This is a genomic window from Nitrospira sp. T9 (assembly GCF_052156535.1).
Lineage (GTDB): Bacteria > Nitrospirota > Nitrospiria > Nitrospirales > UBA8639 > Nitrospira_E.
This window is the reverse complement of sequence record NZ_JBQKUP010000044.1, coordinates 115344-230686: the sequence shown is the minus strand read 5'-3', so window position 1 is coordinate 230686 and position 115343 is coordinate 115344. Positions and strand designations below refer to the sequence as shown.

Annotated in this window: 108 protein-coding genes and 1 tRNA gene (2 of these 109 cut by a window edge); 29 read left to right on the top strand and 80 right to left on the bottom strand. The window is 49.7% G+C overall.

From position 1 onward, the window contains the following. The 4 genes from mgtE to malQ form a co-directional block, all read right to left on the bottom strand. Positions 1-922 carry the 5' portion of a magnesium transporter gene (mgtE, locus tag ACTRXD_RS22130; RefSeq protein WP_442433936.1) on the bottom strand. The gene continues 386 nt to the left of window position 1, outside the view, so the window shows 922 of its 1308 coding nt (coding positions 1-922); its start codon is at positions 920-922; its stop codon lies beyond the left edge, outside the window. Positions 923-945: 23 nt separating this feature from the next. Next, on the bottom strand, positions 946-1782 hold the full coding sequence (locus tag ACTRXD_RS22125) for a magnesium transporter MgtE N-terminal domain-containing protein (RefSeq protein ID WP_442433935.1): 837 nt from the start codon (positions 1780-1782) through the stop codon (positions 946-948). 3 nt (positions 1783-1785) lie between these two features. Next, complete coding sequence (locus tag ACTRXD_RS22120) at positions 1786-2634, bottom strand: mechanosensitive ion channel family protein (RefSeq protein ID WP_442433934.1); 849 nt, start codon at positions 2632-2634, stop codon at positions 1786-1788. Between the two features lie 207 nt (positions 2635-2841). Next, positions 2842-5076: a 4-alpha-glucanotransferase gene (gene malQ / locus ACTRXD_RS22115; RefSeq protein WP_442433933.1), complete on the bottom strand. Its 2235-nt coding sequence runs from the start codon at positions 5074-5076 to the stop codon at positions 2842-2844. A gap of 525 nt (positions 5077-5601) precedes the next feature. Between malQ and ACTRXD_RS22110 the strand changes: the two genes are divergently transcribed. Next, positions 5602-5931: a DUF2934 domain-containing protein gene (locus ACTRXD_RS22110; protein ID WP_442433932.1), complete on the top strand. Its 330-nt coding sequence runs from the start codon at positions 5602-5604 to the stop codon at positions 5929-5931. 69 nt (positions 5932-6000) lie between these two features. After that, entirely contained in the window at positions 6001-6228 is a 228-nt protein-coding gene (locus ACTRXD_RS22105) for a YtxH domain-containing protein (RefSeq protein ID WP_312640816.1), read from the top strand. Between the two features lie 147 nt (positions 6229-6375). Here ACTRXD_RS22105 and glgX read toward each other — a convergent pair whose 3' ends face one another. Beyond that, positions 6376-8511, bottom strand: a complete 2136-nt coding sequence (glgX, locus tag ACTRXD_RS22100) for a glycogen debranching protein GlgX (RefSeq protein ID WP_442433931.1) — start codon at positions 8509-8511, stop codon at positions 6376-6378. 204 nt (positions 8512-8715) lie between these two features. On the opposite strand from glgX, the gene treZ reads away from it, so the two are divergent. Further along, on the top strand, positions 8716-10593 hold the full coding sequence (treZ, locus tag ACTRXD_RS22095; protein WP_442433930.1) for a malto-oligosyltrehalose trehalohydrolase: 1878 nt from the start codon (positions 8716-8718) through the stop codon (positions 10591-10593). A gap of 84 nt (positions 10594-10677) precedes the next feature. Here treZ and glgB read toward each other — a convergent pair whose 3' ends face one another. Then, positions 10678-12882: a 1,4-alpha-glucan branching protein GlgB gene (gene glgB / locus ACTRXD_RS22090; protein WP_442433929.1), complete on the bottom strand. Its 2205-nt coding sequence runs from the start codon at positions 12880-12882 to the stop codon at positions 10678-10680. Between the two features lie 56 nt (positions 12883-12938). On the opposite strand from glgB, the gene ACTRXD_RS22085 reads away from it, so the two are divergent. From ACTRXD_RS22085 to ACTRXD_RS22065, 5 genes are all read left to right on the top strand, one after another. Beyond that, positions 12939-13220, top strand: a complete 282-nt coding sequence (locus ACTRXD_RS22085) for a LapA family protein (protein WP_312747003.1) — start codon at positions 12939-12941, stop codon at positions 13218-13220. Positions 13221-13226: 6 nt separating this feature from the next. Continuing rightward, a complete protein-coding gene (gene glgC, locus ACTRXD_RS22080) occupies positions 13227-14519 on the top strand; it encodes a glucose-1-phosphate adenylyltransferase (protein WP_442433928.1) in 1293 nt (430 codons plus the stop codon). Positions 14520-14529: 10 nt separating this feature from the next. Then, entirely contained in the window at positions 14530-17436 is a 2907-nt protein-coding gene (gene treY, locus ACTRXD_RS22075; RefSeq protein WP_442433927.1) for a malto-oligosyltrehalose synthase, read from the top strand. A gap of 290 nt (positions 17437-17726) precedes the next feature. Beyond that, positions 17727-18035 carry a YtxH domain-containing protein gene (locus ACTRXD_RS22070; protein ID WP_312746995.1) on the top strand — a complete coding sequence of 103 codons (309 nt, stop codon included), beginning with the start codon at positions 17727-17729 and terminating at the stop codon, positions 18033-18035. Positions 18036-18192: 157 nt separating this feature from the next. After that, positions 18193-19149 carry a cation diffusion facilitator family transporter gene (locus tag ACTRXD_RS22065; RefSeq protein ID WP_442433926.1) on the top strand — a complete coding sequence of 319 codons (957 nt, stop codon included), beginning with the start codon at positions 18193-18195 and terminating at the stop codon, positions 19147-19149. On the opposite strand, the gene ACTRXD_RS22060 is transcribed toward ACTRXD_RS22065, so the two are convergent. Beyond that, positions 19146-19688, bottom strand: a complete 543-nt coding sequence (locus ACTRXD_RS22060) for a phosphatase PAP2 family protein (RefSeq protein WP_442433925.1) — start codon at positions 19686-19688, stop codon at positions 19146-19148. The two genes, ACTRXD_RS22065 and ACTRXD_RS22060, sit on opposite strands and share 4 nt — an antisense overlap. Positions 19689-19794: 106 nt before the next feature. Here ACTRXD_RS22060 and ACTRXD_RS22055 point away from each other — a divergent pair, with 106 nt between their 5' ends. Then, positions 19795-20577 (top strand): TatD family hydrolase, encoded by a 783-nt coding sequence (locus ACTRXD_RS22055; RefSeq protein WP_442433924.1) that lies wholly within the window; start codon positions 19795-19797, stop codon positions 20575-20577. On the opposite strand, the gene ACTRXD_RS22050 is transcribed toward ACTRXD_RS22055, so the two are convergent. Continuing rightward, positions 20561-21106 carry an NYN domain-containing protein gene (locus ACTRXD_RS22050; protein WP_442433923.1) on the bottom strand — a complete coding sequence of 182 codons (546 nt, stop codon included), beginning with the start codon at positions 21104-21106 and terminating at the stop codon, positions 20561-20563. The two genes, ACTRXD_RS22055 and ACTRXD_RS22050, sit on opposite strands and share 17 nt — an antisense overlap. 138 nt (positions 21107-21244) lie before the next feature. On the opposite strand from ACTRXD_RS22050, the gene ACTRXD_RS22045 reads away from it, so the two are divergent. From ACTRXD_RS22045 to ACTRXD_RS22035, 3 genes are all read left to right on the top strand, one after another. Continuing rightward, positions 21245-22489, top strand: a complete 1245-nt coding sequence (locus ACTRXD_RS22045) for an N-acetylmuramoyl-L-alanine amidase family protein (RefSeq protein WP_442433922.1) — start codon at positions 21245-21247, stop codon at positions 22487-22489. 143 nt (positions 22490-22632) lie between these two features. Continuing rightward, positions 22633-23367: a tRNA pseudouridine(38-40) synthase TruA gene (gene truA, locus ACTRXD_RS22040; RefSeq protein WP_442433921.1), complete on the top strand. Its 735-nt coding sequence runs from the start codon at positions 22633-22635 to the stop codon at positions 23365-23367. Positions 23368-23549: 182 nt separating this feature from the next. After that, positions 23550-24824: a Glu/Leu/Phe/Val family dehydrogenase gene (locus ACTRXD_RS22035; RefSeq protein WP_442433920.1), complete on the top strand. Its 1275-nt coding sequence runs from the start codon at positions 23550-23552 to the stop codon at positions 24822-24824. Between the two features lie 63 nt (positions 24825-24887). Here the strand turns inward: ACTRXD_RS22035 and ACTRXD_RS22030 are convergent, their stop codons facing one another. The 13 genes from ACTRXD_RS22030 to ACTRXD_RS21970 form a co-directional block, all read right to left on the bottom strand. After that, positions 24888-25811 (bottom strand): class I fructose-bisphosphate aldolase, encoded by a 924-nt coding sequence (locus ACTRXD_RS22030; protein WP_442434050.1) that lies wholly within the window; start codon positions 25809-25811, stop codon positions 24888-24890. A 122-nt stretch (positions 25812-25933) separates the two neighbouring features. Continuing rightward, entirely contained in the window at positions 25934-26584 is a 651-nt protein-coding gene (gene cysE, locus ACTRXD_RS22025) for a serine O-acetyltransferase (protein ID WP_312746973.1), read from the bottom strand. Between the two features lie 47 nt (positions 26585-26631). After that, positions 26632-27114, bottom strand: coding sequence for a 2-C-methyl-D-erythritol 2,4-cyclodiphosphate synthase (gene ispF, locus ACTRXD_RS22020; RefSeq protein ID WP_442433919.1), 483 nt, complete (start codon positions 27112-27114; stop codon positions 26632-26634). Positions 27115-27170: 56 nt separating this feature from the next. Continuing rightward, positions 27171-27875 (bottom strand): 2-C-methyl-D-erythritol 4-phosphate cytidylyltransferase, encoded by a 705-nt coding sequence (ispD, locus tag ACTRXD_RS22015; RefSeq protein WP_442433918.1) that lies wholly within the window; start codon positions 27873-27875, stop codon positions 27171-27173. Beyond that, a complete protein-coding gene (locus tag ACTRXD_RS22010) occupies positions 27868-28893 on the bottom strand; it encodes a PIN/TRAM domain-containing protein (protein ID WP_442433917.1) in 1026 nt (341 codons plus the stop codon). The genes ispD and ACTRXD_RS22010 overlap by 8 nt, the downstream gene beginning before the upstream one ends. Positions 28894-28909: 16 nt before the next feature. Beyond that, positions 28910-29917, bottom strand: coding sequence for a class 1 fructose-bisphosphatase (gene fbp, locus ACTRXD_RS22005; protein ID WP_442433916.1), 1008 nt, complete (start codon positions 29915-29917; stop codon positions 28910-28912). 259 nt (positions 29918-30176) lie between these two features. Continuing rightward, a complete protein-coding gene (locus ACTRXD_RS22000) occupies positions 30177-31574 on the bottom strand; it encodes a phosphomannomutase/phosphoglucomutase (protein ID WP_442433915.1) in 1398 nt (465 codons plus the stop codon). A gap of 23 nt (positions 31575-31597) precedes the next feature. Beyond that, entirely contained in the window at positions 31598-33046 is a 1449-nt protein-coding gene (locus ACTRXD_RS21995) for a mannose-1-phosphate guanylyltransferase/mannose-6-phosphate isomerase (protein ID WP_442433914.1), read from the bottom strand. A 134-nt stretch (positions 33047-33180) separates the two neighbouring features. Further along, entirely contained in the window at positions 33181-33741 is a 561-nt protein-coding gene (locus tag ACTRXD_RS21990) for a KdsC family phosphatase (RefSeq protein WP_442433913.1), read from the bottom strand. A 900-nt stretch (positions 33742-34641) separates the two neighbouring features. Beyond that, positions 34642-34929, bottom strand: coding sequence for a hypothetical protein (locus ACTRXD_RS21985; protein ID WP_442433912.1), 288 nt, complete (start codon positions 34927-34929; stop codon positions 34642-34644). Between the two features lie 234 nt (positions 34930-35163). Then, positions 35164-35955, bottom strand: a complete 792-nt coding sequence (locus ACTRXD_RS21980; RefSeq protein ID WP_442433911.1) for an ElyC/SanA/YdcF family protein — start codon at positions 35953-35955, stop codon at positions 35164-35166. 365 nt (positions 35956-36320) lie between these two features. Then, a complete protein-coding gene (locus tag ACTRXD_RS21975; protein ID WP_442433910.1) occupies positions 36321-36692 on the bottom strand; it encodes a hypothetical protein in 372 nt (123 codons plus the stop codon). Between the two features lie 186 nt (positions 36693-36878). Continuing rightward, entirely contained in the window at positions 36879-37490 is a 612-nt protein-coding gene (locus ACTRXD_RS21970; protein ID WP_442433909.1) for an OmpA family protein, read from the bottom strand. A 244-nt stretch (positions 37491-37734) separates the two neighbouring features. Here ACTRXD_RS21970 and ACTRXD_RS21965 point away from each other — a divergent pair, with 244 nt between their 5' ends. Genes ACTRXD_RS21965 through ACTRXD_RS21950 form a run of 4 tightly spaced genes read left to right on the top strand, consistent with a single transcriptional unit; the run spans position 37735 to position 42386 of the window. Further along, the gene (locus ACTRXD_RS21965) at positions 37735-38700 is read left to right on the top strand and encodes an ABC transporter ATP-binding protein (protein WP_442433908.1); all 966 of its coding nucleotides are present in this window, start codon (positions 37735-37737) and stop codon (positions 38698-38700) included. A 26-nt stretch (positions 38701-38726) separates the two neighbouring features. Next, a complete protein-coding gene (locus ACTRXD_RS21960) occupies positions 38727-39497 on the top strand; it encodes an ABC transporter permease (protein ID WP_442433907.1) in 771 nt (256 codons plus the stop codon). A gap of 5 nt (positions 39498-39502) precedes the next feature. Beyond that, positions 39503-41011 (top strand): GldG family protein, encoded by a 1509-nt coding sequence (locus ACTRXD_RS21955; RefSeq protein ID WP_442433906.1) that lies wholly within the window; start codon positions 39503-39505, stop codon positions 41009-41011. A gap of 1 nt (position 41012) precedes the next feature. Continuing rightward, entirely contained in the window at positions 41013-42386 is a 1374-nt protein-coding gene (locus ACTRXD_RS21950) for a DUF4340 domain-containing protein (protein ID WP_442433905.1), read from the top strand. A 113-nt stretch (positions 42387-42499) separates the two neighbouring features. Here ACTRXD_RS21950 and ACTRXD_RS21945 read toward each other — a convergent pair whose 3' ends face one another. Further along, entirely contained in the window at positions 42500-42694 is a 195-nt protein-coding gene (locus tag ACTRXD_RS21945; RefSeq protein ID WP_442433904.1) for a hypothetical protein, read from the bottom strand. 188 nt (positions 42695-42882) lie between these two features. On the opposite strand from ACTRXD_RS21945, the gene ACTRXD_RS21940 reads away from it, so the two are divergent. The 4 genes from ACTRXD_RS21940 to nirK all read left to right on the top strand — a co-directional run bounded on the left by ACTRXD_RS21940 (position 42883) and on the right by nirK (position 46233). Then, positions 42883-43668 carry a transketolase gene (locus ACTRXD_RS21940; protein ID WP_442433903.1) on the top strand — a complete coding sequence of 262 codons (786 nt, stop codon included), beginning with the start codon at positions 42883-42885 and terminating at the stop codon, positions 43666-43668. Beyond that, on the top strand, positions 43578-44288 hold the full coding sequence (locus ACTRXD_RS21935) for a transketolase C-terminal domain-containing protein (RefSeq protein WP_442434049.1): 711 nt from the start codon (positions 43578-43580) through the stop codon (positions 44286-44288). Before ACTRXD_RS21940 ends, ACTRXD_RS21935 begins: the two co-directional genes overlap by 91 nt. A gap of 12 nt (positions 44289-44300) precedes the next feature. Beyond that, positions 44301-44996, top strand: a complete 696-nt coding sequence (locus tag ACTRXD_RS21930; RefSeq protein ID WP_442433902.1) for a Crp/Fnr family transcriptional regulator — start codon at positions 44301-44303, stop codon at positions 44994-44996. 193 nt (positions 44997-45189) lie between these two features. Beyond that, complete coding sequence (nirK, locus tag ACTRXD_RS21925; protein ID WP_442433901.1) at positions 45190-46233, top strand: copper-containing nitrite reductase; 1044 nt, start codon at positions 45190-45192, stop codon at positions 46231-46233. Positions 46234-46336: 103 nt separating this feature from the next. Here nirK and ACTRXD_RS21920 read toward each other — a convergent pair whose 3' ends face one another. Further along, entirely contained in the window at positions 46337-46657 is a 321-nt protein-coding gene (locus ACTRXD_RS21920; RefSeq protein ID WP_442433900.1) for a cupin domain-containing protein, read from the bottom strand. Positions 46658-47124: 467 nt separating this feature from the next. Between ACTRXD_RS21920 and ACTRXD_RS21915 the strand changes: the two genes are divergently transcribed. The 3 genes from ACTRXD_RS21915 to ACTRXD_RS21905 all read left to right on the top strand — a co-directional run bounded on the left by ACTRXD_RS21915 (position 47125) and on the right by ACTRXD_RS21905 (position 48496). Next, positions 47125-47760 (top strand): DsbA family protein, encoded by a 636-nt coding sequence (locus ACTRXD_RS21915; RefSeq protein ID WP_442433899.1) that lies wholly within the window; start codon positions 47125-47127, stop codon positions 47758-47760. Positions 47761-47813: 53 nt separating this feature from the next. Then, positions 47814-48029, top strand: a complete 216-nt coding sequence (locus ACTRXD_RS21910; protein WP_312640747.1) for a hypothetical protein — start codon at positions 47814-47816, stop codon at positions 48027-48029. Positions 48030-48166: 137 nt separating this feature from the next. Further along, entirely contained in the window at positions 48167-48496 is a 330-nt protein-coding gene (locus ACTRXD_RS21905) for a hypothetical protein (RefSeq protein WP_442433898.1), read from the top strand. Between the two features lie 151 nt (positions 48497-48647). Here ACTRXD_RS21905 and ACTRXD_RS21900 read toward each other — a convergent pair whose 3' ends face one another. Beyond that, positions 48648-48824, bottom strand: a complete 177-nt coding sequence (locus ACTRXD_RS21900) for a hypothetical protein (RefSeq protein ID WP_442433897.1) — start codon at positions 48822-48824, stop codon at positions 48648-48650. Continuing rightward, positions 48812-49057 (bottom strand): golvesin C-terminal-like domain-containing protein, encoded by a 246-nt coding sequence (locus ACTRXD_RS21895; RefSeq protein ID WP_442434048.1) that lies wholly within the window; start codon positions 49055-49057, stop codon positions 48812-48814. Before ACTRXD_RS21895 ends, ACTRXD_RS21900 begins: the two co-directional genes overlap by 13 nt. A gap of 402 nt (positions 49058-49459) precedes the next feature. Between ACTRXD_RS21895 and ACTRXD_RS21890 the strand changes: the two genes are divergently transcribed. Both ACTRXD_RS21890 and ACTRXD_RS21885 read left to right on the top strand, forming a co-directional pair. Continuing rightward, positions 49460-49550, top strand: a tRNA-Ser gene (locus ACTRXD_RS21890). A 131-nt stretch (positions 49551-49681) separates the two neighbouring features. Next, the gene (locus ACTRXD_RS21885; protein ID WP_442433896.1) at positions 49682-50743 is read left to right on the top strand and encodes a hypothetical protein; all 1062 of its coding nucleotides are present in this window, start codon (positions 49682-49684) and stop codon (positions 50741-50743) included. A gap of 372 nt (positions 50744-51115) precedes the next feature. On the opposite strand, the gene waaF (ACTRXD_RS21880) is transcribed toward ACTRXD_RS21885, so the two are convergent. The 23 genes from waaF (ACTRXD_RS21880) to bamA all read right to left on the bottom strand — a co-directional run bounded on the left by waaF (ACTRXD_RS21880) (position 51116) and on the right by bamA (position 73611). Next, complete coding sequence (waaF, locus tag ACTRXD_RS21880; protein WP_442433895.1) at positions 51116-52114, bottom strand: lipopolysaccharide heptosyltransferase II; 999 nt, start codon at positions 52112-52114, stop codon at positions 51116-51118. Positions 52115-52195: 81 nt separating this feature from the next. Further along, a complete protein-coding gene (locus tag ACTRXD_RS21875) occupies positions 52196-52927 on the bottom strand; it encodes a hypothetical protein (RefSeq protein WP_442433894.1) in 732 nt (243 codons plus the stop codon). Beyond that, positions 52924-53244 (bottom strand): hypothetical protein, encoded by a 321-nt coding sequence (locus ACTRXD_RS21870; RefSeq protein ID WP_442433893.1) that lies wholly within the window; start codon positions 53242-53244, stop codon positions 52924-52926. The genes ACTRXD_RS21875 and ACTRXD_RS21870 overlap by 4 nt, the downstream gene beginning before the upstream one ends. Positions 53245-53269: 25 nt before the next feature. Beyond that, the gene (locus ACTRXD_RS21865; RefSeq protein ID WP_442433892.1) at positions 53270-54475 is read right to left on the bottom strand and encodes a glycosyltransferase family 4 protein; all 1206 of its coding nucleotides are present in this window, start codon (positions 54473-54475) and stop codon (positions 53270-53272) included. Beyond that, positions 54427-55284, bottom strand: coding sequence for a glycosyltransferase family 2 protein (locus tag ACTRXD_RS21860; RefSeq protein ID WP_442433891.1), 858 nt, complete (start codon positions 55282-55284; stop codon positions 54427-54429). Before ACTRXD_RS21860 ends, ACTRXD_RS21865 begins: the two co-directional genes overlap by 49 nt. Before the next feature lie 169 nt (positions 55285-55453). Next, a complete protein-coding gene (locus ACTRXD_RS21855) occupies positions 55454-56224 on the bottom strand; it encodes a polysaccharide deacetylase family protein (RefSeq protein WP_442433890.1) in 771 nt (256 codons plus the stop codon). 57 nt (positions 56225-56281) lie between these two features. Beyond that, the gene (locus ACTRXD_RS21850; protein WP_442433889.1) at positions 56282-57406 is read right to left on the bottom strand and encodes a glycosyltransferase family 4 protein; all 1125 of its coding nucleotides are present in this window, start codon (positions 57404-57406) and stop codon (positions 56282-56284) included. Between the two features lie 85 nt (positions 57407-57491). Beyond that, on the bottom strand, positions 57492-58259 hold the full coding sequence (locus ACTRXD_RS21845; protein ID WP_442433888.1) for a glycosyltransferase family 2 protein: 768 nt from the start codon (positions 58257-58259) through the stop codon (positions 57492-57494). Between the two features lie 30 nt (positions 58260-58289). Further along, positions 58290-59390: a glycosyltransferase family 9 protein gene (locus tag ACTRXD_RS21840; protein WP_442433887.1), complete on the bottom strand. Its 1101-nt coding sequence runs from the start codon at positions 59388-59390 to the stop codon at positions 58290-58292. Positions 59391-59465: 75 nt separating this feature from the next. Continuing rightward, positions 59466-60068 (bottom strand): D-glycero-alpha-D-manno-heptose-1,7-bisphosphate 7-phosphatase, encoded by a 603-nt coding sequence (locus tag ACTRXD_RS21835; RefSeq protein WP_442433886.1) that lies wholly within the window; start codon positions 60066-60068, stop codon positions 59466-59468. After that, entirely contained in the window at positions 60065-61156 is a 1092-nt protein-coding gene (gene waaF / locus ACTRXD_RS21830) for a lipopolysaccharide heptosyltransferase II (protein ID WP_442433885.1), read from the bottom strand. The genes ACTRXD_RS21835 and waaF (ACTRXD_RS21830) overlap by 4 nt, the downstream gene beginning before the upstream one ends. A gap of 68 nt (positions 61157-61224) precedes the next feature. Continuing rightward, on the bottom strand, positions 61225-62325 hold the full coding sequence (lpxK, locus tag ACTRXD_RS21825) for a tetraacyldisaccharide 4'-kinase (RefSeq protein ID WP_442433884.1): 1101 nt from the start codon (positions 62323-62325) through the stop codon (positions 61225-61227). A gap of 36 nt (positions 62326-62361) precedes the next feature. Beyond that, the gene (locus ACTRXD_RS21820) at positions 62362-63747 is read right to left on the bottom strand and encodes a 3-deoxy-D-manno-octulosonic acid transferase (protein ID WP_442433883.1); all 1386 of its coding nucleotides are present in this window, start codon (positions 63745-63747) and stop codon (positions 62362-62364) included. Between the two features lie 7 nt (positions 63748-63754). After that, positions 63755-63961 carry a hypothetical protein gene (locus ACTRXD_RS21815; RefSeq protein WP_442433882.1) on the bottom strand — a complete coding sequence of 69 codons (207 nt, stop codon included), beginning with the start codon at positions 63959-63961 and terminating at the stop codon, positions 63755-63757. Between the two features lie 2 nt (positions 63962-63963). Then, positions 63964-64479, bottom strand: a complete 516-nt coding sequence (locus ACTRXD_RS21810; protein ID WP_442433881.1) for a lysophospholipid acyltransferase family protein — start codon at positions 64477-64479, stop codon at positions 63964-63966. Between the two features lie 19 nt (positions 64480-64498). Further along, positions 64499-66253, bottom strand: coding sequence for a lipid A export permease/ATP-binding protein MsbA (gene msbA / locus ACTRXD_RS21805; RefSeq protein ID WP_442433880.1), 1755 nt, complete (start codon positions 66251-66253; stop codon positions 64499-64501). Further along, positions 66250-67380, bottom strand: coding sequence for a lipid-A-disaccharide synthase (gene lpxB, locus ACTRXD_RS21800; protein ID WP_442433879.1), 1131 nt, complete (start codon positions 67378-67380; stop codon positions 66250-66252). The genes msbA and lpxB overlap by 4 nt, the downstream gene beginning before the upstream one ends. 48 nt (positions 67381-67428) lie before the next feature. Continuing rightward, on the bottom strand, positions 67429-68454 hold the full coding sequence (locus ACTRXD_RS21795) for a Gfo/Idh/MocA family protein (protein ID WP_442433878.1): 1026 nt from the start codon (positions 68452-68454) through the stop codon (positions 67429-67431). 18 nt (positions 68455-68472) lie between these two features. Beyond that, positions 68473-69342: an LpxI family protein gene (locus ACTRXD_RS21790; protein WP_442433877.1), complete on the bottom strand. Its 870-nt coding sequence runs from the start codon at positions 69340-69342 to the stop codon at positions 68473-68475. A gap of 27 nt (positions 69343-69369) precedes the next feature. Next, entirely contained in the window at positions 69370-70179 is an 810-nt protein-coding gene (gene lpxA, locus ACTRXD_RS21785) for an acyl-ACP--UDP-N-acetylglucosamine O-acyltransferase (RefSeq protein ID WP_442433876.1), read from the bottom strand. A gap of 71 nt (positions 70180-70250) precedes the next feature. Next, positions 70251-70706, bottom strand: a complete 456-nt coding sequence (gene fabZ / locus ACTRXD_RS21780) for a 3-hydroxyacyl-ACP dehydratase FabZ (RefSeq protein ID WP_442433875.1) — start codon at positions 70704-70706, stop codon at positions 70251-70253. Between the two features lie 76 nt (positions 70707-70782). Continuing rightward, positions 70783-71355 carry an OmpH family outer membrane protein gene (locus tag ACTRXD_RS21775; RefSeq protein WP_442433874.1) on the bottom strand — a complete coding sequence of 191 codons (573 nt, stop codon included), beginning with the start codon at positions 71353-71355 and terminating at the stop codon, positions 70783-70785. A 54-nt stretch (positions 71356-71409) separates the two neighbouring features. After that, entirely contained in the window at positions 71410-73611 is a 2202-nt protein-coding gene (gene bamA, locus ACTRXD_RS21770) for an outer membrane protein assembly factor BamA (protein ID WP_442433873.1), read from the bottom strand. Between the two features lie 699 nt (positions 73612-74310). On the opposite strand from bamA, the gene lon reads away from it, so the two are divergent. From lon to ACTRXD_RS21750, 4 genes are all read left to right on the top strand, one after another. Beyond that, positions 74311-76785, top strand: coding sequence for an endopeptidase La (lon, locus tag ACTRXD_RS21765; RefSeq protein WP_442433872.1), 2475 nt, complete (start codon positions 74311-74313; stop codon positions 76783-76785). A 10-nt stretch (positions 76786-76795) separates the two neighbouring features. Further along, on the top strand, positions 76796-77839 hold the full coding sequence (gene thiL / locus ACTRXD_RS21760; RefSeq protein ID WP_442433871.1) for a thiamine-phosphate kinase: 1044 nt from the start codon (positions 76796-76798) through the stop codon (positions 77837-77839). Between the two features lie 21 nt (positions 77840-77860). Then, complete coding sequence (locus ACTRXD_RS21755) at positions 77861-78310, top strand: DUF2062 domain-containing protein (RefSeq protein WP_442433870.1); 450 nt, start codon at positions 77861-77863, stop codon at positions 78308-78310. A gap of 124 nt (positions 78311-78434) precedes the next feature. After that, positions 78435-79859: an HD domain-containing protein gene (locus tag ACTRXD_RS21750; RefSeq protein WP_442433869.1), complete on the top strand. Its 1425-nt coding sequence runs from the start codon at positions 78435-78437 to the stop codon at positions 79857-79859. Between the two features lie 54 nt (positions 79860-79913). On the opposite strand, the gene ACTRXD_RS21745 is transcribed toward ACTRXD_RS21750, so the two are convergent. The 32 genes from ACTRXD_RS21745 to ACTRXD_RS21590 form a co-directional block, all read right to left on the bottom strand. Then, positions 79914-81419, bottom strand: coding sequence for a CsgG/HfaB family protein (locus tag ACTRXD_RS21745; RefSeq protein WP_442433868.1), 1506 nt, complete (start codon positions 81417-81419; stop codon positions 79914-79916). 172 nt (positions 81420-81591) lie between these two features. Beyond that, positions 81592-82197, bottom strand: a complete 606-nt coding sequence (locus tag ACTRXD_RS21740; RefSeq protein WP_442433867.1) for a PilZ domain-containing protein — start codon at positions 82195-82197, stop codon at positions 81592-81594. 85 nt (positions 82198-82282) lie between these two features. Further along, positions 82283-82531 (bottom strand): hypothetical protein, encoded by a 249-nt coding sequence (locus tag ACTRXD_RS21735; protein ID WP_442433866.1) that lies wholly within the window; start codon positions 82529-82531, stop codon positions 82283-82285. Positions 82532-82850: 319 nt separating this feature from the next. Beyond that, positions 82851-83165: a hypothetical protein gene (locus ACTRXD_RS21730; protein ID WP_442433865.1), complete on the bottom strand. Its 315-nt coding sequence runs from the start codon at positions 83163-83165 to the stop codon at positions 82851-82853. A 13-nt stretch (positions 83166-83178) separates the two neighbouring features. Further along, a complete protein-coding gene (fliS, locus tag ACTRXD_RS21725; RefSeq protein ID WP_442433864.1) occupies positions 83179-83571 on the bottom strand; it encodes a flagellar export chaperone FliS in 393 nt (130 codons plus the stop codon). Positions 83572-83586: 15 nt separating this feature from the next. Further along, positions 83587-85002, bottom strand: a complete 1416-nt coding sequence (gene fliD / locus ACTRXD_RS21720) for a flagellar filament capping protein FliD (protein WP_442433863.1) — start codon at positions 85000-85002, stop codon at positions 83587-83589. A 129-nt stretch (positions 85003-85131) separates the two neighbouring features. Next, a complete protein-coding gene (locus ACTRXD_RS21715) occupies positions 85132-85467 on the bottom strand; it encodes a flagellar protein FlaG (RefSeq protein ID WP_442433862.1) in 336 nt (111 codons plus the stop codon). A 130-nt stretch (positions 85468-85597) separates the two neighbouring features. Further along, positions 85598-86425, bottom strand: a complete 828-nt coding sequence (locus ACTRXD_RS21710) for a flagellin N-terminal helical domain-containing protein (RefSeq protein ID WP_442433861.1) — start codon at positions 86423-86425, stop codon at positions 85598-85600. A gap of 298 nt (positions 86426-86723) precedes the next feature. Beyond that, positions 86724-87272: a hypothetical protein gene (locus tag ACTRXD_RS21705; protein ID WP_442433860.1), complete on the bottom strand. Its 549-nt coding sequence runs from the start codon at positions 87270-87272 to the stop codon at positions 86724-86726. After that, positions 87253-88908 (bottom strand): glycosyltransferase family 9 protein, encoded by a 1656-nt coding sequence (locus ACTRXD_RS21700; protein ID WP_442433859.1) that lies wholly within the window; start codon positions 88906-88908, stop codon positions 87253-87255. The genes ACTRXD_RS21705 and ACTRXD_RS21700 overlap by 20 nt, the downstream gene beginning before the upstream one ends. Positions 88909-88946: 38 nt before the next feature. Beyond that, complete coding sequence (locus ACTRXD_RS21695) at positions 88947-90764, bottom strand: CgeB family protein (RefSeq protein WP_442433858.1); 1818 nt, start codon at positions 90762-90764, stop codon at positions 88947-88949. Positions 90765-90833: 69 nt separating this feature from the next. Further along, positions 90834-92069 (bottom strand): glycosyltransferase family 9 protein, encoded by a 1236-nt coding sequence (locus ACTRXD_RS21690; RefSeq protein ID WP_442433857.1) that lies wholly within the window; start codon positions 92067-92069, stop codon positions 90834-90836. Between the two features lie 33 nt (positions 92070-92102). Then, a complete protein-coding gene (locus ACTRXD_RS21685) occupies positions 92103-97301 on the bottom strand; it encodes a glycosyltransferase (protein ID WP_442433856.1) in 5199 nt (1732 codons plus the stop codon). Positions 97302-97332: 31 nt separating this feature from the next. Beyond that, positions 97333-98340 carry an NAD-dependent epimerase/dehydratase family protein gene (locus ACTRXD_RS21680; protein ID WP_442433855.1) on the bottom strand — a complete coding sequence of 336 codons (1008 nt, stop codon included), beginning with the start codon at positions 98338-98340 and terminating at the stop codon, positions 97333-97335. 83 nt (positions 98341-98423) lie between these two features. Beyond that, complete coding sequence (locus ACTRXD_RS21675) at positions 98424-99434, bottom strand: FkbM family methyltransferase (RefSeq protein ID WP_442433854.1); 1011 nt, start codon at positions 99432-99434, stop codon at positions 98424-98426. A 124-nt stretch (positions 99435-99558) separates the two neighbouring features. Continuing rightward, entirely contained in the window at positions 99559-100119 is a 561-nt protein-coding gene (rfbC, locus tag ACTRXD_RS21670) for a dTDP-4-dehydrorhamnose 3,5-epimerase (RefSeq protein ID WP_442433853.1), read from the bottom strand. Beyond that, positions 100076-101065 (bottom strand): NAD-dependent epimerase/dehydratase family protein, encoded by a 990-nt coding sequence (locus ACTRXD_RS21665; RefSeq protein WP_442433852.1) that lies wholly within the window; start codon positions 101063-101065, stop codon positions 100076-100078. The genes rfbC and ACTRXD_RS21665 overlap by 44 nt, the downstream gene beginning before the upstream one ends. 114 nt (positions 101066-101179) lie before the next feature. Continuing rightward, entirely contained in the window at positions 101180-101962 is a 783-nt protein-coding gene (locus ACTRXD_RS21660; RefSeq protein ID WP_442433851.1) for an SDR family NAD(P)-dependent oxidoreductase, read from the bottom strand. Then, complete coding sequence (locus ACTRXD_RS21655) at positions 101963-102958, bottom strand: hypothetical protein (protein WP_442433850.1); 996 nt, start codon at positions 102956-102958, stop codon at positions 101963-101965. A gap of 27 nt (positions 102959-102985) precedes the next feature. Next, positions 102986-103615 (bottom strand): TylF/MycF/NovP-related O-methyltransferase, encoded by a 630-nt coding sequence (locus tag ACTRXD_RS21650; RefSeq protein WP_442433849.1) that lies wholly within the window; start codon positions 103613-103615, stop codon positions 102986-102988. 167 nt (positions 103616-103782) lie between these two features. Further along, positions 103783-104508, bottom strand: a complete 726-nt coding sequence (locus tag ACTRXD_RS21645; protein WP_442433848.1) for a hypothetical protein — start codon at positions 104506-104508, stop codon at positions 103783-103785. 12 nt (positions 104509-104520) lie between these two features. Next, a complete protein-coding gene (locus tag ACTRXD_RS21640) occupies positions 104521-105570 on the bottom strand; it encodes an FkbM family methyltransferase (RefSeq protein ID WP_442433847.1) in 1050 nt (349 codons plus the stop codon). 14 nt (positions 105571-105584) lie between these two features. Beyond that, positions 105585-106280, bottom strand: a complete 696-nt coding sequence (locus ACTRXD_RS21635) for a phytanoyl-CoA dioxygenase family protein (RefSeq protein ID WP_442433846.1) — start codon at positions 106278-106280, stop codon at positions 105585-105587. A gap of 27 nt (positions 106281-106307) precedes the next feature. After that, positions 106308-106868 (bottom strand): NUDIX hydrolase, encoded by a 561-nt coding sequence (locus tag ACTRXD_RS21630; RefSeq protein ID WP_442433845.1) that lies wholly within the window; start codon positions 106866-106868, stop codon positions 106308-106310. A gap of 13 nt (positions 106869-106881) precedes the next feature. Continuing rightward, entirely contained in the window at positions 106882-108003 is a 1122-nt protein-coding gene (locus ACTRXD_RS21625) for a GHMP family kinase ATP-binding protein (protein ID WP_442433844.1), read from the bottom strand. Continuing rightward, the gene (locus tag ACTRXD_RS21620; RefSeq protein ID WP_442433843.1) at positions 108000-108977 is read right to left on the bottom strand and encodes a GDP-mannose 4,6-dehydratase; all 978 of its coding nucleotides are present in this window, start codon (positions 108975-108977) and stop codon (positions 108000-108002) included. The genes ACTRXD_RS21625 and ACTRXD_RS21620 overlap by 4 nt, the downstream gene beginning before the upstream one ends. A gap of 38 nt (positions 108978-109015) precedes the next feature. Next, complete coding sequence (locus ACTRXD_RS21615) at positions 109016-110152, bottom strand: alpha-ketoacid dehydrogenase subunit beta (RefSeq protein ID WP_442433842.1); 1137 nt, start codon at positions 110150-110152, stop codon at positions 109016-109018. Then, complete coding sequence (locus ACTRXD_RS21610; protein ID WP_442433841.1) at positions 110142-111071, bottom strand: thiamine pyrophosphate-dependent dehydrogenase E1 component subunit alpha; 930 nt, start codon at positions 111069-111071, stop codon at positions 110142-110144. The genes ACTRXD_RS21615 and ACTRXD_RS21610 overlap by 11 nt, the downstream gene beginning before the upstream one ends. A gap of 842 nt (positions 111072-111913) precedes the next feature. Then, a complete protein-coding gene (gene csrA, locus ACTRXD_RS21605) occupies positions 111914-112159 on the bottom strand; it encodes a carbon storage regulator CsrA (RefSeq protein ID WP_312640616.1) in 246 nt (81 codons plus the stop codon). A 108-nt stretch (positions 112160-112267) separates the two neighbouring features. Beyond that, entirely contained in the window at positions 112268-112744 is a 477-nt protein-coding gene (gene fliW, locus ACTRXD_RS21600) for a flagellar assembly protein FliW (RefSeq protein ID WP_442433840.1), read from the bottom strand. A gap of 87 nt (positions 112745-112831) precedes the next feature. After that, the gene (locus ACTRXD_RS21595; protein ID WP_442433839.1) at positions 112832-115186 is read right to left on the bottom strand and encodes an ATP-binding response regulator; all 2355 of its coding nucleotides are present in this window, start codon (positions 115184-115186) and stop codon (positions 112832-112834) included. 2 nt (positions 115187-115188) lie between these two features. Further along, positions 115189-115343, bottom strand: partial view of a GGDEF domain-containing response regulator gene (locus tag ACTRXD_RS21590; RefSeq protein ID WP_442433838.1) — the final stretch only. 817 nt of this gene lie beyond the right edge of the window; 155 of the gene's 972 nt are visible here — the last part of the coding sequence; the start codon falls outside the window, past its right edge; the stop codon is at positions 115189-115191.

Genomic DNA, 115343 nt, shown 5'->3' with positions numbered 1-115343 from the left:
GCCCGGCGACAATCGGTAGTAAAACAGCCAGAGCGGTAAATTTCGCAATGGTCCCTTCAAACATTCCCACGACGAATGCGGCCAAGAATGCCGTTAACAGATTCAGTTGCAACCACGGCAATCGTTTTCGAACGGAAAACCACACGGGGGAAAGCGCACGCTCATCTTTATTGGCACCCACCATCGTAAGCAGGTCTGCACTCGCATCTTCCTGACTGGCCTTAATAATGGCTTCATTCCGGACAACGCCTAAGAGCCGTTCGTCCAGATCCACAACCGGAATCGTAAAAAAATGTCGTTCACCAAAGAGTTCGACAATCTCTTCACGCGACTCCAAAGGATGGATGGTGGGAAGATCCTGAACCATCACCGACTGTAATTTTTCTTCCGGATCCACCAGCAACAAGTCACGGACGGAAATCCGGCCCACGAGCTTTTGGGTACGATCAATGACATAGACATCGTGGACATCTTTCTGCGCCCTGATCCGCACCTGGACCATGGCTTCTCGAACCGTGCTTTCCTCCTGCAACACAAAAAATTTGGGATCCATAATACGGCCGACGGATTCCTCCGGATAGGTCATATAGGACCGGATTTCCTGGGCATACCGTTCAGGAACTCTGAAAAGAATTGCCCGTTGCAGATCGTCGTCCAACCGTTGAAACAGGGATGCAGCTAATGACGGCGAGAGATGCGGCACAACCTGTTTCAGCAAATCGGTGGGCATGATCGCCAACGTATCCGCAGCCACGGGAGGAGTAATACAGGCCAGAAGATTCGCCGCATTTTTCGGACTGGTTCCTTGTAAGACTCGCAGAATATCCTCCACCGGATACCCTTCCAGAATTCGTGCGGCTTCCTCATGATGGTTCTGAAAAAATGCCTCGTTGAGGAGATGGCCCCTTCCCCGAACCTTCATACTCCTCTGCGTGGTCAGATCCCTCACCCGATTTTGTTCCGTTCCTGTAGCGTCTCCGCCACATCGGTCATTAAGCGAATGCCGGTTAACGAATAGACTTCCCAAAGTTGCATGAGCGAATCACTCACCGATCCCAACGGGGCCTTGCCTCCGACATCTTTCTCAATCCTGCGTAACATCCGATATCGCAGGGCTCCAAAAAATGTTCCCCACCGATCCACCACCGGCAAGGTATGAAACCGGCTCCACTCAGAATGTTTGAGAATTTCTTCCAAGTTGGCTTCTGCTGATAAGGTGGTGATCTGGGTCTCCATCAATGTTCCGACTAAATGATCAGACCGATCAATCAGCAGTTGCCTCAATGTGATGACACCTTCCAATTTACTATCGCGATCGATGACGTAGACATAGTACATGGCTTTCTGGCCATAGGTACGAATACGGTCGATGGCCTCTTCGACCGCAATATCAGGTGGGAGGGTAAACACCTGAGGATCCGCTAAACTTCCGGCCGTGTTGGGTGAATACCGCAATGCACGGCGAAGGGTCGCTCCCATTGGATTATCTAACCGGTCCAACACGTCCTGACGGACAGGTTCCTCAAATTGTCGAAGAACCCCGATAGCTGATGTGGCATTCATGGCGCCTAAGACATTTGCTCCAAGGTCTTTAGAAAGCTCTTCGATGATTTTGGCGGTGGACACCGGCAAACAATGCTCTAAAACACCAGCGATTTCTTCCCCAGGTAAGGCCTCCAGGAGCGAAGCCGCTTCATGAGGATCCAGCGATTCCAAATGACGAGCCGCTTCCACGGGATGGGCCTGCAAATAGCCCAGAGTCAGCCGATGTTCGAGTTCCATATGCTAATGCTCGGGATGGGTAATGACGGCTGTTGATTCGGTAACCTGAGTCGCAGGAACGATGACCCGGCCTTCCCGGGTTTCTAACACGACCGAAATTGGTGTGACCGCAACCACGGTTCCTTGGTTTTCTCCAATTTTTACGGTCATGCCCACTCGAACCATTGATCCTAAATAATGGGCGGCAATGAGATTGGCCACAGCGGTTCGTGACCCTAACCCAAATGACAATGCCGCCCCCCCGATCAATCCTGCCAAGAGGATGACAATAGTATTGTTCAACAATTCCGTATTAATCCCGAGTGCGTCAATGGCCGTCACCACAATCAACAACACGACCGCCACATAGACGGCTTGGGCCACCATCGTCCCGTGGGTAATTCCTGCCGAACTACACGTCATGGTAATCAACTCACGAACAAAATTCGCTGCAATTAAACCCAGAACCAGCACCAACACCGCGATCCCGACTTTGGGAATATAATAGGCAATACTCGTCAAGGCATCCGAGACCATCGTCAAGCTGAGGGTATCGGACGCTTGAATGAGAAAAACCAGGAAAATAATCCAAAAACCAATCATCCCCAAAATTTCAGAACTTTTCTGCTTGGTTCCTGATCGCTCCAATAAGGTTTGCACGGCGGTTCGACTCAGCAAACGGTCAAACCCCATCAATTGCAACAAGCGGGTCACCACGACAGAAACCAGCCTGGCTAGCACATAACCAAGGCCCAACAACATGCACGCCAAAATCAGGGTTGGCAAATAGGCAACAATTTGAGCCAGGCTCGCGGTAACCGCGTCGGTTAAGCCATCCACCCACCCGGCCATCGTCAACTTTTTCTCTTGCATATGAAGGATCGTCCTCTCTTCGGTATCGACCTAACTTAGACGAAACGCCTTGTTTTCCCCATCAGACCCGATGGACATCGGACCATGCCAATCGTTGATCATAGTATCCTCCTACACATCACGCAACTGACATTCCGGCAAGACCCGGTATTAGACTCGTGGGATACCGCCTGCCTGTCCATCTTTCTATCGAAGCGCTCATGCAACCTATTCCCTTCCTATTTGGTGGCCACGTCCACCTTTCCGTCGTTCACGCTGCATCGCCTTTGTAAAGCTCAGGATGGCCGGATCATTGAGCCAAGCAGTCAAGTCTCGCCCGATCCGCACTCGCCAGGAAGGATAGACTGATTCCGGGGCTCCAGGCAGATTAGGCGTATCAAGCTCCGCCAACAAATCTTCAAGCTGCACGATGAGCAGCCGGGAGGGTGTCCTAGCCAAATACCGGTACATAGCTTGAAGCATATCGTCCGAAAGGTTAGGGGGAATTGACTCGGCAGAACAGAGGCCCTCCCGATGTAAGGCCTCCCATAAATGTTTCCGATCTTCCGCCCGCTGCTGTCGGTCTTGCTTGCAATCTTTTTTTCTGAGATATACCCCCCCTGCTTGCTTAATCATGATATCTCGTCCAACCCAAAAACCTTTCAGCGTAGGAAGATCATGTGTTGTTGCGGCCACAAGCGCCTGCTCAGGGTAGGTATGAGGAGGGGTCATCTTCCCCCCATTTTCTCGTTCAAAAAATAGCAGGCGATAGGATAGAAGCCCTGCGGCATCTAATTTTTCCCGAATGACAGGAGTGACCGCACCCAGGTCTTCCCCAACCACCATCACTTTTTGTCGCACACTTTCTAAAGCCAGGACCGCCAATATTTCATCCACATAGGTCTTGACATACACGCCATCCTTTCCTGTCCCGCCTTGGGGAACCCAGAACATACGAAACAGCCCCAAGGCATGGTCGATTCTGAGGACGCCTCCATGTCGCATATTTTGCCGTAAGGTTTCTCGAAGAAAGCGATAGCCATCTTCCCGCAATCGAACGGGATTGGGAACAACCAGTCCCCAACTTTGTCCATTGAGATTGAAGGAGTCCGGCGGCGCACCAACGGTAATGTCTGAGGCAAGCTGACCTTGAAAGACCCAGGCATCGGCTCCCTCGGGATGAATCCCAACCGGTAGATCGTGATACAGCCGGAACGACAACGAATGTTTCTTCGCAACACGATCGAGGTTCTGTAATTGCAACTCACACAACCATTGAACATATTGATAAAATTGGATCCGAGTGGTATGGGCTCGTTGAAACACTTCCACATCCGGTGACTGGGGATGCCGGAAGGAGTCCGGCCAGGTGCGCCAAGCCACCGTTCCCAGGCGCTCCGTCAAAGCCTGAAATGTACAAAACATGGTCAGATGGGGATTGAACCCATACACAAATCTGGCAAATGCCCTTCCACGTGCCGTAGGATGCTTAGGCTGGAGATGGTGTCGTCGAAACACTCGGAATAGTTCCTCGAGAATGGTCCATTTCAGTTTCCCTACGGCCTCATAATCGACCAGTAGACTCTCCCGAAACTGTTGGAGGCGACGCTGGAATTTGGAACTCTTGGCTTTCTGACGAATCCCTGCAGACGTCCGCCACTCCTCCACCCCCTCCAGGTTCAAGTACACAGGGCTCCAGAAGAGACGGCTGGATGGAGAATAGGGGCTCGTTAATCCCACCGCCGGGATATGGAGAGGATTGACCCCGATGGTGGCCACTCCCCAACGAGTCCCCGCCACCTTCATGACCTGCTCTAAATCTCGAAAATCCCCAATTCCCCAGTTTCTGTGGGACCGTAACCCATAGAGTTGGAGCGAAATCCCCCAAGCCCGTTTGGGTGAAGGGGGGAGATAACATTTCTTGGGTGCCATGATGAGCAGGGCCTGTCCCTCCACTATTCGCTCTGCATGCAGCTTCACACGGACCGTAAGACGGAAATATCCAAGTGAAAATTTCCCCGAAAGAGGAAAATGAACCTGGACATATTTCACACCACGGATCGTCTTCTCAGATGTCACCTTGCCCCTGGATCCTGACAGAGATAGGCGCCGGGTTCCCCCCTTCTCATCCGTCACCTGGATGACAAGGGAAACCTTCTCCAAACTGATGTCCTCAAGAGGAAGGGACAGAGCCAACATGAACGGAGCATCAGAAGGATAGCGCACCACAACTGAATCAATGACCCGTGTCCAGGTTCGGGAAACCGCATGAGCAAGCGAGTCAAGAATTTCCTTCTTCGATGAGGCCCTCACCCCCATGCTTGCCAGGACTTGTTGAAGATGAGGCACCGTAACCTGCCGCTCAACACCTAAACCATCAAAATAAACCGGTTCAATCCCATACTGCCGGCCTAACTCCCAAATCGGCTTCGTGGCAAGTTCAAAGCTTTTCATCGTTGTCATTTAAAAAGATACTCTCCTTAGATGGCCGTGGTTGCGGAAATCGCTACCAACCATCCCTCATACTCAGTCTGGTTGCATCCGGCCGTCTTGTTGAAACACCATGCATCCATCATATGTTGTCCGGCACTTCAGATCAGAAGATTTCCCCGATCATCCACTCTGAAAGAGTGTCCCTCCCTTCCCAACGATCTCTTACCTCCCTTAAGACTTTATCGTTGTAATTGTAAGGGAAGATCAATCTTGTGTCTTCAAAAAAACCTCGTTGTTCACCCCTGAAAATACCGGTCCGAAGCATCAAAATTTGCCGCGTTCCATACATACCTGATTCTTCCCATCGGCACGTTTTCACCCACTCCCAGGAAAAACGCCTTTTTGTTCCTTCACGACACGGCGATAGCCTCCAAAAAAGTAAAACCTCGCCCAACAGCTTGGACGAAGAGCAAAATTCCAGTACAATAAAGTTATAAATGAGTCGAAATGGGGTCCCTCAAATGTCAGACAAGGATAGGAGCTGAGAAAAGAAACATGCCCCCTAAAACACCAGACGAGAAACCGAAGAAAAAGCCGTCCACCACAAAAAAAACGGCACCTGAAGCTAAGACGGCAAAAAAAACCAGCAGCAAATCTGTAGGCTCAGCGACGACTAAGCGCCAGAGGTTGTCTCAGGAGATTCACAAGGAGCCTGAAGTCTCTTATCCCGGTCCCTCAATGGCCCTATCCGAGGAATTGCGTGAACGCATTGCCCGACGCGCCTATGAAATTCATCACCGTCGCGGAGGCCAACATGGCAGTGACTGGGAAGATTGGCTTCAAGCCGAGCGTGAGATACTCTTAAAGCAGCCTCCGCCACCATAATAGACAAATGGAATCTTGATTGTTGAACGCTATTACTCACTGACCTCACACAAATGGAGGACATCTCATATGGATAATGACACTCGATATGTCTTACTTGCCGGACTTTCCCTTATGGTCGGAGTGGTTCTCGGAACCGGACTTGGTCTGTTGATGGCTCCTCAGTCGGGATCCCGAACCCGTCGTCAGTTAAAGAATATGATGGAAGACGCCAGCGAACGGGCTGGAGAATTTGCAGAAGATGCCAAAGAAGCGGTCACCGGCATGGTGGAGCGCAGCAAAAAATTTGTCGTCTAGCGGACTGAGGCCAGGTGCTCCGTTTCCCCCTGAATGCCTATGTCGCCCTTTCCGCTTGCCCATTTTGCCTTAGAGTGGGGCATATTGGTTGATTCATTACTATGCAGAAGCGGTCGGGTCAAGGGTTGGAGGCCATAACGTGCTTCGTCAGGATTTCGGGGTTCGGAACAATGCCAGCCCTCGAGAAATTAAATGAAAGGGTTGCCCCCCTTTCCATAATTTCGAATGCTTAGGATTTTTCTTGTCAACCGATACGGCGGTGTCAAACTCCAACTCCCACCGCACGGACTTGGTGTGAGCAGGAAGTATGAATTCCACATCCTCATGATGGGCGTTTATCAATACTAAAAACGTCTCATCCACAATCGGTCGTCCTTGACTATCTTTCTCTACGATGGCATCTCCGGCCAACCGTATTCCCAAAGTACGAAGCCCCATCTGCCAATCTTCATGAGACATTTCTTTTCCATGCGATCCGAACCAGGCCACATCCTTCACTTCCGAATCTTCTAACCGCCGCCCTTGGAAAAACCTTCGCCGTTGAAACACCGGATGGGTTTTTTTAATGGCAATGAGCATCTTCACAAAGTCCAGCAATCCGATTTGGGATCGCGTCAGGTTCCAATTCACCCAACTCAACTCGTTATCCTGGCAATAGGCGTTATTATTCCCCTGTTGCGTACGACCTAATTCATCCCCGCCACAGATCATCGGTACTCCCTGGGATAACAATAAGGTTGCGAAAAAATTCCGGACCTGCCGGTCACGCAACTCCTGAATCGCGGGATCCTCCGTCGGGCCTTCCACACCACAATTCCAACTATCATTATCATCGGTTCCATCCCGATTTCCTTCCTGATTGTCTTCATTATGCTTGTGGTCATACGACACCAAATCCTGGAGGGTAAATCCGTCATGAGCGGTCACAAAATTAATACTGGCATAGGGTTGTCGCCCACTTTCTCCGTAGAGATCGCTGCTCCCGGACCAACGATTGGCGATTTCCCCAAGCAACCCACCATCTCCCTTCCAATACCGGCGAATGGAATCGCGGTACTTCCCATTCCACTCGGCCCACCCAGGAGGAAAATTTCCCACCTGATAGCCGCCTTCCCCCAAATCCCAGGGTTCGGCGATCAGCTTCACCTGTGACAACACCGGATCCTGGTGAATGATGTCAAAAAAGGCACTGAGTCGATCCACATCATGTAATTCCCGTGCGAGCGCGGATGCCAGGTCAAACCGGAAACCATCCACATGCATATCATTCACCCAATACCGCAAACTGTCCATGATCAACTGCAAGGTGCGTGGATGTCGGACATTCAACGTATTTCCACAGCCGGTGTAATCCATGTAATAGCGTGGATTGTCCGGAGACACCCGATAATAGGAGGCGTTATCAATCCCTCGGAATGATAACGTCGGCCCGAAGTGATTCCCTTCTCCGGTATGGTTATAGACCACATCCAGGATGACTTCGATGCCGGAACTATGAAGCTTTCTGACCATGGATTTGAACTCATCGACCTTTTCTCCCCCACCGGGGAAGGCCGAATACCGGATGTCAGGTGCAAAATATCCGATGGAGTTGTACCCCCAATAATTCGTGAGCCCCTTCTCTTTCAGATAGAGATCATTCACAAAATGGTGAACCGGCAACAATTCCACTGCGGTGATCCCGAGCGATTGCAAATATTCAAGAATCGCCGGAGACGCCAAGCCTGCATAGGTTCCCCGCAATGCTTCAGGAACATCCGGATGCCGCATCGTTATTCCCTTGACGTGGACTTCATAGATGACCGTCTGCTCCCAGGGAATATTCAGACGTTGGTCTCCTCCCCAGCTAAAGGCCTGGTCGACGACCACCCCTTTAGGAATGTTTGCCGCATTGTTCCGATCATCGAATGACAGGTCACCTGCCGGATCGCCAAGACGGTAGCCAAACATGGAATCAGACCATCGCACAACACCCGTTAAGGATTTCGCATATGGATCAATGAGAAGCTTGGCAGGGTTAAACCGGTGCCCCGCCTCAGGATCATATGGCCCATGCACCCGGTATCCATAGAGTTGGCCAGGACGCACCTCAGGTAAATACACATGCCAGACTTGATCAGTGCGTTCCTCAATAGGAATGCGGTGTGTTTCCTGGTCCTGAAGTTCATTGTCAAACAGACAAAGATCCACACCGGTTGCATTTTCGGAAAACAGTGCAAAATTGACTCCCTGCCCGTCCCATGTGGCACCGAGCGGGTATGATCGACCTGGCCAAATTCTCATAATATTCTGCTCTCCTGGATGGGGATTCCGGATATCGGGAATAGCGGGGGACGATAATACAGCATATCTCAAAATGGGGCAAACCTAATCAGACCCTTCTGCAGTTTCATGTACAGGTCTTCAGGTTTTTTGTTAAACTTCATTCGTTCCATCCTCCACCAGCCAACAATCTAATCGGAAAATACTAAAAGGGAGGCACCACGTTTGGAAAAATTAGAGGCAGTTGGATGGCAATTAGACCTGGGCGCCTCGTATACCGACGCCTCATCTGTGGAGTTTCGGGTGTGGGCACCCAAGGCCCAGGCGGTGGACGTCAAAATCATGGGAAGTACCGGGGAAGCGACACCCCTTACGCAGGAATCCTTTGGATATTGGAAAGGCACCGTGCAAGACCTTTCCCCAGGCACCCGCTATCACTATGTATTAAATCATACCATTGAACGTCCTGATCCAGCTTCCCGATCGCAACCGGACGGCGTTCACGGCCCTTCCGAAATTATCAATCCTTTGGCATTTTCCTGGACCGATACAGCCTGGCGTGGCCTGCCCCTCGATCAATTCATCATTTACGAACTCCATACCGGAACCTTCACCCAGGACGGAACCTTTGATGCCATCATCAGCCGTCTGCCATATTTGCGTGACCAGATTGGCATTACCGCCATTGAACTCTTACCGGTGGCGCAATGTCCTGGGTCCAGAAACTGGGGATACGATGGAACCTTTCTCTTTGCTCCGCAACACAACTATGGTGGACCCGATGGCCTCAAGCGATTGGTCAATGCCTGTCATGCAGCCGGTCTCGCGGTGATCATGGACGTGGTCTACAATCACCTGGGTCCGGAAGGCAATTACCTTGGTGATTTTGGTCCATACTTTACCGACACCTATAAAACCCCATGGGGGAGCGCCCTCAACTACGATGGACCCGATAGTGATGCTGTCAGACATTTTATGATCAGCAATGCGGTCTATTGGATTCATGAATACCACATTGATGCATTACGGCTAGATGCGATTCACGGCATCTTCGACTTCAGCGCCAAGCATCTTCTTCAGGACATCGGAGAAGCCGTCCATACGGAGGGAGAACGACTCAAGCGCCAGGTTCAGGTCATTGCCGAAAGCGATTTGAATGATGTCCGCATCATTTCGCCTCCCTCACGAGGGGGATATGGGTTGGACGGGCAATGGAGCGATGACTTTCATCATGCCCTGCATGCCCTGCTCACAAATGAGCGTAAGGGCTACTATGAAGACTTTGGACAACTCAAAGACCTGGGTAAGGCTCTACGGGAAGGCGTGGTCTATTCAGGACAATATTCTGCACATCGGCGACGGAAACATGGCAATTCCTTTAAACCCTGCTCACCAACACAACTTGTGGTATGCGCCCAAAATCATGATCAAATCGGCAATCGCGCACAGGGAGACCGACTCAGTAGCTTGGTGAGTTTTGAAGCTCTCAAAGTCGCCAATGCCACCGTGCTGCTTTCACCATATCTTCCTCTTTTATTTATGGGAGAAGAATACGGCGAAACCGCTCCTTTTTTGTATTTCATCGACCACGGGGATCCTGCGTTAATTGAAGCCGTCCGACAGGGGAGAACCAGGGAATTTTCCGCATTCGGATGGACGGACATTCCTGATCCTTATGCTCAAGAGACCTTCGATCATTCAACCATTCATCCTTGTCTTGAGACCAATCCCCAGCAACACGCCCACGCGCGGTGGTGTCAGGCGTTGATTCACCTGCGCAAATCAATTCCCGCATTAGGCACCGGAGCGAAAGGCCACAGAATCCAGATTGGGTCACATGCGAAAAGTCAATTGCTGATTATTCATCGCCGTGCTAAACAGGGCCACGAGGCACTGGTCCTTTTGGGATTTCACCACAAGGCCTCCTTAGCGTTAGTCAAACTTCCAAAAGGGAATTGGGAATCCCGCCTGGATAGTGGAACCTTCGTCTCTGGCGATCGGGAAGAACTCCTGGCTCCCTCCAATCTATCCATTCAGAATGTGGAGCAGGTCTCTCTCAAGCTTCCACCCTACCCCGCCTGGATTTTTCTGAAATCTGACTAGGTTCAGGCCAAGACCATTAAGGCGAGAGCATACTGAAAAAGATCGCTCCCTCTTTGTCCGGGGTATTGCAGATATCTTGAAAATCTAAACAGGCTTAAAAAAGACTGCGGCTAAAGGCGGAAGGGTAATAACCACAGAAAACGGCTGGCCATGCCAAGGCATGTCTTCGGCCTGTACTCCTCCTGCATTCCCCATATTGCTTCCACCATACGCCTCAGAGTCACTGTTCAAAAGCTCACGATAATATCCGGCGGTGGGCACCCCCATTCGATAGGCTTCTCGAGGAACAGGGGTGAGGTTCAGGCCACAGACCACAATATCGGAAGGATCTTTGGCGCGCCTGAAATATGTGAGCGTCGAATGATCACTGTCATGTAGATCGATCCACTGAAACCCCGTCCAATCATAATCAACTTGATGGAGCGCGGGTTGTGAGGCATATAATCGATTGAGATCAGCCACATAACGCTGGAGACCCTGATGCCGATCATACTCAAGTAGATGCCATTGTAGGCTATCATCATGGTTCCATTCCCACCATTGGCCGATCTCGCAACCCATGAATAACATTTTCTTTCCAGGATGACCCCACATGTGTCCATACAAGGCCCGCAAATTCGCAAAGCGCTGCCATTCGTCCCCGGGCATTTTATCCAGAAGCGATTTCTTGCCATGGACTACTTCATCATGAGAAAGCGGGAGGACAAAGTTTTCGGTGAATGCATAGACCAATCCGAAGGTCACATTATGTTGATGAAATCTCCGATAAATAGGATCCAGACTAAAATAATCCAGGGTATCGTGCATCCACCCCATATTCCATTTAAACGTAAATCCCAACCCTCCGACATAAGTCGGCTTGGAGACCCCAGGCCATGCTGTGGATTCTTCGGCAATCATCACAATGCCGGGATGTTCCTGATGAGCCACGGTATTGAGCTCTTTCAAAAACTCCACTGCTTCAAGATTCTCTCTCCCCCCGAATTTATTGGGAATCCATTCGCCGGCTTTTCGGGCATAATCGAGATAGAGCATCGATGCCACGGCATCCACCCTTAGGCCATCAATGTGGTACCGGTCAAACCAGCTGAGTGCGCTATTGATCAGAAAGTTTTTGACTTCGGTCCGACCGTAATTAAAAATTCGGCTATTCCATTCTGGATGAAATCCGAGCCGCGGGTCCGAATGGTCATACAAATTTGTCCCATCAAACCAGGCCAAGCCATGGGGATCTTCCGGAAAGTGCGCAGGAGCCCAATCCATCAGGACCCCGATTCCGGCCTGATGACAGGCATCCACAAATGCCATAAACTCGACAGGAGTGCCAAACCGACTTGTGGGTGCAAAATACCCGGTGGCCTGATACCCCCAAGACCCGTCAAAGGGATGTTCCGTTACCGGCATCAGCTCAATGTGGGTAAACCCCATGTCCTTCACATAGGGAATGAGGGCTTCCGATAATTCTGAGTAAGTCAGCCATCGAGACCCTTCCTCTGGGACACGTCTCCAGGATCCCAAATGCACCTCATAGATGGACCAAGGCTGAGTGAGGGGATCCCAATTTTGCCTGGATGCCATCCACTCACCGTCCCGCCATTCATATCCCGAAAGATCACGGACAACGGAGGCCGTTTTGGGTCGTAATTCAGCTGAGGAAGCATACGGGTCCGCTTTCAAAAACGGCGCATCCCCATTTTGGGGTAAAATTTCAAATTTATACACCGCACCAGCATTCATATCAGGAATGAATAACTCCCAAATTCCACCACCTCCGCGGCTTCTCATCGGATGCCGACGCCCATCCCATTCATTGAAGTCTCCGACCACGCTGACCCGTTTGGCATTGGGTGCCCACACAGCAAAGTTGACCCCCGGAACATCCTGATGGGTGCAAACTTGCGCCCCAAGCTGTTCATAACCTCTATAAAGCTTGCCCTCACCGAACAAATGTAAATCAAAATCTGAAATACGTGGAAGAAACGCATAGGGGTCATGACGTTGACTGGATTTTCCCTGCCGATCGACAATGCGAAATTGGTAATCCGTGCCCAATGAATGCCCCTCCCATCGAGCTTCAAACACTCCAGCAGGATGCACGAGCTTCATGGGAAAAGGGGTGTTGCCATTTCGGCCAGGAAGCACCGCAACTTCGGCAGCGTCAGGTAGAAAAGCCCTGATGCAAACACCAGAAGAATCCGTCGATTCCCCTCGATGAGGACCCAACACAGAAAACGGATCCCATTCAGTGGCAGAAACCAGACGTTGAAAACGATTTGAGAGCGTTGGCATTGCCAATGACTCCTTTCTGTGTTAATTAACACCATCCTAACATAACAAAAGGGACTATGTATTCTGCACTGTTGGCCTTGCTGCTTCTGTTGTTCTTTGCGGTTGCTTTTTCGATACAAAACTCCGAACCCATTATTCTGAACTTTTTCGCCTGGACCATTCAAGGGTCCCGGGCCCTGATGTTGCTCTCAGCTTTGGCATTAGGTGTCGGCCTGACCGTACTGGCTGCATTGCCCATCTATATAAAAAAAATCCGCCTGATCGCCAAGCAACAAAAAACGATTGCGACACTGGAACAATCCGTCGCCCAGTTCACCAATCCTCCGTCCAACACCTAAATCTGTATGAAAAGTTCTTCCGGACCTCGCCGCAAAAAAATCATCGAACGGACGCCACAAAAAATCCTTGCCATGATCATGGCCGGTGGCAAAGGGGAACGGCTCATGCCGTTAACTGAACAACGAAGTAAGCCATCCGTGCCTTTTGCCGGCACCTATCGTATTGTCGATTTTGTCCTCAGCAATTTTATTAATTCCGGCATCCAGGCCATGTACGTGTTAGTGCAATACCGTTCACAATCCTTGATTGAACACCTGAGAAGGGCCTGGCGTTTTGGTGGCACCAATCGACAAAACTTTATTACGGTCGTCCCTCCTCAGATGAAGGGACGCGGAAAATGGTATGAGGGGACAGCAGATGCCGTCTATCAGAATATTAATCTTATCCAGGATTTTGCGCCAGGATTGGTGGCCGTCTTCGGAGCTGATCATATTTACCGGATGGATGTGCGGCAGATGATCCAATTTCATCTTGACCAGGAAGCGGATGTGACCGTCGCGTCGCTTCCCGTTCCGATTCAGGCGGCAAAGGGTTTCGGAATTGTCGAAGTCAATGCCGACCATCAAATTATCGGATTTGAGGAAAAGCCGGCCTCCCCCAAACCCATGCCCGAAAATTCCGGGATGGCGTTTAGTTCGATGGGAAATTATATTTTTAATGCCGACATTCTTGTGAAAATCCTGGAACAAGATGCCAGTCAAGCTGGCACACACGATTTTGGCAGGAACATTATTCCGTCGCTCATCAAATCCCACCGGGTCCTCGCTTATGACTTCATGGAAAATGTGGTTCCCGGCATCCATCCTTACGAGGAATGGGGGTACTGGCGCGATGTGGGAACCCTGGAGGCCTATTGGCAAGCGAACATGGATATCTTGGGTGAATCGCCGATCCTTGACTTACGAAATGTCAAATGGCCTATTCTGACCGATGCGTCCGTTGAACCCGTTGCCAGTCTAGTCCGATCCCACATGGATGATGCCATGGTCGGCCAAGGCAGCCTCGTCGTAGACAGTACGGTGAAACGTTCCATTATTGGACGCAATGTCAGAATTGGAGAAGGCTGTACCATTGAAGAATCAATTATTCTTGATGGGACACTCATTGGCTCCAATTGCCATCTCCATCGTTGTATCATTGACCGATTTAACATTATCTCGTCCGGAACCCTACTGGGCGACAAACACGGACGAGACAGTCGACGATCCGCAGCCGGGAAGCTCGGCCTCACTCTCTTCCCTCGTGGGCAATCATATGGCGGACGGGCCATCCATTCCTCGCCCTCCTCTTTAACATAAAGGAGGGAGCATGACTCCTCTGCCTCTCCACATTCCGCTCTCGACCTATCGCCTTCAATTTAACGCGTCATTCACATTCCAGGACGCCTCTCGCATTCTCCCTTATTTGTCTCAACTTGGCATTACCGACTGCTACGCCTCTCCCTATCTGAAAGCCACTCCAGGGAGCACTCATGGATACGACGTGGTCGATCCCACGGAATTAAATCCGGAGATCGGGACGGAGGCCGATTATCAGGCATTTATCCAAGCACTCCACCAACATGGCATGGGTCAGATACTGGACGTCGTCCCGAATCATATGGGAATAGCCGCGTCGACGAATCTTTGGTGGCAGGATGTCTTGGAAAATGGTCCTTCTTCCCATTACGCCACATTTTTCGATATTGACTGGACACCGGTGAAACCGGAATTAGAAAACAAGGTGCTTCTTCCCATTCTCGGAGATCAATACGGCATTGTTCTTGAAAACCAGGAAATCATCCTCCACTATGACGACGGGCAATTTTTCCTCACCTACTATGAAAATCGTCTGCCCATTGATCCCTGCACGTGGAGTACCATTCTGACCTTCAGGCAAGACACCCTTAACCAAAGCCTGGAAAATTCTGATCCGCACTTGCATGAATACCAAAGCATTATCACCGCTCTTTCTCATTTGCCGGCCAGAACCGACACGGAAGCCGAGCGTGTTGCCGAACGATACCGGGAGAAAGAGGTGATCCGCCGCCGCCTTTCCACGGTGATTGCCGACAATTCAACTATTCGCCATTTTCTGCTGGAGAACATTCGGTTACTTAATGGCATGAAGAACTCTCCCCGCACATTCGATGTCCTCGACCGCCTGGTGAGTCACCAAGCCTATCGCCTGGCCTATTGGCGGGTCGCCGCTGAAGAAATAAATTATCGCCGGTTTTTTGACATTAACCAATTGGCGGCCATTCGCATGGAGCAACCGGAAGTCTTCCAAGCGGCCCATCAAAAAATATTTGAATTATTAACATCCGGTGCCGTGAATGGACTGCGAATTGATCATGTCGACGGGCTGTATAATCCAAGAGCCTTTCTGGCCCAGTGGCAACAATGGGCGGCTGAACATTTGGAGGTTCAGGCCGACACCCAAGGCCGCTCCCTCTATCTCCTCGTTGAAAAAATCCTGGGTACAGAGGAACGTCTCACTTCCGATTGGCTGTGCCATGGCACAACTGGATACGACTACCTTGCCCTCGTCAATCAATTATTCATCCAGGAAACCCACCAACGACAGATCGAACAGATCTACACCCGATTTACCAAACAGTCGCTCCACTATGACGATCTGATCTACGACTGCAAAAACCTCATCATGACCAGTTCCATGTCAGGAGAAATCAATGCCTTGGGGCATCAGCTGAATGTCCTCTCCGAGCGAAACCGGCGTTCACGGGACTTTACGCTCAATAGTCTGATCCATGCGATCCGCGAAATCATTGCCTGTTTCCCGGTGTACCGAACCTATATTGGACCCGATCCTCTCGAAGGCGTTCTGGATCGTGATCGCGCGTATATTCGGCTAGCAGTAGCCCGAGCTAAACGACGCAATCCCGCCATCAGCAACCTGGTTTTCGATTTTATCCGCGATCTCCTCTTGAGAATTCCCCAGAATTCACCGGATCTTGATTGGGAGGTAATTCGCCCTTTTGTCATGAAATTCCAGCAAACGACAAGCCCGGTCACGGCGAAAGGCGTTGAAGATACTGCCTTCTATTGTTACAACCGCCTCACATCTCTCAATGAAGTCGGCGGCGAGCCGCAACACTTTGGAGTCCCGCTTTCAACATTTCACCAATACATGCAGGACCGGGCCACCCAATGGCCGGCAAGCCTCTCCTCCACGTCCACCCATGACACAAAACGCAGCGAGGATGTCCGGGCTCGAATCAATGTGTTGTCGGAAATTCCCAAAGAATGGCGGCAACATCTTCGAACCTGGAATCGGCTGAACAAAAAAGCCAAGCAAACAATCAATGATCAACGGGCACCGAGCTTGAATGAAGAATATTTGATTTACCAGACGCTGCTCGGCATCTGGCCTTTGGGTGGCCTCTCAGAACCGGCTCAACCTCAATTCTTGGGGCGCATGCAGGGGTATATGGTTAAAGCCTTACGGGAAGCGAAAGTGAACACCAGCTGGTTAAACCCCGATGAAGCCTGGGAAAACGCTGTCGGGGAATTTCTTTCCCGCATTCTTTCTCTCAGACATTCAAATGTCTTTCTTCAAGATTTCATCCCCTTTCAACAACGCATTTCCAAATATGGCATCTATAATTCTCTGAGTCAGGTCCTTATTAAAATCCTTGCTCCAGGTGTCCCCGATTTTTATCAAGGCACGGAGCTTTGGGATTTCAGTCTGGTCGACCCAGACAACCGACAACCCGTGGATTACCTCTTCAGACAACAACGGCTGTCTGAATTACAACATTTGCAACAGACGACTGCTCCTCTCGACCTTGTCCAGACATTATTACAGGATGCGGAAAGCGGCCTGATCAAATTGTATTTGACCACTACCGCGCTTCATATCCGGAAGAGCCACCCCCACGTATTTCTGGAAGGATCGTATCTGCCCCTGGAATTCAAGGGGGAACACGCCCATCATGTGTGTGGATTCATGAGACAAAATCACTCACATATCTATTTGGTCATATTCCCGCGACTGTTAACGACTCTCATCCCCGACCAGACCATCAGTCCGCTCGGCGAATCCATATGGGGACACACTTCGATGCGGCTCCCTCCGGAATTCGCGACACACTCGTTTCGTAATCTCTTGACCCAAGAAATTGTCACTCCACAAAATAGCCCGAGCATGGTAGGATTACCCCTAGGAATGCTTTTTCAACATTTTCCTTTTGCCCTATTGGAGCCCGCCTCATGACTATGAGCAAATTGAACACGGCACACGCTGCGGACCAAGAATCATACTCTGATCAGTCCACGCCGGAGGGAGAATTAGGCTGGGAGGGACACGTCCATTTTTCTGAGGACGTCCCACTATGGAAACGAGTTTTGGACACATGGCCTGAACTCCGAACGGGCTTATCCTACAGTCTTATCTTTGCCTCTGGAGTTCTCTTGGGAGGAGCTATCATGGCAATGGCCTCATCGAAGAATCATGAGGACCGGTCATAACAATCAAACAAAGCATTACCAGGGAGGAAATTCACGATGGATGAGCATACGACGCAAGGCGACTCATGTTGGGTTAATACATTTGTCTTTATTGCAGGATTTCTATTGGGCGCCGGTAGCGCCATACTTTTGACCCCTGAGGCAGGGACTCACGTGCGTGACCGATTGGCACGAGGTGCGAAGACCGCACAGGACGAATTTTCAGATATGGCTTCTCAAACGAAAGAGGCCGTGCATGCCTGGTCTGAAGAGGCCAGAAAAACCATGAAACAGGCGGCCACACGAGTCAACTCCGCTGTGGATGCTACCAAACAGGCCGTCAAAACCGACTCCTTCGACGTGTAAATATCGCACCCGCCGCCTAGAAGGGAGGGGGGACTTCCCCCTTCACCATTCTCAACCTCGCAAGTGCCGGGATCACTCCATTCCGTTTGTGGTAAGACGAAGGAAGGCTTGCCTCTTCCCATTGTCCAGAATTGAGAATCATGCGAGAGTAGATCCTATGACACCTTCAGAGTTGAACGCCTCCCCACTCACGTATCGACTTAAGCTGGGCCTCGTCCTCAATGGCATCATCATTCTCGCTGAATTCATCGGCGGTTATGCGATCAATAGTCTTGGGCTCATGAGCGATGCCGGGCACAATTTGATCGATCAAGGCTCTCTGTTATTAGCCTTGTATGCACATATTCTGGCCACCCAACCCGCCACGGAACATCGGACGTTTGGCTACCACCGCGCTGGAACCATTGCGGCGTTTCTCAATAGCCTTTTGTTAATTTTCACAGGGGGAATTATTGGAGTGTTTGCTCTCGACCGGATGTTTTCACCGGTTGACGTACCTGGCTTTTGGGTGATGGTGATCGCCGGTATCAGCTTGATCGCCAATCTTGCCGTCGCCCTGTTATTACGTCGGGGAGCCGAAGATGACCTGAATATTCGCGGGGCTTTTCTTCATATGGTGATGGATGCCTGGATGTCTCTTGGCGTCATCATCGCCGGATTGGGTATCGCCCTGACCGGCTTCACCATTTTAGATCCTCTGATCAGTCTGCTCATAGTCATCATTATTGTGAAAGGCAGTTGGCCACTCTTTCGTGAGTCGCTGGATATTTTATTGGAATCGACGCCCCCTCACCTCAAAACATCAGATATTGTCGCTACGATTGAAAACATTCCTGGTGTCAGAAAAGTTCATGATCTGCATATCTGGTCGGTTGAACCCCGCATTGTGATGTTGACGTGTCACGTATTGGTAGACATCGAGTCGGTTCCGGATAAAGATCAACTACTCCAGCCCATTCAATCAACACTCTCTTCGAAATTCGGCATTCATCACTTAACCATTCAATTGGAAACCGAATGCCAGGAGCAAGAGGACCTGCATTGCAATCTCAGTTACCTGACGAACGGCTCAACTGGCGCAGAACCCATACCTCCTCATCTGCACCATCATTAACTCACCATGGGTTTCCTTCGAAACACCCGCGTCTTGAGTAAATATCCCACCCCACCTCCTAACAACGCCCCAAGACCAACTCCGACCAACACGTCTGTCACATAATGGGCACCCAGAAACACACGAGACAATCCAATCAGGCCAAGGAGTGGCCACAATACCCACCCTAACGCGGGATAGAGCATGACAAGAAAGCTAATAGCCGTGCCTGAATTCAACGCGTGATTGGACGGCATACTAAAAGCCCCCCCACACCCGACTAATTCATGAATGTGCTCGAGAACCTGACAAGGCCGTGGACGACCAATCAAGACTTTCATCTGGCCGCCCAGGAAATCACTCAAGCCGATAAGGAGCCCTAAACAGGGAATCGCGAGTCTGGCTTCGTCCCATTTCATCCATCCCCAATAGCCCACGAGCAAGATACCAGGAATCACCAGATTGCTTTCCCGCGACACCTGAAGCATGAACCAATCCAATCCAGCAAACTGACCGGCCCACCCATTAATCGACGCAAACCATAATTCATCGATATTCATCGTTGTCCCACACCTATTCCGTACTTGTCCTCAGCAGACACGATATCCTGCAGGAAATTGGACGGATATGATAAGGTACAGTTTTTTAACAAGAAAGGCCTTCTTCATGCTGATCGATACTCATGTTCATTTAGACGATCCCCGTTATGATCCAGATCGAGACGCCATATTTCAACGTGCCCAGGAAGCCGGTGTTGAAAAGTTTGTCACGATTGGATGCGATCTTGCTACAAGTCATGCAGCCGTGCAATTAGCCAAGAGCCAACCCAATGTGTATGCCACGATCGGGGTCCATCCCCATGAAGTAAAACGCATTGAGCCCAATTGGTATGCGGAATTCCGGCAACTGGCCCAGCAACCAAAGGTCGTCGCCTTCGGCGAAATCGGGCTTGATTATCATTACGATCACTCTCCTCGGGAAACCCAACGTCAACGATTTCGTGAACAAATTGAATTGGCGCAATCACTCACCCTTCCACTGGTGATTCACACACGTGAAGCGCAAGAAGATACGATGGCAATCATGCAAGAAGCACATGCCGAAAAAGTGGGCGGCGTCTTTCATTGTTTTTCAGAGGATCTGGCGTTTGCCAAACGTGCCTTGGACCTGGGCTTTCATCTCTCATTTTCAGGAATCATTACCTTTCGCAATGCCTCTCAGTTACATGAAGTGATTCGCACGGTCCCCGATGACCGGTTGCTCATTGAAACCGATGCTCCCTATCTGACTCCCGTGCCGTTTCGAGGAAAACGTAACGAATCGTCCTATGTCACCTATGTGGCAGAACAGATTGCGAAAATTAAATATGGTGACTCTGACACAGGATTGGCACGAGTAGCCGAACTGACCACCAATAATGCCTGTCAGCTCTTTAAAATTTCTTCATGATCCGATTGCGTTGACGCAACTTCTTGGGAAGTTTTCGGGGATTGCCCTTCTTCTCTTTTGATCGGACCAGCTCCTCATCACTATCCTTTTGGGAGAGGCCCCCTCGGGATCGACTTACCGGTGATCCTTGAATACCCGAAGTAGCCAGGCGTGTGACAAATTCTTGAGACCTGATCGAAAATGCCCCAAAAGCTTTTGCCACCGCTATCACTTCAAGATCCGAAGAGACGACTGCGACCCCTTTCCCATGGCTCCGGATAAAATCCTGAATCACCCCATCTGCCTTTTCACCCTGGCCTGTATAAATAACTGTCACACCATTCCGGTGGATGACCTGCCGACTCGCTCCAGATTGTTGCCAGGCATCAAAAACTAAGGTGATTAGATTGTGGAGTTTGTGCCCATACAGGCCTACCCGCACAATAAACTCCTCTCGCCGATGCTCCCCCTGTTCAACGACCCGATGGGGCGGGAGCCCCATTGCGCCCAACACATTATATCCATCGATGATCAAATGTTTCGGTGCCACTGTGGTTCCTTCATAATGCGATGCATGGTTTACCCATAATGATGGAGTCTACCCGCAATAGGACCTGCTTCGAAAGCGCTTCTTCCCTTGACAAGAAGGCGATCTTCTGCGAAAAAAGAAAGGAACGGTTTACTATCTATGCCTTCCATTCGAATGATATCCCTTTATTCCTGCATCGGCATAGTGTTCCTGTTGGGATCTCTTTCCCTGGCTGGGGGAGCAACAGAAACTCGACCATTCGCCGGAGATGAAACCCAACCACTGATTCATCTTATTGCACAATCACCACCGTCAACCTCCATCCGCAATATTCGTGCTCATCGCCATAAAAACTATACCCGTGTTGTGTTAGACCTCACTCGTTCCGTCCATCCAGCGCCCCAAGAGCATCAAACGGCCACAACATTTGAATTGGAACTTCCCAACACCAAATTTGCGAACCCTGCCGTTACCAAATCAACAGCAGACTCCCTTCCTTTAGAATTGGACCTTTCCACCACTTCTTCCGGATCCATTCTTCTCAGCATACCCATTGACGGGTGGAAACGCTATAAGTGGTATGTCCTCAAAAATCCTGCTCGAATCGTTCTTGACTTGTATCCCATAACTGAGACGTCATCTCTCGCCCGTGCGCCGGACAGGAGCATACCGGGTTCTCCGGTGGTTCCTCCGCCAACTCCGCCACCACCTGTCATAAAAAAAGATCTGGTGATCGTGATTGATCCGGGACACGGAGGAAAAGACCCTGGGGCCTTGGGACGCAAAGGCACGAGAGAAAAGGATGTGGTCTTACATGTGGCGAATCATTTGCGAGACCTGCTCGCTAAGGAAGGTTCCACGAAAGTCTTCATGACTCGGGAAACGGATGTCTTCATCGAATTGGAAGACCGGGCAACATTTGCCAATACGCACAAGGCGGATCTTTTCGTCTCGATTCACATTAACTCCCATTCCCAGAGGTCGGTGAAAGGTTTAGAATTCTATCATTTTGGTGAAGCCAGTGACCCGCGAGCCCTTGCTGTCGCTGCACGGGAAAATGGCACCCCTCTGGAAAAAAATGCCGCACCCTGGCAATTTATCCTTGCCGACAAACTTAATGATAAAAAAATTGACGATTCCCGTGAGTTAGCATGGACAACCAAAAATTCCCTGGTGAAATTCTTGGATAACTTTTATAAAATCAAAGATCATGGGATTAAAACAGCTCCATTCTTTGTGCTGCGAATGACTACCATGCCTGCCATCTTGGCGGAGATTGCCTTCATCTCCAATCCAACGGAAGAAAAGCTTTTACAAAGTTCTACCTATCAAAAGCGAGTGGCCGAGGGCATATTTAAGGGACTTCAATCCTACATTACCCCCTTACAAACCGCTTCCCGATAGCCGGAACTGTCCCGCCTTCTTCAATTGACTTCCTCTGGCTTCACGCTCCCATAACTATCAGCACACTGTAATATCATGATCTCCACGCCCATAGCTTTCATGACGCCGAAGCCCGTTTCGTCATCCTCCTTCCCCTTCGAATCATGGCCACGATTAAACTAATAATCGAATATGACGGAACGGCTTACGTTGGATGGCAACGACAACCCAATCAGCCAACCATACAAGCCGCACTAGAAACAGCGCTCACACGCATCACCCAACAACACATTTCTGTCATCGCCGCTGGACGAACCGACGCGGGCGTCCATGCCCGTGGACAAGTCGTCAGCTTTCAATCTGACAGACCCATTCCAATTCATAAGTGGAGACTCGCAATTAATAGCGCCCTTCCGCACGACATTTCTGTCCTGTCGAGTGAAGAGGTTCCTGAATCGTTTCATGCTCGCTATAGTGCAAGGGAAAAATTGTACGAATATCGGATCTCCAGACATCCCGCCCGCCCGGCTATCGATCGGAATCGTGTCTGGCACCTACCCTATGACCTGGATATCCCGGCCATCCGGCAGGCCATGTCTGACTTGATAGGTTCCCATGACTTCACCTCATTTCAAGGCCCACGTGCCGGTACATCGGATCCCATGTGCGTCGTGTCCCAAGTTTCCCTCAGTTCGGATCTCACGTCCCTGATCATTCAGATTCAGGCCAATCGATTCCTGAAGCAAATGGTTCGGGCGATTATCGGCACCCTGACCGAAGTCGGACGACACAAAAGATCACCGGATTCCATGCAAGATATTCTTCAGGCTAAAGACCGACGGGCTGCAGGAGAAACCGCTCCTCCCCAAGGGCTTTATCTTCTTCAGGTGTTCTACTGAACCCTCACGAGGATATAAAAAAACCCTGCCATGAATCTTGCCGAATGGCCCATCTACACCGCTTGTCTTTCCCGCAATAGGTCTCGGACCGTTACTTTTCCAGGGAAAGAAACTACTTACGGTGAAATTCCTGATATACTTAAGAATCAGGACTTCAAATTTCATCTCACCGGATACCTCGTATGAACACTGACTTTGCTCCAGAGTTTAATCATCCAACATTCCGCTTGGCTGTGGCCCAATTTGATCAGGCCGCGCATCATATGAATCTAGACTCAGGCCTTCTCGATCGTCTCAAAGCCCCTCAACGGTCTCTCTGCGTCAGCATCCCTGTCCGAATGGATAACGGAAGGGTTCAAATCTTCCGTGGCTATCGTGTGCATCATGATGTAGCCCGCGGCCCCACAAAAGGCGGCATTCGCTATCATCCCGATGTCAGCCTTGGAGAAGTCGCGGCCTTGGCCATGTGGATGACCTGGAAAACCGCGTTAGCGGGGTTGCCGTTTGGTGGAGCCAAAGGGGGAGTCGCCGTCAACCCCTCACTTCTTTCACCAGCTGAGTTAGAAGGCGTAACCCGGCGCTACGTCGCAGAAATTTTTCCATTATTAGGACCGGACAAAGATATCCCTGCTCCGGATATCGGCACTAATCAGCAAGTCATGGGATGGATAATGGATACTTTTAGTCAGCAGGTGGGATTTACCGTCCGTGGGGTGGTCACGGGCAAACCCCTTTCAATTGGAGGCACCCTGGGGAGGGAAGAAGCAACTGGCCGTGGTGTGGTGGATGTCACATTGGAAGTCTTACGTCATTTTGGTCTGTCCACTTCAGACACAACGGTGATCATTCAAGGATTTGGAAACGTGGGATCTCATACTGCGCGAATCCTTCATCAGGAAGGGGTAAAAATACTGGCCATCAGCGATCAGCTGGGCGGGCTGTATAACCAAAAAGGTCTGGATATTCCAGGTATTCTCTCTCACCTGGAGACCGAGAAAGCGTCGATTCCTTCTCTTAAACAATTTGGAGAACCGATTTTTAACGAAGACCTACTCCTGCTCCCCTGCCATGTGCTCATTCCAGCTGCCGTATCTGAACAAATCACCGTCAATAACGCATCACGCCTTCAATGCCAGTACCTGATCGAGGCAGCTAACGGCCCAACAACTCTCGAAGCGGATGCCATTTTGCAGGAACGAGGAATTTTTGTTGTCCCGGATATTCTCGCCAATGCCGGTGGAGTCATTGTCTCATATTTTGAATGGGTGCAGGACGCCCAACGATTTTCGTGGCAGGAATCAGATATCCACAGCCGACTCAGGAACATCATTACCGCGGCTTTTCACCGCATACTCTATCATGCGGAAGAGAAAAAACTGACAATGAGAACCGCTGCATTGATCGCAGGAATTGAGGAAGTAGCTCAAGCCCACCAATGCCGAGGGTTATATCCCTGATTCCACGACCTTCTCGGACCAATTTAATTGGGTAGACCTTTCTCAACCTGACTGCTGCAATCTTTATGAAAGTTCTCCGGAATAGATCTTCATGACGGTTGAGAGAAATTCAAGAGCCTGTGGTCTCGGCCGTTGAAAGGAATTTCTCCCAATAATGGATCCAAACCCTCCACCGTCCCGTATTCCTCTAGCTTCATCGAAAATTTTCTGATCTTCCCCTTTGGCCCCGCCCGAAAAGATGACAATGCGTCGCCCCTGAAAAGTACTCTGCACCACATGGCGGATACGTTCCGCTGGGGTGCTAATAGGGATCTTTTCGGCCTCGTACACTTTTTTTGCCGCCGCCTGCTCAATATGATTTGAAGGCACCTTCACTTTGATAATGTGAGCTCCGAGTTGGGCCGCAATTTGTGCGGCGTAGGCGACGACATCAATTCCGGTTTCCCCTTCCTTGCTGAGGCCTGCTCCACGTGGATACGACCACACCACCACCGCCAATCCGTGGGACTTGGCCTCTTGGGCAATTTCCCGCAGATGATTATACATTTCCTGGCTATGGGCAGACCCTGGATAAATCGTATATCCCACTGCACAACACCCTAAGCGTAGTGCATCGTGGACACTCCCGGTAATTGCGGAATTGGGATCCTTGCTTTCAAACAGTGAATCATTATTGTTCAATTTCAGTATGAGTGGAATTTGACCGGCATATTCTGCTGCCCCCGCCTCTAGAAACCCCAGAGGAGCCGCGTAAGCATTACAACCGGCATCAATTCCCAGCTGAAAATGATAGTGGGGGTCATACCCTGCAGAATTGACGGCAAAACTTCTTGCAGGACCATGCTCAAAGCCCTGGTCTACCGGTAGAATCACCAAACGACCGGTCCCGGCCAACCGCCCCGTCATCAACAACCTGGCAATATTTGCAAGAACTCCAGGAACATTTCCATCATAATTCCGTAATATTTCTTTGACTCGTGGTGTGATAACGTTGGATCCTTTCACAGAATATCCCTCCCTTTCAACAAAATATTCCCAGCGGTCAGACTTGTTGGGTAGTTTAGAAGACCTCTCCTTTTAAAACAATATAAAGCATTCCCTCGTATCCGTTACAATTCCTTCTCAGATTGTTCCATCTGTTTTCGTAGGGCAATGAGTTCTTGTTCCATCGCATCAAACCGTTCAGCTATCGGATCCGGAATATTGGCATGATCCATAGTGGCTTCAGGCACCCGATCTCCAATGGTTTTAATAATTCTGCCGGGTATCCCAATGACCGTTGAATTCGAAGGCACTGACCGAAGAACCACCGAATTGGCTCCAATTTTGACAAAATCTCCGATCGTGATATTCCCAAGCACTTTTGCTCCAGCTCCAACGACCACATGGTTTCCCAATGTTGGATGGCGCTTACCACGTTCTTTGCCGGTTCCACCCAGCGTCACGCCTTGAAAGAGGGTGACAAAGTCGCCCAGAACAGCAGTTTCGCCAATCACGACCCCCATCCCATGGTCAATGAAAAACCCTCGTCCAATCTGAGCGCCTGGATGAATTTCTATACCGGTCAGCCACCGAGCCAGTTGCGAAATTAACCGCGGAACAATGGGAATGTTTTTCCCCCATAACCAGTGAGCCACCCGATGAGCTAATAATGCATGAAAGCCTGAGTAGGCCAGCAAGACTTCCCAGCGACTGGTTGCCGCGGGATCGCGCTCAAAAACCGCATGGAGATCTTCAGTAATTCGTTTAACCCATCGCATACGCCCACCATACGGATATACCCCAAGGAAAAGGAAACGGCATCATTTCATAAGGGCGTTGTGCATTTAATGAGACAAATGGCCATTGTCGCAATGCCTTCTGTCCGCCCGATCATTCCAATTCCCTCACCACTTTTGACTTTGACATTGACCTGAGAAGGAGAAACCTGCAGCACTTTCGCAAGACTTTCTTGCATTGAGGCCGTATACGGGGCTAATTTCGGTGCCTGGGCTAAAATGACCGTATCCAGATTCACCAAGTAAAATCCTTTATCACGAAGGCTTTGTGCGACACTTCCTAGCATAACCAAACTCGAGAGATTTTTGAATTCTGGATTACTACTTGGGTACCGTGTTCCGAGATCTCCTTCTCCCATGGCTCCTAGAATGGCGTCACAAACGGCATGGGTTAAGGCATCAGCATCGGAATGCCCATCCAACCCTTGAGAATGGGGGACGACCACGCCACCCAAAATCAGGGGACGGCCTTCCCGGAAGGGATGAATATCATAACCTTGACCAACTCTCATATCACATCAAAGACGAGCGAAAAAAAATCCATTTAAATGGAGGCTAGCCTGAAATTTCACCTTCGGCTTCCAATCGTTCCTAAAATGGCTTCCCCAAACACCAGATCATCCGGCTTGGTCACTTTTATATTAAAACAACTCCCCTCCACAACGGAAACAGGGTAACCCATCCGTTCGATGAGGGCCGCATCATCGGTGACTTCCCATTGGTGTTGTTGCGCCTGTTGGTGTGCCTCAACCAACCAGTCATACCGGAACACCTGCGGTGTCTGAATCTGCCAGAGTTCTTCCCTCTTCAGCGTCTCTTGAATGATCCCAGATGCACCAACCCGCTTCACCGTATCATGGATCGGCATTGCCACCACTGCCGCCCCTGTTTTCCCGGCACAATCGATCACATTCCTGACCATGCGTTGGTCAATAAAGGGACGGACACCATCATGAACTAAAACCCCATCAGGTCGGTCGGAAATGGCCGCAAGTCCGTTTCTGACCGAATCCTGTCGCCGCACTCCTCCCGCCACCACTTTGGCGACTTTCTCTAGACCAAAAGGTTTCACAATTTTACGCCAGCAATACTCCCGGTCCGATGCCGGAACGGAGAGAATGACTTCGCGGATCTCCTCGAGTTGTTGAAAAATCTGGAGTGAATGCACTAAAAGAGGCAGATTTCCAAGAGTAAGATATTGCTTGGGAGTATTTCCTCCCATGCGGGTACCAAGGCCCGCGGCAGGAACCACCGCCACAACAGAATTAAACACGCGAGAAGCTTAACTCCTCGTGTTCAGTTTCTTCTTTCAGGCGGGTAAATATCATTCGGCCGGCACTCGTTTGCAGAACACTCGTCACAATCACATCCGCATTTTTGCCGATCCATCGCTTGGCATGGTCAACCACCACCATCGTGCCATCATCTAAGTAGGCCACACCTTGCCCGGCCTCTTTCCCTTCTTTCAAAACAAAAACTCGGATCGTCTCACCGGGAAGAACCACCGGTTTCAGCGCATTACACAAGTCATTAATGTTCAGCACCCTGACGCCTTGGATCCCGGCCACCTTATTGAGATTAAAATCATTGGTCAGCACCTTTGCATCCATTTGCTTGGCGAGTTCAATGAGTTTTGTATCCACCTCTTTCACATGAGGAAAATCATCTTCTACCAGATCTACCTTAATGTTGCTGACTTTTTGAAGGACATTCAAAATATCCAGTCCTCGTCTCCCACGTGCCCGCTTTAATCCATCAGAAGAATCCGAAATATGCTGTAACTCCTGGAGAATAAAATGTGGAACGACAAGGGTTCCCTCAATAAAGCCCGTTTCGCACAAATCTGCAATCCGACCATCTATGATGACGCTGGTATCCAGCAGTTTTTTGATGCGAACCGACTCCGTATCGCCTGTTGGAATGGCTGATGTGGCCCATCCTTCAGTGGCAAATCGTATTCCCATGATTAATCCCCAATAGGGTATTCCCAAAAAGATCGCTAAGCTGGCCAAAAGGGTAAAAACGGTATTAGGAGAGCGTGCGACTAAGCCCGTCACCGAAGCAATCAACCCCGCCACAAGGAGACCAACAACTAATCCGCCCCCTCCACACACGACGAATGGTAAAGGCGCGGCCTTCAATCGGTGTTCCACAGCCAGAATTATTGCACCAACCCCTGCCCCGATTCCCCCGCCCATGAGCAGAACACCTATTTGGCCATCGGTTGCTCCCCATGCCAAGGCCATACCTAAGACCACCCCAATGCCTACAAATATCATTCGCAACACCATAGGAGATTCTCCTTCCCTAGATCGGTGACTCAGACCGCAGGAACGCTTCAGCTTTGGTCACATCATCCTGACTGCCAATATATAAAGGGATTCTCTGGTGAAGGGCTTTCGGTATTAGTTGATTGACGGGCTCAACACCCGTACTCCCCATACCACCGGCTTGTTCAACCAAAAATGATAAGGGTGCGGCTTCATACATGAGCCTCAATTTTCCCTCAGGGTTTTTCTGCTCTCCCGGATACATATAGAGACCACCCTTACACAACACACGATGCACATCAGCCACAAAACACCCGGAATAACGGCTGGTGTATGGTCTGCCTGTCCGAACATCGACTTCGTGAAGATAGTGAAGAAATTGCTGAGTGCCGGCAGACCATTTTTGGTAATTACCTTCATTCACACTATAAATTTTCCCATGCTTGGGAATTTGAATATTTTTGGCTGAGAGGAAAAATTCCCCGGCCTCCTGATCCAACGTGAACTGGTGCACACCATGGCCGCAGGTATACACTAAAAGCACACTCGATCCATACAAGACATATCCGGCAGCCACCTGATCGCACCCTTTTTTTCGCAAAGCATCTTCAGAAGTGGGGAAACCCTCAACGGAAAGTCGGTGAATGGAAAAAATGGACCCTAAAGACGCGTTGACATCAATATTAGACGAGCCATCCAAAGGATCCAAAAAGACCGCATACCGTCCTTGACCATCGGCTTCTTTGATGAGGTAGGGCTTTTCCATTTCCTCTGAAACCAGCGTACTCACCAGTTCCATGTGCTCAAACACATCCAAAAATATCTGATTGGCCCGTTCGTCCAACTTTTGGACCTCTTCGCCTTGCACATTAATTAACCCCGTAGAACCCAGGAATTGACTCAATCCGGCTTTTCGAAGATCCTGGGCAATGAGTTTCCCACCCAGAGCAATTTGCATGATGATGCGGGAAAATTCACCGGAAGTTCCAGGAATAGGGGCTTGCTCACGGAAGGTGTGTGTCGATAAGGAAAAACGCGGAGTCATCAATCATGATCCATAGACGATACTAGAGGTTTTTCATTATATGCTTTTCCGAATAAAGGAGCAACGCACGTTCGAGAGAAAATCGCGTTTCGGTCGGAAAGGAATATTCTCACGGATAAATCCGGCTGACATATTAAACGCCGAGCTTTCATGGTGATGGATATCACAAGAGTTCTTGATCGAATCGACGATGCCTTCACCAGAAGCGGTTGAGAATGCCCACAGACACGATCAAAAGGTCATATAACCCGGGGAGAGCTTAGGTGGTGAGGTCTACCGTGGCTTCAGAAAGCTGTCCTTCCAGATAGGCCTGAATTTGAGTGAGATGAGTGTGGGAAGAGGCTTCAAAGCGAAGGACCAATGCTGGTTGAGTATTCGAGGCTCGAATCAGGCCCCATCCTTCGTCAAAACGGACACGAATGCCATCAATAGTGATGATGTCACGAATGGGCAAAACTGATATCGTCGAATTTTGCGTGTTAGCCGCATGCATCAAACGGTTTTTCACGATTTCGACTAATGAAAATTTTTGATCATCAGGACAATCTACTCGAATTTCAGGAGTCACCACCGTTTGAGGAATATCAGCCAACAGCGACGACAAGGGTTTTTTCCGTTTCACAAGAATTTCGATAAGCCGACAAGAAGCATAAATGGCATCGTCATATCCATAGTACCGATCGGCAAAAAACAGGTGACCCGACATCTCCCCGGCAAGCAACGCCTTTTCCTCTTTCATTTTGGCTTTGATGATGGAATGTCCCGTCTTCCACATAATACCCCGTCCACCCTGTTTTTGAATATCGTCATACAACCCCTGAGAGGCTTTCACCTCTGAAATAATGGAACACCCTGGATGATCATCCAGCACATCCCGGGCAAAAAGGAGCAATAACCGGTCACCCCACATAATCTGCCCCTGTTCATCAATGACGCCAATTCGGTCGGCATCACCATCGTACCCGATTCCCACATCAGCTCCGGTTTCTTTGACCTTCTTAATCAGGTCCTTGAGATTATCCAGCACAGTGGGGTCCGGATGATGGTTGGGAAAATGACCATCTAGCTCGCAATACAATCCGGTCACATCGCATCCCAATTGTTCCAAAGCTTCTTTGGCAAACAGAGACGCCGCCCCATTTCCGCAATCAATCACAACCCGAAGTCCCTGGGCTCTCAGCAAAGAAAAATGTTCTTGTAAAAACTTAAGATACTCAGGAATGATGGTTCGCGTTAACACCGTTCCTGACCCGGATGCGAACTCGCCGCTCTCATAAGTTGCCTGTAATTCTTGAATATCAGCCCCATACAGTGCTTCCCGGCCTATACACATTTTAAATCCATTATATTCCGAAGCATTGTGACTGCCGGTAATCATGATGCCTCCGTCAACATCACAGGAAAACAAAGAAAAATACAGTAAGGGGGACGCACATAGGCCAAGATCAAGTACATTGACCCCTGAACGAGTCAGGCCGGCAACAAGATGATTCCGAAGTGCTGGTGAAGTTAAACGGCCATCCCGGCCCACCGCGATATTGTGGACACCGCGTGCTCTCGCCAGGGTCGCATAGGCACGGCCGATTCGCTCAACCACATCAGGACCTAAATCGTGTGCAACAATCCCGCGAATATCATATTCCCGAAAAATTCCCATCCGCCTTTCGTTCCTTCCGAATCCTACCCAATGGGTCGTAATCGACCAAAATCGTCCTGAAGTCGAACGATATCATCTTCTCCAAGGTAGGGCCCATTTTGAATTTCAATTATCTCTAAAGGGATCTGCCCGGGATTTTCTAAACGATGCGGCGTTTCCTTGGCTATCCCAGTACTCATTCCTGCTTGCAAGTCGTAGACTTCTTCGCCACGAGTCACTCGGGCCGCCCCTGCAATGACCACCCAATGCTCACTGCGTTGATGATGAAGTTGAAGGGAAAGCCGTTTTCCAGGGCCGACTTCAATCCGTTTTACTTTGTAACCTTTTCCCTCTTCCATGACGGTATAGGAACCCCAAGGACGATGCACGGTTCGATGTTCTAAATGTTCAGGGGCGCCCTGTCGCTTCAACAGATTGACAATGGCTTTGACATCTTGCGCACGATCCTTCGGACAGACCAGGGTGGCATCGGGCGTATCCACCACCACCATATTGTTGAGGCCAATCGTTGCCACGACCCTTCGATCCGCAAACAGCACCGAATCGCGGCTTCCCAGATCTATAATATTCCCATTCCGGACATTTCCATCTTTATCCAAAGGCACCACTTCTTCCAAGCTGCTCCAACTCCCCACATCCGACCAACCAAAGTCTACCGGTATCACCACACTTCGAGAAGAACGCTCCATCACCGCATTGTCAATAGAAAGCGATTCGATTTTGGCGTAGACCTTCCGAAGGTGGGAGGGAAAATCCTCACGTCCCATCTTGCCTTGTAAACCAGTCAACAATTTGGATAAGGCCGGTTGATGAAAGGCTAATTCTGATAAAATTTGGGAAGCTTTCCAAACAAAAATACCGCTATTCCAAAAATAGTTTCCAGATCGAACATATCGTTTGGCAGTTGTGAGGTCCGGTTTTTCAACAAAGCGGGCCACCGAATACCCGATGAAGGGGCCCTTGACTCCGACCTTCATTCGCTTCAAAGGCTGAATATAGCCATACCCTGTTTCAGGACGAGTCGGCTGAATCCCAAACGTCACCAGATGCCCCCCCATCGCCAATTCACTGGCAAATTGTACGGCTCGCATAAATTTTTTGGAGGCCTTTACGACATGATCTGCCGGCACCACCACCATCACGGCATCAGGATCTTGATGTATCAATTGTAGGGCCGCGAGAGCGATCGCCGGTGCGGTATTTCTTCCTTCCGGCTCAAGGATGACATTTCCAGCAATATCATCTTTCCACTGATTGAGTTGAAGTTTGATGGATTCCGCTTGAACAGCGTTGGTGACAATTGCCATCCGATTCGCGGGGATATTCTGTAATAGACGATCAAACGTCTGTTGAAGGAGGGTTCCTTCTCCCAAAATTCTCAACAGTTGCTTAGGAAATCGTTCCCGGCTCAACGGCCAAAATCGGGTACCACTCCCCCCGGCTAAAATCACTCCATAGACATGAGGATTCATGTTCGGTCCTTCCCCTCCAATCGTTTCAAACGGTCCAATGGACCCAATGCAAGACCATACTCAAATGACTACGGGTTAAAAGCTCATAGATTGTCGGAATGTGCCATTCAAATATCCGCTAAATACCTGTAGGGCTACAGAGGGCCTTTTGCAGCCAAAATTCTATCGATAACCTCTCGAACAGCTCCCTCACCTCCCTTTTTTTTGCAGACATAATGCACAATCTGACGGACTTGCTCTACACAATCCGCGGGAGCCGCGGCGTACCCCACAGTTTTCAAGGCCTCCACGTCGTTCACGTCATCCCCAATGTAGGCCATTTGCGCAAAAGGAACCCCATACTTTTCAGACAAATGGCGGAGAATTACCACCTTATCCTTGGCACCTTGAAAAACTTCGGGAATGCCCAGTTTTTTTCCACGGCGAGCGACAATTTTGGTGTTTTCCATAGTAATGATAGCCGTGATCACCCCTTGTGCCTGTAAAAGTTTAATCCCCATACCATCACGCGTGTGAAACTTTTTCAATTCTTCACCCGATTCCCCATAGTACATGCCGGCATCGGTCAAAACCCCATCTACATCCGTTGCAAATAACCTCAGCTCTTTGAAAACTTTCTCTGGTCTATTTAACAATCGTGGAGAAACTTTTTTTTTGAGAGGACGTACTGTTTTTGCCCCTTTGGATTTGGACAAAGAAGCGATTCCGTGGTTTTTTCTCACCTGTTCATCTCTACCTTTCTATTTCACATTTCATAGGGCAATCCTAAATATACGCTTAAGTTTAAGGCATGCCTTCCGTTAAGACCACAGGAGGGATAGAATTCGTAGGCAGCCAACTTTAACAATCAATCGTCCGTTTTTTATTATTATTTCCGGAATGCAGTTTTGCAAAACCGGCTTAGACAAGGTTTACTTGTGAGTTCTTATTTTCGATTCCTCATAATCTTAGCTCTTTGTTCCGGTCTTCTTTCCTGTTCATCCCCCCAATCTCAGCAAAGACTGGACACTGTACTATGTTGGCTACGCCCCTCTTGCCTTCCTTCAGAGCTCCCATCCCCCAGCGAAAACATACCTCAAGCCGATACAGCCTCAGAGCCAATTAACACAGTCGTTTCCTCAGATGGGTCTCAACCCCTATCTCCGCAGGTTTCGTCTTATAGAATAAGAGATACCTCGGACTGTCTCACATCTGCCCAAATCACCGTTACGGCATCAAACCCTGTTGTCAGCATTTCGTATATTGAACCCACAACAAAAGCCAACGGCCAGACATTAACAAATCTTGCCAAGACTACCATTTACCAAGATATAGGAAAAGGATTACTCAAATATAAAGAGATCAAAGCGACCAATCCCGGAGGAGGGGGAACCATTCGAGAAAAAGTTTCGTTCAGTCTTAAACCGGAGGAAACCCTTCAGGCCACAATTTGCATAACCGCAACGGATACAAATGGCCAGGAGAGTTAAGCTTGCATAGGCTGAATCCCAAATTTCTTGAGTCTCATTTAACGTGGAGAAGCCAGGAGAGTGGTGTGCAGATGAGTAGTGCGAGGTCATTTGCTTAAAATGACGTTGTAAATCTTTCTCGTTTCATCACGGCTTGAGAGTAAATCCTTGTTGTTCCATACACTCACCTATTTCCAATCCCTCGGTAACCGAATCTCTCTTCCAATCACTCCCCTGTTCCGCAGAAACCAGGGCAACACAGGCTGAATGGGTTTCAATTGGATCCGCACCTCTTCCATCAGTGGAAACCCACTCCCCTAGTAGGCAGTCCCCATAGGGATGGCAAATACGATCCGCACGAGTGGAACCATGGTTCGGATGATAATACGATTCCCACATACTACACCCCCCCAGAAAAAAGGCACTTAGACACATGAGGGCTCCTCCCGCCCATCTTTGCCAAATCATTACTTTGCTAATCTCCAAAAAGCCTCAGCCATATTGGGAACTAAACAACCAGATGACATTCTTTGGTATCTCTATCGGACAGCCTGAGCTAAGAAATTAGGCCATTCGTTCCCCCTAATCAGTGCAGGGGGCATTAACCCTCTCAATTGATTTTTGATTCGCCTTAAAAGGCCAAGATTCAGGGCCTCACACCTGCTTCTTTTAAATCTGATCTTGAACCCAGGCCTCCAATAACCCCATATATTCATGATAGGCCAATTCGGCAAGGCGTACTCCAGAGGAACTCGGGAAAAAGTTCACTAAAGACCAAAACTGCATAGGAGGAACCCATTGTCCTGTGGAGGCCGGAATTGGAAATAGACCCTGTTTCTCAAATAATTTGACCGCACGTGGCATGTGGAAAGCACTTGTCACCAAGATAAAAGGGTCATCATGGACGATATCCCGAACATACAGAGGATGATCCTTGGTATCCCGGGATTCAACCTCCAGAACCATATCTGCCCGATTGACGCCTAATTCCTCGGCGACTCGACTCATTGTGGTCGCTTCGGGGGACCCCTCAAATCCCGTCCCCCCTGTCAGAATGATTTTACTTCCGGGCAGCATGCGATGAAGCCGAATGCCCTCCATTAATCGAACACGGGAATGATGAGACACTCGAAGCTGATAAGGCAACGTGGCATCTCCTGCAGTTCCACTGGCCAGGACAACAATCCATTTCAGGGATTCTTGGCTATTTGTGATATTCCCAGAAGTCAGAACCTGGGAAAGATTAATAGGAGGATATTGTGACTCCAACGTACGTATGATTCGCCCTGAGATTCCTTCATAACCGCTGATGACAAGCAGAATGAATCCCAAGGAAACCAGGACTTTCCCAAGGTATTGCTTGCGGGAAAAATACAAAAAGACAAGCCCGCAAGCCATCATCTCTATACACAGTGAGAGAGGAGAAAAAAATGAGGCCAAAATCTTTTTAAGACTGAGCACCAAATGCTCCATTCCTCCTATCGATGTTGATGATAGGAAAACCCCGCCTATACTTTTCGTGGCACAGATCGACGATTATACGAATTTTTCCATTTTTTTTCTTCTTGGTTGACACAAGGTGGATTGGCCCAGAGCCAGCATCATTCGCTTCGAGCTGAAGCATATGGACCAAAACAACCATGATCTCTACCAGATGGGTGCGCGAAGCGATTATCAAAGCGACCCACTGCGGGGAGAAAAAAGCATTGGCTGTCCTGGGTTTCAATGGAAGAAAACTCTTGGCAGCAGGATCGATAAAGCGCCACCCTGAGAGGGGGTACCTACCGCGCGGGATAAAATTTGAGGTAAGAAAAAAGAATATAGGATTAGGGAGAAGACTCCGAGCAGGAAAGGACCAGCCCTTTTTGGTGTTTTTTGAAATCCTGGATAGAGACATCAAGGCTTCGTTGCGCGACAAGGATATCTCTCAATAGATTTCCTTGGGGGGATTGATGGGTCACACAATGAATCTCTCCCCCTTGAAATCCACGACGGCTCCGCCTGCATCCATCAAATTCCTTGGGAGCATGCCGGAGACTAAATTTAGCTTCTTGCAATTGGTCATGCTTCCGGACGACCTGCTCCTGGGCAGCCCTCAAAAGAGAGACCGCCTCGGTACAGGAAAAATCCCATACTTCCGAGAAAGCGGACGAGGGAAGCAACAGGAAGAACAAGATTTGTAAGGACCAAAACCGCATAGACATCCTCCTCATCTTGAGGAAAAGGGCAAAAATATTGTTGAGAGATTTGCAAATTTTCTCCCAAAATATCCCGCGGTTTTAACCCCTTCAATAACCTAAAAGGAGGGACAGCCATGATGAACCAGTCATATGAGTTCTAACGACGTACTCCTAAACACATAAGTAGGTGGAAATTTTACAGTATTACTTCAACACAAAGTGGGCCCGTCTATTCTTTTGAAAACATTCACGAGTGGGTTGAAGACAAAACGGTTCATTTTTTCCCAAGCTTAGGATTCGAATAGATGAAGCGCTCACCCCTAAATCCACCAGATAATTCTTCACCGCCATCGCGCGACGCTCACCCAGGATGAGATTATATTCTTCGGTTCCTCGCTCATCACAATGCCCTTCAATCAGGACGGTACGAGTAGCGTGCCGATTCAGGAGTACTTCAGCGTTCTGCATCAGGACAGGAACAGCCTCACTCCGAATATAATATTGGTCGTAATCAAAAAAAACATCTTCCAACGTCGAGGGGAGAAGGGAATGATTGGCAGTTTGTGAACTGATGTCCTTTATTGCGGGCGGTATTTCTGATATTTGAGGTTGGGAAACGATTGGAAGAGAGGGTTCCGGTTCGGGCACAGAAACGGCAGGGGCACTCACCACCGAAGCAGGAGATGAATCGGGAGACTCCTCGACTGGCTCGACACCATGGCTGAAGATGGACACATGATGCCAGGAGCTACACCCGCTCAGAATAGCAACCAACAGCCCAAGGATCGCATATTTTCCCTGAAACAACTTCCTCAATGGTGGCCGTTACTCCACTCTTCCAAGGAGGGGTAGAAGGTCCCTTACTCGCATACCTCATAAATCCCTATAACTGTAGTTATCATACAACTTTCATTAAAAGAGTCAATCTCAACTGGCGCTGCCCTCATGTTTGAACTTGACGGATTTTTTTTCACATAGGTATGATCGGACTCCTGTCGAGCTATTGCATTTTAAAGTCACTTTTCTCACCATTTCATGACACAACTTGCTGGGCATCCGTATGATTGACGTTCAACATGTGACCAAACGCTATGGGAACGCAACCGCGTTGGATGACGTCTCTTTCTCCATCAACAAGGGGGAAATCGTGGCTTTTCTCGGACCAAATGGCGCAGGAAAAACCACGACTATGCGTATTCTGACGGGGTTCATGCCCCCAACCCTTGGGACCGTCCGCATTGCAGGATTTGATTGCCTGGAAACACCCTGGGAGGTCAAAAAACATATCGGGTATCTCCCCGAAACTCCTCCTCTGTATCTGGAACTGACCGTCACTGAATATTTGACCTTTGTGGGGAGAATTAAACGACTTTCTGAGGACCAATTGACCGAACGGATGGATACCATCATCACCCAAACGGGCCTGGCCGAGGTTCGGGGACGAGTCATCGGACATCTATCCCGTGGATATCGACAACGCGTTGGCCTGGCACAAGCCCTTTTGCACAATCCTCCCGTTTTGATTTTGGATGAACCAACGACAGGGCTAGACCCGAATCAAATTATTGAAATCCGGGAACTCATTAAAAGCCTGGCGGGCTCCCACACCATCATCCTCAGTACACATCTACTGGCCGAGGCAACCGCCATTTGCCAGCGTGTCATTATCATTCACCGTGGCCGAATTGTAGCCGTGGACACCCCGGAACAGTTAGGGGCCAAACTCCGTGAATCGGAAACGCTCAGTCTAACTGTGAAGCAATCCGACCCGGACCTGTTGGAGGCGCTTCACCATATTCCCGGAGTCATCCGAGTCTCTCAAGGAGCAACCGCTCACACCTATCTTCTGGACACGCAAATGGGGCGGGATATCCGTGAGGAATTGACCCAATTAGTTGTCTCCAGGAATGTGGGCCTTCTGGAATTAAAAACCCAACCTCTCACTCTTGAGGATGCGTTTAAGGTGCTCACACAAGCCAACACTCCCAGCGGACCCAGCATTAGCACGCCTGGTGAGCCACACTAACCGCCATTACCCGTATTACTCTCATTATGACCCCCGTTCATACGATTGTTGCCAAAGAATTACGAAGTGCGTTTGTGTCTCCCGTGGTCTACGTTATTGCGGCCATTTTTTTGGCTATCGTGGGGCTGTTGGCCTATTCCGCAGCCGCCAATGCGAGTAACCAGGCTATCCGCCTGATGCAAATACAAAACACCTACGCACAACTCAATCTCAATGATATGCTGTTCAGACCCCTCTTTCGAAGCATTAACCTCATCCTCATGATTATTCTCCCATTACTCACCATGCGTCTCTTCGCCGAAGAGCGCAAACTTCGAACCTTCGAACTCCTTCTCACGTCTCCCATTGGTGTAAATGAAATTGTCTCTGGAAAATTCATGAGCGTGATAATCGTCTATAGCGGCCTGTTATCACTGACAAGCCTCATTCCAATAACACTTTCCGCCTATGCAACCTTTGATTGGCGACCGATTTATCTTGGTTATGTCGCCCTGTTCCTCCAGGGAGCCCTTCTAATATCTATTGGTCTGTTTGCCTCCGCATTGACCGAGAACCAAATTATTGCGGCTTTTTTAAGCTTTGGCTGCATCTTAGGTCTCTGGATGCTCGGGGCGTTAGGAGGCATTGTTGGAGACACCACGATCGGACACATTCTGACCTATCTCTCTTTTAGCGAACATTATGACCGATTGATTCGTGGGCTATTCAATCTCAAAGATATTCTCTATTACGTCTCCGGCATAGCCTTTATGTGGTTTGCCGCTCACCAAGCCGTCGACGCTTACCGATGGAAGTAACCCGTGTGCCCTCAATTCTCGGAATAGGCGGAACCATATTAGTCCTTATAGGACTTGGTCTCCCCTTATTCCAGCCTGCTGGAGGGAGCCTCTCCTCAATCCTGCTCGGCCTGGGGACACTCTGCTTCCTGGGCTATTTCGCCTTCCATTTTCGCAGCCTCACCGCGTTAGCTCGAACCCGGTCTACCCGACTTGGCGCACACAGTCTGTTTTCGGTGCTACTTGCCGGCGTCGTCGTGGCCTTACTCAATTTCCTCGCAGCCAAGCATGCGCCGGAATGGGACTTCTCAGAGACGCAAAATTTCACCTTAAGCCGACAGACCTATCAAGTCCTTCGAACTCTTCCAAGAGAAGTGAAAATGACGGTTTTCACCCATGAAGGGAGTCCGGGTTATGGCGGCTACCAGGATCTATTGACGACTTATGCGAAGGAAAGTCCTCTCATCACGGTGGCATTCATCGATCCCGAACGCCAACCAGACAAGGCAAAAGAGTATCAAGTGACTCGAATCGATACCGTCGTCGTGGAAAGTGGTCCCCAAAAGGTCTATCTCCAACGGTCTTCTGAAGCCGACATGACCAATGCGCTGCTCCGCGTCACACAGGACAAGAAAAAGCGCATTGCTTTTGTCACGGGCCATGGCGAAAAAAGTCTCTCCGACACTGAATCGTCAGGATTATCCCGGGCCGGCGATGCGCTGACCAAGCAAGGCTATGAGGTCGGGACAGTGGATTGGCAGAACACGGCCTCTCACGATGCGGCTGTCCTCATCGTGGCCTCCTCCACAGAAGCCGTATCCTCTGATGACCAACAACGGATAAGTCAATTTCTGGAAAAAGGAGGACGGGTACTGGTGATGGATGATCCAGGCAGCGGCACGTCCTTAGATCCCCTCTTCACGCCGTGGGGCATTCAATTGGGAACCGGCATCCTGGCTGATGAACAGGGCCGCTTGGGACGCGGCAGTCCCACCGCCTTGCTCGTTCGAACCTTTACCACACATGACATCACCGAAGACTTCACCACTCCTATCCTGTTTCCCGTGTCCCGCTCAGTGACCTTCGAGCCGGAACAAGGAAAGACCTGGGAGTATGTCGCCTTAGCACAAACATCTCCGGAAAGTTGGGAAGAAACGGACCTGAACAGTCCTCAACCGGAATTCACTGCGGGGGAAGATCCCAAAGGCCCCTTTACCGTCGCGGGCCTCTTGATCCGCAAACCGGTCGACCAATCCCCAACAGCTCAATCTGCCGTCCTCATCGTGGGCAATGCCGCGTTTGCGACCAATGGGTATCTGACCTATCCGGGAAACACGGATTTTTTCTTAAAAGCCATTGCCTGGCTTGCGCAGGAGGACGCCTTAATTTCTCTGACACCAAAAGATCCGGCCTTTCATCCATTCATACCGAATCCCTCACAGGAACAAGCGCTCGTATTTTTTCAGGTCCTGTTCATTCCACTCCTCACCTTATTTATCGGTCTATCTGTTTGGAAAAGGCGGCGAAGTTTGTAATATGATAAATCCCGTTCGAGTGACGCTCATTCTGGCTCTGGTCGTTTTAGGCTTGGGAGGCTATATCCTCCTCGTTGATATTCCACAGTCCAGGCAACTGGAAAAACAGGAGACCCAGGAACGACAGATCCTGCCGTTTGATGACCGAGACATTACACACATCACCTGGGCCGGTCCCACGGAAACCATCCGGCTGAAGCGTGACGACCAATGGCGGTGGATGATCACCGAACCCATGCAGTCCCCGGCCGACGCCCGTGAAATTCGTCGAATCTTGCGTGCCCTGACAATCGGGAAAATTAAACGGCATATCGAGGATGGCCCTACCAATTTACCCGCCTACGGGCTGGATCCGCCTTACCTGACCCTCACACTGGAAACACCGACCGATTCACAGGAAATGGCCTTAGGCGATGCGGGTCCTTTTGCCCCATCTTTATATGTCCAAACCAAACCAGACAATGAGGTCGTGCTCACGACATTGGATGTCATGACCTTTGCCCAAAAGTCCCTCACGAACTTCCGCCTGAAAGACCTCATGTTTTTCGACCGGGACCGGGTCTTGGAGCTGCGCATTCAGGACGGGGCAAACACCATGGTCATGACGCGAGTGGCAGGAGCCCATAGCTTAACCCCGAACTGGATGTTCAAGAGCCCCGTCAAGGGACCAGCAGATAAAACAGCAGTAGGTACCCTCCTCCTGGACTTAGGAGGGCTTGCGGCAACAGGGTTCATTGATGCAGAAGAGGACAAACAACGTATTCTAAGTCAACCGATACGCTCCCATGCCACAGTCCAGGTAGTAGAAGGATCGCGCACTCACCATCTGGAACTGTATCACTTTGGGGATGCAGAAAAAGCGTACGCGATCACCTCCGACGACAGTCCCTTATTCGAGATCCCCCCGGCCATTTTACGGCCCGTCACCCAAGGGATGTTTTATTTTCAGGATAAGCGTCTCTTTGGTATGGAAATCGCCGATATTGCGATGCTGACAGTCCACACCCCACAGGATCATTTCGTCCTCATTAATCAACACGATGAGTGGATCTTGGAGGACAATCCTTCAGCAGCGGTAAACCAGGAAGTGGTGAAACTTTTTGTCAGCCGGATCGTGGACGTCCCAGCAGAAATATTCCACCCCGATTCCTCTTCCGCCTCAACAGACAATGGGATGGCCTCACCCAACGCCACTATTTCGGGCATGAACCGCAAGGGACAGGAAATCGGACAATTAATTTTGGGAAAAAGGGAACGGGGATTGGTTTTTGCCAAGGGAGGAAGCCTGCCAGGTTTATACCAGGTCCGATCGACGATTCTTGATCAAATACCCTCCAAAACCCAACTGATACGACAGGAGAGCTCAACCGAATAGACTTCCTGCCCACGCCGCTTCAGGCCTTAAATAGTTTACTGACTTTTGCGCAAGTACAAGAGCAACAGATAGTCACAATTATAAAGAAACCCTATACTTTCCCAGGCACCCTCTTAACGTGCGGGAGCTTGTTGGCCTTCTTCCTGGCCCATCTTTTTGAAGAACCGGTCGGAATCCTGCTGAATGTCCTTTTTTGACGGATCGGATTGAGATTTGGGTGTGGAAGAACACCCCACCAACATCGCTCCCGCCAAGAAAACAGAACACATGATGACCGTCACCTGAGTTGTGGCATTACTCCAATTCATGATCGTTTGCCTCCAGCATCAATTGATCCTGTGATGGGTATTCTTAGAACCGTGAAGCCATCATACCCTACATCGGACAGTGAGCATCGATCAATACACAGACTTGAATTGACTGAATTTTAGGTGTCTGGTACGGTCCTGGCCATCTTCAAATGTTATGATCACACCCAGGAGTGGAGGAGCTATCTGTGACCACCCATACTTCATCACAGCTTTCTGAACTCCTGCGTCAAAAGGCCGATCAACTTCGCATCCATAGCAGTCGCGCCACCACCAAAGCAGGAAGCGGACATCCGACCAGTTCCTGTTCCGCGGCGGATATTGTGGCCACCTTGTTTTTCTCGGTCATGCAATTTGATCCAAAAAATCCTCGCAACCCGGATAACGATCCTTTTATCTTATCCAAGGGTCATGCCGCTCCGTTGCTCTATGCGGCCTGGGCGGAAGCCGGGTTGTTCGATCCCCAACAATTACTCGAACTCCGCAAACTCGAATCGGACCTCGAAGGCCATCCCACTCCTCGCCTGTCGTTTGTGGACATGCCCACCGGATCTCTCGGGCAGGGACTGTCAGTGGGGGTCGGCATTGCCTTAAATAATAAATACCTGGACAAGTCTTCAGCCCGAATCTTTGTGCTATTAGGTGATGGGGAATCGGTCGAAGGGTCAGTATGGGAGGCCGCCGATATTGCCCGAAATTCTCAATTAGATAATATGTGCGTCATCGTGGACATTAATCGGCTCGGACAATCGGATCCCACTATGCTGGAACATGATCTGACCACGTACCAGGCCAGATGGGAGGGATTTGGCTGGCATACCATCTGCGTCGATGGGCACAACCACTCAGCACTCCTCAAAGCCTTTGAAGAGCCTGCGGGAAAATTCCCTTTGCCGCCACCTTCGCCTGCTTTCTCACACGTGCCTACGATTTTATCCGCATGGCGGCCATCAGCCAAGCCAATATTAAACTGATGGGTTCACGCGTTGGAGTCAGAATTGGTGAGGATGGTCCTTCACAAGTGGGCTTGGAAGACCTCGCGATGATGGCAGCCCAACCGGGAGTGGACGTCCTCAATCCCTCCGATGCCATGTGCACCTATCGACTGGTTAAAGCCATGGCCACTCAAAGGAATGCTGTACATGCGAACAGGGCGTCCCAAAACCCCGATACTCTACGGGGCCGGGGAATTCTTCACGATGGCGGATCAAAAGTACTCCGGCAAAGCGCCAAGGATCAGCTCACCATCGTGGCAGCCGGAGTCACGGTCTTCGAAGCACTTAATGCCTATGATCACCTGCACACCGCTGGGATTACCGTGAGAGTCATCGATCTCTACAGCGTGACCCCGATCGATAGGGCTACTCTACTAGAAGCCGCCAACGCCACGAACAGCCGGTTCCTCACTGTAGAGGACCATTACCTGCATGGAGGCATCGGTGATGCCGTACTCAGTGGGATGGCGGGTAAAGGAATACGGCTCACGAAAATGGGCATTGGTCAAATCCCACATAGCGGGAAGCCTGATCAATTACTCGACCATTATGGAATCAGCGCTAGGGCTATCGTCGAGAAAGTTAAACAATTGGTTTAGGTATGCCAAGCGATGTCTCCACCAGCAAACTTTGACTCCATTCCACTCTTTGCCTGCCTTTCTGAGTCCGATCGAAGGGAACTGGCGAACCATGCGATCGAAGTTCCCATCACAAAAGGACAGTTTATCTTTCGGGCAGGTGATCCAGCCGACTGGTTTCACATTGTCAAACAGGGAAATGTAAAATGCGTAAAATCCTCCCCCGAAGGACGGGAAGTCACCCTCAAGGTCCTCATGCCCGGGGATCTGTTTTGTTGTGAAGCGTCCGCCTTTGCAGGAGTAGGTCATCCCGGGTGCGCCCAATCCATGGGAGAAGGCACCATTGTCAAAATTCACCGAAAGGTGATGCTGGATGTGATCCAAAGAAATCCTGGTGCAGCAGTCAATATCATCAATTACTTAAGTCTCCGCCTCCGCGAATCCCAAGACAATGCCAAGGCCTTTGCCTTGGACCGTGCCGAACAGCGGATCGCCTCCATCCTCGTCAACTTAGCACAGCGATCCGGCATTCAAGAAACATCCGGCGTCCGTATCGGCGTACGACTGACCCATCAGGACTTAGCCGACATGGCCGGCCTGACGAAAGAAACCACGAGTCGCATTCTGAGCCGGTTCAAAAAAGACCACATCATTAGTGGAACAGGAAAAAAATTGGTTATTCAAGATCTCATCAAACTTCAGCAGATGGCTCCTCATGCCTTTTCCTAGTTTCTCCTAAAAATATGGCTGGCCATTCCCGGCTCTAAGCCCACCTCAAGGGACACCCTGCGAAAATCTTTTCGTATTTAATGATTTATATCATTGTTTTCCTCCTGTATTCCCCTAGGATAAAGACACGCAAACAGGAAAAGTCCCGAGCTTTCATCATTTGCCCAATACTTTTAGAAGAAGGGAGTCATCTGTGACTCAATTAGCGTTCACACACTCAAGTCGTCCAGTACGTTTCATCTCTCTGGCCATCATGGTGGGTATTCTGGCCATGGGAAGCATTTCACCAGAACCCGCAATGAGTATGACAACCATCCAGGCTCAATTGACGACACTCCCCCAAGTTCCTACCCCCATTACCCGCAAGGAAGCCGCGCATGTTGTGGTCCATGTCGAGGCCAAGGAGTATGTCGGAATTTTAGCGGATGGCGTTCAATACAAATTTTGGAGTTTTAATGGCACCGTCCCAGGCCCCATGATCCGGGTCCGCGAGGGCGATACGGTGGAAGTCCATCTCAAAAATCATCCGGATAGCATTTTTCCGCATAACATGGACCTACATGCGGTAAATGGTCCAGGCGGGGGGGCAGGCTCCAACTTGGCTATACCCGGGAAGGAAGGGATGTTTGCCTTCAAAACGTTAAATCCAGGCTTGTATATCTACCATTGCGCCTCGCCGGTCCCGAACATTCCGGCTCATATTGCCAATGGAATGTACGGGTTGATTCTGGTGGATCCGGCTGAAGGGCTGCCTCAAGTCGATAAGGAATATGCCGTGTTTCAAAGCGAATTTTTCACGATGCCAAGTGCAGAAAATGGCATCATGGAACTTTCCATGGAGAAAGGCTTAGCGGAACACCCTGACCACGTGGTGCTGAACGGAAGAGCCGGAGCCTTAATCGGGGAAGGGCAGCTTGAAGCCAAAGCGGGGGACATCATCCGGCTGTATGTCGGCAACATTGGACCGAATAGCACATCCTCGTTCCACATCATTGGCGAGATTTTTGACAAGGTCTATGTGGAAGGCGCCATTGGTGGAACCATCAATAAGAACGTGCAAACCACATTGATTCCTGCAGCGGGAGCGACCATCGTGGAATTTAAAGTGGATGTGCCCGGGGCGTATCTGTTACTTGATCACAGCATTTTCCGGGTCGCAAAAGGGGCAGTTGGCATTCTTTCCATCACCGGAGAGGACAATCCTTCCATCTTTAATTCCATGGAACCAGGGAATTAGGCTTTCGTCATTACACAGTGAAGGGCCTGAGTGAACGCATTTATTCAGGCCCTTTATCCATTTGGAACTCTCCACACCCCCACCAAGTCCATACTTTTAGTCTCTAACCGGGATTGGGAGCCATAAACACCAGCACTCGAAGCCGGTTGGTCGTATGGTTTATCACGCCATGCTCCTCACCGGCGGGAGCCATGGTTCCCTGCCCTTCTCCCAGGATCCGGCTTTCACTTCCGACCCGAAACGTGCCCTCCCCTTCTAAGACCAGATAGACTTTGTCCTGGTCGGCATGCACATGGCCTTTTTGCTCCTGACCAGGCTCAAATCCATACACATCACAAAAAAATCTGGATGATTGAAACACATTCTGCTTCTTCATCTTTTCCTTCGAAAACTGGCCGTAGTCTTTCACATTCACCACATTCACTTCAGTGCCCTCCTCAATTGAACAATGCCGATACCGCCTCCACCATTCTCTCAATAATTCTCAAAAATCTCCCACCCTGAATAATCTCTCACCATCCCGGACCTCCCCGAGGCCATTTCATTTTCCGGGAGTGTTGAATACTACTAATGTCCAAGGGCATATTGACCCACAGCCACGGTGCATATCAGAGGCCTCGGGGCGGTTCAAAAATGTTCGTCCCGCAAGGCCGCAGTCATTTTTGCGCGCAGAACGTACTTCCAGTACGTGAGCACGGAAAAATTGCGAGAACGCCGCTGGCGGCTTTTTTCAACAGCCCCATTCAGAAACCTTGAACGTCCCTAGGTTCAGTCTGATATGATGGACTAACGTGAGAGTGTCTCTAAAGATCTACTATGTTACCCGAACTGACTTCGGCGATTCGAGAGAAAAAGTCCAGAAATAAGATCGAAATCAAGAAAGGATCAAGCATGAAATCAGGACAGACGCAAATTTCCCGGATTATTGGAGGAATACTCCTGATCAGCCTGCTCGGATGGGCCAATGTGGCCTTGAGCAAGATACAGGGTGAATACGAACTGATGGAGGGGGAACCGTCTCAACATGAAGCCGGCAAGGTCATTCTGTTTGAATTCGCTGATTTTTACTGCTCCCATTGTCACATGTTCGAACGGGTGGTCGGAACGAAACTGAAAAAGGAATTTGGCGACAAGCTAGAGATAAGAATGGTGGGATTTCCCGTCATACCCGGTAAACTTCCGACCGCCTTCGAAATGTACAATCAGGCCGTTACCATGGGCAAAGGGCCGGAAATGAAGCAACTGCTCTTTCAGTCTATTCACGAAAAAGATATTCAAGTCTTCGATAAGACCATGCGTTCTCTCCTTCTGAAAGAGATCGGGCTCGATCCTACGGAGTTTGAAGCAGGACTTGCCAGCGGAAAGCCTTTCAAAACGTTAGCGAAAGGCCGGACGTGGGGGGAACGAATCAAGGTCACCCATACGCCAACCGTGCTCTTAGATGGAAACATTCGCGTGGCGAACTTAACCGCTGAAAACCTCAAAACGGTTATTGAAAGCATTCTCAACCAGGACAGTAAATCTTAATGTAAACGCTGAACGTATCAATCCGTTTCCAATCGATACAAAGGAAGGACATCATGGGACGAAAAAAATCGGATGACGAACTTTTCCCTGAAATGGCTGCAATGCTCGAAGGGATGCAGGAACTGATGTGCGATGAAGATGGCAAACCGCTCTCTCCCGATCACCCGCAATATCAAAAACTGACGGGGCTTATGGAAAACATTGCCACCCGAGCCCGGAAACGAAACGAGCAAGATCCTTCGACCTCAGGCCAACACGGAACCGCGTAATTTCCAATATTGGCCAATAGGATCTACGCCTTGAAATTCCACCTTCGATTCATTCCTTGCAGGCCTGCCGTTGAATCGGTCAATCTAAAACCGGAGGTGGACCAGTTGAATTTTCATATGAGAGGGGAAAGATAGTAATGGGGACAGACCCTGCCAGTCTTCAACGATTGCAAACCTTCATGGACATTATTCGACGAGCGAAGCAAGTAGGTGCCGAACCGACCTTTATCAGTACCCCGACTGAGCATGGCGATAACATCAACGTGGTCGCCACCATCGACGGGAAACAGGCCACTGCGGGGATATTATTTTGGGATGTCAGCTTATTACAAAATAACGGATTGGCCGATACCCTGGATGAAGAAGATCTCGCTCTCGGTCTCAACATCACGGACAGCCTGGTCGAGGATGCTGAAAAAGTCCTCGCATTCGTCGATACCGAACTGGCGAAATTGGCTTCCACATAATTCGTCCTGTATGTAACAGGTCAGCACCACACTCGCAAAAAGAACCATAGGACTCCAAGCTTCGCCGCCTTCAGTGGCCGGGAAATAAAAAGGAGAGAATACTCCGGGGAGATAGGTGCTTTCGATTCAACCACGAGAAATCTGGTTGAGATTACGAACCACCCGCCTGCTGAACGGTGTAAGTTACCGTCTGCGCTCGCGTGGCACTTTCCGTCCATTTCGCATAGGTATGCACCATTCCTGCTGGGGTCAGCGTCGTGGCATAGGTCACATGATCGGTGCTGACGCCACAGGGCACCACCATCACCGCATCGGCTACCACGCGCATATTGGCCTGATCGGACAGCCAGACCTTCGGGTTCGACCCGTGGTTGAAGGCAAAGGTACCGAGGGATTCCATTGCCCGCCGTGCTGCGTTTGGTTCATCGACACGACGGTGGTGCCACCCGCATAGTGCACGGTAAAAGTGGCCTTGGCCGCATCGACCGCCCACCGGGCATAGACATTATGGTTGCCCATAGTCGTCACCAGGAAGCCCCATGTCGCGCTGCGTGGGGTAATTGGACGCGCGGCTTGAAACTAGATGGCATCCGCCACCACCGTGCCCCCCACTTTATTAGCTAAGACCACGCGATGATTCTGTCCCGGCATCATGACATAGGTCCCCAACACATGCCATTGCCCGATGGTTTATTGGGAGATAACCGTGACCCGACGGCATATCTCTGCGCCTCATAATCCTCCCACAAAAAGCTTGTGGGAAATATATCCAAAAACAGTTTGGGCATGGTAGGATCAACATTCCGGTTGATAGGGATATGTATTTGAGGGGAATCATTGGCACAATGTTAGGTGATTGGATATCCAACAAGCGGGCCACCGCAATCCGGATGCAATCTGCTCTTGAAGTTAGCCATGCTGTTACTCTATAAGTAGTCACAATCAATTGACATACATTTGCGCGGAGAGGTGGCCGAGTGGCCGAAGGCAACGGTTTGCTAAACCGTCGTAGGTCAAAAGCCTACCGCGGGTTCAAATCCCGCCCTCTCCGCCATATTTTTCCTCAAATTTTTCTGATCTGCCTTCGTTCTTTAACCTTCACCCCTTCCTCCGGCCACCTCTACCCAATATCGTTGGAACCGAATGATCCACCTGGCCAGCATTTCGCTTTGCTGAATATGACCCATGCGTGAACATCGTTGGGAAACCCAAGCGACGCTCTCCTTCGATGATATTTTATCGGTGGCGGGAAAATTAAGGCAGTTAGGCCTGACCTCCATCCATGAGGACAAGGAGATGATCGGCTATATCGAAGAATGGGAGGTGGACCATCCACAACGCATCCAGGCCCTCGCGCCATGGCCCACCGAGGATGTCACCTTATTACATCTCCTCGACAACTGGCAGGGCGACTTTTTTTTATTGGCAGGCCACTATCACTCCATCTTTCAAACGCATCAATCGGTGAACACCTACTGTTCGATCGCGCATCCCTGGCGTATAACCCAGCCGCTGACAACACTCCTGCCGGAGGCCTGGCTGTGGCTCGGATTTCGACATACCCATGGATTCATTCGGGTCCGGGTTCATACCACCGAAGTCATTACACCAGGGGAAACACTTGCCAAACCACGGGACCGGTTTTGGCTCACGGACCGGGAAAACGCCTTTCGGACGGCCATTCAGATCCTTGATCTTCCGATTGAGGCGACGCAAAAAGGTTCACGAGTCCTGCTGCAGACAGACCGAACGGATACCCCGCTCTTTTGCTCTTGGCCGGATGCGTTTGGCCCCTGCCAATTCGAACTCAACTCGCCGGATCCCTTTGAGTTTTTGGTTCCGGCCAGTCAACTGGCTGCGACCTACCAGGGCAAACCTGCGCATGTGCGTGTGTATCTCACGGGATTTCCTGAACCCGCCCTCTTGGATTTCACTGGCATCGCACCCAATCCCCGGTTCATGTATCGCTGTAGTATTCACTGCACCCTGTCCGATATGCCTGAGTTGCTTCAGCTCTTAGAGCCGCAAGGGCGGGTGTATGGCAGCCTGGCAGAATTCCAGACCGACTTTCTCCTTCCTGAAGGTGAGGACGTGGCGGCCATAGTGGGATTGGTGGGGACAAATGGTGACTTTCGTCTGGAGATTCGCCTCAACCAACGACCTCTTCCTCATCAGGCCACGGAACAATGGCTGGAGGAATTGGTTGGTCATCCTCTCGTTTATTTACCCTTACCCGCCTTCCCGTAAGGGAATGATGAAAATGCTTCCAGCGGCATTGTTGGACAGTCATTTTTCAACACTCCATCATTGTCCTGGGTTTGGTCTCTGTTATTCATATGCCCATGAGAAAAAGCACCTATTTGGATATTCAACAACTCCCGTCACAAAATTCTCGAGCAGGATGTTAAAAAACTCAAAATTCTTCTGAAAGCCTATCGGGATGAAAAATTTTACGATCTTCCATGAGCGAAGCAGGATGTTCAAAAAGACCCGTCCAGCAAGGCCGCAGCTGCTTGGGCGGGCGGAGCGTACAAGAAGTACGTGAGCACGGCCAAGGGGCGAGAACGCCGCTGACGGACTTTTTCAACACCCTGCTAGTGCCTGAGTAACCACGAACACTCAATCCAGAAACAGGCCCGCAATCCGGCAGACTTCCTCGACTGATATTTGCCGCATACAACCTTCTTCCCCCAGCGAACACGCGTCATGAACACATTTTTCGCAGTCCAGGCCTTTATAAATCACGGAAACGTTTCCTCCCCTCGGACCCCACACATGAGGATCAGAGGGACCGAATAACCCCAGAACAGGACAACCGATTGCTGCCGCCACATGCATCGGGCCCCCATCGTTCCCGATAAATAAGGCGCTTCGCTTCATCACTGCCGCCAGTTGACGCAAACCGGTTTGCCCCATCACATTACGGGGTTTGGACCTGCTCAGATTGACAATGTGTTCTCCTATCAGCATCTCTGACTGGTGCCCGATCAAGGCCACGACCGCTCCCTGATCCGCTAGCCAATCGGCCAAGGCAGCAAATCGCTCAAGAGGCCAGGCTTTTTTGGCATATCGCGCTGGAGGATGAAGGAGCACCAATGGCGCCTGCCCGACCTGGAGCGAGGCCATCAGTTGATCCCCCTGCTCATGGTCTTCAGATCGCAAATACCATTCGGGATTGCCCACGGAATCACTGATACCTAAGGCGGGCAAGGCCTGGGCATGATAATCCACCATATGCATGGAACCATAGGCTGATGGCAGCACATGCGTATACAGCTTTCCACGCCACCGATTCTCCCGATTAAACCCCAGTCTGACCCCGGCACCGGTCCAATAGGTCAGAAATGCGGAGCGATCACCGTCCGTTAAATCCACGACCCCATCGAAACGAGCCTGACGCAGCGATTGATAACACGCAAACTTTTGGCCCCATCCTTCACGAGGCAACACCATGATTGTTTCCAAATAGGGATTCCCGAACAACACGCCCTCCGTTCCAGGATTCACCAGAAAGGTGAGTGACGCACCGGGAAATCGCTTGTGCAGAATGGGCAGAAGAGGAGTGGATAACACAACATCCCCGATATACCGGAGTTTAATAAGAAGAAGACGTTTCACGTGAATCGTGACTTCGAGATTACCCTGAAAAGATCATCCTACAGAGGAACCGTTCGGGTGACACACCGAGGGGGCTTCATTTCAGGAATCCGCCTGATGGAATGGAAGGGTTGCTTGCCAGTAAGGCCATAAGGCCGACACGGTATAAATTCCCAGTACATATTCTCCAAATTCTTCCAGCCCCATGAAGAATAGCTGTGCGTCTTCCAACCCAAGAATTGGAAGATAATAGCCATGTACTTTATCCACCACCACACAGAAACTCAGCATTATGCCTCCCAGGGTCAATTGGCCAATCCAGGGAGCACGACTATTCCATGCTGCCGCCAGTCGTGACCAGATTCGAGAACAGAGGACTATTCCAATAACCGTGACGGGAATAATCATACCCCCAATCACCAACAGTCGTTCCCAAAGAGGAAAGCTCGGGTTCCAATAATTCGCAAACTTATCAAAATTCCATCCGGTCGCCCAGACATGCGCATCTAACTCCCGCAGGCCAAAGAGAAGACAGAGAGCCGTGAGCCCCAACCACTCAATGCGATGATGGGAATGACTGAGGCCCGCAGTCAGGCACCACACCATAGCGACAAACCATACGCCCGCACTCATCATCTCAACCGGCCCGTTTTCTGAGGCAATGACGTCCCCCCACGCCGGCAAATTGGTAGACCATTTTGCCAGGAGCGTCACCGTCAAACAAAAAAAGAGCGCCTCCACAAGGTTCCTCCAACACAGTTGGGCCTGTCGTTGACGTGTATCCCCGAGGAGTGAAGGCTTGTCCGAGGGCATCTGAAGAAATCCCGGTCTCATGTGACTTTGACTGACATCTCTAACAAAATCAGATAGAACCAGTAACAGCCGCCGGCAAAAATCAATGCTACGCCTCCAAAAAGAACCGCAGAGAGCCTCCTGCTCAGGAACCACCCGGCACTCACACATCCCATGACGACGAAATAGAGTCCAAGAATGAGAAACCCGAACCCAATAAACCAAGCCACCAAAGCCAGCCCCCCGAGGTCATAGATATAGGGAAGACCCTCCTGATAATACGGAACACGAGGAAGCCCAACCGTTACAGCTACCGATAGCAATACCATCCAAGCCGGCCAGGATGTGATCCAAGCCATTGCCATTTTCATAAAGCACCTTTGGTTAGCCACACACGTCCCTATAGAGATTCAGCGTTTCCTGTGCCGCCCGCTCCCATGAAAATTGCTTGACCCGCTCGAACCCCTTGTTGCGTAATTGCGTGTGTAATTCCCGATCACGCACCAGCCGTTCTATTTCCACTCCCAATTGTTCCGGATCGTGAGGGTCGACATAGAGAGCGGCATCCCCTGCGACTTCCGGGAGAGCACTCCCCGTCCCGGTAATAATCGGGGCACCACAGGCCATCGCATCAAGAAGGGGAATACCGAACCCTTCATACAAGGACGGGAACACAAAGGCTTCCGCATGGGAATACAGGAGACGTAATTCTTCGCTGGACACATATCCGGGACAACGGACCGAATCCATAATCCCTACATCCCTGGCCGTCACCATCAGGCTGGCGCCCCGTGATTCTAATTCACCGATGGCCACAAGAGAGAACGATGAGGCAAGTCGAGGAGATCGGGCAAATGCCTTAAAAACTGCCGTATGATTTTTCCGTGGTTCAGCTCCCCCCACAAACAGCACAAACGGACGGGCAGAAATGCGCAATCGAGTCCGGACCTCCTGAAACTTCTGCTCATCCCGATCAGGAAACATGTCGGGAGACGGCCCGTGATGGATCACCGTAATACGGTCCGACGGGAGATGACACACCTCTTGAATTTCCCGGGAAGAAAATGAGGAGACCGCCACCACGCGAGAGACCTGCCTGGCACGCAGACCTAACTTCCAGGATGAAAGCGCTTGACCAAAGAGCTTTTTCGAATACTCTGGATGACGTGCCAACCAGACATCATGGATCGTGAGTATGGTGTGACGTTGGCCGTAATCGGGAGCCTTAAAGTTGGTCCCATGAAAGATATCGAGCGGGAGTTGGTCTTTCTCCATTCGACCAAACCCCCAAGAGGACTTGGAACATTTCACGGAGACATGCGACGGAAAATGAAGCGGAAAGGTTTGGGAAGAACCACCCGATGAGGCATAGGCCTCCCATTCAATATCCTGAGAAAAGGAAAACATGGTAGGGAAGAGACATCGGACATACTGTCCAATCCCGCTATAGACAGAACGCATGGGCCCGGCATCAAACCCGACGCGCATCAGGTGTCTGAACCGGTGTGAATCATCGGACAATGTCTTATCGGCATGGACTGTCATGCTGGCGGGCGGGTTACCGCTCGCGATTGTATTGACTGAGAACATCCCTGGGCTTCTAGCTGTCTCATATGCCAGAGCTTGGCATATTTCACAAAGGTATACATACTGGACAGAGCGCTGACTAAAAACCCCGCCATGCCATCACGATAAGCCTTTCGGGCAAAATAATATTTCGAAAATGTAAAGATCGGACGAAATAGGAGGTCTGTGCCACGCACATGGCGTTTAGTTCTGGCCCGGTCTTGAGCAGCCAAGGTCGTAAAGTTTGGAAATTTTTCAAAATAATTGTGCAGCGTGGGCCGGGTGAGATGGACCAAAGGACACGAGAGATAGGCGGATTCTCCGGAAAAGATGAATTTATTGTGGGGCTCGGCATCATCTAAATGACCGATTCCCCGGCGGAACAGACGCAATTGATAATCGGGATAACACCCGGCATTTAACACCAGGGAGCCAAAATAATAATTATGACGGGGGACATAATAGGCCACAGGCCCATCCTTCGAACCGGCAGACAGCACGGCTTCTATCTCAGCCTGAAGTTCGGCAGGAATTCGCTCGTCGGAATCCAAAATAAAAACCCAATCCGTGGTCGCTTGATCCATCGCATAATTTTTCTGATCCCCAAACCCTCGCCAGGGGCGTTGAAAAATCTTGTCCGTAAACGTTCTGGCAATATCCATGGTGCGATCCGTACTGAATGAATCCACCACGACGATTTCATCCATCCACGTTGCACTTTCCAAACACGGCTGAAGGTTTTTCTCTTCGTTGAATGCCACCACGGCACAAGAGACCGTTTCCCGCTTGACGGCAATGCCATTCTTTTGGGCTAGACTATTCTGGTTCTTCATAAGATGAATGATCCGTTATCGATAACCACCAAGAGTAATAAAAAAGACAGTCTATACCCGCACAGTCCCGGGTTGTTCATCGTCGTCAATTGGTCGATCTCTGCACATCAGGTATCCCACCCCACCTCTCCTCAATCGGCATGTTTAATTTTTCCCCACTACCTTGCCTTCACTGGACTTCTGATAGCCAAACCGTCCCATACGGCTGGATATATCGACAAAGCTCCTCAAACACCACCATGCCATCGGCAACGTCCATGCACATCGGATGGGCAAGGACCGTCGCGGTACCTCCTTGCTCGCATATACTCCGTATACTCGACTTCACCTGAACGGCCCATTCCGTGATAGGCATTCGGTCGGTAAGACGCTCCGGTTTGGTTTTTCCATGTTGATATTTTCCATGTAATACATGTTCGTGATCCGGAAGAACATTCATCGGAACCGAACGATAGCCGGGACGCACCCATTCCGCGGATATTTTCAAATCGGAGACCTCATCGGACACCACATGGATTCCACAGGATTCTAATAAGCGATCCGTATCAGCGGTTCGTATATAACTATGGTTTCGCCAGGTCTGAATTCGTTTGCCCGTCACCTGTTGAATGCTGGCAATGGTCCTCTGAATATCACGAAGTTGGTGCGCAGTGGTTCCCCATGGCGTTCCATACACTTTCTTGAATATTCGCGATAACGGATCTCGAAAAGCCGCAAAAGTATGGCCTCCAATTTCACAATGAGGCAGACCCGATAGGATTTTCACCGTGTCCGGTTCTTCCTGACAGGCTTTTCCGGTAAAAAACAGCGTGACTTTCACTCCGTATTTCCCGGCAATATCACAATATTTCGCGGCTAACGCGACTTCTGTTTGAGAGGAAAATGGCGTATCGGTTCCCCGATACGAGCGTTGGTGGACATCCCCTGTCAGACAAACCATGTTCTAGAATCCTTTGCGGCTCAACCCGGCTAAGTCGCCGACGCGCTCCACACCCGTTCAAGACCTCTTCACGACAACAGGGGAGTGTGATTGCATCAATTGCCGATACACCAACTCCGTTTGAGTCAGCATGTGATCCATGGAAAATCGTTCGTGAATAACCTGTCGCCCGATCTTCCCCATTCGGGTCGCGGTAATGGGATCAGACAGAAGACAGGCAATTTTCTCGGCTAAGATTTCGGAATCTCGTGGAGGGACCAATAGTCCGCTCAGACCATCCTGCACCACTTCAGGCACTCCTCCCACCGCAGAAGCGACCACAGGACGTTCCATGGCTAAGGCTTGAGTGAGAGATTGAGGAATACCTTCTTCAAAAGAAGGAATGACCACCACATCAAGGATCGCCAGCAGAGCCGGCACATCCTGCCGAAACCCGATGAGATGCACACAGTGCTCCAAGCCAAGCTCTCGAATGCGACCCAACAGTGCCGGCTGTTCTCCGCCATCTCCGATGATGAGGCACTGGACGGTGGAAAAACGTTGCGTGAGCCACCGGACCGCCTCGATCAAGACCGCCATGCCCTTTTCCGGGCGCAGAAAGGTGACGGCTCCGATCAGAGGACCGTGGGTTCCAAGCCCCAAACTCTTTCGTAAGGACGCATCCGGGGGTTGAGGATGAAACCGCTCCAAATCAACTCCCGTGGGAATCGAAATGACCCGGGAAGGACTCAGCCGGGTCCGTGTCATCAATCCCTGTCTGACCGCCTCACCGGTGGTGGTGACGACATGCGGCAATTTCTCATAGAGGAGTCGATGCCGCCACGTCCGTGAGACCGGCGTGCTTTTATGGCGGGTCCGGACAATGATGGGGCGTCGGGACCAAATCCGTCCGGCAATCGATGCCGTCCAACTATCAAGAGACCCGTGCGTATTGACCACATCAATCTCATAGTATTTCAAAATTCGCAAATAGGAAGGGACCAACGTGACCCACCCAAGCTTGCCGAACGTGGTTGTCGTGACCTGAAGCCCTCGCTGTTCAGCCAGGGCGGCCAACTGACTCCCTTGCGGGGCAGCCACGACCACCGTATGGCCACGCTTCTCCATGCCTTGCGCTTCCTCCAGCACGCGGAATTCCTGCCCTCCCATCCCTGAAGAAGATTCTGTGTGAAGAATGCGCATGGGTCTCTGATGACGAGAGAAAGTTGGGGTTACCTTCGGCATAGCCATTAGAGAATCAACGGGATCGCAGAGGAGGTCCATAGAATCAACTTTTTTGCATTTCCCACAACTTGGCGTATTTCACAAAGGTGTAATAGGCATACAACATGGATAAAATCAGTCCCGGTTTCCGGTCCAACATCCCCCCCCGAAACACATACATTTTCAGAAAGGTAAATAAGGGACGAAGCACCAACTGATGGGGGCGGAATGTCCGGCCTTCGCGATGCATGTCCTCCGCCCGCAAGCTGGAATACCGATCCATTTTGCGAAAGTAGTGATCGATATCCCGAAAGGGTATCTGCTCCAGACTGGCCTGAAGATAGCCAAGTTTCCCCTTCAGCTCATAGCCCTCATGAACCAACTCCTCCCGATATCGCATATGTCCCTTATGAAAAAACTGGGGTTGCCGGTAATCAGGGTACCATCCACAATGTTTGATCCACCGCCCAAGGAAAAAATTTCTTCTGGGGACCTTATACGCCTGTGCCGAAGGCCCCTCCAGAAGCAACCGTTCGATTTCCTCCTGCACCATTGGCGTCACTCGTTCGTCCGTATCCAGGCTCAGCACCCAATCATGCGCGGCATGGGTCAGGGCGTGATTCCGAAGCACCCCAAACCCCTGGAAGGGATAGTGGAAAATCTTGGAGGTAAATTCACGGCAGATATCAGTGGTCCCATCCGTGCTATGAGAATCGATCACCACCAATTCATCCACCCAATGAAGACTCTCTAGACATTTCCGCATGTTCGGTGCATCATTATAGGCAATCACCACAGCGGAAACTTTTTCTCTCGTGCGTTGTTCCGTCATGCGGTTCTTTCCTTCGTCCTCCTCACAGATTCACGGTTTCGCCGAGAATGGGATTACCGGCACGCGATCGTCTTTTTGATGAGAGAAGCCCTCGACGATTTTTTTGATCTCACGAAGGAGATCCTTGAGCGAGACCGATTCCATGCATTCCAGATAGTTGGGATTTCTGCATGTTCGTGCTCCACAGGGACTGCAGGGCAATTCCGTGCGTACGATAACATGCTTTCCCAAGGGATAGGGACCTGTGGCTTGGGGATGCGTGGGGCCAAAGATCGCGACCACAGGAATGCCCACTCCCGCTGCAAGGTGAATGGGCGCCGAATCGTTTCCAATGAGCAGGTGCATTCTTCGCAAGAGTGAGGGTAATTGAGTAAGAGACAGTCGTCCGACCAGATTGATCAGCCCCTGAGGCACAAGACGGTCAAATTCCCCGGCAGCAGAGATGTCTGAAGCCCCACCCAAAAGTACAACACGAACATCGGGCCACTGCACCAATTCGATGGCCAGATCCACAAACCGTTTAAACGGCCAGGACTTCATGGCAGACCGTGTCCAAGGTGCCAAGGCAATCAAATGTTCATGCTCCAGGACATTGGCATCCTGAAGCATCGTTTCGATTGTGAGACGATCGGTAGAGGATTGAGGCAGATGGAACACCGGAGTAGATGAGCGTGCGCCCAGAAATGTGGTGATCGCGACATTCCGGTCAACAGCATGAACCTCCAACAAACGCCAGGGAGAAGGTTTGGTCTCAGGCAAAGGCACCTGGTGTGTATAAAACCAGGTCGCCCCTTCCCTTGCTCGCGCAAAACCAACACGGGTTCGAGCTCCGGTCATCACCCCAAAGATCGCTGAACGAAACAGCCCTTGAAAATCCACAACCAGATCGAACTGCCCTCTTCGGAGCGTACGAAAGATATGCGGCCAATTCTGCCAAGACACATTCACAGACAAAATGTCATCAATATCGGGGTTCCCTTCCAGAATCGGCGCCCAGATCTTTTTAACCAGCCAGGTCAAGCGGGCTTGCGGGAACCGCTGACGCAACGCAGTTACTGCTGGAAGGGCATGAACAATATCGCCCAGCGAACTTAATTTGATGACCAGGATGCGCTGAGGAGTGATGTCCATACGTACCCGCGAGAAACATTTAGCTCATCGACAACATACGATATCCCAATTACCTGAATGAATGGATGAGCGGCTTCAACGGTTTTGCCTGATTCGTTTGTCTCGGTTCATGATCTGCTGTTCTATCCAGTCGACGGCATGAACAAAGGTGTCGGCGACATAGTCAACCGGCACCTGTCCCGCGTCTCTCGCCTTCACCACATCCGCACTATACGAACTCGTCATGACCAGGACACCGGGTACCGAGGCGATGCGAGCGGCCTCTAAATCACTGCGTTTATCCCCGACCAGATAACACTGCGATACATCGAGAGCAAATCGAGTGACCGCTTGTTGAATTAATCCCGCTTTGGGCTTTCGACATCCACATCCGTCTTGAGGATGATGAGGGCAGAAGAAAATACCATCAATCCGGGCTCCAGAGGGACGAATCAACTCCGCCAGCCTCTCATGGATCGACTCCAATTCTTCGATGGTCATCATCCCCCGACCAATAGCCGATTGATTGGTGACCAGAAGCACCATAACCCTTAAGCGGTTTAATCGGGCGATGGCTTCAGGGACTCCGGAAAACAACACCAATTGTTGGGGAGAAGTGACATATCCCGTATCGTGGTTCAAGGTGCCATCCCGATCCAAAAATACGGCCGTACCCCGTGCGGCGGACTCATTTCTCATCCAACATGCCCTCTGATCCGACCCTCCTTCGGGTAGCCTGATGACATCATCCTGATTTGAGACAGCGCGACGTCCACAACCTGCTCAACGGACACTTGGGTCATGCAACGATGATCAATCGGGCAGGCGCGCAATAAACAGGGTGCACAACGGACTGATGCCGTCACCACGGCACTGATTTGCCCATAAGGACTTGTCGTGGAGGGATCCGTTGAACCAAAAATCGCCGCGACCGGGACCCCAAGAGCCTGCCCCACATGCATGGGTCCCGTGTCGTTGGTAACCAAGACGGAGCAGCGTGTCAACACTCCCATTAATTCCTGTATGGTGGTTTTTCCGGACAGGACAATCGGCTCAAACCGCATCCGTCTGGCAATGTCCTGCGCAAGCGCTTCTTCTCCTTTGCCTCCAATCAGGACACAGCGGACAAACGGAGCCCCGGGAAATTCTGTTGTCAGACGCTCAACCAGGCGATCACCCACCTCCGCGAAACGTTCCGGTATCCATCGCTTGGCCGATCCATACACCGAACCGGGATTGATCCCAATGACCAGACCGTCTGATGGAAGAAATATCTCAGGAAATTGGCTGGCACATGCATGGTTCACCTCAGGAGACAGAAAAAGTTGAGGGGTCCCGTCGTGTTTCCCGGGAGAGTGGGTGATAGCCTTCACGAGTTCCCGATAATACGCCGTATGATGCAGGGTAGCCCGATCCGGCCTGGGCACATGCTCGGACAGAAGCCAACGCCGTCCGTCCGTCGCATACCCGATGCGGGATGGGATACCAGCCACCCAGGCAATGAGGGCCGCCTCAAAGGCATTTTGGAATAACACCGCACGATCAAATTGTTTTCTCTTCACAAGCTGAATGAGATGCCAGAGCCCGAAAAGTCCCTGATGTTCCCCTTGATGGAAATACATCATGACCTCATCCACGCCCGGATGTCCTTCCAACAACTCTCCGATGATCGGCCTGGCCAACACTGTGACCTTGGCATGCGGATCATGATTCCGCAAATCCATGAGAGCGGGTAGGCACATCACGGCATCGCCGATCCAGTTGGGAACGCGGACGAGAATGTTCATCGAAAAACGATAGGCCCCTTCACATAAACCGATCTGCTTGACCCTATCTGAGCAACCATAACTGAGTCCTATGGACAAATGGTATGGAGCTGTTCACGTAACTGGTCTTCCCCTTGAGTCATCCGGACATGCACTTCCAGCGACCATAGAGGATCATCATGTTTCAGATGCTCTTTAATTTTCAGAGCATCTTTTTCTGTTGTGATCGAGAGAGCAAGCCCTACACGTCGCATCTTTACACGAATGGCTTCAACATCTTTTTCTGAATAGGCAAAATGATCGGGGTACCGAACCTCCTCACCCACCGTCAACCCACAGGAGACCACACTCGATCGAAAGGAGGCGGGATTGCCAATCCCGCTAAAGAGCAAACAGGCGGTCCCCTTAAAGGCCCCGGTCGGTTGAGATTTCCCTGTCGCAATATGCGTGAACATTCCGGGTTCGGTTTCCAGACGCAAGGGGAAAATGGGCGTTCCCACGCTCTGTTCGATTCGATTCTGAAGTGATGCGACCGATACAACTCCTTCCGTTCGACTGAAGACGATCGTCGTGGCCCATTTTGCTGCGGACAGCGGTTCACGCATTCGGCCGGCGGGCACGACTTCGCTTAACCCCCCAACATCGGTCGCATCAAATAAGAGCACGTCCAGATCACGATAGAGAGAAAGATGCTGGAAGCCATCATCAAGAAGAAAGCAATCGCATGAGGTCTGCTCTAACACCCACTGTCCGAGACGATACCGATCTGTTCCCACAGCAACAATCGCCCATGGGCACTTGCGCGCCATGAGCATGGCTTCATCCCCTACCGATCGCCAATCTCTCTTCAGCGAGACCCCATCAGAGACCAGCCTATTCACTGCCGGAAATTCCCTTCCATACCCTCGGCTTAAAATCGCAACCCGCTTGCCCCGCTCATGAAGTCTGGCAGCGACCCACATCACCAATGGAGTCTTCCCGGTTCCCCCCACGGTCATATTACCCACACTGATCACCGGTTTTGGCAATCGATGTTGAGAAAACCAGCCACGTTGATAGGCCGTCCTCCGCAAATGACCGACTGCACCATAGGGAACGGCACACCACCGGAGAATCCATGGGCAACGCCGGTCCAACCAACGCCAGAGCCGTTCCGGGTTCACACCAAGGGAAGGGGACGTCGTGTTCACGAAGGACACATGGCGGAGATCATATTCTCTCCTTATTCAGGGCTCTAACGGAAGCTTATCGGAGCACTTCATAAGATTTGATTTGATTGAAGAAGACCCTTTTGTCGACAAAGAGAAAAAGGCCGAATTGTCCTTGTCCAACAATTGATCAATCCATTGCAGATTCCTGGTGACGACGCCCCGATGGGTCCGGACCATTTCCAACGCCCGTTGGCCCATCTCCGGGGCTGCTGAAGGATGCGCGATCAGACGAACCAATTGAGAGGCCAAATCCTCCTGATTCTGAATTTGTATGCCTCCCCCTGCTCTCAGAAGCCGTCCGGCAATGTCCCGGCAATGATCGACATGGGGACCAAATAGAACGGGGCGACCCCATTGTGCAGGTTCCAACAAATTATGTCCGCCAACCGGAACCAGTGTACCTCCCACAAAAGTGACCCAGGCCTCCCGGTAGACAAAGGCCAACTCCCCTCTGGTGTCTAACACGATGACGCGAGGGCCCTTCTGAAAAGCTTGTTCTCCGACATCCTGCACCAACCTGCTGCGACGGACACACGCGAATCCAGACTGTTGAATAACCTGTTCAAGCGCAGCCGCACGCTCAATATGTCGTGGAGCCATGACCAGTACCGCCTGCGGGTGTTGGGCAATCACCTGCCGGTACGCATCCAACAAACACTCTTCTTCTTGAGGGTGCGTACTCCCGGCCACAATAAGCAGCTCACCAGCTTGGCATGCGAAGAGTGCCCTGAAAGAGACATGGGAATCGGCAGACCGTCCTTGCTCAAGCCATTGATCAAACTTCATATTCCCGGTGACATGAATGGCATTTGGCTCGGCCCCTAACCGGCCGATGCGCTCAGCATCGTGCTCCGATTGCATCAAGGCCAGATCGAGACAGCTCAACACCTGCTTCATCATGCCTCTAACCCGACGATATCTGGCAAAGGATCGTGAAGAAATTCTCCCGTTGACAAGACAGATCGGCACCCGATGCCGTTCAAGATTTTTCAGCAGATTGGGCCAGAATTCTGATTCCACCAAAATAAAGAGCCGGGGCTGAAGTATGCGGATATACCGGTCAACCGCCCATAAAAAATCAACCGGAGCATAACAATGAATAGCCACACCCTCCAAACGCTTGATCACGACTTCCCGACCGGTCTCTGTCACCGTGGACACGACCAACGACCACTGAGGATACCGCTCCTTCATCGCCTGGAGCAGCGGAACGATCGTCACCACCTCCCCCAAGGAGACCGCATGGATCCAGATGACCGGTTTTTGCAGATTCCGCAATTCGACAGGAACCGCCCCAAGCCGGCACCATAGGCCGCGTTGACTGCGTTTTTTTGTCAGCAGGAGTCCGATGATAATGGGAAAGGACAATACCAGCAGCACATTGTACATTACATAATACATGATTCGGTCACCGATCGAAGGTCTCATTCATATCGATCAGATTCTGGGAAGACATTCGGCGGAGAAATGAATCAACCGGGTCAGAATCCTGAACAGCCAATTCCGCCTGAGCCGTGAGCCGGTTCAACGAACCTTCCAGCTCCAACCCTGGACCGGACAGCTGCTCGTTGGAAAGATCCTGGCTTACCCAGATGGGTGGGCCCCACACAAACAACCCTACCCCACCGGGATAGGGAATCTGGAAACGATCCCAACTCGTAAAGACTTTTTTTTTGAGCAGGCAAAGGTTAAAGGGATGATGGGCAATCCCGTCGCCTTTGCCAGGTAAATCACTCCCGATTGTACCGTGCAGGCCGGTCCCTTCGGGCCATCGGGCGTCACAACCAGATCCCCGCCATTCCGCCCGGCCTTCAACAATTGCCTGGTCGCTCGCAGTCCCCCGCGTGTGCTCGACCCGCGAATGGACTGAAATCCAAAGTACCCCATGATTCGCGCGATGATTTCTCCATCCCGATGTTGGCTAATCAAAATTGAGGCCTGTTGCCCACGGTAGGCCAACGGCATCATCAACTGACGGCCATGCCAAAAGGCAATAATGATCCGTCGGCCTTGGCGATACAACTCGTCCACGGTTCTCCCACCGACGGTGGATATACGTATCGTATGTCCCAAAAGGCGAATCATGTGTGCGGCCAATGGCGGAGCGACGGACAGTTTGATCCAATTCAACATAGGAACGGCGCCCTTCAATTTAGGAGGTCGTCGGTAACGGTTCGGGTTGAGTCAATAAAAATTGCGTTTGATACAATCGAGTATAGAGGCCTCCCTGTTGAAGCAAGGTGGCATGAGTGCCGATTTCTTCAATTTTACCGCGATTCATCACCACGATACGATCGGCATGTTGAACCGTGGACAATCGGTGGGCAATGATCAAGGTCGTTCTGGCTTTTACCAGATTTGCCAGGGCTTTCTGCACCAACTTTTCAGATTCCGAATCCAGAGCGGACGTCGCCTCGTCCAGAATCAGAATCGGGGGATCCCGCAAAATTGCCCTGGCAATCGCGAGTCGTTGACGTTGTCCGCCCGATAATCGCAGTCCATTCTCACCAACCAGCGTGTCCAGTCCCTGAGGGAGCCGCTCAATAAATTCCCAGGCAAAGGCGGCGCGCGCCGCCTCAATAACAGCCTCCTCACTCGCATCCAGACGGCCATAGGCAATATTATTTCTGATCGTATCATCAAATAACACGGTTTCTTGAGACACGATGCCAATCTGCCGTCTCAGAGATGATCGATCAACCAGGCGTATATCCTTACCATCAATTTTCACGGCTCCTTCCGTCGGGCGATAAAACCGTGGGACCAAACTCACGAGAGTGGTTTTTCCACTTCCACTGGCTCCGACGAAGGCCACCACCTCCCCCACGTTGATTGTGAGATTTATCTCGTGCAAGGCCGCCTCGTCAGAGCCCTCATACCTGAAGTTGACACCGGAAAATTCCAAATTTTTCGCCATGGGAGGAAGAATTTTCTTGCCTTCGTCTTTCGCTAATTCACTTTCCAGGTCGAGAACTTGAAACACCCGCTGAGCCCCCGCAAGCGCACGCTGAACCGACTCATTGGCTCCGGACATTTTCCGGAGGGGGGCATACGCCATGAACATGGCAGCCAGAAAGGAAAAGAACTCTCCCGGCTTCATCTCTCCAGCAATGACCAATCCTCCCCCATACCAGATAATAAAGGCCACACCGCAGACTCCGATGACTTCAAGAAGTGGAGAGGCCATCGCTGAGGTTTGAGACGACTTCACTTTTGCTGTCCGAAAGGCTTGATTCGTCAAAGAGAATCGGTCAGCCTCCTTCTCTTCCTGACCGTAGGCCTTCACGATCTTGATGCCGGAAAACGCTTCTTTTAAGACGGAAGCCATTTTTCCAATGGATTCCTGGCCACGCTTTGAAAGTTTACGAATCCGTCGGCCGACCCGGACCAACACCAATGAGGAGAAGGGTAATACGACCAACACAATCGTCGCGAGTTTCCAATTTTGATAAAAGACCACGGACAGCATCGCCACAAACGTCAGCCCCTGTTGAAAGATATCCTTCAACACACTGGGAATGGCATTCGCCATTTCGTTGACATCGCTAATCACCCTGGCCATCAACCGTCCTGACGTATTCGCATCGTGAAAACGAATAGGCAGGCGCACGATATGAATAAACAATTGTTGGCGAATATCGGACACAAGCCAGTGGCCCACATAACTCATGAGATAACCCTGTCCATAGGCAAAGGAGGCTTTTAAAATCGCGACACCCAGGACAGCCAATGGAAGGATGAGCAACATCTCCTGATTGCGTTCAATGAAAATTCCATCCAGAACCGGTTGGACAAGCCACGCATAGACCGCTGATAGTCCTGCCACCCCGGCAGAACAGACAAACGCGCCAAGCAACCGCAGGCGGTACTCCTTCAGATACGACACGATTCGCCAGAAGGTCTTCATGCGGTCGCCTCAGCAAGGATATATGCCGCAGCCCGTTTCGACGCTCCCGCCCCCCCCAGAGCAGTCCGAATGGTGTGGAAAGCCTGGGTCATGTCGTGTTGGCGGCGAACGTCTTGCAAGATGCCTAAGGCTTCGTGGGCGATATCATCCGGGGTCATACGATTCTGAATCAGCTCCGGAACAATTTCTTGATCGGCTAAAATATTCACTAGGCTAATATAAGGAATTTTAACCAGCCGTTTGGCAATATGATAGGTCAAGGGAGATGTTCGATAGACCACGACCATCGGTGTTCCAATCAGTGCCGCTTGCAACGTTGCCGTCCCAGAGGTTACCAGTAAAAGATTTGAAGCCGCCATCACCTCATTGGACAGACCTTTAACTACCTTGACCTGTTGTCTAAAATGTCCAAGGAGCTCATTCACCATCGAATCGGACAGTGAATGCGCCTGGGCAAGAAGGACTTGAACTCGAGGGTATTGAATCCGAATCTGTTCAATGGAACGCAGAAAGGCCGGCAACACCTCCCGGACTTCCCGGACACGACTCCCAGGCAGCAGACCGATCACCAGATCCTCTCTGTTCAATCCTAATTCCTGACGCTCATGCACCATATCATAAGCAGGCTTGAGCTCATCCAATAATGGATGGCCTACATACGTGCAGGGAATGCCGGCTTTTTGGAAATAGGCCTCTTCGAATGGAAGAATCGCTAACACATGGCTGATCACTCTTCGAATGAGTGTGATACGACGGCTTCCCCATGCCCACACCTGAGGGGCAATGTAATAGATAATTTTGCATGACCGTTGTGCGATGGCCTTGGCCAGGCGAAGATTCAATCCCGGACTGTCGATGAGGATAATGACATCAAACCGTTCACGTTGGAGGTAACTGGTTAGCGTTCGTAGGGTCTTCCACCCCTGGATGAGCTGACGGATCCCCGGAACGCCCATGGCATCTACCCGTTTGACATGCGGAAGAAGCGAGACCCCGGCTGCCAACATCCGACTCCCACCCACACCGATTAATTCCACAGCGGGATTCAGCTCCCGAAGTGCCAAAGCTAAGTGCGCCCCGTGAATATCGCCAGATGTCTCACCGGTCACTAAGAAGATTTTTGGCATCGGGACTCTAACAGATCACTCATGGCGGAAAGTTCGCACGGACGCCGATTACCGTGGCAAGTGCCCGGCATGTTGTTGAATGAGCGAGACAACTTGAGTCGCGACTCTCAGGGCTTCCACCCCTTCTTCTCCTGAGACACCTCTGGCGGAAGGATTTCCCAGAATCGATTGAATGAAGCAACCCAATTCACGAGTCAGGGCATCGCCTTCATCACCCTTGATATGTTGCGTTTCAACTTCAAAAGTTCCACCTTCCAAACTTCTCCTGGTGTTCATCACAGCCTCTTTTCCACCAAAATCAACCGAGAGATAGCGATCCCGTTGATAGACTCTGATCTTTCGCAGTCGTCCAGTCGAGATGCGGCTGGCAGTCAAATTCGCCAGACACCCGCTTTCAAAGAGAATTCGCACATTGGCAATATCGGGCAGATCGGTAAACACCGGCATGCCTCTCGCCTCCACCTGTAGGATAGGGCCCAACCCTAAGGATAACAAAAGATCCAAATCATGAATCATGAGATCCCGTACCACATCGACATCGGTTCCTCGAGGCTGAAAAGGACTTAGACGGTGACATTCAATAAAGCCAGGTTGACTCACGAGAGGACGCATCACTTCTACGATCGGATTAAATCGTTCAATATGTCCAACCTGCAGTATGATTCCACGGACTTTTGCCAGTTCAACTAACTGCTCACCTTCCCACACATGGCTGGCAATTGGCTTTTCGACCAGAACATGGCACCCGCGTTGCAAACAGGTCGTGACCACAACACCATGTGCCGAGGTCGGGACCGCCACACTCACCGCATCGACCAATGACAGCAGCTCGTCCACATCCTGGAAAAATAATACTCCACATTCATCCGCCACCAGATGCCCGCGTGAGGTATCAGTATCAGAGACCCCAACTAAGGTCACAGAAGGCAGGGTTCTATAAATGCGAGCATGATGTCGTCCCAAATGACCAACACCAATCACCCCAACTCGTAAGGATTGTGTCATGTAGGGATCGGTCGTCGCTGAATTGGAGAACAGAGACAGCGGTTCCAGTGACACCACACGAAACACCACGATGGGGAACCCGTCCCCTTACCGTGGTGGAGCATCGGAAGACGCGGCATGCTGTAAAAGGCCTGTTGGAGCAATTCCCACGATCGCGATACCTGCTGATCTGGCGTTCGCACACATCTCCTCACGATCAAGAACGACGGTGCGCCCGGCTTCGATGGCGAGAACTGAAGCCTTAACCGCGACCATAGACTGAATGGTCTGAGGACCAACAGCCGGTAAATCAAACCGAAGATCCTGATGCGGTTTCGTGCGTTTGACCACCACCGTTCCCTTGCCACCAAGTGTCCCTCCACGAGTAATGGTCCCATCCGTTCCCTCAACGGCTTCAACGGCGACAATTACCCGATTTTTCACCAGGACACATTGCCCAATATCTAACTTTCCCAAGGTTTCCAGGGTATCCCAACCAAATTGAATATCGTCCCACTCTTTGCTCGTTGGTTTCCTGTGGGCGAGATTGCCCTCTCTCGCCAGAATGCCTTCCAGACCAAACGTGGACTCCAGAATCTGAATCCCTTCCCGCTCTAATTCTCCAGCCACCGCCCTGAGAATCGCATCGTCCTTCCAGTGCTTCAAACGGCTAAAAATAGCCAAGGCCCGGAGGTCCGGCCGAAGTGCCGTGAAAACATGCGTTTTGTGGATGCCACCCAACATGACGGCCTGGCGGATGCCATCACCCTTTAATGCCGCCAGGGCCTTGCTAAACTGCCCGACCTTGAGCCAATGAATGCGATCAACATGGGATTCAAGTTCCGGAAGAGTCTCACCCACATGCGCAATGGCGGAAACCGAAAACCCTAACCGCCGGACATTATCGGCAAAAATAATCGGAAAACGCCCGTTACCCGCAATCAGTCCAATCCGCTCATCTTGCTCAGGAGAAATCATACCCTTCGCACCAAGTCAACCCCAACCTTACTCCTCTTCATCATCCAACTCCCGTGAGGACACTTGGCAAATCCCCCGACTGGTGCTCTCCAAAAAGGTGAGTAACGTCATGACGTCCGTGCTTTCCCCGTACTCGTTACGAGCAAGTTTAATGGCTTCTTGAAGGCGATGTCCCTGTCGGAATAAGAGTTCAAATGCGGCCTTTAAGGTATTCATGCGTGCTCCGGAAAACCCATGGCGTCGCAAGGCGATCGTATTCAGCCCAAACATTTGTGCACGATAACCTCCTGCTGCACGAACAAACGGCGGGACATCCCGTCCTAGGGCGGAACACCCTCCCACCATCGCATATTCACCAATCCGTACATATTGATGCACCCCGACTAAGCCTCCGATCACGACAGAATTTCCCACTGCGACATGCCCGGCTAAGTTTGCCGCATTGGCCATCACAATATAATTACCCAGCTCACAATCATGAGCCACATGGGTATAGGCCATGAAAAAATTATGGTGTCCGATTCTGGTCACTCCACTTCCAAAAGCTGTCCCTCGATTAATTGTCACATTCTCACGAACAATATTATGATCCCCGAGACAGACTCTGGTGGGCTCATCTTTATATTGCAAATGCTGCGGAGGGGTTCCAATAGACACGAATGGGAAAAACCGGCAACACCGGCCAATGTCCGTATGCCCCTCTATACACACATGAGCCACTAATTCGGTTTGATCTCCAATCGTGACATGTTCACCCACGACACAATAGGGCCCGATTACGACATCTTCACCTATTGTAGCTTTGGGATGGACAATTGCTGTGGGATGAATATTCATCAATTTCTCACTTTATTGCGTTGAATATGAATTCAAAGCCAGACTTCGCGCAACAATCCTGTTGCCTGTAGCTAGGCCTCATTTTCTTCGACTTTGACCATGGCGGTCATTTCGGCTTCGCAGACTAAGGAGGACTCGACCAAGATCTTCCCGGCCATTTTCCAAAATGGATCTTTTCTCCGGATCACCTCGACCTCAACCCGCAATTGATCGCCGGGAACGACCGGTCGACGAAACTTGGCTTTTTCAATTCCGGTGAGAAAAACGGTGGGGCGCCCCGTCCCCATCGCCGTTTTTCTGGCCAATACCCCGCCAACTTGTGCCATCACTTCTAGAAGTAACACACCAGGCATAATGGGGTACCCGGGGAAATGCCCTTGAAAAAACTGTTCATTGGCCGTGACGTTTTTAATGCCCACAATCCGCGTCCCCTCTTGGAATTCAAGGATCCGATCCACTAATAAGAAGGGATACCTGTGCGGAAGTAATGCCTGAATCTGGAGAATATCTAACTCGCTCTCAGCCATACTGACCCCTTTCTCTCAATGTTACTCTGACACCATTGGTCCTTATGACCATGAGCCACCCTTTGACTAGGTATACCTAGGGTATACGAATTTCTCCACTCTCCCGATCCAGTGCCTGAATAACCTCAGTAGAAATATCCAGGCCAGGTTGATAAAACAATGTGCCTGAATTCACACCATATTCTAAGACCAGGCCCAAGCCACGCTGACCGGCAACTTCTGTTACCACCTTTTGCACCTGGAGACGAAATTCGTTTTGCAATTCGCGTTGTTTTTCTTGGACTTCTCTGTTTAAATCGGCTACCTTTTGCTGATACCCGGCCATTTTTTCCCTGAACTGTTCTTCCTTCCGATCTCTGGCCTCCTGACTTAACACCGTACTTTGGGCCATCAATTCACTTTCCAACTTACGTAATTCCTTCTGCTCTAATTCCACAAGCGTCTGCCGATCCTTCATAAAGGCATTCAGGGCATCCGACAGCCGTTTTCCCTTGACTGTTTCAGCCAATATCCGCTGAGGATCAACGACGCCGACCGGGAGATCCGATGGATTGTTTGGCCCTATAGCCGTGCAGCCCCAGACAAAACTCAGGACCAGACTTCCCAAAGTCACCCACCCGCAGTTACCCCCAACCCCTATCTTCCTCATTATATGTTCTCTCCTCCCCCTAACCATCACGCATGGTCTTGTTGAATATTCCGTCTAAAAGACCGATCCCACGGAAAACTCAAATACCCACTTTCTGTCATCCTTTGGTCCATCTATAGGACGGCCATACGCCGCCCGAAGAGGACCAAATGGTGAAATCCATCTCACCTCCAAACCTGCAGCCATTCGAAGATCAAAATCTAATTTATCTCCTTCTGAAAATCCTTTTCCATAGTCGAAAAAAATGACGCCGTTCAACTTGGCATCGGGCAACACAGGAAAAATTAAATCATTGTTAATAATGATTTGTTTATTGCCCCCTTCCGGATCGTTACTAGAGGTCACGGGCCCGGCACGACCATATTTAAATCCTCGAACAGTGTTAATGCCCCCCACGTAAAAAAATTCAGGAATAGGGAAGTCCTCTCCATTAAATCCGTCTCCGTATCCTATCCGTCCTCGAATAGAATGACGAAAATCCCAAAATGGTAATGGAGTAAATTTCATCGCATCAAACGACATGCTATAAAAATTATTTGACCCTCCAAGGACATCCGTCCCAAAACTCGCCATAACACCGATTCGCGTCCCCCGCCGGGGGTCTAAATAATAATCACGCGAATCCCTGAATAAAGAGGCACGGAACCCGGTCGTGGACTGAGTGCCCTCCTGATCCTTAATGAGATCGTTGGCATCAGATTCCACATCATCAATTTTGATTTTTTCAGCTACAAGGGTAAAGGTACCCGTCAGGTATTCAGAAAAGCCCCGACCAAACGTCAGATTCGCCCCTTGCTTTTTTTCAAGGTACGTCAGGTAATTGGTTCGTGAGCTAAACAAATCTGCCTGGCCGGAGGTTAAGGTATCAAAAATAGCCGGATTTCGAAAGGTAATAGTTCCCAGAGTACGCCGTCCTCCTACCTGCCCTCGGATCCTGGCTAAATACCCCCGCCCGAATAAATTCCCCTCGGTAATATCCGCAATCAACGTAAATTGATCCAGGGTACTGAAACCTCCGCCAATGCTGAAGGAGCCGGTAGGTTTTTCCTTGACTTTGACCTCTAAATCGACTTCACCTGGAGCAATCTGTTTGGGAAGAATCTCCACAGTTTCGAAAAAATTCAAATTATTAAGACGTTCGAAACTTCGTTTTATTGCCGGGGAATCGATCATATCCCGTTCATCCACCCGCAATTCACGCCGGATCACATTGTCCCGCGTCTTATTATTCCCGGTAATACGGATATCTTGAATCCTGACCATTTCCCCTTCCTCAATGGAAAAACCAATACGAGTGCTCCGCGTGGGCGGATCAGGCTCTACCGAAGGATTGGCCTCGGCAAATGCATAACCACGACTGCCATACAAATCCGTCAACCGGGTAATCTCATCACGGATTTTTGCACGCTGAAACACTTCACCAGGTTCAATGATTAATCCTTCCCGCAATTCTGCATCAGAGAAGAGCGTGTTTCCGGTATACTCGATTTGACTCACCACATAGGGCTCTCCTTCGACAATCGGGAATACCAGAGTAAACCATTCTTTCTTCTCATCCAAATCCATTCGAGGCATCCCGACTTGGACATCTAAATAGCCTTTATTGAGATACACTTCTTTAATCCGTTCGACATCATTCGGAAGCTCATCACGATGAAGGATGCCGGCATCCGAAAAAATTGACCAGGGCCAGGAATATTCTCGATTGGCCATAAAAGACGTCAATTCCTTCTTCTGAATGACATTACGGCCTTCAAATACGATCGTACGAATATGGGCTTGACTCCCCTCTTCAATATAAAAAGTCAATCGTACTTGATTGTTCTCGACCATATCCGTGATAGGAATAATTTGAGCATGGTAAAAGCCCTTGTCGTGATACAACGATCGAAAATTTTCGACAGAAATCTTTACCTGTTCTTTATCCAAAAACACCTGATTTTTTATGGTATTTTTTTCGTTCAGCTTATCGTCTGATAGCTCTTCATTTCCATCAAACACCACTTCGATCGTAAACGGCTTTTCTTTCACACGAAAGACCACCAGGACTCCATTGGCCCTGGCCTCGGTTGAAACTTCGACTTCTTCAAAAAACCCCATCCCATATATAAGTTGAATTTGTTCTCGAATGGACTCTTGGGTAAATACATCACCTGGTTTGATGGATAATTTCCCTAAAATAGCCAGGTCTTCAATATGCTGGTTTCCTTCAATTTCAATGACCTGGATAGGGGACTGGGAAGATTGGGCCAACACGGGCCTCTCAAATAAAAGTGTTCCTAACACAAAAAGGCCAACAAGGAGAAAAAGGTTGAGAGATGGAAAGAGAGAAATCCCGAAACGCCTCATCTTGTGCCCAAGACCCAGTAACTCAGGCAACACTAGATCCATGGGGCATCTCTAAAGCGATGAAAGAAACAAGAAGGATGTATCACAAAAAATTTGTATGGTCAGCGGGACAGCAGAATTGCCACTTCAATTTGGTCCCCAACGATTAAACCTTAGAGATGCTGGTGATAATGGGGGGAAGCCTGAGAAATGAGGAGGCAATCATCATGTTGGGATCAAGGTGCCAGATTATATTCTTGATAGGATTCCTTGTAAAGGCAACATCTTAGGCATGCGCTATTCTCAGAAACATCCCAAGAAGGGAGCAAGCATAAACCTTGACAACATTTTTCACCTTCTCCTAGTATCAAAATCAATAAAATTCATGTAGGTTTTTCTTAAACAACGAATAATGGAATACCATTCAGAGACCCATTCCTAACCCCAGACAATCTTCGGCATTGGCTGTGCAAGCCGGGCCCATCGTAACGTTCACGATGGGTCCGAAGATATCCCTGCTTTGTCTGGTAAAGTCCCCTTTCCGATGAAAAGATTGAGAGAAACACTGTTCACCATTTTGGCTAAATCTTTGATGAACCCATTCGTTCATCGTTAGAAATGAAACTGATGACTGAAGACTATCCGGAGATTCCCGCACCGTCTATTGAACAGATCCCAGAGGAATTACCCCTCCTGCCAGTACGGGACATTGTTGTCTTTCCCTATATGGTGCTCCCTCTCTTTGTTGGGCGTGACATGTCCATTAAGGCCATTGAAGCCGCTCTCTCCTCCGACCGCTTAATCTTTTTAACCACCCAAAAAAATCAAGATATGGAAGTGCCAGAGACCCAAGACCTCTATCAAATAGGCACGGTCGGCGTCATCATGCGCATGCTGAAACTTCCGGATGCCCGTATCAAAATACTCGTCCAGGGCCTCACAAAAGCCCGGGTTCAAGAATTTACCCAATCCAATCCATTTTTCTCCGCCCGCATCAAAACATTGACCGAATCACCCACAGGGCTTCCTTCCTTGGAGAAAGAAGCCATCGTTCGCTCCACCCGAGAGTCCTTGGAAAAAATTGTCGGATTAGGAAAAGTGTTGATGCCGGATGTGCTCACCGTCATTGAAAATCTAGACGATCCTGGACGTCTAGCAGACATTATCTCTTCCAATCTCGGTCTCAATATTGAGACCACTCAGGGAGTCCTCGAAATTGATGATCCTCTTCTCCGCCTGAGGCGGGTGAATGAAATTCTGAGTAATGAGCAGGACGTCTTGTCCATGCAACAGAAAATCCAAGCTGAAGCCAAGGGGGAAATGGATAAGACGCAACGAGAATACTTCCTTCGCGAACAACTCAAAGCGATCCAGAAAGAGTTGGGGGAACTCGATGACCGATCTGAGGAAGTGGCCGAATTTCGTCGAAAGATTCAAGAAGCCAGCATGCCGGATAAGGTCCTGAAAGAAGCGGAGAAACAACTGAAACGTCTGGAAAAAACACACCAGGATTCAGCCGAGGCCGGGACAATCCGAACGTACTTGGAATGGATTGTTGAATTACCTTGGAACCGTCATTCTGAGGATAACCTCGACCTCCCCCAGGCAACCCAGGTGCTGCAGGAGGATCACTACGATCTGGAACGGGTCAAGGAACGAATTCTGGAATATCTCGCCGTGCGCAAACTCAAAGACAAAATGAAAGGACCCATCTTGTGCTTTGTGGGGCCTCCTGGAGTCGGCAAAACTTCTTTAGGTAGATCGATAGCTCGTGCCATGGGACGGGAATTCGTTCGCATGAGTTTAGGTGGAACACGAGACGAAGCCGAAATTCGAGGACATCGCCGAACCTATGTTGGAGCATTGCCAGGAAGGATTGTCCAAGGGATTAAACAGGCAGGGACCAATAACCCCGTGTTCATGCTCGATGAAGTCGATAAAATTGGAACCGATTTCCGCGGGGATCCCTCGGCTGCCTTACTGGAAGTGCTGGATCCTGAACAAAACCATGGGTTTGTCGATCACTATCTCGGGGTCCCCGTTGACCTGAGTAAAGTCATGTTCATTACGACTGCAAATTTGACGGATCCCATTCTCTCCGCACTACGGGACCGAATGGAAATCATTGAAATCCCGGGGTATTCTGAGGAAGAAAAGCTTGGCATTGCTCAACGCTACCTGATCCCGCGTCAGTTGGAGGAACACGGGATCACACAAGAGCACTTACTTCTGACCGATCCGTGCCTGGCGCGCATCATTTCTCAATATACCAAGGAGGCCGGGGTTCGCAATCTGGAGCGTGAACTGGCCAATGTCATGCGAAAAGTGGCGAAACGCGTTGCCGAAGGAAAGATCAAACGCTATCAGGTCACTCCCCGAAATCTCCATCACTACCTCGGTGTTCCTAAATATGTGCCGGACCAGGAACAGGAAAAAGATGAAGTCGGCGTCTCAACTGGACTCGCATGGACAGAAACCGGTGGGGATGTCTTGTACATCGAGGCTTCGGCCATCAAGGGAAAAGGCCTCTTGACCTTAACAGGGCATCTTGGCGACGTCATGAAAGAATCTGCTCATGCTGCCCTTACATATATTCGCTCCCAGGCCAAGTCATTGGGAATCAATCCTGACATTTTCGCAAAACAGGACATTCACGTTCACGTTCCGGCCGGGGCCATTCCCAAAGACGGACCGTCCGCAGGCATCACGATGGCGACGGCCCTTGCATCTTGTCTCAGCAATAAACCTGTTAAACGAGACTTGGCGATGACAGGGGAAGTCACGCTTCGCGGCAGGATACTGGGCATTGGGGGATTAAAAGAAAAAGTGTTAGCCGCTAAACGGGCCCATATCAAAACCATTGTGATGCCTAAAAGAAACCAGAAAGACCTTGATGACATTCCCAAACATCTACTACGAGGCCTTGAGTTTATTTATGTGGAAAATATGTCGGAAGTTCTTAAAGTCGCCCTTCGCACCAAAAATCGACACGATTTGAACTCGTCAATGACTCATGGACATAGTTCATCCGGCCGTCGAAAAAAAGTTGCCTCCCCGGTCACCCATAGCCCGTTACGACAATCCATCACCAAGACACGCTGACTTTTTTATCATGTCCCCTTCCCGCCGCCAGGCGCCCGTGTCGACAATAGGGGAATTCCAACTTATCCGCGCCCTGACTCGTGGATTTTCCGCACCCGGTCCTCATACCCTCATTGGCATGGGAGACGATGCAGCAGTTCTGGCCCACCCCTCATCAGCCCATCTTGTCATATCCACCGACCTCCTCGTTGAAAACATTCATTTCTCCAAAAATACCACTTCATTTTTTGACCTCGGCTACAAGGCAGCCGTAGCCAATCTCAGCGACATGGCCGCAATGGGAGCCATTCCTACATATATCCTGGTGGCCGTTGCCCTTCCATCTCATGTGAAATATGGAGACTGGAAGGACCTGTATCGTGGACTTTCCGTTCCTTGCAAAGCCCATGGGGTTCAACTGGTGGGTGGTGATACTTCAGCATCACATTCCTCGTTGTTTCTGGCAATTACCATACTCGGACAGGTTACACCCGGTCAGGCATTAACGCGGGGTGGGGCTCAGGAAGGAGATATCATCTATGTCAGTGGATCATTAGGGAACTCAGCTGCAGGATTGGACTATCTGACCCATTACCCTTCACGCGGAAAGATTTCAAAATTGAGACAACCCATGAAGTTTTTAGTTGGGCGCCATCTCCAGCCCACCCCTCGTATTGCATTAGGACGGTTGCTGTCTTCCCGCCGCTTGGCTTCGGCCGCCTTGGACCTATCTGATGGACTCTCAGGAGATATCAAACATTTGTGCCAACAAAGCCATGTGGGTGCACTCATTCAGGAGGCCAGCCTTCCCATGTCACCTCATCTCATCTCATATGCGTTAAAGATGAGCATAGATCCTCTACCCTGGGCTCTCCATGGAGGAGAAGAATATGAATTACTGTTTACCGTGTCGCCAAAAAAACAACATCGCCTGGAATTGGCGGTCAAACAACTACGGATTCCTGCCACCGCCATTGGTGTCATTACCTCTCGTGGTTCGGGAGTTCAAATAGCGCATCAAGACGGCAGAACTCAAAAATTGGTATCTCAAAGTTATGTGCATTTTTCGAAGTAAGAGAATACTAGGAACCTGTCCATGGTAACGATTGAGTCTGTCCGCCAACAATTGACTCAGGTCTTACATCTTCGGGAAACTCCTCACCGTACAGCCTTGGCATTTGCTCTAGGTGTGTTTATCGCCTTCGCACCACATTATTTGTTCCACACCGCCAGCGTGGTTTTCTGCGCCTGGGCCTTCCGGCTGAATTTTTTAGCGCTCTTTCTGGGGTCATTAATCAACAATCCCTGGACACTTATTCCAATCCTAGCTGCCAGTCTCTATACCGGAATGCTGTTGATAGGCGCATCCTCCTCAGCCACGATTGAGTGGGATCAGATGAGGGTGGACAATATATTTGACATGCTTTCCCCCTACCTCATTCCTTTTCTCGTTGGAGCCTGTGCCCTGTCGATTGTCGGATCGTTGATCGCCTACCCCGTCATGCGATGGGTCATCACCCGATACCGGGGGCTCAAGAATTCCTAGCAACATAACAAATATGGCACATCAACAAATCCTAACCGTGAATTCTTTTTATACCAGGCATTTTCTGACAATTCGACACACTCCAACAGGCGAAAGCTTGAGGTCAGGGAAAGACGCTTAGCCCATGCCCGTATCAGAACCACTCTCATCCACGTTTGATGGCGTCTCGCTTCTTGCCGACCCTGTTCACGGCTATATTTCCATCACCGTTCCCTATCAAGAACCACATTCTACGGAACAGACCGAAAAGGATTTGATTGATTCTCCCTGGGTTCAACGTCTTCGGTATATTCTTCAACTTCAGAGTGCGCATTGGGTCTATCCAGGCGCCGAGCATACCCGCTTCCAGCATTCCCTCGGGACCATGCACCTGGCAGGTCGATTTATGGCTCGCCTCTATCCATCGCTTTGTCAAACCGTATCCGAGGTTCCATCGTGTCATTTTCTGGAAGAATTTATTCGTATAACGGCCCTGCTCCATGATATCGGACATGGCCCGTTCTGCCATTTTTTTGACCATCATTTCCTGCATCAATTTAACCTAACGCATGAAGTGGTCGGGCAACACATTATACGTGACCATTTGGGGACAATAATCAAAAAGATCTGTCGGAGTCCGTCCGGGCCATTTGCTCCAGGAGAGCAATTGGATCCGGAACATATCGCCTTCCTTATTCTCAAGGATCCTCACAAATCGACAAAAGGTCTGCCGCCGTGGGTTATCGCCTTACAACCCCTTCTTGGCGGCATTTATACCCCGGACAATTGCGACTACGTCCTCAGAGATTCCTACATGTGCGGAGTGGCCATTGGCCCTGTAGATATTGAACGACTCCTTCATTACACCTTCTTTTCATCACAGGGACTCACGATCCACCAATCAGGACTTCCGGCATTGCAAATGTTTTTACACGCCAGGCTTTACCTCTATGCTAATGTCTACTACCATCGCACCACGCGGGCAATCGACATTCATCTCCAGGAAATTTTCCAACCAACCATGGAGATCCTGTGCAAAAAAAATCCTCTCCAATCCTTACCTCATTACCTACATTTAACCGATTGGCACGTCATCGAAACAGTGCGTTCATGGAAGCACGCTCGATCCATGGAAAAACGACAACTGGGAATGGAATGGAGTCAAATTATCGGAAGACACGTGAAATGGAAAACCGCATTCAGCACGCTGCTGCCCATCATTCAACCGGCATCATCCTCCTTTCAACCTCAGGTCTTTCTGAGCCGGATGCGTCGATTGTTACCTACTAAATATCGTCAACAAGATATTCGAGTAGATTTTGCTCATAAGGACCCTCGCCCCATTAATTTGCTCAACATGGGAAACTTTCAAATATTTGTCTGGAACCCAGCCAAAGGCACGGTCGAAAAAGACAGCCTTCAGAAATACCTTCAGTATCTTCCAGCCAGGATGATCACTCTGCGAGTATTCAGCCAGGATCATTCCATCGATAAGATCCTCGCCAAAGCCGCCGAGAAAACCCTCCGACGACACTGGCCAACTTTAATTCAACCGGTTTCAGTGCTATAACAGGGACAGTTGCCCCCATATAGATACTTTGACATAAGAAAATCGCGGGCCAGGTTAGTGAGAACGACTGCCAAGATGGAGGGCGGAAATGTCTTTCACCAGGGTGAGTTGTAAGCGAAATGTTTTAACCGGTTCCGGGAGATGGGGGACAACCTGACCGGAATCCTGACACTCCAAACAGGCCCCCGATAACTGTATTTGAAGATCTTGTAAGCTTTCCAGAAAAAAGGGATCCTCAGGCCAATGCTGAAATTGGATGTCACGAATTTGCCCTTCTTGCACCTGGACGACGCCCACTGCCGTCCGTTTATTACCTGGGAGATACCCTCGCATTGGCAACCCTTCCGTTATCGCAGGAGCCCAGTTGGATTTGATCAGATTTTCTAACTTCTGAAGAAGAATGTCTTCCGTATCAACCAGGGGCAAAATCCGGGTTTCCTCCGCTTTGAACTCCCCGATTAGCTCCAGCACAACAAGAACGTGCTCGTCCGGCACGGGAACCACCACGCTATCAAATGTCACATGTTGCCTTTCCCGCTCAACCCAATCAACCGGGAATTTAACTAGCCCGGTAACAAACGGTTTCGGCCACATAGGCACGGATACCCCTTGAGAACCTCGCATTGAAAATTTATGTTCGGTCCGCCATTCCCAATCGGAAAAAATCGCCAGCACATCCTGCTTTTCATTAAGAGCACGGATAAATATGCGCCGGGGCTTTTGAAAATGTTCAATAAATAATGACTGTGCTCCTGACCCCTCATCTAGGGTCGTATAAAATCCTTCAGAATCTACATTCCCCCCCGAATCGGTTCCTGACTTCTGCGCTTGCTCGAAAATATTGGACATCCGGTGTGGAGAGAAAAATAATGAAAGGGGAATAGCCATGAACGGCACAGACCTCGTGGGATCAATCGAAAAGTGCCAAACCTGATAAAGAGGCTGCCCCATTTCAACAACCCATCCCTTACCCCAAATGGTTTCTGCTAGCCGATACGCTTCCCTTCGCTGATATGTGAGCTTTTCCAATGATAGAAATGCATCAACATGAGACACCATAGATGAAGGATTGGGTTCGAAGGAAATCACTTGTCGCCCTTTCTTGTCAACTCCAGTACCCCCCCTAAAGTGCGGCTGCGGGTCTTCCGAACTTTGGTCGACCATTGACCGGCTAACTCCATCGAGGGAAGGGTCAAACACACCAATGAGGTGAGTCACAAGGTCTTGCTCCAAACCAGGGATATCCGACTCTACCCCCTGAGCGTTGACTGAGGCCACGACCACTCCAGTTTCTACGTCGACAATCTGCAGATCCACGGAAAGAGTGTCCTGCTGCAAGAAAATTCTCCCTTGAATGAGATACCGTACTCCTTTTAACTGTCCAAGACCGACTGAATTCTCATCCGAAGAAAATCCTCTTTGTTGAAGCCATTGCTCTCGTAAGACCGAACCTAGTGCATCTCGCGATACCACCTCAAGTTGTGGCCATTGCGCCAAATCACTGACCAGCATCTCTTGAAGTCCGCGACCCAGCCAATTTAGATGGGAATGCCGGCTCATATTTTCCATTGGTAGGACGGCAACACTATGAGGTCGATTGAGAACACGCGGTTGTATAGAGGGAATGGGGGATGAAGAGGTTGAAGTCGGAGAAACGGGCATCTCCGGTGGTCTCTGACATCCTGCCATTAGCACGAGACAGGACACCAGACACCGGAAAATTACTGGAGCCCTAGTCAAGGATGGAATCGACAGGTTGCTTAAGGCGAAGCCGTTGCATGGTGGCTTGAGAACGAAGGGTATGTCGAATAATCGCTTCGCGATCATCAGAAGAAATTTTGGTGAATTCCACCGCGATCTCAAATCCTTGTTCCTTGCCTTTTAATTTAGCATCTACCCTAACAATTTTCCCAACGGCTTGAATCGGGATAAATGGCCGCAAAATGAGGCGTAGAACGAGAAAAGAATCAAGGGGATATGAGCATTCAGAATAAAACTTAATTCCGGAACCGCATAGACTCACTTTCGTTAATTCTGGAATGGCCCCCTTAAGATTTTTATCTTTTCCCAAAGTCCTGAGGATGGATGTCAACATCCAATCAATCCTCGTAACCATCTGCAAGAGCAAAGGATCGCGGATGGTAAGATCCTTCTCATCCACCATCGCTTTCACTAAATCCGGTGAGACCGCCAGCTCATCCCATTGCCACTGGCTGAATTCTGCGGCATCAAGATCAATCATTTCATAAGAGAAGGCAAGAGGAATCTCGACCCAAAGACATACAGGCACCTCTACACGACAATCTTGACGTCGATCCTCAGAAGCCACGATATCCATAAGCCACCTTTATAAAAATCGCCCTGTCATCACACCTAACCAAGGGAATAGCAACACTAAGGAGCCTCTAAACTCTGTTTCCATACTAAGGATTCCTCGCGGCGTGAAGGCTGCGAATTTCCCCCAGAATATCCCTGGCTTGTTCGGCGGCTCCATGAATTTTCTCCAATTGTCGCTTCAGCTGATCATCTTCGCACCGACGCAGCGCTAACTGGGAAAACACCACAATAGGCAATAATTTATTGGAGAGCGAATGTAATAATTTCCCGTTTTGTACAGAATTATCAGTCAATACTGATAAAGAGTTTGCAGATGATGCCGATTGTTGAGTCATCCTGTCTTCCCTTTAAATAGAGGGTTGAACAACCACCCGGGGCATCTTCTAAAAATGAATATCTCATCCTTACGGGATGCAATCTCGCAATTATCATACCTGGACAGCCTACTTTTCTTTTCGGCTGTTTTTCCAGAGAAATGTAGGGCAGAAGGAAATATGGGGAAATTTTTCTTTATCGATTAGGAGTACCTTGACTCTCTTCGTCAAAATTGTGACGGGGAAATTCCGTCATGTCAGAAAAAATATTGGAATTTGATCTTTGGCGGGAATCCCATGGTGCAGCGCATGAAAAACCTTTCAACATTTCCCTCCACAGTCAAATGGTCAGAAGATGTCGAGCCGGGCTTATCGGGTCTTCTCCCCACTGTCGTTTAAGAACCCCTAACTTCCGGCGTTGATCCTGAATATCATTCAGTTGTTGGTTGATTGCCGCTAGCACTTCTTTAACCCTGGCTATGAGCCATTGATCAGATTCCATGAGGGCTTGGATAGTAGGTAAAGAAAGGGATTGTTGTGGTCCTTGGGACAACCGCTGACCATAAAGCACAATGACCTGATCCCATTGACCATGTCGAGCGGCCTCTAAGGCACTCTGAGTAAGCTGCTCTACCAAATAATTACATTCAGACATAAAACCCCGGGGGTTATATCCCAATCGCCTGGGGCTTGGTTCCCTGAACGGCCAAATCCACCCAGGCCTCTCGTAAAAGAGACAGACAACGGATAGGGCCTTCTAAGCGGCGGGGTTCGTTTTTCAGGTTGGCTTGTGTCAATTCAAATTGCATGTACTCATACATACGGCGTAGGTCTTTTGCGATCCCCCCGCCTTCCTCCATATTGAGGGAAGCCGACAATTCCCCGATCACACGAAGGGCACGATCGAGAAATCGGGCCTTATCCTGATAATTCAAGGTGGACATTCCCTCTTGTGCGAGTTTCATAGAAGAAATGGCCCCATCATATAGCAACACAATCACTTGAACATTAGACGCAGTTTGGATTTGCGTGTTTGCATACGACTGAGCACCAACCATCATACAAGCATCCTCTCTTTAGCGATTAATCGATGGAAAGGCATTTTGCAACTGGTTCAATTGACTTTGCAACGAGGCCAACAAACCATCTAAATTGGCAAACTTTAAACGTTGTTGTTCCTCAAAACGGGCCAAGGCTTCTTCCTTTAAAGCAATTTGATTCGTAAAATCATTCACTTGTTTCGTTAAGGAATTTTGGCGAAGTGTGAGCGAGCCCGTGTCGATATCATCTAATCCATCAATGGCATTCACGGTCAAATCCGCAATTCCACTGGTACCGGTGGTGGTATTCTTGACAAATAGATCACGTACAGCGGAAAAGTTGCTACTCAACGCCGAATCTAAGGTCGCTTCATTTAGCTTAATCGTTCCATCGGCAGTTTGTGTCTCAAACCCAATTTGTGAAGCGCCTGAGTATGTCGTCAATCCGCTGATTTGGGAAAAAACAGATTCCCTAATCCGATCAAGAACGGTTCGAGCTAAACTTTCTCCAACAAAAATCCCTCTTTCTTTCGTTTCAGTATTATAAAACGTTCGCTCATTCACGAATGTCACAATCTCATTGTACCCATTCACAAATTCTGAGATTGCTTCTTTGACAGTTCCATTATCCTGACTCACCGAGATCGTGACAGGATTCGTGGCATCCACCGCTTGAAGATTGAGAGTAAGGCCTGCAACGACATCGGTGAGTGTATTGGTCGAACGGGTGATCGTAATGGCCGTGGTCCCGGCTCCGGCATCCGTTACCCCCAATACGACTTCGGAATCCTGAGCGGCTTGAAACGTATCCACCCCAGTCGTCGCCGTATCTAATGTTGTATCGTCAGCCACAATTGTGATGGCCTGGTCGAGTCCAGTCTCATTCGCTGACAACACGAGACGAAATTGGGGTGAAGCTTCACTCCCGGTATTCAGAATTGAAGCACTCACTCCGGCTCCCAGATCATTTATCGCGGCTCGTAAATCATCCAAGGTACCTGTGGCATCTAAATTCACCGTTTGAATCGAGCCGGTGCCCACTTGAAATTGAAACGTCCCGGATTCGCCACCAACAATATCCGCATCAGTTTGGGAAACTGCCGTGGAAGCCTTAGAAATAATTTGATGTGCGGAGGCCAACTGATTCACAGTGACCTGATAGGTGCCTGGGGCCGCAGACGAAGAAACAGTTGCCAATAAAGGGGTTTGGGCACTAGGTGAGGTAACATTAACCTGATTTTTATTAAAACTGACTCGATTGCGGAGATTGCTCGCAAGACCTTGAAAGCTGAGTAATTTAGCTCCCAACAAACCCAATTCGGTTTGTTTTTTTTGGGCCTGAAGCTTTTTCTGAGTCAGACCATCAATGGGAAGCCGTTCCGCCTGAACGAGCGCATCGACAACCGGTCCAAAATCAACGCCATTTCCAAGCCCACCAAAACTAATAGCCATCCGATATTCCTTTCGTCATTCTCTATAACATGACGAAACGCTTAACGGTCTTCCATTGTTTCACGAAAACGCGTTCTCTCAGGGGCAGGGACTCTGGGCTCATGAACTGTAAGTGAATTGAAACGTAGACTAAATGTTCTCTTCTACAAACAAACCTGACTGTCCGGAAAATAACCGCGCAAGATCTACCATCTGTTCTGAAGGTATTTGTCGGATAAGGTCACCTGATTCTTTATCCACGACTCGAAAGATCACCTGATTGATATCCTTTTCCAAGGAGATCTCAATCCGGGGATCAACCTGCTTCACCGTTTCTTGAAGGCGAGCCACCGTTGCTTGGACCTGTTCCGCCGTCAATGTTTCATTGGCCGTTGAATCCTCAGTAGGGTCTGAGGCATAAACTGGCTGTTTTGTCTCTGATTTGCGATGAATATCTCCCGTGATGGGCTTCTGTCCATCCCCCACGCGAATCTCATTTCCAACTGAGATATTTATGAAAGAGGTGCTGTCAGATAGTGTTGAAATCATTATGGGTTAACCCCAACTTTCTTAAAGGAGAAACCGGGACTTAGCCCCGGTTTCTCCTTATAACGGATTACTGCAGCAAGGCGAGGGCTTGCTGAGGCAACGTATTGGCTTGAGCCAATATTGAGGTACCGGCCTGAACTAATATTTGGTTCCTGACGAACTTCGCTGACTCAAAGGCAATATCAGCATCACGAATTCGTGATTCAGCAGCGGTGATATTTTCACCGGCAACTTGTAAATTGCCGACAGCAGCATCAATCCTGTTTTGCAAGGACCCGATATTTGCACGAGCAGACGCCACGGCACTAATGGCGCTATCAATGTTAGACAATGCGTCTAAGGCATTGCCGGAAGTCGACACATTGGTCGAGGCGAGGTTTAAGGTATTCGTGTTCAAGTCATTGAGTGACAAGGAAAGCGTATCATTCGCTGAACTCCGGAAACCAATCTGGATACTCAAGGAGTCGTTATCGGTTCCACTTAACAGTTTCACTCCGTTAAACTCTGTCACAGAGGAGATTCGATCGATTTCAGAGCGAAGGGCCACAAACTCCTGATCAAGGAAGGATCGTTCATTCGAGCCAAGGATTCCACTGGCTGATTGCTCGGCTAGTTCCCGAAGGCGGCCTAATAGATTGCCGATGCCTTCCGCACCACCGTCAGCAATTTGCAGTAAACTGATGCCGTCGTTGGAATTTCTGACCGCTTGATTAATACTACGAATCTGAGCCCGCAAGGTTTCGGAAATTCCTAAACCTGCAGCATCGTCTGCAGCTCGGGTAATTCGCAAACCCGAAGAAAGACGGGCGACCGATCCTTCCAATTGAGAACTGGACACGCCCAAATTCCGTTGAGCGTTGAGCGATGCGATGTTGTTGTTAACGACAAGTGCCATACTTTCCTCCTTGATGGCTGCACCTCAAAGGATCCGTCCCTTGAGGAAGACAATAAATGAGTTGAGCCGATTGGCCTCCTCGATAGTTGTGAAATGAACCAATTCCCACTTCTACCGGTATGTATCGACCACCAGGAGGAAAACTTGAGGAGGCTAGCCAATCACTTGTGTCCTACCAGAACCCCATTGAGAATCCAGTCAGTAACCTAACGGGCTAAACAGAGGCAACGCCATTCCATAGCCTTCAGTGGTAACTTCATAGGAAGCTACAGGAATGGAGGGGCGAGAAAACTTGGTGTTACGGGAGAGGGGTAATGTTTCGAGAAAGACAAGGAATCACTTCATACTCCAACATGTCTGCGATTCGAACGCCATCTTCGTTTTCTCGAGCATTTAGTAATTCTTTGACCCAGAACGATAGGTCATTAATGACCTCAGGCTTTTTAAGCCCCATAGATTCATGAACCTGTAGCCACTCAAGGTAATCGGCTATTTGGCCGAACCATTGGTCTAGCTGGTGGTATTTCCCCTTCCCTTGCCGGAAAGCATCAACAAATTTCTGTCCTTGATCGCGTAACTGTGCTCCGAATTTTTGGCCCGTTTTTTCGGAATACTGCACGATGGTTTCCACCTGTTTGCTCACGGCCGCTATCGATCCAAACGAACTCGCCACTTTGGCCAGGGTGGGAGGCACTAACTCCCGATCCGTCATCTTCCGATTACCAACTATTAATTCCGTCACCAAGCACCCTTTGGCCTGAGCGCGGTCACTCAAATTGGCCAGAACTTCCCCTAGCTGAACCCGATCACCCACTTCCCAGATTTCTTCATCCAATTGTACGTGCATACAAAATCCCCCTTTGATCATTAGAAAACATTCCTTCCAACCGTCTATAATTTTCTTCTCCTCGAGTGCGAAATACATGATACGCTCGAGCATGTTCCTCGGCCATGCCGCTAAGGGTCAAGGCCTCCAAGCTAAAGGTATCTCGGAAAAAAGCCATCGCTAAAGGGCCAAAGGCCAATGATGGCCTGGCGATCTGTTGCATCGTGAGTGTGTCAACTTTTAATTGATACTGGCGTGCCTTTAAGCTGTTAACCGGGATAGGCCTTTGACGACACATATCTAATACGGTGTCGGCTTGAATACACAACTGATCGAGTTGGGAAGCCAAACGACGCCATACCTGCTCGCAGTCTGAAAAATCCGGTGGAGGTGTTGGGAAAAAAGGGACCAGGCTAGGGGTACCGGCAAAGGATTTATACCAGTATTGCCGCCAATACTCCGCGTACCAGGAGACGCGTGGATCTTCCGTTCCCGCTCTTATCATAAATGTCCCTAACTGATCTTCATTGACGCCACCTTCATATACTCGAATCTTGGACGAAAACGATGGAAAGGGACGATTACCCAAGAGATGTAAGCAGAGCTCGGCCACCTCTTGAGGAATGATCTGGTCTTTACAGGCATGGTGAGGGCAGACCTTATCGAATCCGCATGGACCACACATGATCTCGGGTTGAACCACCCAATGCCCTGGTCCAAACGGTCCGGTTTCCCAAAAATTCACATGGCCCACTGACACGTTCAGAACCGGCGTATTCACTCCCACAGCCATATGCATGGGCCCCGTGTCATTGGTCACCATCAAGACACAATGTTCAAGTAAGGCCACCAGTTGCGGAACAGTGGTTTGGCCAACGGCTTCACAGATGTTCCCCAATCCTCCCGCCTGCCGGTAACACCGAATAGCCTCCTGAACCTCCGCCTCTTCTTTCTTTGTGCCAATCAACACAAATCCGACTGACTGTTTTTGGCTGAGACACGCCATCATTTGTCCAAAGTACTCCGGTCGCCAGGCTTTCATCGGATCACTGGCGCCGACTTGAATGCCAATCCACATATCAGCCGTTCCTGCTTGTCTCACATAGGTCCGTGCCCATTCTTTCATGTGCTGGGACACAGATAAGCGAAGGGGATAAAACGAACCCGGCCCGCTCCCACCAAGCGAAAAAAGATCCACGATATTGAACCGATTCAATTGTCGATATACATGGAAATCCACGAAATATTTCATCCAAGGATTTTTCACGACGAAACTCCCATCCTGGGTCGTGGTCATTCCTCGCTCATCGGCACACCCGAAATATTTCACCAGAAACGCACTGCGGCGATTAAAGGTCAGGTTCACGACACGATCGTACCCCACCTGAAGTAACGGTTGAACCCAACCGGCAAGTTCCCGGTAGAGGGCGACCACGTCTCGCGCTCGCACCCGGCTTTCATCCATCAGCAGCTGAAAGTCAAACATCAACACCTGTCGAATGCCAGGAATTAGGCTGGCGACATGGGCAAATTCTTTATCAACAATCAGATCAATGGCCACACCCGGCCATTCTTCCTCTAACCGTGAAAGAAGGGGAACCATCTGAATTAAATCACCCATCCGGGTAATATTAATAATGAGGACTTGTTTATTCATCAATAATTGGCGGTAGCGGAAATTATCCCATCACAAGTTCAAAGAAAATCCCGTTTTTCCTGGCGGTATTCATCCATCATCAGAACCAGTAGTTCCTCACGGTTCAACCGGGCTTCAGGCCCTTTATTCCGAATACTTTTCGCCACATCCACTAACTCCACACGATCAGTTTGAGGGAACTGCTTCAGCATTGGAATTAATTCCGGAGTCTTCCCACTTCGCGCCACTAAGGATTCAGCATGACGGTCCCCCTGAAGGATAGCTCCTAACCGGTCAGGACTCGCCATACCCACGGCGCCTAGGAAGGTTTTCATCCGATGTCCGTACGTATGCGCTTCTAATACGCGCTTCCGGGACAATTCAGCCATGGCCACTCGCCTGGCTGGTTCGTGCAGATAGGTTTGGACGGTTGAGAGGAGCTGATCTGGATTGTTAATTACGGCCATCATCGATTCATCAAAGAGGGCCGGGAGCAAGGTTCGAGTATCAACCACTTGAAACGCCCCGCAACTGGCTAATTCAAATGTCCTGGGATTCACTCCATCTCCCTCCGGATCGAATCCATCTCCCGTATACGAATGCAAGTTAATATTGACCGAGGTAGCATTGAAAATTTTTACACTGGTGGAGGTATCAATACGTGCGCCCCCTCTCTGAAGAACTGGCGCTAGTGCCCCTGGGTTGTCCCATTCATTCCCCCACAATTTAAACGTCCACTCATGGCCGACCAGGGATGGTAGGATATGTCGCCGATTTCTATACCCTGCTCCTAAAAACGAGACGTCGGCACCAAACTCCTGTCCCTCTTCTTCAGTGAAGGCCATAGGTTGATGAATGGCCGGATCAGCAGCTAAGGGAAGATACGAGACGTGTTTGGCGCCGGCTTTTCTGAAAGCGTCCAAGCATGCCGCTTGTTGCATCACAAACCAAAAGTCATACCCCGTTACCATCTGCTGCCAATAGGTTAAATGCCGAAAATTTTCCACAAACCACATGGCCGTTAACACCTTCTTTCGACGCATTTGCTCTAAAACGGCCATGGTCAATGGCGCCTGGGACAAAGCCAACACGAGATCCGGGGGATCTTCTGCCACATGAGCAAGGCTTATCACCGCCAGCATTTCACTCATCCGTTGCTGGACGGTGAGCCGCAACCGGTGATCACGGATCGTTTCCAAATTCTGATATCCCGCATAATGAGGACTATGATCCACCCAACTTACACGATGTCCAAGACCTTCCAAGGCATTGACCACATATCGGGCGATCGGCAACGACCCGCCATAAATAGGTCCGACCACCATGATGTGAAGCGCCCCGCTTAATTGTTGAGCGAGATGCTCACGAAGCTGCAGACGAAAGTGTTCATAGGTCTCACGATGAACCGTGGCCGCAGGTTCGTAACTCAGAACACGCACCCGCTTGGCTTCCTGTGTCACTTGGGCAGCCATATCAGCCATGGAACCCGTCAGCCATAGCACCCCTTCCCCCCACCCTTCCAACGCCCGGACCGAGACACAATCCGCAAATTCAGAAAGATCCGGCACCACGACCATTATGACCTGGTCATGGGGCAACATCTGACGCAAGGCTTGCACATGGTAGAGCAGTCCCACGCCAAGGAGGACAAGAGTTTCCTCTGCTTGACACTCTTTCACACGTTCTTCAGCCCATCGCTCCGCCTCGCGAACCGGATCATACGCACTATGGAGATATCGGGAGTCGACAAGCGCGGTGGGCATTCCAGATTTAGCTGGTAGGATCGACAGGGTTCCTCCTGGTACCTGGAGGATCTGAGCGGCAAGTATCGGATCCTGGTCGCGAAGAATACCGATATTTTGTTTCAACACGTCCATTTATCTGTTCCTGGTTGATTGCCCTGGAAACACCGCCCCCTGCCTTAAACCTCCCGGGAGCCTTCCCGACTACTTCGAGACTTCCATCCGAATACCTTGATTCGCCAGCTGAGACAGCGTCTCCCACGTATCTTTTCGCCGGAGGACAGCCTCGTCAGGGATGCCATTCCTTGTATAAAACGCCCCCCACTCATCTCTATTGCTGGTCCAGAGATCCCACCCATCTGTTGTGGCATTCACCGTGCTTTCCTGCATTAAATTGACGGATTCCATCACAGGCCAATAGGCAGAGGATGATCCAGCAGCGCTTATATCACGGACATCCAGGCTCTCCCGAGGTTTCGCTCCCGTGCGTTGCCACACATAATGACCAATCCCATAGGGGCCCGTTTCATGGACTCTGGCCTGGGAGAAATACCAGCCGATCGCACGAGCCCCACACATCGCTCCGAGATGCAATGGTCCCGTATCCGATCCGACCACCCACTGACACCGATTAAGAAGAGCCACAAGCTGGGGCAACGAGGTCCGGCCACACCCATTCACGACCCGATTGAGATATTTAGCGGGAAGGCGATGCTCTAGGGCCAATGCCGCTTCCCGTTCTCCCGCACCACCGACCAAAAGCAGGTAGCACTGAGGAATGTGCTCAGCGCATGCAGCAATCAGGTCTTGCCATGCAGAAAGGGGAACTCGCCGGTCGGCATCTCCCGCACCAAGAACAATTCCGATGAGAGTAAAAGGGTCACCATTCACCGGCAGTTCCAGCTCAAAGGGCAATGACACCTCCGGGGCCTGTAAGTAGGGAACGTCCAATGGCGGAGAAACCTGACACAACCCGCAAAATGCATCCGCTAAATGCACCCGGTTGCTCCCTCGATCTCGAGAAATTTGACGTAAATATCCCGCCCATGCCGGAAGCGTCTGATTCAATGGTCCATACTCGCCAGGACCGACAACCAGACCACTCAATACATGGGCAGCAAGTATCCCGCGAGGATGGTTATTCAAATTATAGGCCAATGCATACGGGGGAAAGGCACAGTCAGCCAAATAGCGAGTGGCTCGGGCAAGTTGTTGATCACAATCCGTCATCTTGGTCGTGGCGAATTCATGCCATTGTTCCCCATTCCAAGGGAAAACCCTGTCCACACAAGGGAAAAGTTCTCCAAGTGCCACCAGGGGCGAAGGGCAAAGGAGATCAAGAGGTCGCTCAGGATAGGCAGTTTGCAGAGCAGTCAAAGCAGGAAGAGATTGGACCAGATCACCCAGCCGAGCTAATTGTATTAAGAGGGCTCGGGACATAGGCTAACTTGACTAGGCAAAAAGTTCTTCTATTTAAGTTGCGAGGGCATGACGGTCAAGAGGTGCCGTCTGAAGGAGAACCTCTAAATCGTGTAATCCCTCATAGTCGGGCTTTAAGAGGCTTAACATCTCAAATTGTTGCTTGGCCACATCGAGTCGACTCGCACGAAATTCCACCCCGGCCAGAGCAAAGCGCATATCGCAGTCTGCGGGGTTTCGTTCGACATACCGTGCAAGCCGTCCCCCCAAGTCTTTCCATCGTTCCAGGGATGTTCCGGCCTGAATCAACCCATTCATGGCTTCCACATCATCGGGATGATCAACCATCACCTGTTCAAAAATCTTCCAGGCTTCTTCCGAATCTCCGGTTCCCATATACGCCATCCCCAAACCGATCCGGGTTTTTCGAGAATCTGCGCCACATTGCAGAGCGCGGCGAAATGACAGGGCCGCCTCAGCACATTGCTGGGATTGCATCAACAGAATTCCCTGCAACCAGTGACCCGACCCATTGTTGGGATCAGATTGAAGGAGCGCCTGGATTTGCTCAGTCGCCTCAGACAGATCCTTCCCGCTGAGGGCCAGCTTAGCGAGTCGTTCCCGTGCCGCTCGATCTTCTCCCATACTCAGTATCCGTTTCAAAAATGCCCGCTCCCCATCCAATAGCTGCAACGATTGGCATAGCTTGGCCGCCCATCTAAGCACTTCACCATCATCCGGCCAATCTCGATACTCGGAAAGGAGAGCCTGTAATTCACCGTCGTCCTGGCTATTCATGCCCTCGCCAGCGGCATGCCGCTGGCGTAATAGGAATTCCTGCACCCGTTGAACTCGTTGCCACTGAGTGATTTCCCTATCGCCCTGCAGTGTCTGGAGCGAGGGCTGAAGCCGTCCGTCACCCAAGGAATACCGGGTGGCATAGCCTGCCGGAACCGTATGGAAATCCTCATCGACCACAATGGAGGAAGCCCACCGTTCCATGAGCACAATACCATTGTGCCGTTCGGCCTCATGATCCTTCCTTCCGGGAGTTTGATGTTCCAAATGATAGAGCACACTTTCCGGTTGATAGATGACTTTCTTACCCCGTTTGCCCACTTTGAGGCACAGGTCTACATCCTCGAACCCGTTCTGATAGATCTCGTCAAATTGCCCCACCGCATTAAATTCCTCACGCCGAATGAGCATACAAGCCGCAGTGACAACCTGAAACTCTTGACGAACATTGGCAGCGCGCAGATCTCCTGGAGCACCACGGAATATATGGTAGGGCGTCAAACAATGTTTGGCGAAAACCACGCCGGCATGTTGAATAGTGTTATTCGGATAGAGCAGCTTGCTCCCGACAATGGCAACATCCTGATGACTCTCCACTTCATTCAATAAAGCCCGCAACCATCCTGGCTTCGGAATCGTATCGTTATTTAAAAAGACCAGAAAACGCCCCTTGGCAGAAGCGGCCCCTTGGTTGCAGGCTTTGGCAAACCCATAATTGGCCGGATTCGTGATGACCTGAATATCCCCACTCAAAGAGGACAGAAATGCCGGGGTCTCATCGGTGGATGCATTATCGACGACAATGACTTCATACGAACAGCCATCCGTGACCTCCGCCAAATGAGTCAAGCACTGCCGGGTCAATGCCACTTTATTCCAAACTGGAATAATGATTGAACACTCAAAGGAATACTTGGCATGGTTGATTGGGGAATAAGGGGGCACTGGTGGACTTTGTATTTTCGACTGAGGTACCCCGTTTGAGGATTTGACGTCACGGCCCAACCAGGCCTGTTCATACAGAGGAAGCACATGTTCCATAAGACGATGGTTCAATACCCAGGCTCGGAGATGATCTCCTTCCCTTTCTAAGGCACCTAAATCATGAATTCGTTCGCGAATCGCCTTGATCCAGGCTTGTGGTTCATGCGGCAACCGTATGATGGGAGCATGTTGATGGGGAAAAATATCCGTGCCAATAACCGGATAGCCCAATATTCCATACTGTAAAATTCTGATATCACTTTTAGCTTCATTGAATGGGTTTGGCACCAATGGCGCCAATGCAAGATCAAGATTAAGACTCGCCAATTTTTTCGGATACTGAGCCACGTCTACCATGGAAAATGTTTCGCTGATCACACCTGGACTACTGGACATCTGTGGTGCATCTCCGAGGAATACCCATTCAACCTCATCTTTCAATGCCTCAATAATCGTTTCCAAAATCGCCGCATCACCCTTGTGCACCTTCGCTTGTCCTGCCCATCCAATTCGAGGACGGGAACCCGCTCGACGTCGAGGCTTGAAATCCTCCCATTCCTGACGCACCAAGCAATTCAGAAGAAGAGTCGAGTCGATTCCTCGCTTAAACAAATCGGTTTGAATAGGTTCCGTAGACACCGTCACACAATCCGCCGTATACATAAGACCAAACATTCTTTGAAGATATTCCGGAGTAAAGTATCCATGATTCGGATTATCGAGAGGAATTTTCCAGAGCAAATCGTCACAGTCGTAAACAATGCGTGTACCGTGGGATTGCGCCTCTTCGAGCATTTTTTCTGGCAGTCTACAGTTCCGCTGAATGGCCCAAACCTGCTCGACTCCCATAGGCGGCAACGTGGCCTCACCTGAAAGGATATTGAGATCATTTACAATTGTGCCATTTTTCCAGATCCCTGCACCCGCAAGAAGTGGTTGAAGGAGTCGAATACGACCACAGATATAATCAGACCCAATGACAGAAACCGTTCGGCCACGTTCTCCAGAAGAATCTCTTGCCTTTTCAAGAATCACTTCCCTTGGTTTTTCATTAGCCTGAAAACCACGGCGTGGTGTTCCGACAGACCCTTCCATGTGTTTCGGATCTTTGTGGAATTCTTTAACAAAGGAAGACGAACAATAAAGCGATTTCACGCCTGCCTGATAATCCTCCCAATTTTTTTTCGCGATGTCCTGAACATTTTTTCGACGGGATTCATCTTTGAAGGCCCGATACTCGGCGAAGGTCTTCTCTTCAATCCCATCAGTCGCCTTTAACGTCTGTACATCGATATGGGCCGCCCTTCCAGCGGGAAGATGCAACCCAATCTGTTCATCCTCCATGTAGGCATTCTGCAAACCCTGCAACTGCATTCTCAGTCCATAATCCGCGTCTTCCTCACCGTACAACCCGTAGTCTTCGCACCAAAATCCTAATATTTGATGAGTTCTTTTCGGAATAAGAGTACAAGCCCCATTTAAATTTCCAATTTTTGGCCGAAGAGGTAATCCCCGCATCTCACAGATGGGATAGTTCACCGGTTCAAAATTATAGGCAATAGCGCCCAATTCAGGGATACGGTCGATGACCTCGACCATCCTGGATAACCAGCCGGGCTTTTGGATCACAATATCATTGTCCAGCTTGAGGTAATATTCAGCCTCAGGCTCCTGACCCCATGCCAAATTCGAAGCCTTGGCAATTCCAACATTGGCCGGCAACAAAATCAGATTGGAAATAAACCCCTGTTTGTGAAGCGCTAGTAAATACTCTGGTGTACCGTCGGTACTTCCATTGTCCACAACCGTAATGACATGCGGGAAGCATGTATGCTGAAAAAGCGCAGCAATAGCCTGTTTTGTAAACTCCAATCGATTAAAGGTCACCATGCCAATATTGACATACTTGTTTTGAAAAACCTGTTGTTCATATTGAAAAATTGGAAGAGGCTTCTGAATAGGTGCTGGAAAATACGATCGATTCGCAGCAATTATCGTTCTGAATTCTTTCTGGCTAATAGCTGGATTCGAATTCACCGTCCCTTTGGGATTTTGAAAATATAACCCAAGAAATTGCGGAATATGTCGCATAGGAAAATGTCGGGCAACGCGACAATGAAATTCGTAATCACTTGCACACAAAAATGCGTCGTTAAAAACACCAATTTTTTCATGTATGGAGCTACGCCACATAAAAAGGGGACCCATGTGGTAGCCGGTCAACATCATTTCTGGGCAAAAATCAAACCGAATTGAATATCCTCCCCGAATAAACCAATCAAACTTTTGATTTTCATGTTGTGTGATAAAGACATCTGCATACACCGTCCCAACTTCAGGATATTTCTCTAATTCTTCAACCATTACCTCAAAAGCTGAGGAACTTAAACGATCATCAGTCGGTGCTACCGTAAGATATTTCCCTTTGGCCAAACGTAAGCCTTCATTGACGGCAGCGGTCGCATTTGTTCGATTTCCACTTCTGAGGTAAAAAATATTGTCGAATTTTTTCTGGAATTCATGGATAATTTGACTTTCATTTGTTTCTGAACCGGTTTCGACAATAATGATTTCCGTCCGATCTGCTAGGGTCTGTGCTTCCAAATCATCTAACAACCCTCGCATGAATCGTTCAGAGTTGTAGGCCGGTACAATAGCGGAAACGAGAACTTCATTTTTATCCACCCTCTGGAGATTTCTTTCTTTCAACGAGCAGACTTCCGCAAATTCAAATTTTTCAATATGCACTATTTTTTGTTCTTTTATCGTCGTATCCTTTTCCTTCCCCCTCAAAAAATAAAAGTCTGCTGGTCTAGTAACATTCACAGTACACCCACCTCCTTGGAAGGACCAGGGGAAAGCTTCCGAGAGCGAGTCCATTTTCTGGTAAATTAGGGAAAACCCGTTTCCCACCTTATCATCAGGATCTTCCTCTCCCACTAGAGCAAGACGATTTCCAAAAATTCGATAAATAAATTCTTTCATGGAGCCAGGAGAAAACACGTGGTAATGACAATATAAGAAACTATCACCTTCAGGTTCTGATTCTTGAGTCGCATGAGTCAAATAATCTTGAACCACATGATCCCAATCAGTAAGGGGCTTCCCCCGATCAGAGGGAGCGGCATCCCGATGAGGTACCACTAAGAACAAGTATCCCCGATGTTTCACAAGCCTAAACCATTCCAAGAGGGTTTTAATGACATCAGGACAGTGCTCTATGACATGAGAAGCTAAGATGAAATCTTCCGATTCACTTGGAAGCGGGATAGCCCCAGCATCTGCCTTAATATCAATAGGTGCGACTTCTCCAGTCAAAGCCAATTGTTCTTTGGTATAGCCTTCTCCACCCAATCCCACAGTACGTGTCCTCAGACCAAACGGATTGTGGGACGAAGGTCCGATTTCCAAACCCGAAAGTCCATCAAGCCAATGGTGAGCAAATCGACTTTCGGGAAACCTGTGGTTCATAACTGGAGATCCTCTCTGAAGAATAGGTTGCTTAAGCCACTTGAACAACAGCTGCCTCTGGTGTTGGAGAGCTTTTTGCTTTTCCATAAACCCGTCGATACCATTCAAGGGTCTTGCCCAATCCATCTCGAAGAGAGATCTGAGCTTGAAACCCCAACAGGCTCTGGGCTTGAGCTACATCAATCAAACGAACCGGGATCATTGAAGGTTTGTTTGGATTCACGACAACCTTCGCATTCTGAAATCCATCAACCTCCAAAAGGGTATCCAACACCTCCCGAACTCGACATCCTTTTCCGTATCCGATATTGACCGGTTCAAATTCGTCCAGTTTGGCCATGGCCAGCAGCACAGCGTCGATAAAATCATCCACAAATATCAAATCCCTCACATCTTCTCCGGTTCCCCATACTTCTAAGGGGTCCTGCCGTTCGACCACCTTTCGAATAAGTGCCGCAGTGACATGTGACCGCTCAAAATCAAATTTGTCATAGGGTCCGTAGACATTCGATGGTCGAACGACCACAGTTTTCATCGTATCCTTAATTTTCTCAGCATAGTTTCGACACAACACCTCGGCATACCGCTTCATCCAGCCAACGCTGTAATACGTCTCATATGGATCTCCCTCAAACATTTCCCCCTCTGAAACCGGGCGTACTCCCGTTGGTGGATAGGCTGCGCTACTACTGATAAAGAGAAACTTTTCAATTTTCGCCTGATAGGCCGCTTCTAACATCTGCGCATTCATTACAACATTCGGTGTCACATGGGCTAACGGTTGGGTGGCCATGACTGCCGCACCTGAGGTATTGGCGGCACACATGAAGACATATTTCATTCCCTCAACCGCCTGCCGACAATCATTCATTTGCGTAAGATCTGTTTTTAAATATTTAAGATTCGGATGTTCATATTGAGGGGGGCGCCCATGCAAAGTTCCAAGCACATGAGCTCCATCCTCGACCAAACGCTTGGCGATATTCGTTCCAAGAAATCCTCCGGCCCCAGTTACCAGTACGTTCGCATTTTTAAACATAAATCCTCATTTTCTAGTGCAATCGTAAAATCTTTCGTTTTCGTTGAACGATGAAGTTCAGGTAGTAGGCAAACTGCCGTTTTTCAAAATTCCCCTAATTGGGCAAACGCCAAATATTGGGAGTAAGAAAATCTAGTTTCATGCACTGCCCCCTCAAACAATGTTTTTGCAGTCGGCATTAGTAAATTAATGAAAGTTTCTTGCGTCTGACTGCTTTCATCTTCATCGTCTTTCAACCCAACCTTAATGAGTTCAATTGCGCAATCATAAAGAGAAAACAGTTCCATCAAACAGGCCATTTTTATTATTTTCATAACACTCCAACCTTCCTCAAGCCCTTCCCCCGTTTTAATTTCCACAATAGGATCCCGCAAATATAGAAATTGCCCCCAAACTACCTGGCCCAACTTCCCACAGCCGGTTCGTTTAGGGTTTGGAAAGGGAGGGAGCACTTTTCTTGAATGACGATAATGGGTAAAGTCATATAATTTAAACCCCAGGGAACGCAAGTAAAGGTCAATTTCACTGAAAATGGGCTGACCAACACGCCACCTATCAAACAAGCATTCAACACTTATACCCAGGACACTATTCTTCAGGTATTTTTGTGCACCCATTAATACATCCAGCTCACTTCCTTCACAATCTAATTTCATGAAATCCCCTGATGGGATTTTCTGCTCCCGGGCAAATGTGTCAAAATCAATGGTCTCAAATTCCTCAGTTTTAACAACCTTCAATCCAATTTCATCTTGAAACCGAGAAAGCATGTTGACATCCCCTGGATAAAAACTTGATGCCGGAGGAAACTGTGCATGATAAAAGATTTGCCTCCCTTTTGACTGTGAAAGGGCAACGGGATAATACCTAATGTGAGAAGCCCTATTAGATTCATTAAGCCGATTACATTCAGCCATATCAGGTTCAAAGGCAACAATACGAATTTGATCTCTAAAAAATCCCCAATGATTTTCAACTCCATCCCTTGCTCCCACATCCACGACAAAGAATGGATCATTTTGAAATAATCCTTTTGCAATGAGGGTTTTTGTAAAATTAGGGCATGGATTCAAAATTTCCGACATTTCCGCCATCAAATTCTCTCCCTAAAGTTACTGAATTCAGATCATCAAGAAATTTTATGATTAGTTGAGCAGAGACGAAAAACCAGAAAACTCAATATGAGTCTACTCCACCCTCACTCAAATGGTCCCGCATTTAAACAAGAGCCACACCTTCATCCCGTTTGGAAACAATCGGCTGCTTCACCGGCCACCAGATTCCCAAATTCGAGTCATTCCAAGGTAGAGTAAATTGCCCTTCACGGTTATAATTGGTCGTTTGCTTGTAGTGAAAAATGGCCTGGTCAGATAGCACCAGGTGGGCGTTTCCAAACTTGGGTGGGATCAATACTTGGCATCGATTGCGATCTGATAGCGTAAACGATTCCCACTGTTGATACTGTGGAGAGGTGGGATCCCAATTCACCACCACCAAATAAAATTTCCCCCATAAACATGACACCAATTTCCAGGTTTCCTGGTCCCCATGAATGCCTCGCAACACGTGTCTGCCAGACACGGAGATGTCATCCTGCACAAAATTCATGTCAATTCCGGCTTGCTGATACACCTCTTTGTTAAAGGTTTCAACATAAGTCCCCCGAAAATCTTCAAAAATCGTTGGTGGAGTTACGACGCTGACTCCCTTCAAGCGACTGTGGGAAACTTGTAATTTATGCTGTGGCGAAATAGTTTTGCCGTTTAAGATATTCATCATGATGCTCCAAGTACCACTCCCATGTGTGCTGCAACCCTTCTTGAAGACTCACTTTCGGTGCATATCCGAGAAGTTTCCTGGCCAAAGAAATATCCATCACCCGCCGGGGAAATCCGGTGGGTTTAGTGTGATCGAATTGGGCTCGGAACGGCACAACCGTTTGAAGAGCTTCTACTAATTCTTTGATGGTATAGCCGATACCACTGCCTAAATTGACGTACCACCCGCCCGTGCCATGGTACAAAGCAAGAATCACTCCATCAGCCACATCACCACTATAGGCAAAATCACGAATGGCGGTTCCATCTCCCCAAATCACTACCGGATCCTCTTTGGAAAATATCCGTCGCATGAGGGTGGGAATCACCATGGCATTGGCAGGATCGAAATTATCTCCAGGTCCATACACATTGCAGGGACGCACCACGGCGTAATGCTTCAAACCATACTGTATTTGGTAGGCACGAACTTGCAATTCAGCCATTCGTTTGGCCCATCCAGGGAACATATCCATTGGTGGCCCTTCATCCTCCCCTTCCTGTTCCTTGAAAATTTCCGCACTCGGATATGCGCCAATTGATGAGGTATAGGCCACCCGATCAACCTTTTCCAAGCGGCAGGCCTCTAACATATTAGTATTCATCATCAACAAGGGGACAAAAAAACTTGCCGGCTTGGATTTCGTTACCTCGATGGAGCCTTTAATCCCGGCTACATGAAAAACACAATCCATGTCCTTCACTATACGTTGGCAAAATCCAAAATCGCACAAATCGCCCTTCACATACTCCACTCTGTCTTCAACCTGGATTTCATCCAGGGACACACTTCGAACGGAGGCCCCAGCCTCCACCATCTGGCTCACGATCTTCCGTCCGATCAACCCGCTTCCTCCGGTGACAAGAATGTTTTTACCTTCAAAATACTTTAAAAGCTCGGATACCATTTCGTGCCTTTCCCATCCACCCATTTATTATTTTTTGTTCGTGACCTTTTGGTTCGCTAGGCACCCTGATCATTACCACCCCGGGCACAGGACTTAAAAAAATTCCGTCGAACGTCAAAAGCTCCGACTTTCCCCCCCATCAACGGCTACACAGGCTCCATTCATCAAACCTGCTTTTTCTGAACACATAAAGGTGACAACATTTGCGACCTCATCCGGATACCCTGGCCTATTCATGGGGCATTTTCCTTGGATAACCTGGTGAAATTCTGCGGGATTTTTACATTTGAATTGATCCCATTCATTACCTTTCAGGAGAATGGTTCCCGGAGCAACGCTGTTAAAGGTCAAGCCGGCTTGAACAAGCTTTTGATCTAATGCCAGAGTTTTCATGAGGCTAATTTCTGCGCTTTTGGCCATGTTATACCAAGGCCTTCCTCCCCCTTCCCGACCTTGAACAGAAACGACTGTGACTACCCTGCCCCATCGCTCCCGTTTCATAAAGGGGATGACCGCTCTGGTAAACCGAATGGCGGCCCAGGTGTTCACAGAAAAGGTGTTCTCCCAAACCTCGTCCTGAACCGTTTCAACAGGTTGATTGATTTGATGCCCACCCCCTCCAACATTATTCACCAAAATATGAATGGTTCCCCAAGCCTTAACCATGGCTTTCACGACACGATCGGGCATACCTTGTGCTGTCACATTACCTTGAAAGCCCAGGCTCAGACACCCGCGAGACTTTACTGCCTGCACGGTGTCTTCTAATGGCGCCGCTTGTCTCGCACAAATCGCCACGTCACAACCTTCATCAGCCAATCCCAAGGCTATGGCTCGCCCAACTCCATAGCTACCTCCCGTCACCAATGCTTTTTTACCCAGAAGGCCAAAGTCCATTTAGAGTGGCTTCCATATAACGATGGTGTACCCTTCATGGTACAAACTCCCAAACCCTAACCGTTTCACTTGAACAATTTGTATTCGGCTGTCCACTTCCAGTTTTCGCAGATACGGCAAGAACCCTCGGAGGTATCCTCGGTCGGAATGATAGGTCATGGCTAAAGAATCCAGAGGATCCTGTTCATCATATAATTCATAAATTGGTTCTATGTGCACACACAATTGTGGATGTTGCGTCAAAACATAATGAATAAAAGGTGAAAAGGCAGTTCCAATTTGTTCCAAGGCGCAAACAGTCAACACCCCACTACCTGTGGCTAGATGCAGATGAGGGTCTGGATGAAAAAAATCAAAGGGGCGCCCGTGAATCTTTAATCCTTTGACCTCTCCAATTTTATTAATTAATGCCACCGAGGATTCCGCCCAATCTAACCCATAGAGAGTTTTATCGGGGTACATGTCCGCCAGTGCCCATAGATTAAACCCGCTTCCGCAGCCAAATTCATACAAAGTGGGGACTTGCTCAAAACAGGTCCGATATAACCAATGACGCAGCACGGAAAAGAAGTTGGCCTCAAAGGCAACATCAAGGGGTCGAATAAATTTTTGGTTGAGTCGTAATACAGGATGGGCGTCAAGAAAATCGGGGGTCAATGAACGGACAGAACAGGTATTGTTTAAAAACTGTTGAGAAATTTTTTCCCAGGTTGTATTCCACACGTCATATCGGGCCGGGCCCACGGGCGTGAAGACCTTCGAATTCAATTTTTTTTGAATTTTCAAAATAACCGATTCCCTCTGAAACCTATTCAGTGGAACGTATCGAAAATCATAGCTGTCAAAAAGGGCACAGACATCGGCTGTCATGTCGGGTATTGAAACACCCAATAGTCGGGAAAATTCGGAAATGCCCAATCTCGTCTCCACATCAAGACACGAACCGGCCCCCTGAATCATCTCTTTTTCCCCTAACGTAAGATCCGTAGCTCTCATCAAGTCAGACTGCCTTCCATTTTTGGTTTACGCACAAGTTTCCTTCACGATATAACCACCAGGGTTAGAGCACCAATCCAGTCGTCGAATACGGACCGATTGATGAGCAAAGAATTCATCAACTGCTTTACTTTCTCCCTCCCATGGTGGAATCCCATATTCATCGAACAGGACAATCCCTCCGGGAACCACTAATGGCCACAAATATTGAAGCCCGACCTGTGTCGGGCGATATAAATCTGCGTCAAAGTGTAATAATGAAATGCGAAGACCAGGATTCTCTTCGATGTATTTTGGAAGGGTGTGTTCGATTTCGCCCTTCACTAAAACAATTCGGGGTTTATAGGGAATAAAACGGTCTTGATCAAAAATACGAATCGCATCATGCAATTGCTCCTCAAATTGTCCGGAAGCAAATCCTCCCTCACATTTTCCAAATTGAGGATTATCTAGACCATCTTTCTGGTCTAATCCGGCAAAACCCGTATAGTTATCGAAACCAATGACTTTTTTATGTCGATCGCCCATATTCCGAATCTCTAGAAAATTTGCCCATGAAAATAGTGAGGCCCCACGATAAACGCCAAGCTCAACAATATCGCCTGGTAAGCGCATGATCTTTTTAAACAAATCATAATGGGCCAGAAATTTCTTCAAAAAAACTCGACGTGAATAAATTTGAAAATTCCGCCAAATCTCTCGATGGGAAATTTGGAATTTTTCAAAGTGTTTCTCAAGGAGATGCTCAATATGGTCATCCGCCTTCCAATTCGTCCGCCCATCAAAGACCTGATCACTCTGATCGTTGGTTGACTGTATAATACTCAAGGAAACACCCTCCTGGTTCCATCGGTTCGAACAAATACCTGGTCTTCTATGCTAAAATAATCCTTCCCCGGTATGGCATCTTCCGGGCGCACCAATCGAAATTCCAAAGACTGTCGCGATACGGAACACCGTTCAGGAACAAACGTCCGATGAATCGTGAGATCACCAAACAGCAAGCAATCCCCAGATGCCAGGTCATAATGCCTCACGAAAGGCCATTCCTGACAATCCAACCCAGCCCCATGTCCATGCAAAGGCGAATGAGCCAACTCTCCGAGTTCCGCTAAAGCAAATTGAAGGGTGGAATGGCGAGAGGGATATTCATTCATCGGAATCCAGGTCGTGATAATCTGTTGATGCCCACTTTCCCCAAGAATCTTTTGGTAACCAACATCCTGATGCCACGGAACTAAATGGTTTTCTGATTGAATAAGCCGGACTTGCACCGGAAATACCACCCATGTATGGGGATGGATCAAAGCCAATAACTCTGATGAAATTTCTTTCCACACTTCATACCAACGTGGATCCTTTCGCAAGGCATCAGTTCCCAATCCCAATTGCAGCCCTTTTTCTTCTCTGGAGCTCAGCGCTAACGCTTGGCGTTCCCCTTGAACGTTGTCAAGATATCGGCGCAATTCAGTAAGAAGGGGGACCGAAATCCCGCCTGAGATCGGTTTCACCCAATGACGGGATTGAACATCTATCATATTCACGGACATGATCTTGTCTCCTCACCCTAGAACCACATCACCATAATCACCAACCAGCCGATTTCGATCGATGAACTGCCCTCTCAACACATTGGCATGCCTTGGCCTCGCATGGACCAGGTCAGCCAGCGACTTTATTTCGGCCAAACTTTGTCCTTCGGGAATTGCGGCCAGGTAGTGGATAAGCTCACGAACACGCTGCCCTTCCTCATTTCGCGCCCAAGTTTTGAGGGCAATTTCCAAGGCAAAATCGAAATACCCCAGCAACACAGCCGTCACAAACAGGACATACGCCTGGCGCAGTTCCATCGGACACATGGGCATGGCAAGCAACTGAGGTTCCTTGAAAAATACGGCATCCGCATACAGGATTCGTTCCCGTCCCCTTTCTGTGTATTTATTGAGTTGCTTACAAGACCGGTAAAACATGTCGGTAAATCCATAAAAAGAAAATCCACAATCCCGAAGAAATAATTCGATGTCCGAGAACAGCCGTTGCCCCTGATAGATTTGACAGAATTCGACCTCAGTAAGAATGGCTGCTGTTCGCTCCGTAAGGGTGCGCTTCGCTCCAAGGAGAACCTCCATTTCGGTCCCTTGGGTGTCGAGTTTAAGAAACTCTCCCCAAAACGACTCGGTTTTTCGCCGAGAGAACAGCACATCATCCAGTGTGGTGGTTTCCACTTCAATACTGCCGACTTTTTCAAACTTGATCATGTCATACCGTTTAATGAGATCCTGGTTAGGAGGGCGCAGGGAATGATTCGTTGCGGCGGAAAGTAAATGGAGTCGAGACCTTCCTGGTTGGTCTGCCAAGGCTACAGGTTCAAATTCACAAATCGCCCAGGGTGAGGCTGTGGCATGGATCTCCCTAAGACGTCCGCATTCACCCTTATCTGGTTCAAACCCCAAAATTCCTGTCACCTCTGCCAGGGGGTTCACAAGTGGATGAACTCCACCCCTTGCTCCGACATCCACAAAACCCAAAGGTCGCTCCTTTAGTGCCCGATATGGCGCGAGCGCTTGAAAGAGAGGATGGTTCGTCAGCGTATCACGAAAAGTCTGTTCCATAGGCTTACACCTACTCACTGGGGCGAAAGGGCAATTTCTCGGCGTTTGGCCGAAAAACCCGAACGAAAGGTTTCACCCTTTCGTATGAATGTCAAAAGAAGCGCACGTCTATATTGGTCCGTTGTCGAATTCATATGCGACGCATGAATGATATGTCCATGAATCAACACCACGCCCCCTCTGGAAAGAGATAGATCGATGGAAGAATAGTTCCTGGGCATAATCACTTGCTGACAATTGGCATTGGGATCCTGCCCAAAGGTTTCCACCTGAGGAACAGCCTCGGTCGGCAAAATGGGCTCCCGATGACTTCCTGGAAACACAATTAAACCACCGTTTTGTGGAGTCACATCATCCAACGCAATCCACGCTGATCCAAACACATCAGCTTTAGCTTGCACATAAAGATTATCCTGATGTCTGGTAAACCCTCGAGTTCCCGGTCGACAGAAAAAAAATTGGCTCTGCAGGCCACTCACCTTTCCGGAAAGGACTACCTCCATCAGTTCAACAATCTTTGGACATCGCATGGTTTGAAAAAACCGGTTATCGAGGCTATGAGGATTCATGACCGGTATGAGAGTGCCATCCTTAAACGAGGAAAATGACTGAGACGACGCAATCAATTCGTCACATTGGGACGGCGTGAGTACATCTTTGACAACGCAATACCCCTGTTCTTGGAAAAATTGCAGGTCGAAGGATTTCATTAAATTCGTTTTACAGTGGCCGGATAGCTAACCAAGCAATCGCAACCCAGTAGTCCATTCGGCAAGACTTAAAAGGGATAACGCCGACATTTGGTCAAATTCACCTGCTAAAACCAGACCTTTGAATTGCCCTGGAGATAACAAAACCACTTCTTCACTTTCCTTAAGTGGAACACTATTATCCAATTGGCAATCTTGCGCCAAAAAGAAAAACCCCTTTGAACTAAACCGATTGACCATCAAATGTCCGCTCCCCAACTCAACAAGCCGAGCGGAACGATATCCGGTTTCTTCCATTAATTCCCGCATAGCAGCCATCTCTGGACTTTCCGAACCGTCAATTGTTCCTGCAGGGAATTCAAGAGTTGTACGCCGAATAGCATGGCGAAATTGACGCACTAGAATAATCTCTTTGTTTCTCGTTATGGCTAATACTAAGACGCCATCTGAGCTTTCAATACGGTAAAATGGTTTTCGGTCCCAGTCAGAAAGCTCATCCCACGTTTCCTCGTGGACCCGAAACCACGGACACTTAAATACCTCCTTAGTCATACCCATTCGTGGTGGACCCGAAGTCAGTAATGGCATATGGTCATGCCTCTCAGGATCGGTGTCCAACAAGAACTTTTTCCTTTGCCTTTTTAGGGGTCTTGAGAGAGGGAAGCCGTCTTCTTTCCATTTCCTTATGAACCCCTTCTCCCTCGAAAGGATATCCCCCGGATACCCGTCTATCAGGTCCGTCGTAGTAAATTATGCTGCTTCCTGATTGTGAAAAAGAAAACGGCACACAAATATAGGGATGCATCGCTGAAAGAAAATGTGCCTGCTTGGAAATCGGAACATAAAACAACATAAACCCACTGCCCCCTGCCCCGGAAAGCTTTCCACCAATCGCCCCATTGCCCAGGGCATTTTTATAAATTTTATCAATTGTGGAATTGGAAATATCGTGGGAAAGTGCCCGCTTCAGCATCCAGCTTTCATGAAGCAATTTCCCGAACTCCTCCAACGAACTCGTTCCACTCAAAATACCCAACCCTCTGTCCACCATTACACGCATGGTTTTCAGTTCGGCAGACCTGAGAGAAAAGTTTTCGGTGACACTTTTTGCAATGTCTGAACCTAAGCGACTGGTGCCGGTATAGAGTAGAACGAGATTTTGCTCCAGTTCAGCCAATCGCCCCAATGATAAGGTGAGCGGTTCGACTTGAATCTGGCCGTCTCGTAGAAAACGAATAACATTAAATCCGCCGAAGGCGGCGGCGACTTGATCCTGGGAGCCAACTGTTTCTTTTAAGATATCTTGCTCTAAAGTGAACGCCTGGCGGGCCAGATCCATTTTCCCCAACATCTCTCCCTTCAACCCGGTGAGAGCTTTCACCAGACCAACCGAAAATGAAGAGCTGGATCCAATTCCTGAACGGGCCGGCAGATCACCCTGATGCTGAATTTCCACCCCCTGAGAATCATCAAAACCTAAAAACCGCAGGCCTTCTCGAACGGCAGGGTGCAGAATCTCTCCAATTGTCGATACCGTTTCAATATGCGACCAGACAATCCGGTGTTTAATATTGAAAAATGGAGGAAGGTATCGACAACTCACATAGCAATACTTGTCAATTGTGGTGGAAAGAACAGCGCCCTCTTCCCGAAGATACCATTGAGGATAGTCCGTGCCTCCTCCGAAAAACGACAACCGATAGGGGGTCCGGGAAATAATCACGCAGCTTTGCTCCTCTTGTGGTAACGCCTTCGATAAAAATCCAGAATTCCTTGTAAGGTTTCTTCAAAGGGGATGCGTGGTTCCCACCCGGTCGCCGCTTTGAACTTTGACGTATCGGGAATCTGCAGGGTGACATCCGACGGTCGTAACAATGCAGGATCCACCACATGCTCGATTCGACAGGTGGCCATGCCTTTGAGAATCTCGAGCATGTCCCGCAATGTCATCGTACGGTTTCCTCCGATATTATAAACTTCCCCGGCCGGACACTTTTCCATCAACACCCAGTAAGCTCTGACGGCATCGCGGACATCGGCAAAGGTCCGAATACTGTCCAAATTTCCGACCCGGATCGGATTTTTCCGAAGCCCATACTCCACCTCGACGATTTGCTTGGCATAGGCACTTTCTGCAAAGACATCCCCTCGCCGTGGGCCGGTATGGGTAAACATCCTGGTACGGACGGTTCGAATGCCATAGGACAAAAAATATTGAAACGCAATCATGTCTTCCCCGACTTTGGACACCGCGTACGGGCTGGCCGGACGAAAGGGATTGGCCTCTGTGATAGGCACTTCATCCGCCAAAACCTGTCCGTACACTTCAGAGGAACTGCAGACATGCACCTTGGCATCGACTCCGGTAATGCGGAGGGCATCGAGCAAATTGGTCGTCCCCAGCACATTGGTGGACAGCGTGTCGACCGGCGCGTCAAAACTTGTCGTGACAAAGGATTGTGCCGCCAAATGAAAGATCCAATCGGGTTGGACTTTTTTGATCACGACAATGAGCGAATTCAAGTCCCGAAGATCACCATAATGCAGGGCAATGCGATCCTTGATGGCCACAAGATGATCAAGAGGAGTTCGCCATCGAATGAGTCCATGAAGGTCCACGTCCGGGTGATCCGCAAGGATATACTCCGCTAAGTGACTGCCCACCATTCCTGAAATTCCCGTAATGAGCACTTTCATCTTCGCTTTCCTTTGATGAGGTGGTCCGACAATCCTGATTAAAAAGGGCCTTTGAACCGTTTATACACATCTGCCATCGATTGGGTATCGGGCAAGGGCAACCCATGGATCTTCTTCCCGGTGACGAGGACAGCCAACGCATCCACTAATTGGCGCAAATCGGGATAAAAGAGATCTTCCAAACACTTGGCCGTAGGACAGGGAGCGGGCTGCATTCCCAAGGTCACCACCGGTGCCTTCAAACATCCGGGATTGCGTTCGGCGACCACACGGCACACCTCCGCGCATACGCCATATTCCCGCCAACTCGTATCCGCCACGACCAACCGTCCCGTTTTTTCAACACTGTGCATGACCAAATCCCAGTCGGGACTGGACACGCAATGCAAATCAATCACCTCGCATTGAATATCGGACACCAGGGCCAAGTGTTCTGCTGCTCTCATGGCTTCCAACACCATGATGGAGGTGGCCACAATGGTGACCTCCTCACCTGGCCGCACTAACCGGGACCCAAAGGGCTCGGTCTGCTGTCGCGTGGATAGAGGCGCCACATAAAATTGTAGATCGTACATCAACCGGTGCTCGAATGAGATGACGGGGCCCCGGTAGCGGTCAATCACCGCCGGATAGGTGTCGAGGATCGATTGCGAACTCGAGGGCATCAAAACCTGCAACCCTGGGATATGTGCAAAAAGAGATTGGAGGCTTTGTGAATGTTGCGCACCCTGCCCCCAACTTCGTCCCACGATCATGCGAATCAACATGGGCACGTCAAACCGGCCACCGAACATATATTTGTATTTGGCGGCTAAATTAATGATCTGATTCATGGCCAACAGGGAAAAATCGGCACGAATATGGGTCTGAATCGGATACAGGCCATTTAACGCGGCCCCAATGGCTACCCCTGTCATGCCTTCTTCGGCAAGCGGCGTATCCATCACTCGATCCGGCCCAAACTCTTGACTCAATCCTGTGGTGGAACCAAAAATCCCTTTGTGATCATCCACCCCCTGGCCCATGATAAGAACGGCATCATGCCGCTGTAAGGCGTCATGCATGGTCCAATGCAGCGCGTCCCGATAGCTCATGATCTCCGTGCCTGCCTGGGCACGAAGAGCCGACGCGGCCTGACCCTTCACACGGGATGTGACCGCCGCATTACATAACATCGCGAAGTAATTCCTCCACGGAGGGAAATGGACTGCTCATGGCGAAATGTACCGCTTCATCTATTTCTTTCAGGATGGCCGGGCGAAACGTTTCGACTAGGTCCCCATTGTGTTCGAGAGGGTCCTGTCGTTTCCAAGCCAACCACTCTTCAGGTCGGCGATAGCCACACATGAAGTCTTCGCCAGGCCCGACATGCTCTTTGTACCGATAGGTCCGAATCTCCACAAATACCGGTTCTCGATTTAACCGAACACGTTGAATAATGTCCGACATCGTGTCCGCCACCTTCACAAAATCATATCCCTCGGCAATGTGGTACACCGGAAGGCCATACGATCGTGCATGATCAAGAATATTGTACCCCTGTCTGGATTTTTGTGAGGAATGCACGGCTAATCCGTTATTCTCACATAGAAATATCACGGGTAAGCGATGAAGAACCGCGAAGTTCAATGATTCGTGATAGACGCCTTCTTCCGTGGCTCCGTCTCCAAACACACCAACCACCACCTGATTATGGCCTAACCGTTTCGCCGCCAGGGCCGCTCCCACGGCATGAGGAATTGTACTGGCCACCACAGCCGAGGCACCCATCAACCCTACCTCGGGTGCCGCTAAATGCATCGAACCGGCCTTCCCTCGCGCACACCCAGTAACTTTGCCATACAGTTCGGCAAACATTTCCGCCAAACTTCCCCCTTTAGCCAGATAAAAAGCATGGCTACGATAGGTACAAAAGACCAGATCTGTTTTTTTCAAATCCCGACATGCCCCTACAGCAACAGCCTCCTGTCCAATCGATAAATGCACCGGACTTTGAATACCGTCGCTAGGATATAATTCAATGATCCGTTCTTCCACCAGGCGTATACGAAGCGCCTGAAAGAACAATTCACAAAATTTTTGAGAATTTTCCATATTTTTTGCGACTATCCCTCTGCCTCGATCACCGGTTTCAGAACATGGCTCACAGACCGTGAAGAGCTTCACGACTTCCTTATACGATGTAAAGAAGTTCAAGTTTTATGCCATGCAGTTCAAGTTACAACAGCCGGGATCCAGCTCCCAATGCTGGCAAATTCCAGGTCAATCGAAAAACCTTTACCTACTAGGAATTCATTGCTGACAAACTCGGAATTTATTGCCTAGCAAGAGAAACGCTGATTGAACACAGGACAGAAGAAAACGGTAGGACCACATTAAGCCATGGTCTTTTTGGAACTATACAATAAGTCCGAATACGATCTACTCGTGCGACGATGATCCTCAATCCTCCTTCGATCAGGGCCTATGGAGTATCCATTTCCGTACTGGGCTCCAGGTGAATCAGTACAATCTCCGACACTGTGAGGGTGTTTTCCTCCTTGGGTGGTGAAATCCGTAAAGATCTCCCTGGGGTAAGACGGACAGCATCACTGCCCCGAGGATACGCAAACGCCTCAGAGGAAATGGTCCGGCCTGAAGGAAGGCGGCAAATTAAGTTTTGGCGCAACCCCAGAGCACATGCGTTGAAGGCGATGCGAACAGATGCGCTCATCGGGCGCCCGCAGGTGGGTATCCCAGCAATCACGGTCTCGGTTTTGGGGATGGTATTCCCTGGAATGGCCCACACTCTTAACCGAGCCCCCTGTAGCACCGGTTTTGCCTGTCCCTGCCACAATGGCTGGGTGTATATGTTAAGCGGAGCTCAGAATGAACTGAATTGACCCAATGAGGAATCGCCACACATGACGAAGAACACGAGCCTGATTTAATTAGGTTTATTCGGTAGGCTTAACCGGCGGCCTTTTCGGTCTGGGTAGGTGAGCCAAATGCTTCGGATCCGAGGATACGGCATTCAGATTTTCTTGACGGACGGCTTCATATAATTCTTCACGAAGGACACGGACATGCGAGGGACATTCAATCCCGAGTCGCACTTGCCCGCCTTTAATTTGGACGAGAACAATGCGAATGTCATCTCCTACACGAATGGCTTCATCAATTTTTCTGGTGAGTATGAGCATGGTGCCTTCCTTGGCTTTGAGGTAAAAATCACGTGAAGAAGAAACGTCCTGACATCATAAACGCATTAAACCCGTTGGCCCTGTGGTCCGGTGGTGTGCGTACATTCATTACACCGATGCGGCCTCTCTCGCCACCCCGGAATAAGATTGGCACTGGGTAGAATCTTGAAATAATGGATAGCGCAAGGGGATTGATTCATGGAGAATCAGTTGTTTCCCGTGTCTGGTTCGTTCATTCACGACAAGAGGGGCACGAAGATTCGCAGTGGCCTGATCAGGCTGATCAGAGGGGATCGTGACGACGGCCATGATGGAAATTGAATCGGTCGGAGTCATGGCGAGTTCCGCCAGTCCTTCTTCGGATAGGTTGGTGCGAAAATCCGGCTGCAAAAGATGCACGTCCATAATCACAAAAGCTAAGCTTGGTTCATCCACGGATTGGAACCACCGATAATCGGCATCCTCTGGCGGGTCAAGCACCACATACCGTCGGAAAGCTGGGAACCCTACGAGGCCAAATGGGAACGTTAAAAGCGTGTCATCAGACACTTCCAGCATACCGAACCGACTAGTCTGAATTTTCATGTTGGGATGTTCTCCACATAGGTCAATATTTTTGTCTTGATGCTGAAGTGAGCCTCTCCACGAGTTCCCTCTCAACAAAATCTATGCTTAGCGGGTCTTCCCCGTACCACAGGTTTCGACCCGATTGTCATATTTCAGGACAACCTGACAGGCATGAGCCAATTCGTCAATATCATACGGTTTTTGAATAAACCCAATGACACCTTGATTGAATAAATCTTGTACAGCATGGTTCCGGTCATAGCCCGTACAGAGAATGACCTTGAGATCTGGTCGAATCCTTCGCAATTCTTCAAAACATGCCGCCCCCGACATTACAGGCATCACCATATCCAACAGCACAACATCCACAGGAATCGTCAAGTCCTGACAAATGTCCACGGCCTCCTTCCCATTCAACACAACCGTCACCTGATAGCCGAGATATTCCAGTATGGCCTGAGCGGCTTCTCCCACATCCTTCTCATCATCCACCACTAAAATATGTCCGGTCCCGTGAGAAGGCTCCGTCCTCTGATTGGATCTGGTCTTGAAAGCCGCACACGGTGCATCCGGAAGATAAACAGCCATGGTCGTTCCACACCCAGGAGAACTCGTCACTCCGATATATCCGTGATGATTTTTGACGATACCATACACCATCGCCAATCCCATTCCAGTTCCCTGCCCTTGCTCTTTCGTGGTAAAAAATGGCTCAAAAATATGTCGTTGAGTCTCTAGTGACATCCCCGTCCCGGTATCCGTAACCCGAATCAACACATAATTACCTGCGCATAGTCCCGGGACACGTGAGGCATAATCCGGTGTGACCGTTTCATTCGAAGTCTGCACGAGCAATTCCCCACGTTCACCCATTGCATCACAGGCATTGACGCCTAGATTCATGAGAATCTGATAGAGCTGGTTAGGATCCCCTACCACATGAGACCTCGTAGCCGACAGATCCGCTCGAAATGTGATCATTTTATGGATCGTTCTTCCGAGCAGACTCATCACTTCCTGAATCACTTCATGGGTATCCACCGTTACATGATGATGTTTGCCCTGCCTGGCATACCCCAGGAGCTGGGAAGTCAATTCCTTCCCCCGACGAACGGCTTTCTCGATGACATCACCCGCTGTCCACAAGGGTGTCCCAGCTTTATCCTGTATCTTCAACAAACTTGCATGGGCCATAATTGCCGTTAACGTATTATTCATATCGTGTGCAATCCCTGAGGCCAGTCGACCGATAGCTTCCATTTTTTGAACCTGCCGCAACTGATGTTCAAGGGCAGATTTCTCTTCCTCCATGTGCTTTCGTGCCGTCAAATCGCGGGCAATGGAAAGAGTTTGACGTTGGCCTTGAAACTGAACCATTCGTTCCAGCATCTCTACTGGAAGAATGCTACCGTTTTTTTGCCGAAGGAATGTCTCCTCCCATATCCGACCCCCGCGGGCAGGGCTTGACGCCGTAGAACTGGATTCCGCGTCTGCTGACTCAGGTTTGATTAACGAAAAGGCTTTCCCCATCAAGACAGGCGGGCGATACCCTAATTGTTGTGCTCCGAGGGAATTGACGTGGGAAATTATTCCTCGATGATCATATATCACCAATATATCCGGAAGCGTTTCGAACAGCTCCCTGAATTGAGCTTCAGATTCGCGTAAATCATCAGTGCGGATATCCAGTAAATGCTCCACTCGAGAGAATGCGCGTTCCCAGCGCCATTTTTCACACAATGAAATGATATTGAACGGATCGCACGCGTTTGGTAGATACGCATCGACATGGATTGCCTCAGGAAGAGATCTTCCTGCCATAGATTCATGTCCAAGGACTATACACATGGCCTGAGGAAATTGACCTTTGCACCAAATCCCGAACTCTTCGCTTGTCGTATCCGGCAGAGGATCATCAATGAGGATAATATCCGGGACAACAAGATTCACCGCTACCTGAACCTGCTTTCCCGCTTCCCATTCCACCACACGCCACCCCCGTTCAACGAAGAGGTGATGAATCCCTTGAATGGCGGAATTGTCAGCCGAAACCATCCAGATCTGTGGACGCTGGGGACTTGGAGGACTTTCTACCAGCTGGCGGACCTGTTGACGAAAGCGTTGCGGATCCGTCGGGAGGGCTAGAAAGGCGGAGGCCCCAAGATCCTTTAAAATGTCTTGAGCATCGATTCCGGTATACGTGGCCGAAACGGCAAGGACAGGGGGCACCGCCTGTGTCGACCCAAAGAACGAATGCAATAATTCGCAAAAACGCCATCCGCTAATTCCCGGCATATGAAGATCAAGCACAATGACATCCGGCACATTACCTTCTTGGAGCCACCGCCAGGCCTCTTCAGAACAGAGGAAACGATTGACCACAAAGTAATCCTTCTCAAGCCAACTCGCAAGGAGATGGAGTTGGACCGGATCATCATTAATCACAAGAATGGAAGCCATAATTATTGCTTCATTGAAGTTGGGGAACTCGTGAGGCGCGAAAAAGTCTCATCCGCATGCCCATGAAATTGCGCAAACTCCACTCCATTTCGACCGCTATTTTTGACTAAATAGAGGACACCATCTGCAGATTGTATTAAATGCTCAATGGGAATTG

Coding starts and splice junctions, on each gene's coding strand:
- ACTRXD_RS21635 (WP_442433846.1), bottom strand. CDS start 106,280: ATGAAATCCTTCGACCTGCAATTTTTCCAAGAACAGGGGTATTGCGTT.
- fliS (WP_442433864.1), bottom strand. CDS start 83,571: ATGATGGTTGGTGCTCAGTCGTATGCAAACACGCAAATCCAAACTGCG.
- lpxA (WP_442433876.1), bottom strand. CDS start 70,179: ATGAATATTCATCCCACAGCAATTGTCCATCCCAAAGCTACAATAGGT.
- ACTRXD_RS21695 (WP_442433858.1), bottom strand. CDS start 90,764: ATGGACGTGTTGAAACAAAATATCGGTATTCTTCGCGACCAGGATCCG.
- ACTRXD_RS22105 (WP_312640816.1), top strand. CDS start 6,001: ATGGATAATGACACTCGATATGTCTTACTTGCCGGACTTTCCCTTATG.
- ACTRXD_RS21630 (WP_442433845.1), bottom strand. CDS start 106,868: ATGCCATTACTGACTTCGGGTCCACCACGAATGGGTATGACTAAGGAG.
- ACTRXD_RS21930 (WP_442433902.1), top strand. CDS start 44,301: ATGTCTCCACCAGCAAACTTTGACTCCATTCCACTCTTTGCCTGCCTT.
- waaF (WP_442433885.1), bottom strand. CDS start 61,156: ATGAACATTCTCGTCCGCGTTCCCAACTGGATCGGCGATGCCGTGATG.
- ACTRXD_RS21775 (WP_442433874.1), bottom strand. CDS start 71,355: ATGAGGAAGATAGGGGTTGGGGGTAACTGCGGGTGGGTGACTTTGGGA.
- ACTRXD_RS21905 (WP_442433898.1), top strand. CDS start 48,167: ATGGGGACAGACCCTGCCAGTCTTCAACGATTGCAAACCTTCATGGAC.
- ACTRXD_RS21750 (WP_442433869.1), top strand. CDS start 78,435: ATGCCCGTATCAGAACCACTCTCATCCACGTTTGATGGCGTCTCGCTT.
- cysE (WP_312746973.1), bottom strand. CDS start 26,584: ATGCGATGGGTTAAACGAATTACTGAAGATCTCCATGCGGTTTTTGAG.
- glgB (WP_442433929.1), bottom strand. CDS start 12,882: ATGCCAACGCTCTCAAATCGTTTTCAACGTCTGGTTTCTGCCACTGAA.
- ACTRXD_RS21870 (WP_442433893.1), bottom strand. CDS start 53,244: ATGGCTTGGATCACATCCTGGCCGGCTTGGATGGTATTGCTATCGGTA.
- ACTRXD_RS21910 (WP_312640747.1), top strand. CDS start 47,814: ATGGGACGAAAAAAATCGGATGACGAACTTTTCCCTGAAATGGCTGCA.
- fbp (WP_442433916.1), bottom strand. CDS start 29,917: ATGACTCCGCGTTTTTCCTTATCGACACACACCTTCCGTGAGCAAGCC.
- ACTRXD_RS21665 (WP_442433852.1), bottom strand. CDS start 101,065: ATGGTATCCGAGCTTTTAAAGTATTTTGAAGGTAAAAACATTCTTGTC.
- ACTRXD_RS21755 (WP_442433870.1), top strand. CDS start 77,861: ATGGTAACGATTGAGTCTGTCCGCCAACAATTGACTCAGGTCTTACAT.
- ACTRXD_RS21735 (WP_442433866.1), bottom strand. CDS start 82,531: ATGACTCAACAATCGGCATCATCTGCAAACTCTTTATCAGTATTGACT.
- ACTRXD_RS21660 (WP_442433851.1), bottom strand. CDS start 101,962: ATGGACTTTGGCCTTCTGGGTAAAAAAGCATTGGTGACGGGAGGTAGC.
- ACTRXD_RS21900 (WP_442433897.1), bottom strand. CDS start 48,824: ATGCGCGTGGTAGCCGATGCGGTGATGGTGGTGCCCTGTGGCGTCAGC.
- csrA (WP_312640616.1), bottom strand. CDS start 112,159: ATGCTCATACTCACCAGAAAAATTGATGAAGCCATTCGTGTAGGAGAT.
- ACTRXD_RS22045 (WP_442433922.1), top strand. CDS start 21,245: ATGCCTTCCATTCGAATGATATCCCTTTATTCCTGCATCGGCATAGTG.
- ACTRXD_RS21960 (WP_442433907.1), top strand. CDS start 38,727: ATGACCCCCGTTCATACGATTGTTGCCAAAGAATTACGAAGTGCGTTT.
- ACTRXD_RS21810 (WP_442433881.1), bottom strand. CDS start 64,479: ATGTTGAATTGGATCAAACTGTCCGTCGCTCCGCCATTGGCCGCACAC.
- ACTRXD_RS22085 (WP_312747003.1), top strand. CDS start 12,939: ATGTATTCTGCACTGTTGGCCTTGCTGCTTCTGTTGTTCTTTGCGGTT.
- ACTRXD_RS22035 (WP_442433920.1), top strand. CDS start 23,550: ATGAACACTGACTTTGCTCCAGAGTTTAATCATCCAACATTCCGCTTG.
- ACTRXD_RS21945 (WP_442433904.1), bottom strand. CDS start 42,694: ATGAATTGGAGTAATGCCACAACTCAGGTGACGGTCATCATGTGTTCT.
- ACTRXD_RS22065 (WP_442433926.1), top strand. CDS start 18,193: ATGACACCTTCAGAGTTGAACGCCTCCCCACTCACGTATCGACTTAAG.
- ACTRXD_RS21645 (WP_442433848.1), bottom strand. CDS start 104,508: ATGTCCGTGAATATGATAGATGTTCAATCCCGTCATTGGGTGAAACCG.
- ACTRXD_RS21610 (WP_442433841.1), bottom strand. CDS start 111,071: ATGGAAAATTCTCAAAAATTTTGTGAATTGTTCTTTCAGGCGCTTCGT.
- ACTRXD_RS21860 (WP_442433891.1), bottom strand. CDS start 55,284: ATGAAGAACCAGAATAGTCTAGCCCAAAAGAATGGCATTGCCGTCAAG.
- ACTRXD_RS21595 (WP_442433839.1), bottom strand. CDS start 115,186: ATGGCTTCCATTCTTGTGATTAATGATGATCCGGTCCAACTCCATCTC.
- ACTRXD_RS21640 (WP_442433847.1), bottom strand. CDS start 105,570: ATGGAACAGACTTTTCGTGATACGCTGACGAACCATCCTCTCTTTCAA.
- msbA (WP_442433880.1), bottom strand. CDS start 66,253: ATGAAGACCTTCTGGCGAATCGTGTCGTATCTGAAGGAGTACCGCCTG.
- ACTRXD_RS21995 (WP_442433914.1), bottom strand. CDS start 33,046: ATGAATCCTCATGTCTATGGAGTGATTTTAGCCGGGGGGAGTGGTACC.
- ACTRXD_RS21835 (WP_442433886.1), bottom strand. CDS start 60,068: ATGAGAAATGAGTCCGCCGCACGGGGTACGGCCGTATTTTTGGATCGG.
- ACTRXD_RS21710 (WP_442433861.1), bottom strand. CDS start 86,425: ATGGCACTTGTCGTTAACAACAACATCGCATCGCTCAACGCTCAACGG.
- ACTRXD_RS21655 (WP_442433850.1), bottom strand. CDS start 102,958: ATGAGAGCTACGGATCTTACGTTAGGGGAAAAAGAGATGATTCAGGGG.
- ACTRXD_RS22070 (WP_312746995.1), top strand. CDS start 17,727: ATGGATGAGCATACGACGCAAGGCGACTCATGTTGGGTTAATACATTT.
- ACTRXD_RS21675 (WP_442433854.1), bottom strand. CDS start 99,434: ATGGCGGAAATGTCGGAAATTTTGAATCCATGCCCTAATTTTACAAAA.
- ACTRXD_RS22000 (WP_442433915.1), bottom strand. CDS start 31,574: ATGGGAATTTTTCGGGAATATGATATTCGCGGGATTGTTGCACACGAT.
- ACTRXD_RS21690 (WP_442433857.1), bottom strand. CDS start 92,069: ATGTCCCGAGCCCTCTTAATACAATTAGCTCGGCTGGGTGATCTGGTC.
- ACTRXD_RS22055 (WP_442433924.1), top strand. CDS start 19,795: ATGCTGATCGATACTCATGTTCATTTAGACGATCCCCGTTATGATCCA.
- ACTRXD_RS21615 (WP_442433842.1), bottom strand. CDS start 110,152: ATGTTATGTAATGCGGCGGTCACATCCCGTGTGAAGGGTCAGGCCGCG.
- treY (WP_442433927.1), top strand. CDS start 14,530: ATGACTCCTCTGCCTCTCCACATTCCGCTCTCGACCTATCGCCTTCAA.
- ACTRXD_RS21975 (WP_442433910.1), bottom strand. CDS start 36,692: ATGCGGTTTTGGTCCTTACAAATCTTGTTCTTCCTGTTGCTTCCCTCG.
- ACTRXD_RS22010 (WP_442433917.1), bottom strand. CDS start 28,893: ATGGTGTTGCGAATGATATTTGTAGGCATTGGGGTGGTCTTAGGTATG.
- ACTRXD_RS21950 (WP_442433905.1), top strand. CDS start 41,013: ATGATAAATCCCGTTCGAGTGACGCTCATTCTGGCTCTGGTCGTTTTA.
- ACTRXD_RS22060 (WP_442433925.1), bottom strand. CDS start 19,688: ATGAATATCGATGAATTATGGTTTGCGTCGATTAATGGGTGGGCCGGT.
- ACTRXD_RS21855 (WP_442433890.1), bottom strand. CDS start 56,224: ATGGTTTGTCTGACAGGGGATGTCCACCAACGCTCGTATCGGGGAACC.
- ACTRXD_RS21745 (WP_442433868.1), bottom strand. CDS start 81,419: ATGAGCCGGCATTCCCATCTAAATTGGCTGGGTCGCGGACTTCAAGAG.
- ACTRXD_RS21840 (WP_442433887.1), bottom strand. CDS start 59,390: ATGGACATCACTCCTCAGCGCATCCTGGTCATCAAATTAAGTTCGCTG.
- ACTRXD_RS21700 (WP_442433859.1), bottom strand. CDS start 88,908: ATGAATAAACAAGTCCTCATTATTAATATTACCCGGATGGGTGATTTA.
- lon (WP_442433872.1), top strand. CDS start 74,311: ATGACTGAAGACTATCCGGAGATTCCCGCACCGTCTATTGAACAGATC.
- ACTRXD_RS21885 (WP_442433896.1), top strand. CDS start 49,682: ATGCGTGAACATCGTTGGGAAACCCAAGCGACGCTCTCCTTCGATGAT.
- ispF (WP_442433919.1), bottom strand. CDS start 27,114: ATGAGAGTTGGTCAAGGTTATGATATTCATCCCTTCCGGGAAGGCCGT.
- malQ (WP_442433933.1), bottom strand. CDS start 5,076: ATGACAACGATGAAAAGCTTTGAACTTGCCACGAAGCCGATTTGGGAG.
- rfbC (WP_442433853.1), bottom strand. CDS start 100,119: ATGATGAATATCTTAAACGGCAAAACTATTTCGCCACAGCATAAATTA.
- ACTRXD_RS22125 (WP_442433935.1), bottom strand. CDS start 1,782: ATGGAACTCGAACATCGGCTGACTCTGGGCTATTTGCAGGCCCATCCC.
- truA (WP_442433921.1), top strand. CDS start 22,633: ATGGCCACGATTAAACTAATAATCGAATATGACGGAACGGCTTACGTT.
- glgC (WP_442433928.1), top strand. CDS start 13,227: ATGAAAAGTTCTTCCGGACCTCGCCGCAAAAAAATCATCGAACGGACG.
- ACTRXD_RS21620 (WP_442433843.1), bottom strand. CDS start 108,977: ATGAAAGTGCTCATTACGGGAATTTCAGGAATGGTGGGCAGTCACTTA.
- ACTRXD_RS21915 (WP_442433899.1), top strand. CDS start 47,125: ATGAAATCAGGACAGACGCAAATTTCCCGGATTATTGGAGGAATACTC.
- ACTRXD_RS21845 (WP_442433888.1), bottom strand. CDS start 58,259: ATGACGGAACAACGCACGAGAGAAAAAGTTTCCGCTGTGGTGATTGCC.
- ACTRXD_RS21875 (WP_442433894.1), bottom strand. CDS start 52,927: ATGAGACCGGGATTTCTTCAGATGCCCTCGGACAAGCCTTCACTCCTC.
- ACTRXD_RS21850 (WP_442433889.1), bottom strand. CDS start 57,406: ATGCGCATTCTTCACACAGAATCTTCTTCAGGGATGGGAGGGCAGGAA.
- ACTRXD_RS22110 (WP_442433932.1), top strand. CDS start 5,602: ATGCCCCCTAAAACACCAGACGAGAAACCGAAGAAAAAGCCGTCCACC.
- ACTRXD_RS21680 (WP_442433855.1), bottom strand. CDS start 98,340: ATGTTTAAAAATGCGAACGTACTGGTAACTGGGGCCGGAGGATTTCTT.
- fliD (WP_442433863.1), bottom strand. CDS start 85,002: ATGGCTATTAGTTTTGGTGGGCTTGGAAATGGCGTTGATTTTGGACCG.
- ACTRXD_RS21705 (WP_442433860.1), bottom strand. CDS start 87,272: ATGCACGTACAATTGGATGAAGAAATCTGGGAAGTGGGTGATCGGGTT.
- lpxB (WP_442433879.1), bottom strand. CDS start 67,380: ATGCCAAAAATCTTCTTAGTGACCGGTGAGACATCTGGCGATATTCAC.
- ACTRXD_RS21865 (WP_442433892.1), bottom strand. CDS start 54,475: ATGTTCTCAGTCAATACAATCGCGAGCGGTAACCCGCCCGCCAGCATG.
- glgX (WP_442433931.1), bottom strand. CDS start 8,511: ATGAGAATTTGGCCAGGTCGATCATACCCGCTCGGTGCCACATGGGAC.
- ACTRXD_RS21820 (WP_442433883.1), bottom strand. CDS start 63,747: ATGTATTATGTAATGTACAATGTGCTGCTGGTATTGTCCTTTCCCATT.
- ACTRXD_RS22120 (WP_442433934.1), bottom strand. CDS start 2,634: ATGCAAGAGAAAAAGTTGACGATGGCCGGGTGGGTGGATGGCTTAACC.
- thiL (WP_442433871.1), top strand. CDS start 76,796: ATGTCCCCTTCCCGCCGCCAGGCGCCCGTGTCGACAATAGGGGAATTC.
- fliW (WP_442433840.1), bottom strand. CDS start 112,744: ATGAAAATTCAGACTAGTCGGTTCGGTATGCTGGAAGTGTCTGATGAC.
- ACTRXD_RS21965 (WP_442433908.1), top strand. CDS start 37,735: ATGATTGACGTTCAACATGTGACCAAACGCTATGGGAACGCAACCGCG.
- ACTRXD_RS21685 (WP_442433856.1), bottom strand. CDS start 97,301: ATGAACCACAGGTTTCCCGAAAGTCGATTTGCTCACCATTGGCTTGAT.
- ACTRXD_RS21740 (WP_442433867.1), bottom strand. CDS start 82,197: ATGGATATCGTGGCTTCTGAGGATCGACGTCAAGATTGTCGTGTAGAG.
- fabZ (WP_442433875.1), bottom strand. CDS start 70,706: ATGGCTGAGAGCGAGTTAGATATTCTCCAGATTCAGGCATTACTTCCG.
- ACTRXD_RS21790 (WP_442433877.1), bottom strand. CDS start 69,342: ATGATTTCTCCTGAGCAAGATGAGCGGATTGGACTGATTGCGGGTAAC.
- ACTRXD_RS21985 (WP_442433912.1), bottom strand. CDS start 34,929: ATGTGTCTAAGTGCCTTTTTTCTGGGGGGGTGTAGTATGTGGGAATCG.
- ACTRXD_RS21730 (WP_442433865.1), bottom strand. CDS start 83,165: ATGTCTGAATGTAATTATTTGGTAGAGCAGCTTACTCAGAGTGCCTTA.